This window comes from Janthinobacterium sp. FW305-128 (assembly GCF_020858135.1).
Lineage (GTDB): Bacteria > Pseudomonadota > Gammaproteobacteria > Burkholderiales > Burkholderiaceae_D > Janthinobacterium.
Map to the genome: position 1 here is coordinate 170,208 of NZ_JACYMK010000001.1, position 112,709 is coordinate 282,916.

General features: G+C 63.8%; 106 protein-coding genes and 1 tRNA gene (2 of these 107 cut by a window edge). 61 read left to right on the forward strand and 46 right to left on the reverse strand.

What is annotated here, in order from left to right:
- Positions 1–62, forward strand: the final stretch of a protein-coding gene (gene can / locus IGS60_RS00780; RefSeq protein ID WP_034788731.1) for a carbonate dehydratase. 610 nt of this gene lie to the left of the window's left edge; the window shows 62 of its 672 coding nt (coding positions 611–672); its start codon lies beyond the left edge, outside the window; the stop codon is at positions 60–62.
- 18 nt (positions 63–80) lie between these two features.
- On the opposite strand, the gene IGS60_RS00785 is transcribed toward can, so the two are convergent.
- Positions 81–566: a tetratricopeptide repeat protein gene (locus IGS60_RS00785; RefSeq protein ID WP_230501797.1), complete on the reverse strand. Its 486-nt coding sequence runs from the start codon at positions 564–566 to the stop codon at positions 81–83.
- Between the two features lie 211 nt (positions 567–777).
- Here IGS60_RS00785 and IGS60_RS00790 point away from each other — a divergent pair, with 211 nt between their 5' ends.
- From IGS60_RS00790 to IGS60_RS00805, 4 genes are all read left to right on the forward strand, one after another.
- Positions 778–1,662: a TauD/TfdA family dioxygenase gene (locus IGS60_RS00790; protein WP_230501799.1), complete on the forward strand. Its 885-nt coding sequence runs from the start codon at positions 778–780 to the stop codon at positions 1,660–1,662.
- Between the two features lie 80 nt (positions 1,663–1,742).
- On the forward strand, positions 1,743–2,708 hold the full coding sequence (locus tag IGS60_RS00795; protein ID WP_230502658.1) for an ABC transporter substrate-binding protein: 966 nt from the start codon (positions 1,743–1,745) through the stop codon (positions 2,706–2,708).
- Position 2,709: 1 nt separating this feature from the next.
- Positions 2,710–3,555, forward strand: coding sequence for an ABC transporter ATP-binding protein (locus IGS60_RS00800; RefSeq protein WP_230501801.1), 846 nt, complete (start codon positions 2,710–2,712; stop codon positions 3,553–3,555).
- On the forward strand, positions 3,552–4,424 hold the full coding sequence (locus IGS60_RS00805; RefSeq protein WP_230501803.1) for an ABC transporter permease: 873 nt from the start codon (positions 3,552–3,554) through the stop codon (positions 4,422–4,424). Before IGS60_RS00800 ends, IGS60_RS00805 begins: the two co-directional genes overlap by 4 nt.
- 14 nt (positions 4,425–4,438) lie before the next feature.
- Here IGS60_RS00805 and IGS60_RS00810 read toward each other — a convergent pair whose 3' ends face one another.
- Positions 4,439–5,326, reverse strand: a complete 888-nt coding sequence (locus IGS60_RS00810; protein WP_070311701.1) for an HTH-type transcriptional regulator ArgP — start codon at positions 5,324–5,326, stop codon at positions 4,439–4,441.
- Between the two features lie 149 nt (positions 5,327–5,475).
- Here IGS60_RS00810 and IGS60_RS00815 point away from each other — a divergent pair, with 149 nt between their 5' ends.
- Positions 5,476–7,914 carry a penicillin-binding protein 1A gene (locus IGS60_RS00815; protein WP_230501805.1) on the forward strand — a complete coding sequence of 813 codons (2,439 nt, stop codon included), beginning with the start codon at positions 5,476–5,478 and terminating at the stop codon, positions 7,912–7,914.
- A 4-nt stretch (positions 7,915–7,918) separates the two neighbouring features.
- Positions 7,919–8,542 (forward strand): trimeric intracellular cation channel family protein, encoded by a 624-nt coding sequence (locus IGS60_RS00820; protein WP_070220436.1) that lies wholly within the window; start codon positions 7,919–7,921, stop codon positions 8,540–8,542.
- A 23-nt stretch (positions 8,543–8,565) separates the two neighbouring features.
- Here IGS60_RS00820 and gabD read toward each other — a convergent pair whose 3' ends face one another.
- Complete coding sequence (gene gabD / locus IGS60_RS00825) at positions 8,566–10,020, reverse strand: NADP-dependent succinate-semialdehyde dehydrogenase (protein WP_230501807.1); 1,455 nt, start codon at positions 10,018–10,020, stop codon at positions 8,566–8,568.
- A gap of 172 nt (positions 10,021–10,192) precedes the next feature.
- Here gabD and IGS60_RS00830 point away from each other — a divergent pair, with 172 nt between their 5' ends.
- From IGS60_RS00830 to IGS60_RS00840, 3 genes are read left to right on the forward strand one after another with little or no spacing between them, the layout of a single operon-like run.
- On the forward strand, positions 10,193–12,088 hold the full coding sequence (locus tag IGS60_RS00830; RefSeq protein ID WP_230501809.1) for a beta-propeller domain-containing protein: 1,896 nt from the start codon (positions 10,193–10,195) through the stop codon (positions 12,086–12,088).
- Positions 12,089–12,137: 49 nt separating this feature from the next.
- The gene (locus IGS60_RS00835) at positions 12,138–12,704 is read left to right on the forward strand and encodes a sigma-70 family RNA polymerase sigma factor (RefSeq protein WP_230501811.1); all 567 of its coding nucleotides are present in this window, start codon (positions 12,138–12,140) and stop codon (positions 12,702–12,704) included.
- Entirely contained in the window at positions 12,701–13,513 is an 813-nt protein-coding gene (locus IGS60_RS00840) for a hypothetical protein (protein WP_230501813.1), read from the forward strand. Before IGS60_RS00835 ends, IGS60_RS00840 begins: the two co-directional genes overlap by 4 nt.
- Positions 13,514–13,517: 4 nt before the next feature.
- Here the strand turns inward: IGS60_RS00840 and IGS60_RS00845 are convergent, their stop codons facing one another.
- On the reverse strand, positions 13,518–14,663 hold the full coding sequence (locus IGS60_RS00845) for an MFS transporter (protein ID WP_070311695.1): 1,146 nt from the start codon (positions 14,661–14,663) through the stop codon (positions 13,518–13,520).
- A gap of 282 nt (positions 14,664–14,945) precedes the next feature.
- Between IGS60_RS00845 and IGS60_RS00850 the strand changes: the two genes are divergently transcribed.
- The 9 genes from IGS60_RS00850 (at position 14,946) to IGS60_RS00890 (ending at position 25,060) form a co-directional block, all read left to right on the forward strand.
- Positions 14,946–15,710, forward strand: a complete 765-nt coding sequence (locus tag IGS60_RS00850; protein ID WP_230501815.1) for a gamma-glutamyl-gamma-aminobutyrate hydrolase family protein — start codon at positions 14,946–14,948, stop codon at positions 15,708–15,710.
- Positions 15,711–15,764: 54 nt separating this feature from the next.
- Positions 15,765–17,135, forward strand: a complete 1,371-nt coding sequence (locus tag IGS60_RS00855; protein WP_035822563.1) for a glutamine synthetase family protein — start codon at positions 15,765–15,767, stop codon at positions 17,133–17,135.
- A gap of 11 nt (positions 17,136–17,146) precedes the next feature.
- On the forward strand, positions 17,147–18,607 hold the full coding sequence (locus IGS60_RS00860; RefSeq protein WP_268993855.1) for an aspartate aminotransferase family protein: 1,461 nt from the start codon (positions 17,147–17,149) through the stop codon (positions 18,605–18,607).
- Positions 18,608–18,806: 199 nt separating this feature from the next.
- On the forward strand, positions 18,807–19,955 hold the full coding sequence (locus IGS60_RS00865) for an ABC transporter ATP-binding protein (protein WP_230501817.1): 1,149 nt from the start codon (positions 18,807–18,809) through the stop codon (positions 19,953–19,955).
- A 7-nt stretch (positions 19,956–19,962) separates the two neighbouring features.
- Positions 19,963–20,892 (forward strand): ABC transporter permease subunit, encoded by a 930-nt coding sequence (locus IGS60_RS00870; RefSeq protein ID WP_230501819.1) that lies wholly within the window; start codon positions 19,963–19,965, stop codon positions 20,890–20,892.
- Complete coding sequence (locus IGS60_RS00875) at positions 20,889–21,740, forward strand: ABC transporter permease (RefSeq protein ID WP_070220415.1); 852 nt, start codon at positions 20,889–20,891, stop codon at positions 21,738–21,740. The genes IGS60_RS00870 and IGS60_RS00875 overlap by 4 nt, the downstream gene beginning before the upstream one ends.
- A 30-nt stretch (positions 21,741–21,770) precedes the next feature.
- Positions 21,771–23,258: an aldehyde dehydrogenase gene (locus IGS60_RS00880; RefSeq protein WP_230501822.1), complete on the forward strand. Its 1,488-nt coding sequence runs from the start codon at positions 21,771–21,773 to the stop codon at positions 23,256–23,258.
- 175 nt (positions 23,259–23,433) lie between these two features.
- Entirely contained in the window at positions 23,434–24,726 is a 1,293-nt protein-coding gene (locus tag IGS60_RS00885) for a type II toxin-antitoxin system HipA family toxin (protein WP_230501824.1), read from the forward strand.
- A 1-nt stretch (position 24,727) separates the two neighbouring features.
- Entirely contained in the window at positions 24,728–25,060 is a 333-nt protein-coding gene (locus tag IGS60_RS00890; RefSeq protein ID WP_034746036.1) for a helix-turn-helix transcriptional regulator, read from the forward strand.
- A gap of 6 nt (positions 25,061–25,066) precedes the next feature.
- Here the strand turns inward: IGS60_RS00890 and panB are convergent, their stop codons facing one another.
- From panB to IGS60_RS00920, 6 genes are all read right to left on the reverse strand, one after another.
- Positions 25,067–25,942 (reverse strand): 3-methyl-2-oxobutanoate hydroxymethyltransferase, encoded by an 876-nt coding sequence (gene panB, locus IGS60_RS00895; protein ID WP_230501826.1) that lies wholly within the window; start codon positions 25,940–25,942, stop codon positions 25,067–25,069.
- 108 nt (positions 25,943–26,050) lie between these two features.
- The gene (gene folK / locus IGS60_RS00900; RefSeq protein ID WP_230501828.1) at positions 26,051–26,527 is read right to left on the reverse strand and encodes a 2-amino-4-hydroxy-6-hydroxymethyldihydropteridine diphosphokinase; all 477 of its coding nucleotides are present in this window, start codon (positions 26,525–26,527) and stop codon (positions 26,051–26,053) included.
- Positions 26,527–27,906 (reverse strand): polynucleotide adenylyltransferase PcnB, encoded by a 1,380-nt coding sequence (gene pcnB, locus IGS60_RS00905; RefSeq protein ID WP_230501830.1) that lies wholly within the window; start codon positions 27,904–27,906, stop codon positions 26,527–26,529. Before pcnB ends, folK begins: the two co-directional genes overlap by 1 nt.
- Entirely contained in the window at positions 27,899–28,570 is a 672-nt protein-coding gene (locus IGS60_RS00910) for an HAD family phosphatase (protein ID WP_070220747.1), read from the reverse strand. Before IGS60_RS00910 ends, pcnB begins: the two co-directional genes overlap by 8 nt.
- Complete coding sequence (gene hda / locus IGS60_RS00915; protein ID WP_058048421.1) at positions 28,570–29,238, reverse strand: DnaA regulatory inactivator Hda; 669 nt, start codon at positions 29,236–29,238, stop codon at positions 28,570–28,572. Before hda ends, IGS60_RS00910 begins: the two co-directional genes overlap by 1 nt.
- Positions 29,239–29,446: 208 nt before the next feature.
- Positions 29,447–30,529 (reverse strand): AI-2E family transporter, encoded by a 1,083-nt coding sequence (locus IGS60_RS00920; protein WP_230501832.1) that lies wholly within the window; start codon positions 30,527–30,529, stop codon positions 29,447–29,449.
- A gap of 188 nt (positions 30,530–30,717) precedes the next feature.
- Here IGS60_RS00920 and purM point away from each other — a divergent pair, with 188 nt between their 5' ends.
- Positions 30,718–31,761: a phosphoribosylformylglycinamidine cyclo-ligase gene (purM, locus tag IGS60_RS00925; protein WP_034788683.1), complete on the forward strand. Its 1,044-nt coding sequence runs from the start codon at positions 30,718–30,720 to the stop codon at positions 31,759–31,761.
- A 65-nt stretch (positions 31,762–31,826) separates the two neighbouring features.
- On the opposite strand, the gene IGS60_RS00930 is transcribed toward purM, so the two are convergent.
- Complete coding sequence (locus IGS60_RS00930; RefSeq protein WP_230501834.1) at positions 31,827–33,158, reverse strand: MFS transporter; 1,332 nt, start codon at positions 33,156–33,158, stop codon at positions 31,827–31,829.
- A gap of 121 nt (positions 33,159–33,279) precedes the next feature.
- A complete protein-coding gene (locus IGS60_RS00935; RefSeq protein ID WP_230501836.1) occupies positions 33,280–34,896 on the reverse strand; it encodes a GMC family oxidoreductase in 1,617 nt (538 codons plus the stop codon).
- Between the two features lie 162 nt (positions 34,897–35,058).
- Here IGS60_RS00935 and IGS60_RS00940 point away from each other — a divergent pair, with 162 nt between their 5' ends.
- Positions 35,059–35,916 carry an IclR family transcriptional regulator gene (locus tag IGS60_RS00940; RefSeq protein ID WP_230501838.1) on the forward strand — a complete coding sequence of 286 codons (858 nt, stop codon included), beginning with the start codon at positions 35,059–35,061 and terminating at the stop codon, positions 35,914–35,916.
- 123 nt (positions 35,917–36,039) lie between these two features.
- Here IGS60_RS00940 and IGS60_RS00945 read toward each other — a convergent pair whose 3' ends face one another.
- The 5 genes from IGS60_RS00945 to IGS60_RS00965 all read right to left on the reverse strand — a co-directional run bounded on the left by IGS60_RS00945 (position 36,040) and on the right by IGS60_RS00965 (position 41,985).
- Positions 36,040–37,254 carry a 6-phosphofructokinase gene (locus IGS60_RS00945; RefSeq protein ID WP_230501841.1) on the reverse strand — a complete coding sequence of 405 codons (1,215 nt, stop codon included), beginning with the start codon at positions 37,252–37,254 and terminating at the stop codon, positions 36,040–36,042.
- 109 nt (positions 37,255–37,363) lie between these two features.
- The gene (locus tag IGS60_RS00950; protein ID WP_070311680.1) at positions 37,364–39,412 is read right to left on the reverse strand and encodes a sodium:solute symporter family protein; all 2,049 of its coding nucleotides are present in this window, start codon (positions 39,410–39,412) and stop codon (positions 37,364–37,366) included.
- Positions 39,409–39,723 carry a DUF4212 domain-containing protein gene (locus IGS60_RS00955; protein WP_230501844.1) on the reverse strand — a complete coding sequence of 105 codons (315 nt, stop codon included), beginning with the start codon at positions 39,721–39,723 and terminating at the stop codon, positions 39,409–39,411. Before IGS60_RS00955 ends, IGS60_RS00950 begins: the two co-directional genes overlap by 4 nt.
- Entirely contained in the window at positions 39,716–41,254 is a 1,539-nt protein-coding gene (locus IGS60_RS00960; protein ID WP_230501846.1) for a sensor histidine kinase, read from the reverse strand. Before IGS60_RS00960 ends, IGS60_RS00955 begins: the two co-directional genes overlap by 8 nt.
- On the reverse strand, positions 41,251–41,985 hold the full coding sequence (locus IGS60_RS00965) for a response regulator transcription factor (protein ID WP_070220391.1): 735 nt from the start codon (positions 41,983–41,985) through the stop codon (positions 41,251–41,253). Before IGS60_RS00965 ends, IGS60_RS00960 begins: the two co-directional genes overlap by 4 nt.
- Positions 41,986–42,239: 254 nt before the next feature.
- Here IGS60_RS00965 and recA point away from each other — a divergent pair, with 254 nt between their 5' ends.
- From recA to IGS60_RS01000, 7 genes are all read left to right on the forward strand, one after another.
- A complete protein-coding gene (gene recA, locus IGS60_RS00970; protein ID WP_070220389.1) occupies positions 42,240–43,343 on the forward strand; it encodes a recombinase RecA in 1,104 nt (367 codons plus the stop codon).
- A 227-nt stretch (positions 43,344–43,570) separates the two neighbouring features.
- Complete coding sequence (recX, locus tag IGS60_RS00975) at positions 43,571–44,026, forward strand: recombination regulator RecX (RefSeq protein WP_034788658.1); 456 nt, start codon at positions 43,571–43,573, stop codon at positions 44,024–44,026.
- Between the two features lie 155 nt (positions 44,027–44,181).
- Positions 44,182–45,720, forward strand: a complete 1,539-nt coding sequence (locus IGS60_RS00980; RefSeq protein WP_230501848.1) for a class I SAM-dependent methyltransferase — start codon at positions 44,182–44,184, stop codon at positions 45,718–45,720.
- Between the two features lie 278 nt (positions 45,721–45,998).
- A complete protein-coding gene (locus tag IGS60_RS00985) occupies positions 45,999–46,559 on the forward strand; it encodes a DUF2889 domain-containing protein (RefSeq protein ID WP_070220385.1) in 561 nt (186 codons plus the stop codon).
- 75 nt (positions 46,560–46,634) lie between these two features.
- The gene (sucC, locus tag IGS60_RS00990) at positions 46,635–47,804 is read left to right on the forward strand and encodes an ADP-forming succinate--CoA ligase subunit beta (RefSeq protein WP_070220383.1); all 1,170 of its coding nucleotides are present in this window, start codon (positions 46,635–46,637) and stop codon (positions 47,802–47,804) included.
- A gap of 13 nt (positions 47,805–47,817) precedes the next feature.
- Entirely contained in the window at positions 47,818–48,699 is an 882-nt protein-coding gene (gene sucD / locus IGS60_RS00995; RefSeq protein ID WP_034746085.1) for a succinate--CoA ligase subunit alpha, read from the forward strand.
- Positions 48,700–48,915: 216 nt separating this feature from the next.
- The gene (locus IGS60_RS01000; protein ID WP_070220381.1) at positions 48,916–49,380 is read left to right on the forward strand and encodes a prepilin-type N-terminal cleavage/methylation domain-containing protein; all 465 of its coding nucleotides are present in this window, start codon (positions 48,916–48,918) and stop codon (positions 49,378–49,380) included.
- Between the two features lie 21 nt (positions 49,381–49,401).
- On the opposite strand, the gene IGS60_RS01005 is transcribed toward IGS60_RS01000, so the two are convergent.
- Positions 49,402–50,124: a flagellar brake protein gene (locus IGS60_RS01005; RefSeq protein ID WP_070220379.1), complete on the reverse strand. Its 723-nt coding sequence runs from the start codon at positions 50,122–50,124 to the stop codon at positions 49,402–49,404.
- 163 nt (positions 50,125–50,287) lie between these two features.
- On the opposite strand from IGS60_RS01005, the gene IGS60_RS01010 reads away from it, so the two are divergent.
- Positions 50,288–50,668 carry a DUF6713 family protein gene (locus IGS60_RS01010; RefSeq protein WP_230501851.1) on the forward strand — a complete coding sequence of 127 codons (381 nt, stop codon included), beginning with the start codon at positions 50,288–50,290 and terminating at the stop codon, positions 50,666–50,668.
- Here IGS60_RS01010 and moaC read toward each other — a convergent pair whose 3' ends face one another.
- Positions 50,669–51,175 carry a cyclic pyranopterin monophosphate synthase MoaC gene (gene moaC, locus IGS60_RS01015; protein ID WP_070220374.1) on the reverse strand — a complete coding sequence of 169 codons (507 nt, stop codon included), beginning with the start codon at positions 51,173–51,175 and terminating at the stop codon, positions 50,669–50,671.
- Positions 51,176–51,345: 170 nt separating this feature from the next.
- Between moaC and IGS60_RS01020 the strand changes: the two genes are divergently transcribed.
- Positions 51,346–52,950 carry a M48 family metalloprotease gene (locus IGS60_RS01020; protein WP_230501853.1) on the forward strand — a complete coding sequence of 535 codons (1,605 nt, stop codon included), beginning with the start codon at positions 51,346–51,348 and terminating at the stop codon, positions 52,948–52,950.
- A 3-nt stretch (positions 52,951–52,953) separates the two neighbouring features.
- Here the strand turns inward: IGS60_RS01020 and IGS60_RS01025 are convergent, their stop codons facing one another.
- The 4 genes from IGS60_RS01025 to IGS60_RS01040 all read right to left on the reverse strand — a co-directional run bounded on the left by IGS60_RS01025 (position 52,954) and on the right by IGS60_RS01040 (position 55,266).
- Positions 52,954–53,544, reverse strand: coding sequence for a DUF2946 family protein (locus IGS60_RS01025; protein WP_230501855.1), 591 nt, complete (start codon positions 53,542–53,544; stop codon positions 52,954–52,956).
- Positions 53,537–54,568, reverse strand: a complete 1,032-nt coding sequence (locus tag IGS60_RS01030) for a YheT family hydrolase (protein ID WP_230501857.1) — start codon at positions 54,566–54,568, stop codon at positions 53,537–53,539. Before IGS60_RS01030 ends, IGS60_RS01025 begins: the two co-directional genes overlap by 8 nt.
- Positions 54,569–54,573: 5 nt before the next feature.
- Positions 54,574–54,999 (reverse strand): nuclear transport factor 2 family protein, encoded by a 426-nt coding sequence (locus tag IGS60_RS01035; RefSeq protein WP_070220368.1) that lies wholly within the window; start codon positions 54,997–54,999, stop codon positions 54,574–54,576.
- A gap of 72 nt (positions 55,000–55,071) precedes the next feature.
- Positions 55,072–55,266 (reverse strand): zinc-finger domain-containing protein, encoded by a 195-nt coding sequence (locus IGS60_RS01040; protein ID WP_070220739.1) that lies wholly within the window; start codon positions 55,264–55,266, stop codon positions 55,072–55,074.
- 258 nt (positions 55,267–55,524) lie between these two features.
- Between IGS60_RS01040 and IGS60_RS01045 the strand changes: the two genes are divergently transcribed.
- The 11 genes from IGS60_RS01045 to IGS60_RS01095 all read left to right on the forward strand — a co-directional run bounded on the left by IGS60_RS01045 (position 55,525) and on the right by IGS60_RS01095 (position 66,754).
- Positions 55,525–56,271 (forward strand): AzlC family ABC transporter permease, encoded by a 747-nt coding sequence (locus tag IGS60_RS01045; RefSeq protein WP_070220366.1) that lies wholly within the window; start codon positions 55,525–55,527, stop codon positions 56,269–56,271.
- Positions 56,264–56,614 carry an AzlD domain-containing protein gene (locus IGS60_RS01050; RefSeq protein WP_230501859.1) on the forward strand — a complete coding sequence of 117 codons (351 nt, stop codon included), beginning with the start codon at positions 56,264–56,266 and terminating at the stop codon, positions 56,612–56,614. Before IGS60_RS01045 ends, IGS60_RS01050 begins: the two co-directional genes overlap by 8 nt.
- Before the next feature lie 77 nt (positions 56,615–56,691).
- A complete protein-coding gene (locus tag IGS60_RS01055) occupies positions 56,692–57,903 on the forward strand; it encodes a phosphoglycerate kinase (protein WP_230501862.1) in 1,212 nt (403 codons plus the stop codon).
- A gap of 110 nt (positions 57,904–58,013) precedes the next feature.
- On the forward strand, positions 58,014–59,462 hold the full coding sequence (pyk, locus tag IGS60_RS01060) for a pyruvate kinase (protein WP_070220360.1): 1,449 nt from the start codon (positions 58,014–58,016) through the stop codon (positions 59,460–59,462).
- Between the two features lie 82 nt (positions 59,463–59,544).
- Complete coding sequence (fba, locus tag IGS60_RS01065) at positions 59,545–60,609, forward strand: class II fructose-bisphosphate aldolase (RefSeq protein WP_010401625.1); 1,065 nt, start codon at positions 59,545–59,547, stop codon at positions 60,607–60,609.
- A 106-nt stretch (positions 60,610–60,715) separates the two neighbouring features.
- Positions 60,716–61,609, forward strand: coding sequence for a phosphoribosylaminoimidazolesuccinocarboxamide synthase (locus IGS60_RS01070; protein ID WP_230501865.1), 894 nt, complete (start codon positions 60,716–60,718; stop codon positions 61,607–61,609).
- A 1-nt stretch (position 61,610) separates the two neighbouring features.
- Positions 61,611–62,108: a 5-(carboxyamino)imidazole ribonucleotide mutase gene (gene purE / locus IGS60_RS01075; RefSeq protein ID WP_070220354.1), complete on the forward strand. Its 498-nt coding sequence runs from the start codon at positions 61,611–61,613 to the stop codon at positions 62,106–62,108.
- A gap of 15 nt (positions 62,109–62,123) precedes the next feature.
- Positions 62,124–63,320, forward strand: coding sequence for a 5-(carboxyamino)imidazole ribonucleotide synthase (locus tag IGS60_RS01080; RefSeq protein WP_230501867.1), 1,197 nt, complete (start codon positions 62,124–62,126; stop codon positions 63,318–63,320).
- On the forward strand, positions 63,317–64,336 hold the full coding sequence (locus IGS60_RS01085) for an L-threonylcarbamoyladenylate synthase (protein ID WP_070220350.1): 1,020 nt from the start codon (positions 63,317–63,319) through the stop codon (positions 64,334–64,336). Before IGS60_RS01080 ends, IGS60_RS01085 begins: the two co-directional genes overlap by 4 nt.
- Before the next feature lie 241 nt (positions 64,337–64,577).
- On the forward strand, positions 64,578–65,969 hold the full coding sequence (locus IGS60_RS01090) for an SGNH/GDSL hydrolase family protein (RefSeq protein WP_070311665.1): 1,392 nt from the start codon (positions 64,578–64,580) through the stop codon (positions 65,967–65,969).
- A 98-nt stretch (positions 65,970–66,067) separates the two neighbouring features.
- Positions 66,068–66,754: an OmpW family protein gene (locus IGS60_RS01095; protein ID WP_070290920.1), complete on the forward strand. Its 687-nt coding sequence runs from the start codon at positions 66,068–66,070 to the stop codon at positions 66,752–66,754.
- Positions 66,755–66,792: 38 nt separating this feature from the next.
- Here IGS60_RS01095 and IGS60_RS01100 read toward each other — a convergent pair whose 3' ends face one another.
- Positions 66,793–67,299 (reverse strand): flavin reductase family protein, encoded by a 507-nt coding sequence (locus tag IGS60_RS01100; protein WP_070290921.1) that lies wholly within the window; start codon positions 67,297–67,299, stop codon positions 66,793–66,795.
- Between the two features lie 177 nt (positions 67,300–67,476).
- Between IGS60_RS01100 and msrA the strand changes: the two genes are divergently transcribed.
- Positions 67,477–68,010: a peptide-methionine (S)-S-oxide reductase MsrA gene (gene msrA, locus IGS60_RS01105; RefSeq protein WP_230501869.1), complete on the forward strand. Its 534-nt coding sequence runs from the start codon at positions 67,477–67,479 to the stop codon at positions 68,008–68,010.
- 22 nt (positions 68,011–68,032) lie between these two features.
- Here the strand turns inward: msrA and IGS60_RS01110 are convergent, their stop codons facing one another.
- Both IGS60_RS01110 and pdxH read right to left on the reverse strand, forming a co-directional pair.
- The gene (locus tag IGS60_RS01110) at positions 68,033–69,268 is read right to left on the reverse strand and encodes a cyclopropane-fatty-acyl-phospholipid synthase family protein (RefSeq protein ID WP_070290923.1); all 1,236 of its coding nucleotides are present in this window, start codon (positions 69,266–69,268) and stop codon (positions 68,033–68,035) included.
- 127 nt (positions 69,269–69,395) lie between these two features.
- Entirely contained in the window at positions 69,396–70,604 is a 1,209-nt protein-coding gene (gene pdxH, locus IGS60_RS01115) for a pyridoxamine 5'-phosphate oxidase (RefSeq protein ID WP_230501871.1), read from the reverse strand.
- Between the two features lie 113 nt (positions 70,605–70,717).
- Here pdxH and IGS60_RS01120 point away from each other — a divergent pair, with 113 nt between their 5' ends.
- Positions 70,718–71,575, forward strand: a complete 858-nt coding sequence (locus tag IGS60_RS01120; RefSeq protein ID WP_230501873.1) for a ThiF family adenylyltransferase — start codon at positions 70,718–70,720, stop codon at positions 71,573–71,575.
- Positions 71,576–71,599: 24 nt separating this feature from the next.
- On the opposite strand, the gene thpR is transcribed toward IGS60_RS01120, so the two are convergent.
- Complete coding sequence (thpR, locus tag IGS60_RS01125) at positions 71,600–72,118, reverse strand: RNA 2',3'-cyclic phosphodiesterase (protein WP_230501875.1); 519 nt, start codon at positions 72,116–72,118, stop codon at positions 71,600–71,602.
- A 95-nt stretch (positions 72,119–72,213) separates the two neighbouring features.
- Between thpR and IGS60_RS01130 the strand changes: the two genes are divergently transcribed.
- Both IGS60_RS01130 and cysK read left to right on the forward strand, forming a co-directional pair.
- Positions 72,214–72,678 (forward strand): FKBP-type peptidyl-prolyl cis-trans isomerase, encoded by a 465-nt coding sequence (locus tag IGS60_RS01130; protein WP_034746152.1) that lies wholly within the window; start codon positions 72,214–72,216, stop codon positions 72,676–72,678.
- 96 nt (positions 72,679–72,774) lie between these two features.
- Entirely contained in the window at positions 72,775–73,707 is a 933-nt protein-coding gene (cysK, locus tag IGS60_RS01135) for a cysteine synthase A (protein WP_070220332.1), read from the forward strand.
- Here cysK and IGS60_RS01140 read toward each other — a convergent pair.
- A complete protein-coding gene (locus tag IGS60_RS01140) occupies positions 73,668–74,960 on the reverse strand; it encodes an SGNH/GDSL hydrolase family protein (protein WP_230501877.1) in 1,293 nt (430 codons plus the stop codon). The genes cysK and IGS60_RS01140 overlap by 40 nt on opposite strands.
- Positions 74,961–75,059: 99 nt before the next feature.
- Between IGS60_RS01140 and IGS60_RS01145 the strand changes: the two genes are divergently transcribed.
- Entirely contained in the window at positions 75,060–75,965 is a 906-nt protein-coding gene (locus IGS60_RS01145) for a LysR family transcriptional regulator (protein WP_070220329.1), read from the forward strand.
- Positions 75,966–76,054: 89 nt separating this feature from the next.
- A complete protein-coding gene (locus tag IGS60_RS01150; protein WP_230501879.1) occupies positions 76,055–76,456 on the forward strand; it encodes a DUF2809 domain-containing protein in 402 nt (133 codons plus the stop codon).
- Positions 76,457–76,462: 6 nt separating this feature from the next.
- Here IGS60_RS01150 and IGS60_RS01155 read toward each other — a convergent pair whose 3' ends face one another.
- The 3 genes from IGS60_RS01155 to IGS60_RS01165 form a co-directional block, all read right to left on the reverse strand.
- Positions 76,463–79,276, reverse strand: coding sequence for a pitrilysin family protein (locus IGS60_RS01155; RefSeq protein WP_230501881.1), 2,814 nt, complete (start codon positions 79,274–79,276; stop codon positions 76,463–76,465).
- A gap of 78 nt (positions 79,277–79,354) precedes the next feature.
- Positions 79,355–79,708, reverse strand: coding sequence for a hypothetical protein (locus IGS60_RS01160; RefSeq protein WP_230501883.1), 354 nt, complete (start codon positions 79,706–79,708; stop codon positions 79,355–79,357).
- Positions 79,709–80,437, reverse strand: a complete 729-nt coding sequence (locus IGS60_RS01165; protein WP_070220320.1) for a hypothetical protein — start codon at positions 80,435–80,437, stop codon at positions 79,709–79,711.
- A gap of 213 nt (positions 80,438–80,650) precedes the next feature.
- Here IGS60_RS01165 and IGS60_RS01170 point away from each other — a divergent pair, with 213 nt between their 5' ends.
- Entirely contained in the window at positions 80,651–82,423 is a 1,773-nt protein-coding gene (locus tag IGS60_RS01170; protein ID WP_230501885.1) for a GGDEF domain-containing protein, read from the forward strand.
- On the opposite strand, the gene IGS60_RS01175 is transcribed toward IGS60_RS01170, so the two are convergent.
- Positions 82,413–82,895: a CinA family protein gene (locus IGS60_RS01175; protein WP_230501887.1), complete on the reverse strand. Its 483-nt coding sequence runs from the start codon at positions 82,893–82,895 to the stop codon at positions 82,413–82,415. The two genes, IGS60_RS01170 and IGS60_RS01175, sit on opposite strands and share 11 nt — an antisense overlap.
- Positions 82,896–83,118: 223 nt before the next feature.
- Between IGS60_RS01175 and IGS60_RS01180 the strand changes: the two genes are divergently transcribed.
- The 3 genes from IGS60_RS01180 to IGS60_RS01190 are packed head-to-tail and all read left to right on the forward strand — an operon-like array spanning position 83,119 to position 88,340.
- The gene (locus IGS60_RS01180) at positions 83,119–83,736 is read left to right on the forward strand and encodes a YfiR family protein (protein ID WP_162995783.1); all 618 of its coding nucleotides are present in this window, start codon (positions 83,119–83,121) and stop codon (positions 83,734–83,736) included.
- Complete coding sequence (locus IGS60_RS01185; protein WP_070220315.1) at positions 83,737–85,767, forward strand: ATP-binding protein; 2,031 nt, start codon at positions 83,737–83,739, stop codon at positions 85,765–85,767.
- On the forward strand, positions 85,764–88,340 hold the full coding sequence (locus IGS60_RS01190) for an EAL domain-containing protein (RefSeq protein WP_070290933.1): 2,577 nt from the start codon (positions 85,764–85,766) through the stop codon (positions 88,338–88,340). The genes IGS60_RS01185 and IGS60_RS01190 overlap by 4 nt, the downstream gene beginning before the upstream one ends.
- 1 nt (position 88,341) lies before the next feature.
- Here the strand turns inward: IGS60_RS01190 and thiL are convergent, their stop codons facing one another.
- Complete coding sequence (gene thiL, locus IGS60_RS01195; protein ID WP_230501889.1) at positions 88,342–89,322, reverse strand: thiamine-phosphate kinase; 981 nt, start codon at positions 89,320–89,322, stop codon at positions 88,342–88,344.
- Between the two features lie 89 nt (positions 89,323–89,411).
- Between thiL and IGS60_RS01200 the strand changes: the two genes are divergently transcribed.
- Positions 89,412–90,020 (forward strand): hypothetical protein, encoded by a 609-nt coding sequence (locus tag IGS60_RS01200; RefSeq protein WP_230501890.1) that lies wholly within the window; start codon positions 89,412–89,414, stop codon positions 90,018–90,020.
- Here the strand turns inward: IGS60_RS01200 and IGS60_RS01205 are convergent.
- A complete protein-coding gene (locus tag IGS60_RS01205) occupies positions 90,017–90,538 on the reverse strand; it encodes a MarR family winged helix-turn-helix transcriptional regulator (protein WP_230501892.1) in 522 nt (173 codons plus the stop codon). The two genes, IGS60_RS01200 and IGS60_RS01205, sit on opposite strands and share 4 nt — an antisense overlap.
- A 122-nt stretch (positions 90,539–90,660) precedes the next feature.
- Between IGS60_RS01205 and IGS60_RS01210 the strand changes: the two genes are divergently transcribed.
- The 4 genes from IGS60_RS01210 (at position 90,661) to IGS60_RS01225 (ending at position 95,372) form a co-directional block, all read left to right on the forward strand.
- Positions 90,661–91,848 (forward strand): MFS transporter, encoded by a 1,188-nt coding sequence (locus tag IGS60_RS01210; RefSeq protein ID WP_230501894.1) that lies wholly within the window; start codon positions 90,661–90,663, stop codon positions 91,846–91,848.
- Positions 91,849–91,915: 67 nt separating this feature from the next.
- The gene (locus IGS60_RS01215) at positions 91,916–92,509 is read left to right on the forward strand and encodes an SMI1/KNR4 family protein (protein WP_230501896.1); all 594 of its coding nucleotides are present in this window, start codon (positions 91,916–91,918) and stop codon (positions 92,507–92,509) included.
- Complete coding sequence (locus IGS60_RS01220) at positions 92,493–92,855, forward strand: hypothetical protein (RefSeq protein WP_230501899.1); 363 nt, start codon at positions 92,493–92,495, stop codon at positions 92,853–92,855. The genes IGS60_RS01215 and IGS60_RS01220 overlap by 17 nt, the downstream gene beginning before the upstream one ends.
- A gap of 198 nt (positions 92,856–93,053) precedes the next feature.
- Positions 93,054–95,372, forward strand: a complete 2,319-nt coding sequence (locus IGS60_RS01225) for an NADP-dependent malic enzyme (protein WP_070220307.1) — start codon at positions 93,054–93,056, stop codon at positions 95,370–95,372.
- A 51-nt stretch (positions 95,373–95,423) separates the two neighbouring features.
- Here IGS60_RS01225 and IGS60_RS01230 read toward each other — a convergent pair whose 3' ends face one another.
- Together IGS60_RS01230 and IGS60_RS01235 are read right to left on the reverse strand one after the other, a co-directional pair.
- Positions 95,424–96,293, reverse strand: coding sequence for a hypothetical protein (locus IGS60_RS01230; RefSeq protein ID WP_230501901.1), 870 nt, complete (start codon positions 96,291–96,293; stop codon positions 95,424–95,426).
- A gap of 69 nt (positions 96,294–96,362) precedes the next feature.
- Positions 96,363–97,199, reverse strand: coding sequence for a universal stress protein (locus IGS60_RS01235; protein WP_230501903.1), 837 nt, complete (start codon positions 97,197–97,199; stop codon positions 96,363–96,365).
- Positions 97,200–97,610: 411 nt separating this feature from the next.
- Between IGS60_RS01235 and IGS60_RS01240 the strand changes: the two genes are divergently transcribed.
- Entirely contained in the window at positions 97,611–98,426 is an 816-nt protein-coding gene (locus IGS60_RS01240) for a class I SAM-dependent methyltransferase (RefSeq protein WP_230501905.1), read from the forward strand.
- 6 nt (positions 98,427–98,432) lie between these two features.
- On the opposite strand, the gene IGS60_RS01245 is transcribed toward IGS60_RS01240, so the two are convergent.
- From IGS60_RS01245 to IGS60_RS01255, 3 genes are all read right to left on the reverse strand, one after another.
- Positions 98,433–98,933 (reverse strand): hypothetical protein, encoded by a 501-nt coding sequence (locus IGS60_RS01245; RefSeq protein WP_230501907.1) that lies wholly within the window; start codon positions 98,931–98,933, stop codon positions 98,433–98,435.
- A gap of 64 nt (positions 98,934–98,997) precedes the next feature.
- Positions 98,998–99,744, reverse strand: a complete 747-nt coding sequence (locus tag IGS60_RS01250; RefSeq protein ID WP_230501909.1) for a M56 family metallopeptidase — start codon at positions 99,742–99,744, stop codon at positions 98,998–99,000.
- A 7-nt stretch (positions 99,745–99,751) separates the two neighbouring features.
- Entirely contained in the window at positions 99,752–100,168 is a 417-nt protein-coding gene (locus IGS60_RS01255; RefSeq protein WP_070220730.1) for a GNAT family N-acetyltransferase, read from the reverse strand.
- A gap of 145 nt (positions 100,169–100,313) precedes the next feature.
- Here IGS60_RS01255 and IGS60_RS01260 point away from each other — a divergent pair, with 145 nt between their 5' ends.
- Both IGS60_RS01260 and IGS60_RS01265 read left to right on the forward strand, forming a co-directional pair.
- Positions 100,314–100,706 carry an Imm10 family immunity protein gene (locus tag IGS60_RS01260; RefSeq protein WP_070290944.1) on the forward strand — a complete coding sequence of 131 codons (393 nt, stop codon included), beginning with the start codon at positions 100,314–100,316 and terminating at the stop codon, positions 100,704–100,706.
- Positions 100,707–100,775: 69 nt separating this feature from the next.
- On the forward strand, positions 100,776–101,354 hold the full coding sequence (locus IGS60_RS01265) for an NnrU family protein (protein ID WP_230501911.1): 579 nt from the start codon (positions 100,776–100,778) through the stop codon (positions 101,352–101,354).
- A gap of 163 nt (positions 101,355–101,517) precedes the next feature.
- On the opposite strand, the gene IGS60_RS01270 is transcribed toward IGS60_RS01265, so the two are convergent.
- Positions 101,518–101,604, reverse strand: a tRNA-Leu gene (locus tag IGS60_RS01270).
- A 174-nt stretch (positions 101,605–101,778) separates the two neighbouring features.
- Here IGS60_RS01270 and IGS60_RS01275 point away from each other — a divergent pair.
- Positions 101,779–102,543, forward strand: coding sequence for an SDR family oxidoreductase (locus IGS60_RS01275; RefSeq protein WP_230501913.1), 765 nt, complete (start codon positions 101,779–101,781; stop codon positions 102,541–102,543).
- 67 nt (positions 102,544–102,610) lie between these two features.
- Here IGS60_RS01275 and IGS60_RS01280 read toward each other — a convergent pair whose 3' ends face one another.
- Together IGS60_RS01280 and IGS60_RS01285 are read right to left on the reverse strand one after the other, a co-directional pair.
- Positions 102,611–103,927 (reverse strand): hypothetical protein, encoded by a 1,317-nt coding sequence (locus IGS60_RS01280; RefSeq protein ID WP_230501915.1) that lies wholly within the window; start codon positions 103,925–103,927, stop codon positions 102,611–102,613.
- A 263-nt stretch (positions 103,928–104,190) separates the two neighbouring features.
- Positions 104,191–106,554, reverse strand: a complete 2,364-nt coding sequence (locus IGS60_RS01285) for a DNA polymerase II (RefSeq protein WP_230501917.1) — start codon at positions 106,552–106,554, stop codon at positions 104,191–104,193.
- 133 nt (positions 106,555–106,687) lie between these two features.
- On the opposite strand from IGS60_RS01285, the gene IGS60_RS01290 reads away from it, so the two are divergent.
- A complete protein-coding gene (locus IGS60_RS01290; protein WP_230501919.1) occupies positions 106,688–108,367 on the forward strand; it encodes an AMP-binding protein in 1,680 nt (559 codons plus the stop codon).
- 74 nt (positions 108,368–108,441) lie between these two features.
- Here the strand turns inward: IGS60_RS01290 and IGS60_RS01295 are convergent, their stop codons facing one another.
- From IGS60_RS01295 to rho, 4 genes are all read right to left on the reverse strand, one after another.
- Positions 108,442–109,422 carry a choice-of-anchor A family protein gene (locus IGS60_RS01295; RefSeq protein WP_070224198.1) on the reverse strand — a complete coding sequence of 327 codons (981 nt, stop codon included), beginning with the start codon at positions 109,420–109,422 and terminating at the stop codon, positions 108,442–108,444.
- 198 nt (positions 109,423–109,620) lie between these two features.
- Positions 109,621–111,345 carry a glycosyltransferase family 39 protein gene (locus IGS60_RS01300; RefSeq protein ID WP_230501921.1) on the reverse strand — a complete coding sequence of 575 codons (1,725 nt, stop codon included), beginning with the start codon at positions 111,343–111,345 and terminating at the stop codon, positions 109,621–109,623.
- 152 nt (positions 111,346–111,497) lie between these two features.
- The gene (locus IGS60_RS01305) at positions 111,498–111,767 is read right to left on the reverse strand and encodes a type B 50S ribosomal protein L31 (RefSeq protein ID WP_034746247.1); all 270 of its coding nucleotides are present in this window, start codon (positions 111,765–111,767) and stop codon (positions 111,498–111,500) included.
- Between the two features lie 306 nt (positions 111,768–112,073).
- Positions 112,074–112,709, reverse strand: partial view of a transcription termination factor Rho gene (rho, locus tag IGS60_RS01310; protein ID WP_034746249.1) — the 3' portion only. Its footprint extends 627 nt past the window's final position; 636 of the gene's 1,263 nt are visible here — the last part of the coding sequence; its start codon lies off the right edge, out of view; the stop codon is at positions 112,074–112,076.

A 112,709-nucleotide genomic window follows, 5' to 3' on the forward strand; every position in this document is an offset into this window, starting at 1 on the left:
CCGGCCACGAGCTGGCGCCGCGCATGGCGACCCGCCTGGCCCGCTACGAAGCAATCGCGTAAGCGGCGCTGGCGCCGCGTCTATGGCGCGGCGCCTTCCAGGCGGTCCAGATAATCGGCCGCCTCCCGCACGCCCTCCTGCGCCGCCTGGCGCAGCCAGGTTCTGGCCTGGGGAAGGTCCTGCGGCGTGCCCCGGCCTTCGGCCAGCGCCACGCCATAGTGATAGCGCGCCAGCCGCGCATAGGCGGCGTCATCGTTGGTATGGGCGCCGCGCCGCATCAGCGCCGTCGCCTGCGCCAGGTCCCTGGGCACGCCGATGCCCGTTTCATACAGCTGGGCCAGCCAAATCATCGAATACACATCGTTCCAGCGCCGGATGCAGTCTTCAAAGATGGCGACGGCCGCCGCATGGTCGCCCGTCTTGTCGGCCGCATAGCCGTATAAACACTTGATGCGCTTGTCGCTGTGCACATAGGCTTTGTAGCTGAGATCGCCTTCATCCTGGCTGTCCTGGGCGTGGACGGGAACAGCGAACAGAACGGCGAGCAGCAGGGCGTAGGTGCGCATGGTTTTCCTGGTCGATGGTTGAAGATTGGCAGACAAGCAAGTTGCGTGCTAGCTCCCTTTCCGGGCAAAGCCGGTGCCGCTGTGCCCTTGCGTGACAGCGCCTGTTGCAGCATGGCGCAACGCGCCGCGCATATCCATATAGTAAATGCTTCGTTTGCAGGGAACGCAGGCCGGCATACAGTGGACTTCCCCAGACTCTAGTCGAGTTCCCATGTCGGCCGTCCTGAAACCCGCGTTTTCTTCCAGCCAGTTCCGCATTGAAACGTTCGATGCGCCGCTCGGCGCGCAAGTGCTGGGGCTGGACCTGGCGCAGCCGCTGTCGCTGGGCGACTTCCAGCGCCTGCACCACGCCCACCTCGACCATCACGTGCTGGTGTTCCGCGACCAGCGCATCACGCCGCAGCAGCAAGTCGATTTCAGCCGCCGCTTCGGCCCCCTGCAAATCCACGTGCTGCGCCAGTTCCAGCTGCCCACGCAGCCGGAGGTGCTGATCATCTCGAACATCGTCGAAGATGGCCAGCCCATCGGCCTGGGTGACGCGGGCCATTTCTGGCATTCGGACCTGTCGTACAAGGAAGTGCCCAGCCTCGGCTCCATGCTGCACGCGCAAGAGTTGCCGGACGAGGGCGGCGATACCGTGTTTGCCAACATGCACCTGGCCTGGGAAAGCTTGCCGGCCGCGCTGCGCCACGCCGTGCGCGGCGCCCGTGCCGAACACAGCTACCTGAGCCAGTATGAGGAGTTGCGTCGCCGCAACCCGTGGCGCCCGGCGCTGACGCAGGCGCAGATCGATGAAGTCAAACCCGTGACCCACCCCGTCGTGCGCGTGCATCCGGAAACGGGACGCCGTGCCCTGTTCGTCAGCGAGCATTTCACCACGCGCATCGTCGGCTTGCCCGCCGATGAAAGCCGCGCCCTGCTCGACGAACTGTTCGCCCACAGCGTGCGCCCCGAGCACCTGTATGTGCACCGCTGGCAGCCGCACGACCTGGTGTTCTGGGACAACCGCTCGCTGATGCACCTGGCGACGGGCTGCCCGCCCGACCAGCGCCGCAAACTCTACCGCACCACCATCGAAGGCGATGCGCCGTACTGATTTTGACTGTTGATCTGACCCAAGGAGTGTCCATGTTGCCGATCTTGACCTCTTCCCGCCGCCTTCTCGCCGCCATCGCCATGCTGTGCATGGCCATGCCCATGGCCCGGGCCGAAGGCCAGATCCGCATCGCGGGCCAGCACGGCATCACCTTCTTGCTGCTCAATATTGCGCAGGAACAAAAACTGATCGAAAAGCATGGCAAGCAGCAGGGCGTCGACGTGAAAGTCGAGTGGATTACCCTGTCCGGCGGCCCGGCCATCAATGACGCTTTGTTGTCGGGCAATATCGATATCGCGGGTGCGGGCCTGGGGCCGCTGCTGACGATCTGGGACCGAACGAAAGGCCGGCAGAACGTGCGCGCCGTGGCTTCGCTCGGTAATTTCCCCTACTATTTGATCAGCAACAACCCGAAGGTAAAAACCCTGGCCGACTTGACGGACAAGGACCGCATCGCCTTGCCCGCCGTCTCCGTGTCCGTCCAGGCGAGGATATTGCAAATGGCCGTGGCGAAGCAGTGGGGCGACAAGGAATTTGCCCGCCTGGATAAAATCACGCAAACCCTGCCGCATCCGGATGCGGCCGCGGCCATCATCGCCGGCGGCACGGAATTGAGCGGCCATTTCGGCAATTCGCCGTTCCAGGAGCAGGAACTGGCGCAGAATCCGAACGCCCACATCATCCTGAATTCGTATGACGTGCAGGGCGGACCCAGCTCGTCGACCCTGCTGTATGCGACGGAAAAGTACCGCAAGGACAATCCGAAGACGTACCGCGCCTTCATCGCCGCCCTGGCTGAAGCGGCTCAGTACGCGAGCAGCAATCCGCAAGGCGCGGCCGACATCTATATCAAGGTCAATAAAAGCAAGGTGGACCGTAATCTGCTGCTGAAAATCTTTGCCAATCCGCAAGTGCAATTCAAGATCGCGCCGCAAAACACCTATGGCCTGGCGCAATTCCTGCACCGCGTGAGTGCCATCCGCAACCTGCCCGACAGCTGGCGCGATTACTTCTTTGACGACCCTGCCATCACGCAAGGAGGCTGAAATGAACGCGCCTGCTTTTCACCTCGTACGTCCTCCGCTTGCGCTGGAGCCCTTGCTCAGTGTCAAACATGTCAGCCTGGAATACCGCACGGAACAGCGCACCGTGCGCGCCACGCACGACGTCAGTTTCGACGTGTTCCGCGGCGACCGTTTCGTGCTGCTGGGGCCATCGGGATGCGGCAAGTCATCCTTGCTGAAAGCCGTGGCCGGCTTCATCGCGCCGCGCGCCGGCAGCATCGCCATGCAGGGCGTTCCTATCAGCAAGCCGGGGCCGGAGCGCGTCGTCGTGTTCCAGGAATTCGACCAGTTGCCGCCATGGAAGACCGTGCTGGAAAATGTCATGTTCCCCTTGCTGGCCAGCAAGCGGCTGGACAAGCAGGCGGTCCGCGAGCGTGCCCATCACTGGATCGCCAAGGTGGGCCTGGCCGGCTTTGAAGATGCTCATCCGCATACCTTGTCGGGCGGCATGAAGCAGCGGGTGGCCATCGCGCGCGCCCTGGCCATGCAGCCGGAAGTGCTGCTGATGGACGAGCCGTTTGCCGCGCTCGATGCCTTGACGCGGCGCAAGATGCAGGAAGAGCTGAGCCGCCTGTGGGAAGAGCTGCGCTTTACCCTCGTCTTCGTCACGCATTCGATCGAAGAAGCGCTGGTGGTGGGCAACCGCATCCTGCTGCTGTCGCCCCATCCGGGCCGGGTGCGCGCCGAACTCAACAGCCATCAGTTCGGCCTGCACAGCGCGGGCAGTACGGAATTCCAGGCTGCCAGCCGCCGCATCCACGGCTTGCTGTTCGATGAGGAAGTTGTTCCTGTTCCGCAAGCAGCTGGCGCGCAGCGGGAGGCCGTATGAGCGCGCTGCTGGAGCCGCCCATCCGCCAGGAATTCGTCTATGCGGCACCGCCGCCCGCCGGCCTCACCGTCGAGCGGCCGCTGTCGCGCTGGCAGCGCTGGAGCCAGCACGCGCTGTGGCGCAAGGCTTTCATTTTGCTCAGCCTGGCCCTGCTGTGGGAAGGGGCGGCGCGCTGGACGCACAACGATTTATTGTTGCCCGGTTTTATCCAGACGGCGCAGGCGTTTATCGGCGGCATCGCCAGCGGTGAATTGCTCACGCGCACGGCCGCGTCCCTCGTCGTGTTGCTGCAGGGCTATGCGGTGGGCGTGCTGGCCGCCTTCGTGCTGACCTTGCTGGCCGTGTCGAGCCGCATCGGGCGTGACGTGCTGGAAACCCTGACGGCCATGCTCAATCCCTTGCCGGCGATCGCCCTGCTGCCGCTGGCCCTGCTGTGGTTCGGCCTGGGACGCGCCAGTTTGATCTTCGTCATCGTCCATTCCGTGATGTGGCCGCTGGCCCTGAACACGTATGCGGGCTTCCAGGGCGTGCCCGAGACCCTGCGCATGGCGGGCCGCAACTACGGCTTGAACGGCTTGCGGCTGGTGCTGCACATCCTCGTGCCGGGCGCCTTGCCGTCCATCGTCTCGGGTTTGAAGATAGGCTGGGCGTTCGCCTGGCGCACCCTGATCGCGGCCGAGCTGGTATTCGGCACCACGTCGGGGCAGGGCGGCTTGGGCTGGTACATCTTCCAGAACCGCAACGAGCTGTACACGGACAAGGTGTTTGCGGGCCTGGCGGCCGTCATCGTCATCGGTTTAATCGTGGAAAACATCGGTTTTCGCACCTTGGAGCGCGTCACCTTGAAACGCTGGGGCATGCAGCGGTAGTGATCTCACCATACTTATTTCAGGATCTTGCGCGCCGCCGCGATGATGTGCCGCGACAGCTGCTCCATGCGCGGCGACTGCACCTTCCACGTGTGCCAGTACAGGGCCACGTCGGCCGGGGTCTTGGGCGTGAGCATTTCCACGAGCTCCCCATCCGTGTTCGCTTTCAACAGCAATTCCGGCACCATGCCGTAGCCGAGGCCGTAGCGGATGGCGTTGAAGTGCGAGGTGGCGCCCGGCACGTAATGGCAGGGGTAGGCGCCTTCGGGCAAGCCCAGCGCCTCTAGCAGGAACGACGACTGCAGGGTGTCCTTGCGCGTGTAGGCGACGACGGGCGCCGTGCGCGCCGCCTTGCGCGTCAGCCCGTGCGCAAACCACTGCTGGCGGAACGCTTGTGTGGCCACCAGCCAGTAGCGCATCACGCCCAGCGGTTCGGCCGTGCAGCCGCGCATGGGTTTGGCTTCCGTGCTGATGCAGCCGATGGCCATGCCCGTTTCCAGCAAGGTATACGTGTGGTCCTGGTCTTCCACGGTCAGGTCCAGCAACACGCGTTCGCGTATCAACACCTCGGACAGGGCGGGAAAGAACCAGGTGCCCATCGAATCCGCGTTCAGCGCCAGCACCAGGGTCAGCGGGGCATCCTGCTGCACCGCCAGTTCCGCCTGCAAGTCCGCTTCCAGCAGCTTGGCCCGCTTCAGATACTGCATCAGCCGCTGGCCCATGCGCGTGGCGCGCGCGGGACGGCTGCGCACGATCAGCGCATTGCCGAGCTGGCTTTCCAGCGCCCGCACCCGCTGCGAAATGGCCGGCGACGTCAGGTGCAGCCGCAGCGCCGCCTGTTCGAAACTGCCCGTTTCGACGACGGCGCGGAACGCTTCCGTGTGCTTGGGATTGAGATCCATGACCGCTGCCTTACATAAGAAAAATTTATCAATACTAAATAATACTTACTTTTCATAAGGATGGGTGTGTTGCAGTGCACAATGCCTCTTTGATGGAGTGCCGCGTACGCGTATGCAGCGCGGCCTCCTGGCAGCAAGGGAATCACCTCATGGAAGCACAAGCGCAAGATACAAAGCCCCGCAAGCCGTCATCGAAACTGGCGCGCAATCTGAAATTCGGCCTGGGATTGACCCTGGGCCTGGGCTTGTCCGCCGCGCTGGCGGGCGGCTGGTGGCTGCGCCAGGCATGGCAGGATTTGCCGGCCGTCGAGCACCTGGCCCAGTACAAGCCCGCGCTGCCGCTGCGTATTTTTTCCAGCGAAGGCGAGCTGCTGGCCGAGTACGGTGAAGAGCGCCGCGAGTTCCTGCCCCTGAAGGAGATCCCGCTGCGCATGCGCCAGGCCTTGCTGGCCATCGAGGATGCGCGCTTCTACGAGCATGGCGCCGTCGACTTTTACGGCTTGACGCGCGCGACCCTGGCCAACGTCGTCACGGGACACCATGCGCAGGGCGCCAGCACCATCACCATGCAGGTGGCGCGCGACTTTTTCCTGTCGCGCGAAAAGACCGTGCAGCGCAAGCTGACGGAGATGCTGCTCGCCTACAAGCTGGAACAGCACTACGGCAAGGACAAGCTGCTGGAACTGTACATGAACCAGATTTATCTGGGCGAGCGCTCCTACGGCTTTTCCGCCGCCTCGAACATCTATTTCGACAAGCCGCTGGCCGACGTCAGCATCGCCGAAGCGGCCATGCTGGCCGGCCTGCCGAAAGCGCCGTCGGCGTATAACCCCGTCGCCAATCCGCAGCGCGCCACCGTGCGCCAGCATTACATCCTGCAGCGCATGCGCGAACTCGGCTACATCACGCCGGCCGAATACGACGCGGCCGTGGCGGAAAAACTGGCCCTGAACAAGGACCGCAACAGCTCCGTGCACGCGGCCGCGTATGCGGTCGAGGAAGCGCGTCAGCTGATCGTGCAAAGTTATCCCGAAGGCGCCTACAGCATGGGCCTGGACGTGACCACCACCATCCGCATGGCGCCGCAGCGGGCGGCCGACAAGTCGCTGCGCGATGGGCTATTGAACGCGCAGGCGCGGCGCGGCTATCGCGGCCCGGAAGCGCGCCTGGCCGCCTCCGCAGACAGCGTGGCGCGCCAGCTGGCCGCCTACCCCGACAGCGGAGAGGTGCGCGCCGCCCTGGTGCGCAAGGTCGAGACGAGCGGCAAGCGCCAGCTGACGGCGCAGCTGCGCAATGGCGACGAGATCGTGCTGACGGCATCGGACGCGCGCCTGGGCGGCAAGCTGCCGCTCGACGGCAAGCGCGCCATCGTTGAAAACAGCGTCATCCGCGTGGTGCACGACGCGGCGAAAAAGCGCTGGCTCGTGAGCCAGCTGCCCGAGATGGAAGGCGCGCTCATTTCCGTCGAGGCGCACAGCGGCGAAATCGTCGCCATGGCGGGCGGCTTCGATTTCTACCGCAACCACTACAACCACGCCATGCAGGCCTACCGCCAGCCCGGTTCCAGCTTCAAGCCTTTCGTGTATTCGGCGGCGCTGGAAAAGGGCTATTTTCCCGGCACGGCCGTGGACGATACGCAGCGCCTGCTGCTGCCGCGGGAAACGGGTGCGCAGCCGTGGCGTCCGCGCAATTACGGCAACAACTATGAAGGCTTCATCAGCGTGCGGCGCGGTCTCGTGCGCTCGAAAAACCTCGTCGCCGTCAGTCTGATGCAGGCGGCCGGCCCCGGCTACGTGCAGCACTACGCCACGCGCTTCGGTTTCGAGGGCGCGCGCAATCCCGTCTCGCTGCCGCTGGCGCTGGGCGCGGGCGCCGTCACGCCGCTGCAGCTGGCGCAGTCGTATGCCGTGTTCGCCAACGGCGGCGTGCAGATGCCGCCAAAGCTGATCAAGGAAGTGCGCAGCCGCAGCGGCGCGGTGCTGTTTTCCGACGCGGCGCCGCGCGCCAAGGGCGAGCCGGCACCGGGCACGCAGGTGATCTCCACGCGCAATGCCTACGTCATGGACAGCATGCTGCGCGACGTCGTCAAGAGCGGCACGGGACGCGGCGCGCTGGCGCTGGGACGCGGCGACGCGGCCGGCAAGACGGGCACTTCGAACAATGCGTATGACGCCTGGTTCGCCGGCTATTCCTCGGGCCTGGTGTCCGTCGTCTGGCTAGGCTACGACCAGCCCAAGAGCCTGGGCAATGCCACGGGCGGCACGCTGGCGCTGCCCGTCTGGCGCGATTACATGCAGGTAGCCGTGCAGGGCAGGCGCGAACAGGTGCTGGCGGAACCGCCTGGCCTGGCCCTGCTCGACGGCGACTATGTGTATGCCGAATACCTGGCCGGCGACTGCCTGAAGGATAACTTCGCCTTTATCCACAGCAGCGTCGGCTGCGGCAGCGGCGCTGCCGATACGCGCATGGCGCACGGTGACGCTGGCGCCGGCGGCGCTGGCGGCTCCGGCACGGGCACGAGCGAGGCGCGCACCCTGAGCGAAGCGCGCGAACGCGAACAAATTCTCAAATCATTTTCGGAAGAGTAAGACCATGCTGCTATATACGATCTACCTGGTGGCGATTGTCGCCGAAGCGATGTCCGGCGCCATCATGGGCATGCGGCGCGGCATGGATTTGTTCGGCATCTGCATGATCGGCACCGTCACGGCGCTCGGTGGCGGCACCGTGCGCGACGTGCTGCTGGGGCACTATCCGCTGGGCTGGATCGCGCATCCCGAATACCTGTTGTTTACCATCGGCGCGGCCATTGTGACGGCCTTTGTCGCGCGCTATCTGCATCATCTGCGCGCCATCTTTTTGCTGGTCGACGGCCTGGGCCTGGTGGCGTTTTGCGTGATCGGCTGCGACATCGCCATGTCGGCCAAGATGCATCCGGCCATCGTCGTGCTGGCGGGGATGATCACGGGCGTCTTCGGCGGCTTGCTGCGCGATATCCTGTGCAACCAGATTCCCCTCGTGCTGCAGCGCGAAGTGTATGCCACCGTGGCCCTGTTTACGGGCGCCCTGTATGTCGGCCTGCTGCACTTCAAGGTCGACAGCTCCGTGGCGCAGCTGTCGTCCATCGGCGCGGGCTTTTTGTTCCGCTTCCTGGCCTTGCACTTCGAGTGGCGCCTGCCGAATTTCAACGGTGACCGGATCCGGGGATTCGAATAGCGGCGGCGCCGTCGGGCATATCGTTAAATACCGCCCATGCAGATGTATTTGATGACCAGGTAATCGTCGATCCCGTACGACGATCCCTCCCGGCCCAGGCCCGACTGCTTGACGCCGCCGAACGGCGCCACTTCCGTCGAGATCAGCCCCGTGTTCACGCCCACCATGCCGGATTCCAGGCCTTCGGCGACCTTCCAGATGCGGCCGATGTCGCGCGAATAGAAATAGGACGCCAGGCCGAATTCCGTGTTGTTGGCCAGGGCGATGACTTCCTCGTCCGTCTTGAAGCGGAACAGGGGCGCCAGTGGCCCGAACGTCTCTTCGCTGGCCACCAGCATGTCGTTCGTCACGTCGGCGATCACGGTGGGCTGGAAGAAGTTGTGGCCCAGCGTATGGCGCTTGCCGCCCAGTAGCAGGCGCCCGCCCTTGGCCAGTGCGTCGGCCACGTGCTGCTCCACTTTTTTTACGGCCTTTTCCTCGATCAGCGGACCCTGCGTGACGCCTTCGTCGGCGCCGTTACCCACCTTGAGTTTTTGCACGGCCGCCACCAGCTTTTGCGCGAAGGCCTCGTACACGCCATCTTGCACGTACAGGCGGTTGGCGCACACGCAGGTCTGGCCCGCGTTGCGGTATTTCGAGGCGATGGCGCCTTCCACTGCCGCATCCAGGTCGGCGTCGTCGAAGACGATGAACGGCGCATTGCCGCCCAGTTCCAGCGACAGCTTTTTGATCGTCGGCGCGCACTGGCGCATCAGCATGCGGCCCACTTCCGTCGATCCCGTGAAACTGAGCTTGCGCACGAGGGGATTGGACGTCATCTCATCGCCGATCTCCTGCGACGAGCCCGTGATGACATTGAACACGCCCGCAGGCACACCCGCGCGTTCGGCCAGCACGGCCAGCGCCAGCGCGGAAAACGGCGTCATGCCGGCCGGCTTGACGAGCATCGGGCAGCCGGCCGCCAGCGCCGGTCCTGCCTTGCGCGTGATCATCGCGGCGGGGAAGTTCCAGGGGGTGATGGCGGCGCACACGCCGATCGGCTCCTTCGTCACGACGATGCGCCGGTCCGGCCACGGCGACTGCAGGGTATCGCCCGCGACGCGCTTGCCTTCTTCGGCGAACCATTCGATGAAGGAGGCGGCGTATTGCACTTCGCCTTTGGCTTCGAGCAAGGGCTTGCCCTGTTCCGCCGTCATGATCAGCGCCAGGTCGTCCGCGTTTTCCAGTATCAGGTCATTCCAGCGGCGCAGCACGGCTGCGCGTTCCTTGGCCGTCTTCTTGCGCCAGGCGGGCCAGGCGGCGTTGGCCGCGCTGATGGCGTTCCTTGTCTCCTGCGTGCCCATCACGGGCACATGGCCGATCACTTCACCCGTGGCGGGATTGCGGACGTCGGCGTGCTGGCCGCCGTCGGCATCGAGCCATAGTCCGTTCAGGTAGCATTGCTGGCGTAGCAGCGCGGGATCTTTCAGTGTGAGCATGGCAGACTTTCAGCAGTGGTTGCGTGATCGTCCATGGTAGTCCTTTTTGCCGGGCGCACGATTGCGTCCCATGTGCGGCGTCTGGCCTTCAAAAATAGTTGACCATTTTTAACCCCGTTTCGCCGCGCATGCCGTTTCATGGTCATTACCCCAATCAACCGGAGCAGAAGCGATGTCCAGCGCCCACAAGATCATATTGATGCTGTCCCTGCTGCTGTCGGCAGGCAGCCATGCCGCCGGCACGGCGCCGCGCAAGACCCTGGCGCCGTTCGCCAGCGAGCAGGCCTTGAGCAGCTACCTGCAGCAACTGCAGGCGCGCCAGGCGGCCTTGCTGCGGGAGCAGCAGAAACTGCAGCGCGCCACGGCGCAGTACATGTCGGCGCCGCCCGCACCGCCGCCAGCGCCAGCGCCGATGGTGGCGAAAGCGGCGCCGGCGGCGTCGGCAGAGGCGGCCGAATCCGTCACCAATGTGCAGACGGCGGGCGTGGACGAAGGCGGCATCGTCAAGCTGCACGGCAAGCACCTTGTGATGCTCCGGCGCGGCAAGCTGTTCACCGTGCAGGTGGGCGGCAATGCCCTGCAGCCCGTGGCGGCGCTCGACGCGTTCGCGCCGGGCAGCGACCCGTCGGGCAGCTGGTATGACGAAATGCTGATCGATGGCGACACGGTCGTGGTGATCGGCTACAGCTACAGCCGTGGCGGCACGGAGATCGGCCTGTTCGACATCGGTGCGGATGGCAAGCTGGCGTATCGCGCCACGTATCATTTGCGCTCCAACGATTATTATTCGTCGCGCAATTACGCCAGCCGCCTGATCGGCAGCAAACTGGTATTCTATTCGCCCCTGTCGCTGAACCTGCGCCGGGGCGACCCGTTTGGCGGCTTTCCCGCGCTGCGCCGCTGGCGTCCCGACGCCGTACCGTCCGACTTCAAGCGCATCGCCCCGGCCACGCGCATTTACCGCACCGATGAAGAGCCCGAACCGGGCTTTGGTCTGACCCTGCATACGGTCACCGTGTGCGACCTGGCGCAGCGCGACATGCGCTGCGAAGCGACCGCCGTGATGGGGCCGCAGGGGCGCGTGTTTTATGTGTCGGGCGAATCCGTTTTCGTGTGGACGACGCGCCGGGGCAGCGATTCGGGCGTGTTCCGCATTCCCCTCGACGGCTCGGCGCCCAGCGCCCTGAAGGTGGCTGGCGCGCCCGTCGACCAGTTCTCGTTCCTCGAAAGCGGCGACGGCCACCTGAACGTCCTGCTGCGCGCCGAGGGCCAGGGCGACGCGATGTGGGATGGCACGCGGGGGCGCGGCGACATGGCCCTGCTGCGCGTGCCATTGGCGTCGTTTTCCGATGGCCGCGACAGTGCGCCGGCCGGCAGCTACCAGCCGCTGCCCGGCGGTGGCGGCTACGGCCTGCAGAACCGCTATGTGGGACCCTATCTGTTGTACGGCAATCCGGGCAATGCGGGGCGCCGCAAGGCCGACCAGGCCTGGCCACGCCAGCCCCTGTATGCACTGCGCTGGGCCGATGCGGGCAGCGTGCAAGCCTTGTCGCTGCCGCACGGCGTGGAGCGCATCGAGGCGATGGGCAATGACGCCGTGGTGATCGGCGCGCAGGGCAGGGATCTGCACTTCAGCACCATCGGCCTGGGGGCGCAGGCGGCGGTCGCCACGCGCTACATCCGCGCCGATGCGGCGCAGGGCGAGTCGCGCAGCCACGGCTTTTTCTACAAGCCGCAAGCGGCCGGCGAGGGCATGATCGGCCTGCCCATCCTGGGCGCGGACGAACGGCCTGGCCTCAACAAGTCAGCCGCCTCCGTCCTGTACCTGCGCAACAGCGGCCTGCAATTGAGTGAACTGGGCGCGCTGGCGGCGCGGCCCGGCCCGGCACCGGACGACGGCTGCCGCGCGTCGTGCGTGGACTGGTACGGCAATGCGCGTCCTTTGTTCCTGCAGGGCCGCGTCTTCGCCTTGCTCGGCTATGAACTGGTGGAAGGGGCGCTCAAGGAGGGGCAGATCCGCGAAGTGCGCCGCGTCAGCTATGCGCCCAATGCCTCCTCTTTGCGCTGAAGGCGCGGGGAAATTGTCGCCGCCGCGTAGTTCGGCTACACTGGTCCGCATGCCCGACACTTTATTGACCGCGACGGATGAAGACCTGATGCTGCGCTACAGCGCCGGCGACCTGCCGTCGTTTCGCGAGCTGTACCGGCGCCACAGCCAGGGCCTGTACCGCTTCGTGGCCTGGCGTTCGCCGCGCCGCGCGTGGGTGGACGAGATCGTGCAGGATGCGTGGGCCAGCCTGCATGCGGCGCGCGCCGGCTACCAGCCGCAGGCGGCGTTTCGCACCTATCTGTACCAGATCGCGCGCAACCGCCTGATCGACCTCCTGCGCCAGCGGGAAGGACAGGACCACTGCGACGCGGGCGAACTGGCGGACGAGGGCGCCTCGCCGCCGCAGTCGCTGGAGCAGAAACAGCAGCACGCGCGGCTGCATGCGGCCATCGCCGCGCTGCCGGCGGAACAGAAGGAAGCGCTGGTGCTGCAGCAGTTCAGCGGCATGAGCATCCTCGAGATCGCCGCGGTGACGGGGGCGGAAGCGGAAACCGTCAAGAGCCGGCTGCGCTACGCCATGCAGAAATTGCGCGCGGGCTTGGACAGCGCCGCTGGCGCGGGAGGACAGGCATGAATACGCACAATCACGACGAACCGAATGACGAGGAATTGACCGCGCTGCTGGCCAGCCTGCCGCAGCCGGCGCCTTCCAGCGCGCTCGATGCGGCCATCCTGGCCGACGCGGAAACAGCCTTGCACCAGCCGGCAGCGGCCAATGACAGCGCCGATGGCGTGCTGCACACTCTGCCGGCCAAGAAATCACCGGACTACCTGCAGCGCTGGCGCGTTCCACTGGGGCTGGCCGCTGCCGTGCTGCTGACGGTAAACCTGATCGGCGTGGACTGGTTCGGCTCGAAGCCGGCGCAGTTTCCCGTGGTCGGGGAACCGGTCACGCAGGAGGTGATGCAGGAAGCCGCACCGGCCGCTGCACCTGCGACGGAGTCCGCGCCGCCGCCGCCGCCGCCGGCACCGCGCGCCATGGCCAAGGCGGCACCGAGGCCGCCGGTGCAGGCCGAGCCGGTAGCAGCCGTGCCGTCAGCACCCCCGCTGGCGGCGACCGTACCCTTGGCGCCTCCTGCGCCGCCGCCACCACCGGCGCCTGCCGCGGCAATCGAGCAGCAAGCCGCCATGCAGGCCGAGGCCGGCCTGCAGCGTCAGGCGCCGGTGCAGCGCGCGCTGGCCATGCCCGCTCCCGTGGCGGCCCGCTCCGCGCCGCTGCCGCCGCCCGCAAAGCTCGACGCTGGCGTGTGGCTGGTGAAGATCGACGCCCTGCTCAAGGCGGGCGAGGGTGCCCTGGCGCACGAGGAGTGGACGGCGTTCCGGCAGGCGTATCCCGACTATCCGGTGGCCGAGGAGCTGCGGCAGCGGCTGGAAAAGAAATAGCGCGTTACACGATCCCTTTCCTGCGTTCCCACACGGCGCTGCCCACGAAAATGGCGGCGCACACCCACATCACGGCCGGCAGGGCGTTTACGCCGGCCGATTGCATCAGGACGCCCGTCAGCAGGGGACCGCCGCCGCTGGTGATGCCCCAGGTGGCGTTGACGATGGCGCTGGCGCTGGTCAGCGACAGCCCCGTGAAACGCTCGCCGCAGGCCACCAGCGCCAGCATGTAGATGCCGCCCGCCGCCGCGCCCAGCAACAGCAGCAAGGTCCACCACAGCCATGGCGTGCCGACGGCAAACGGCAGCAGCGGCAGCAGCAGGCAGACGGCCACGCCGCAGCCCGCGTGCACCCTGGCGCGGCCGAAACGGTCGGCCATCCAGCCCAGCGCGAATTGCAGGCCCGTATCGCCCACCAGCACCACGGTGGCCGACAGCAGGGCCAGGTCCGTGCCGATGCCGTGCTCCATCGCATACAGGGGCAGGAGACTCAATGCCAGCGTGTCGAACAGGGCGAAGAAGGCGGCACCGAGCACGATCATCGGCATGCGCGGCAGGATCAGGGTCCACTTCACGCCGTGTTCTTGCGGTTCCTTTTCCGGGCCGCTGTTCGAGATCAGCATCAGGCCCGGCACGGCCAGCAGAAACAGCAGGCCGCAGGCGGCGAAGCTCCACGCAATCTTGTCGTTGAAGAGGGCCACGAGGGCGGGGCCGATCAGCTGGAAGAAGGTAAAACTGGTGGTGTACATGGCCACTACGCGGCCGCGCGAATTGTCGGGCGCCAGGCGGTTGACCCACGCTTCGCCGATGGTAAACAGCACGCCCATGGCGCCGCCGAACAGGAAGCGCAGCACGCTCCACGCCAGCAGGTGGTCGCTGAACTGCATGGCGATCGTCGCCAGCGAGGCCACCCAGACGGCGCCCAGCATGGTGGCGCGCGCGCCGAAACGCCCCACCCAGCCCGAGACGAACGGCGAGGCGGCCAGGATGCCGAGGGCGCTGACGGCCGTGATCATGCCGATGATGTCCGTGCCCACGCCGCGCTGGTGCAGGGTCAGCGCCGTCAACGGCATGGTCGCGCCCAGGCCCAGGCCGACCACGCCGATGCTGACCACGAGGGCGAAGAAGTCGCGCCACGGCATGGTCTTCATGGCTGCCCCCGCAAGGGGGAAAAGGTGTTCGGAATGGCGGGAAAACGGTATGGATGCATGGGAAAGTAGGCAACTGTGCCTGCGGCGCTGGTGTTTGGCGCCCGACGGGCATATGATGATTTTAATAAAGGCAATATTGCAAAGCCGTAGTGTAGGCGATGTGTGCCGCCGCTGGCCACGTCCATCGGTGTGGCAGACTCTACCGGCTCTGCTGTACAGTGAAGCGAGCGGCAGCGCTGTCATGGCGCTGTCATTGGATCGTCACGCCAGCGAGGTAGCACCATGCGCCATCCCATCGTTCTCGTTCCCGCCTGCCAGCGCCAGCTGGGCAGCCACGCCTGGCACATGGCGCAGGACAAATACCTGCACGCCGTGCTGCGCGGCGCCGGCTGCATGCCGCTGCTGATGCCGGCCCTGGGCGCTGAAGCCGACCTGGAAGCGGTGCTGCGGATCGCCGACGGCGTCATGCTGACCGGTTCCGCCTCGAACGTCGATGCGCGCCTGTATGGCGAAGAGATCCTGCATCCCGACCTGCCGCAGGACCCCGCGCGCGACGCCACCACCTTGCCCCTGATCCGCGCCGCACTGACGTTGCAGTTGCCGCTGCTGGCCATCTGCCGCGGCTTCCAGGAAGTCAACGTGGCCCTGGGCGGCAGCCTGCACCAGGCCGTGCAGGCGGTGCCGGGCATGATGGATCACCGCGAGAACGTGCTCGATCCGCTGGCGCGCCAGTATGCGCCCGCGCACCGCATCAAGCTGATGCCCGACGGCGTGCTGTCACGGTTGCTGGGCGGCGAGAACGAAATGATGGTCAATTCCCTGCATGGCCAGGGCATCGCCCGGCTGGCCGATGGCTTGCTGGTGGAAGCGCTGGCCGACGATGGCCTGGTGGAAGCGTACACGGTGGCCAGCGCCGCCGGCTTTGCGCTGGCCGTGCAATGGCACCCGGAATGGCAGGTCGAGGACAATCCGCAGTCCATGCGGCTGTTCGGCGCCTTCGGCCAGGCTTGCCGCGACTACCAGGAGCAGCACAGAAAGACAGAATGACCGGCGCACCGCCCGCAGTACGCGGTGTTTGATCAAGACCAGCGAGAGGGAAACATGGCAATACGCGAAAATTTCACTTATACGGATATGGATTTGTGGCTCAATGAAAAGCGCGTCACGGAGATCGAATGCCTGGTACCCGACTTGACGGGCGTGGCGCGGGGGAAGATCCTGCCGCGCGGGAAATTCACCCAGGAACGCGGCATGCGCATTCCGGAAGCGGTACTGGGCATGACGGTGACGGGCAATTATCCGGTCGACGATGGCGGCTATGACCGCGCCATTTCCAGCACCGACCGCGACATGATTTTAAAGGCCGATCCCACCACCATCACCATGGTGCCCTGGGCTACGGACCCCACCGCGCAAGTCATCCACGACTGCTATTTTGCCGATGGCGCGCTGGTCGATTTTGCTCCCCGCTCCGTGCTGCGGCGCGTGCTGAAACTGTATGCGGACAAGGGCTGGAAACCCGTGGTGGCGCCGGAACTGGAGTTCTACCTGACGGCGAAAAACACGGACCCCGATTTGCCATTGAAACCGCCCATCGGGCGCAGCGGCCGGGCCGAGACGAGCCGCCAGGTGTACAGCATCGACGCCGTCAACGAATTCGATCCGCTGTTCGAGGATATCTACGATTACTGCGAACTGATGAACCTTGACGTCGATACGCTGATCCACGAAATCGGCGCGGGTCAGATGGAAATCAACTTCCTGCACGGCGATCCGCTGGGCCTGGCCGACAAGGTCTTCTTCTTCAAGCGCACCTTGCGCGAAGCGGCGTTAAAACACGATATGTACGCCACCTTCATGGCCAAGCCCATGGCGGGCGAGCCGGGTTCCGCCATGCACGTGCACCAGAGCGTCGTCGATGCGAAGACGGGCCTGAACATCTTCAGCAACGAGGACGGTTCGGCCGCGCCCATCTTCAAGCATTACATCGCGGGCCTGCAGCGCTACATGCCGTCGGCCATGGCCATCGTCGCGCCCTACGTGAATTCCTACCGCCGCATCGTGCGCCACACGGCCGCGCCGATCAACATCCAGTGGGGCCTGGACAACCGCACGGTGGGCTTCCGCGTGCCCGAGTCGGGCGTGCAGGACCGCCGCGTGGAAAACCGCATCATCGGCGCCGACGCGAATCCCTACCTGGCCCTGGCCGTCACGCTGGCCTGCGGCTATCTCGGCATGACGGAGCAGCTGGAAGCGACGCCGATGATGGTGGGCAGCGCCTACGACATGAAATTCGAGCTGCCGCAAGGCTTGCCCGAGGCCCTGCAGCTTCTGCGCGCGGAAGACAAGCTGCGCACGGTGCTGGGCGAGCGCTTCATCGACGTGTATGCGGCCATCAAGGACCTGGAGCACCAGGAATTCATGACCGTCATCAGTCCGTGGGAGCGCGAACACCTGTTATTACACGTTTAAAAGGAACACGCATGAGCACATCCAACAATCCGCTGGCGCCGAGCGCCGCTTTTGTATCGTCCGTGGCGCAAAAGAACGCGGCGCCGCAGGTGTACGACACGGCCGCCATCCAGAAAATGGATACGGCCCATTACCTGCATCCGTTCACCGATTTCCAGGACCTGGCAAGCAAGGGCGCCAGGGTAATGGTGCGCGGCGATGGCGTCTACCTGTGGGATAGCCAGGGCAAGAAGATCGTCGACGGCATGTCGGGCCTGTGGTGCGTCAACGTGGGCTACGGCCGCACGTCGATTTCGCAAGCCGTGTACAGGCAGATGGAGACGCTGCCCTTCTATAACAGCTTCTTTGGCACGACGAACGTGCCGGCCGCGCAACTGGCGGCCAAGCTGGCGCAGATATCGCCGCCGCAGTTCCAGCATGTGTTCTTCACCAGTTCCGGCTCGGAAGGCAACGACACGAATTTGCGCATGGTGCGCCGCTACTGGGATATCCTCGGCTACAAGGAGCGCCACACCATCATCAGCCGCCATAACGCCTATCACGGCAGCACGGTGGCGGGAGCATCGCTGGGCGGCATGGACGGCATGCATGCGCAGGGTGGCTTGCCGATACCGGGCATCGCGCATATCGGCCAGCCCAATTACCTGGAGTCGGGCCACGGCTTGTCTCCGGAAGCCTTCGGCCTGAAGGCGGCTGGCTGGCTGGAAGACAAGATCCTGGAAATCGGCGCCGACAAGGTGGCCGCCTTCATCGGCGAGCCGGTACAGGGCGCGGGCGGCGTCATCATCCCGCCATCGACCTACTGGCCCGAAGTCCAGCGCATCTGCGACAAGTACGGCATCTTGCTGATCGCCGATGAAGTCATCTGCGGCTTCGGACGACTGGGGCGCTGGTTCGGCTCCGAGCTGTTCGGCATCAAGCCCGACCTGATCACGTTTGCCAAGGGCGTCACCTCGGGCTATGTGCCCTTGGGCGGCGTGCTGGTGGGCGACAGGGTGGCCAAGGTATTGATCGAGCAGGGCGGCGAATTCACGCACGGTTTCACGTATTCGGGTCACCCCGTGGCCTGTGCGGCCGCGCTGGAAAACATCCGCATCATCGAGGAAGAGCAGCTGGTGGCGAAGGTGGCCGACGATACGGGACCGTACCTGAAGCAGTGCTTCGCCAGCCTGGGCGAGCATCCGCTGGTCGGCTATGCTGACAGCTGCGGCCTCGTCGCGGGCCTGAACCTGGTGCGCCGCAAGGGCGCCACCGTGCACGACAACGAGCTGTTCGACGAGGACCAGGGCGTGGGCATGATCTGCCGCGGCCACATGTTCGACAACGGCGTCATCATGCGCGCCGTGGGCGAGCGCATGATCGTCGCCCCGCCCCTGGTCATGACGCGCGCGCAGATCGATGAGATGGTGGCGCTGATACGGCTGTGCCTGGACAAGACGTATGCGGACGTGAAAGCGAAGGGCTGGGTTTAGCTCTGAGCTGGCTTAAATACCGGGGTCAGACCCGCCGGGTCTGACCCCAGTCTTTGCCGTTGGGTTTTCACCCAAATAAGCAGCATCTATGCATTTTTTGGACCGCAAAGGCGGCAGTTCCGCTAAACTTCCATCCTGGCCGCTCCTGTAGTGGCCAGTTTTTCATTTTGTCACCCTCTTACCCAGAAGCTACCCACACATGACGATAGCAACACCTGCCGCGTCGGCCAGCGACGCCCAAGCGCCTTTCTTGCTGATTGATCAGCTGGTCAAGGAATTCGATGGCGTGCGCGCCGTCGATGGCATTTCCGTCACGATCAACAAGGGCGAGATCTTTGCCCTGCTGGGCAGTTCAGGTTGCGGCAAGTCGACCCTGCTGCGCATGCTGGCCGGTTTCGAGACGCCGACCTCGGGGCGCATCGCCCTGGCGGGCAACAGCATCGTCGACGTGCCGCCGCACCAGCGGCCCATCAACATGATGTTCCAGTCGTACGCGCTGTTCCCCCACCTGTCCGTGTGGGACAACATCGCTTTCGGCCTGCGCCGCGACGGCTTGCCGAAAGCGGAAGTGGCGGCGCGGGTCGAACAGATGCTGGCGCTGGTGCAGCTGGGCCAATACGCGAAGCGCAAGCCGCACCAGCTGTCGGGCGGCCAGCAGCAGCGTGTGGCGCTGGCGCGCAGCCTGGCCAAGCGTCCGCAGTTGCTGCTGCTCGACGAGCCGCTGGGCGCGCTCGATAAGAAACTGCGCGAACGCACGCAGATGGAACTGGTCAACATCATCGAGCAGGTGGGCGTGACGTGCGTGATGGTCACGCACGACCAGGACGAGGCCATGAGCATGGCCACGCGCATCGCCGTCATGAGCGAAGGGCGCATCCTGCAGGTGGGCGCGCCCGGTGAAATCTACGAGACGCCGAATTGCCGTTTCGTCGCCGACTTCATCGGCAGCGTCAACCTGTTCGATGGCCGCATCTCGGAAGACGAACCTGATCACGTGGTCATCGACACGCCCGACGGCCGCCACTATGTCGCACATGGCATCACGGGCAATCTGGGCATGGATGTCTCGGTGGCCGTGCGCCCCGAAAAGATCGGCATCCAGACCGAACCGCCCGCCTTGGAAGAACGGGCTTCGCCAGCGGAACACGTCTACAACTGCGCCCAGGGCGTGATTGTCGCCATGGCGTATTTTGGCAATGAAACGAGCTACCACGTGCGCCTCGACAGCGGCACGGTGGTGAAAGTCTCGCGCACCAACGCGGCCCGCCACGACGCCGCGCGCCTCGAGCGCGAGCAGCGCGTGTGGGTGTGGTGGGACGGCGCCGACATCGTCGTGCTGACCAGCTGAGGCCACCATGACGTCCATTTTGCAATCGCTGCGCAAGCTCGTCACCCTGCGTTGGGTCACTGGGCGCAACGCCGTCATCGCCGTGCCCGCGCTGTTCCTGACGGCCGCCTTTTTGGTACCGTTCCTGATCGTGCTGCGCATCAGCCTGTCCGACATGGACACGGCGGGCAGTCCGTTCGGCGGCTTGCTGTCGTACGTTGACGGCATCGTCGTGCTGAAGGTCAAAATCGCCAACTATCTGTTCATCGCCGCCGATGAACTGTATCTGCTCACCTACCTCAGTTCCATCAAGTACGCGGCCATCACCACGGCCATTTGCCTGTTCATCGGCTACCCGTTCGCCTACTTCATGGCGCGCGCCAGGCCGGCCATCCGCCCCGTGCTGATGATGCTGGTGATGCTGCCGTTCTGGACCTCGTTCCTGCTGCGCGTGTATGCGTGGAAGGGCATCCTGGCCAATCACGGCTTGCTCAACGATCTCTTGATCGCGCTGGGCGTGGTGAGCGAACCGCTGCACATGATGAACACCTCGTTTTCGCTGGTCGTCGGCATGGTGTATGCCTATCTGCCGTTCATGATCCTGCCCCTGTACGCGAACCTGGTGAAAATGGACGTGCGTTATCTGGAAGCGGCGGCCGACCTGGGCGCCACGCCCCTGCAGGCGTTCTGGCGCATCACCGTGCCCCTGTCAAAGTCGGGCATCATCGCCGGCGCCATGCTGGTGTTCATTCCGTCCGTGGGCGAATACGTGATTCCCGAGCTGCTGGGCGGCCCGGAAACCCTGATGATCGGCCGCGTGCTGTGGGATGAGTATTTCACGAATAACGACTGGGCCATGGCTTCGTCCGTGACGGTGCTGGTGATCCTGCTGATCCTCGTGCCGATGGCCATTTTTAACAAATACAAGACCGACCAGGACGCGGAGGAGCGCACATGAACGGACGTACCTTCCTGCAGCGCTGGTTCGGGCGCGGCTGGCTCTCGCTGGGCTACCTGTTCCTCTACCTGCCCATCATCGTGCTGATCGTCTTCTCGTTCAACAGCTCGCGCCAGGACATGGTGTGGAGCGGCTTCTCGCTGCGCTGGTACAGCGAGTTGATGAGCGATGCGGAGATCATCTCGGGCTTCGGTTTATCCCTGAAGATCGCCTTCATGTCGGCCACGTCGTCCGTCATCCTCGGCACCTTTGCCGCCTTTGCCTTGAGTAGTTACCAGCGCTTCCGCGGCCGCACGGTGTTTTCCGCCATGGTCAGCGCGCCCTTGGTGATGCCGGAAGTGATCATCGGCCTGTCCCTGCTGCTGATGCTGGTGTCCATGCAAAAGGTCTTCGGTTTCCCCGAGCGGGGCGTGCTGACCATCTGGCTCGGCCACACCCTGCTGGGCATGGCGTATGCGGCCGTGGTGGTGCAATCGCGCCTGCAGGAAATGAGCAAGTCGCTGGCGGAAGCGGCCATGGACCTCGGTTGCCGCGCGCACCAGGTATTCTTCCTCGTGACCCTGCCGAACATCACGCAGGCACTGGCATCAAGCTGGCTGCTGACGTTCACCTTGTCGCTGGACGACGTGGTGCTCTCCGCTTTCCTGTCCGGCCCCGGTTCGACGACGATGCCGCTGGTGATCTTCTCGCGCGCGCGCCTGGGGCTCGACCCGCGCGTCAATGCCATCGCCGCGCTGACCATCCTCGTCGTGACGATTGCCGTGATCGTGTATGCCGTGATGCTGGCGCGCGCCGACCGCAGACGCCGCAAGCAGATGTCTGCGGCGTATTCGGCGGACCAGGAGTAAGCTGCTTGTAAACTGACACAGGAGACGACCATGACGGAAAACACCAGTTGGCATGCACGGGCCGCAGAGATCAAGATCGATGGCCGCGCTGTCATCAACGGCGAGCGCGCCTGGGCCAGGTCCGGCCAGACTTTCGACAATCTGTCGCCCATCGACGGGCGCTTGCTGGGGCAGGTGGCCCGCTGCGACGGCGCCGACGTGGAGGCGGCCGTGCAGGCCGCGCGCGCCGCCTTTGACGACCGCCGCTGGGCCGGTAAATCGCCGGCGCAGCGCAAGCGGATATTGATCAAGTTCGCCGACCTGATACAGAAATACGGTCCTGAGCTGGCCCTGCTGGAAACCCTGGACATGGGCAAACCGATCAAGTACAGCCAGAGCGTGGATGTGGGCGCCACGGCCAACTGCCTGCGCTGGTATGGCGAGGCGATCGACAAGGTCTACGATGAAATCGCCCCGACGCCCGCCAACAGCCTGGCCCTGATCACGCGCGAACCGGTGGGCGTCGTCGCCGCCATCGTGCCGTGGAATTACCCGATGATCATGGCCGCCTGGAAGATCGCGCCCGCCCTCGCGGCCGGCAACAGCGTGATATTGAAACCGTCTGAAAAATCGCCGCTGACGGCCCTGCGCCTGGCCGACATCGCGCTGGAAGCGGGCGTGCCGGCGGGCGTGTTCAACGTGCTGCCCGGCTACGGCAACGAGGCCGGCGCCGCGCTGGCGCTGCACATGGATGTCGATTGCATCGGCTTTACGGGTTCCACGCGCACGGGGAAACTGATCGTGCAGATGGCGGGCCAGTCGAATCTGAAACGGGCGTGGACGGAACTGGGCGGCAAGTCCGCCAACATCGTGTGCGCCGATTGTCCGGACCTGGACAAGGCCGTGGCGGCCGCCGTCGGCTCCATCTTCTTCAACCAGGGCGAAAGCTGCAATGCGCCTTCGCGCCTGTTCGTGGAAGAATCGATCAAGGAAGAATTCCTCGCCAAGGCGCTGGCCATGCTGCCCCGCTTCCAGCCGGGCGATCCGCTCGATGAAGCCACCGTCATGGGCGCCATCGTCGACGCCACGCAAATGCAAACAGTGATGGGCTATATCGCGTCCGGCAAGAACGAAGGCGCGCAATTGCTGGGCGGCGGCGAGGCCGTGCGCCTTGATACGGGCGGCTACTACGTGCAGCCGACCATCTTCGGCGTGGACGCCGGCATGACGATCGCGCGCGAAGAGATCTTCGGGCCCGTGTTGTCCGTGCTGGGCTTTACGGATATCGCCGAAGCCATCCAACAGGCCAACGCCACGCCCTACGGCCTGCAGGCGGCCGTGTGGACCTCGGACATCAGCAAGGCCATCCACACGTCGCGCGCCCTGCGCGCGGGCACCGTGCACGTCAACCAGTACGACGGCGACGACATCACCGTGCCGTTCGGCGGCTACAAGCAGTCGGGCAACGGGCGCGACAAGTCGCTCCATGCGCTGGACAAGTACACGGAGCTGAAGACGACGTGGATACAGGTGGGATAGTTTCTATAAGGGTACTTAAAAGGGCTAATTAAGAGTGTTTTCGGCTTAAAATAGTCCTTTTAGGTACTATTAAATTTTTCATGGCGCTGCACTTGCTAAAATTTGGATCGTATAAGTGCTAATTTAAGGATAAACTGAACACAATTAGCTACTATAAGATCCAATTGGAGCGGCCATGCAATGCCATTTTCAAATTTTTCATGATGATGCGTGGCACGATTGCGCATCGCTGACTTTGCTTGAGCCTGCAGGCGGCAATCCACGTACCGCTGCCCTGTTCGAGTATGACCTCGATTATGCCTTCTTCAAGCTTGAGAGTGGGCCTGTCTCGCTGCGTTTTCCCGTCACGGCAGAGATGCAGAAGCTGGCGCAATGGCCAGCCTTTATCTTTGACCTGATTCCCCAGGGAAGCGGACGGACATATCTGCTTGGGCAGCTGCAACTGGCCGATGGTCCGGCTGCCGATTTTCCGCTGATGTGCGCCGGCGCGTTCAATCCCGTCGGGCGCGTGCGCATCGCCGAGGCCGTGCAGTACTACGCACAACATATGCATCGCCATGACCAGGGCAAGCCGCTGAGCGGCTTTTCACTGGACGAGATCATAGGTCGCGGCGATGCCTTCAATGAGCGCATGCTGATGCATGGCATGCTGGCCGCCGGCAGTCTGGGGGTGCAAGGAGCTGCGCCGAAATATCTGCTGACCACTGACCATGCCGGTCTCTGGCATGCCGATGGCGCCTTGGCGGACCAGGACGCGGCTGCCCATTTCATCGTCAAGCGTCCGCGCGGAAAGACCGCCAGCGACGCCAAGGTATTGCGGAATGAGGCCGCATACATGACTGTGGCGCGCGCGGTGGGCTTGCGCACCGAAGGCCAGTTGCGCTACCAGGACGATACCTTGTTCATTCCCCGCTTTGACCGCCGCATCCTCGATGGAAAAGTGCTGCGACTGCATCAGGAAAGCGCCGCTTCGCTGGCAGGTATCGTCGGCTTTGAAGCCACGCCCAGCCAGTTCGACCTATTGCAGGCGCTGCGCGCCGTCGTCAGCGACAAGACTGCGGAAACCATCGAATTTCTCAAACGCGATATCTTGAACCTGGCCATGCGCAATACCGATAATCACGCACGCAATACGGCGGTGCAGCAAATTGGTGCCGAGGTGCGCCTCACGCCGCTGTTCGATTTTGCACCGATGTACCTGGACCCGGATGGCATACCACGCGCGGCCCGCTGGTATCACCCGGATACCAAAAACGAGCTGCATGACTGGACGACGATACTGGCTACGATCGGCATGCCGGACGTGGAGCGCCAGCAGATCCGCCTCGCGCTATACGGATTTTCCCGGCACCTGGTTGCGCTGGAACAGCATATGCAGGAGGCTGGCGTGGATGATGACATCATTGCTTTCCTCCGGCCACATATCGCCGGGCAGATCGAACAGCTCAAGGCATTGGGAGAGCACTGACATGGCGCGTACAAAGAAGACCGTTGACAAGGAAGAGTTGCGGCAGCGCAGGGCAGTGCTTTACGAAGCCATTGAAGCAGGAGCCGTCACGCTACAGCATGCCGTCAAGGAAATGCGCGCCATCTCGCGCATGACGCAGGCAGAGTTTGCGACGCATCGGGGCGTGAGCACGAAGGTTATCAAGGAGATCGAGAGCGGCAAGGGCAACCCGACCATCCAGACGCTGAACCGTATCGGGCAATTCTTTGGCCTGGAGGTGGCCTTTGTACGGACAGAAACGCTACGCGAAAAAAAAATCGCCCCGGCGAGTACCGGGGCGATATCGCCTCAATAGACTAGATCAGAAGCAGTGTTCCAGCGCCGGGAAGCTGCCATCCTTGACGGCTTTGACGTAGCCGGTGACGGCGTCGTCGATGCTGGCCGCGCCTTCCATGAAGTTGCGCACGAAGCGCGCCTTGCGGCCTGGGAAGACACCCAGCATGTCGTGCATGACGAGGACCTGGCCCGAGCAGTCGGGGCCGGCGCCGATGCCGATCGTGGGAATCGTCAGCATGTCGGTCACTTCCTTGCCCAGCTGCGACGGCATGGCTTCCATCAGCACGATGGCGGCGCCCGCGTTTTGCAGCACCAGCGCATCGTTTTTCAGCTCGGCGGCGCTTTCCGTGCTCTTGCCCTGCACCTTATAGCCGCCCAGCTGGTGCACGAATTGCGGCGTCAGGCCGATGTGGGCGCAGATGGGGATGCCGCGCTCGGTGAGGAAACGGACGGTCTCGGCCAGCCAGGCACCGCCTTCGATCTTGATCATGTGCGCGCCCGCCTGCATCAGGATGACGGCGTTGGCGTAAGCCGTTTCAGGCGTGCCGTACGCGCCGAACGGCAGGTCGGACAGGATCATGGCCGACTTGCTGCCGCGCGCCACGGACGCCGTGTGGTAGGCCAGTTCGGCCACGGTGACGGGCAGGGTGGAGTTCAGGCCGTTGCAGACCATGCCGAGCGAATCGCCGATCAGCAGGATCTCCACGCCGCAGCGGTCCATCAGCGACGCGAAGCTGGCGTCATAGCAGGTCAGCATGGTGATCTTTTCGCCGGCGGCGCGCAGCGTGGCCAGGGTGTGGATGGTCACGGCCTTGTTGGCGACAGGCTTGGATGGCGCCGGCGCCGGTGTGGCGGCCTTGTCTTTTGCGGCCAGATCTGTTCCTTGCAAATAAGCGGACATAGGTATTCTCTAGAGTGAATGGGGGGTGATGCTATTGCGACGCCGCTAGTGTAGTACTTTATATGGCGGCGTGCAGGGGTGGCATTGTAGAGCAATGCCGCATGGCGCTCAGAGCTGGATGATGGCCTGGTCGGCCACGCCCGCCAGGTAGCCTTGCGCTGGCCCGAGTCCGGGCACGACGATGGCCGGCGCCAGGGCCAGCAGCGGCACCAGCACGAAGGCGCGCTCGGTGAGGCGCGGATGGGGTACCGTCAGGGTGGCGCTGGCGATCTGTGCATCGCCGTACAGCAGCAAGTCCAGGTCCAGGGTGCGCGGGGCATTGCGGTAGGGCCGTTCGCGCCCGTGCGCCGCCTCGATGGCGTGCAGGGCCAGCAGCAGTTCCTCCGCCGGCAGGGTGGTCTCGATGCGCGCCACGGCGTTGATGTAGTCGTCGCCGCTGGAATCGATGGGTGCCGTGCGGTAGCTGGCCGAGGCGTCCAGCAAGCTGGCGCCGGGCAGGCGCGCCAGGCGCGCGATCGCCTCCTGCACATTCGCGCGCGCGTCGCCCAGGTTCGCGCCGATGCCGATGTAAGCGATTACTGACATTATTCGCCGCTGCTGCTGCCGGTGGTGGTGCTTCCTCCGCCTGTGCCCGTCTTGCTGCGCGTGCTGCGGCGCGGCGGGCGCTTCTTCTTGACGGCGCCCGGCGCGGCATTCGCGCTGACGAGCAGCGCTTCGCGCGTTTCCTCGTCGCCTTCATAAAAGGCCGTCCACCATTCGCCGATGTCCGCGTCGATCTCGCCCGAGGCGCAGCGCAGCAGCAGGAAGTCGTAGCCGGCGCGGAAGCGCAGGTGCTCGAGCAGTTTGTACGGCGCCTTGCCGACCCGGCGCTCGAAGCGGGGCTGCATCGACCAGATGTCGCGCATGTCGGAACCGATCTTGCGCTGCAAGGCCAGTTTTTCCGTCTGCGAATCGAGCACGTCGTCGGCCGCCAGGTGCAGCGCGGGGATGGTCGACTCGCCGGCGGCGCGGTAGGCCGTCCATTTTTCCAGCACCTGGTGCCACAGCAGCGAGGCAAACAAAAAGCCCGGCGAGACGGTCTTGCCGGCGGCGATGCGCTGGTCCGTGGCGTCCAGCGCCAGGGTGACGAATTTCGCGCCCAGCGGCTGTTCCAGCACCACGTCGAGCAGCGGCAGCAGGCCGTGATGCAAGCCTTCCTTGCGCAGCTGCTGCAGGCAGGCCAGCGCGTGGCCGCTCATCAGAAGTTTGAGCATTTCGTCAAATACGCGCGGCGCCGGCACGTTGTTGATCAGCGGTGCCATGACGGGAATCGGCGCGGCCGTGTGCGGCTCGATGGTGAATTTCAGCTTGGCGGCGAAGCGCACCACGCGCAGCATGCGCACGGGGTCTTCGCGATAGCGCTCTTCCGGCTTGCCGATCATGCGCAAGGTCTTGGCGCGGATGTCTTCCACGCCGCCGTGGTAATCGAGCACTTCCTGCGTGGCCGGGTTGTAGTACATGGCGTTGATGGTGAAGTCGCGGCGCAGCGCGTCTTCGTGCTGCAAACCGAAGGTGTTGTCGCGCAGGACGCGGCCATGTTCATCCTTGGGCGCGGAATCGGCGCCGGCGCCGCGGAAAGTCGTCACTTCCAGCAAATCCTGGCCGAACATCACGTGCACGATCTGGAAGCGCTTGCCGATGATGAAGGCGCGGCGGAACAAGCGCTTGACCTGTTCCGGCGTGGCGTTGGTGGCGATGTCGAAGTCTTTGGGTTTGACGCCCAGCAGCAGGTCGCGCACGGCGCCGCCGACGACAAAGGCCTCGAAGCCTGCTTCCTGCAGGCTGCTGGTGACGCGGATGGCATTCGACGATACCAGTTTCGGGTCGATTCCGTGTTGCGCAGGACCGAGCACGATGGGTGCCGTGGTGTCGCGCGCTGCCTCTTTTTTAACGCCGAGGATCTTGCGGATGAATTTTTTAATCATTGAATAAGTGGAGTGATGGCCAGCCGTGGAGGGATGCGTGTGCGCTCAAAGCGGTGTTGGGATTGGTCGCGACCGGGTGGGTCACGACCGACAGCAAGGGAATATCGTTGTGCGAATCGCTGTAAAAATAGCTGCGCTCGAACTGCCCCAGTTCCTTGCCCATCTTTTCCAGCCAGGCGTGGGTGTGGGTCAGCTTGCCCGCGCCCAGGGTCGGCGTGCCCAGCAGCTTGCCCGTGACATTGCCTGCGTCGTCATATTCGGGCATGGCAGCCAGCAGATGCTCGACGCCCAGTGCATCGGCGATGGGTTTGGTGATGAAATGGTTGGTGGCCGTGACGATGGCCAGCAAATCGCCCGCGTCCTGGTGCTGTTTCAGCAGGGCAACGACTTCCGGGCGGATGGCCGGCAAGACCACTTCGGCCATGAATTGGCGGTGCAGCGCTTCGAGGCGTTCGCGCGGGAATTGCGCCAGGGTGCCGAGCGAGAATTCCAGGTATTCCACCGGATCGAGCGTGCCGGCCTGGTATTGCGCGAAAAATTCGTCGTTGCGGCGGGTGAATTCGGCGGCGTCCACGGCACCGATGCGTACCAGGAATTCGCCCCACTCGTGATCCGAGTCGATGGGCAGCAGGGTGTGGTCGAGGTCAAACAGGGCCAGATTCATCATTCTTTCGCTTCCGCCTGCAGCAACTCGCGCAACAATGGCAAGGTGATCGGGCGTTGGGTTTCCAGGGAGTAGAGGTCGAGAGAGTCCAGCATCGTCGACAGCGAACGCATGTCGCGCCGGAAATGGGACAGCAGATAGGGTAACACGCCGGGCGACAAGGTCAAGCCGCGGGTGGTGGCCGCCTGGGTCAGGGCGGCGATTTTTTCATCGTCCGTCAAGCCGTGGATCTGGTAGATCAGGCCCCAGCCCATGCGCGTGCGCAAGTCTTCGCGCACGGGCAGCACGGCCGGCGGCACGGCGCCGCTGCACACCATGAAGGCCTTGTTGGCGCGGATTTCATTGAACAGGGCAAAGGCGTCGATCTGCGCCAGCGGCGACAGCTTTTCGCAGTCGTCGAGCAGGTACAGGTCCACGTCGGGCGAATACACGAATTCGGACTCGATCGAGAATGGCGAAATGTAGCGCGCGCGCTCGGTGCTGGCCAGTGCCTTGAGCAGGTGGCTCTTGCCGGCGGCCAGTTCGCCCCACAGGTAGGCAAAATGTTCGCGTGACGTGCGCGCGGCGAACTGGCGCATCAGCTGCGCCACTTCGGCATTCTGTCCCACCTCGAAGGTATCGAGGCTGTGCGCCTGGTCTGTGCCTAAATCGAGCACCAGTTGTTTCATGGCGTACGCCTTGTCCTGTTTTTCATTACTGCTTGTGCGTCGTCGTCGCTGTTGTTAGTTTAACATTTTTGTGTCGGGTGCCTGACAGAAGCGTAGCGAGCGGCAGCGATTTGTGGCCGAGAAGCGCAACCGTACTTGAGTACGGTGAGCATCGCCGGCCGCAAAGTGCGACGCGCAGTCGCTTATGTCGCTTATGTCAGTCACCTTGTCACGCATTATAGAAGGTGCTGGACAGGTAGTGGCGTCTTAGATGCTTAAAAGCGACCATCAGGACGGCAGAAGCGGGTAAAGCGAGCAAAACGCCGACGAAACCGAACAATTGTCCGAAAGCCAATAAGGCGAAGATCACGGCCAGCGGGTTCAGGCCGATGCGCTCGCCCACCAGGCGCGGCGTGAGGAAAAAGCCCTCGATGACCTGGCCGCAGCCATAGATGACGGCCACGGCGATGACGCCGCTCCAGTCGGCAAACTGCAGCAGGGCGGCGATCAGCGCCAGCATCAGGCCCAGGCCGAAGCCCAGGTAGGGGATGAACACCAGCAAGCCCGTGATGATGCCCACAGGCAATGCGACTTCAAAACCGGCGATGGCCAGCGCCACCGAGTAATACGTGGCCAGCACCAGCATGACGAGCAACTGGCCGCGCAGGTATTGCGCCAGCAGGGTGTCGACTTCCTGCGCCATGCCCACCGTGCGGCCGACCCAGCGGCGCGGCACGGCGCCGGCGATGCGCGCCAGCATCGGATGCCAGTCCAGCAACAGATAGAACAGCACCACGGGAATGAGCACGACGGTGGCCAGCCAGCCCAGCACGGCCGTGCCGCCGATGCGGGCCGAGGCCAGCACGGTGCTCCAGATTTCATCGCCGCTGGTGGCCATCTGCTGGCTCAGCATGCGTTTGATGCCCGTACCGTCCAGGCGCACGCGGATGCCCAGGTCGCGCAGTTTCGGCGCCAGGAACTCGTTCGCCTTGCTCAGGAATTGCGGAATTTGCGCCTGCAGCAAGGGGATTTCCTTTTGCAATACGGGCACGACGATCAGTACGAGCGCCGTGATGGCGAGGAAAAACAACACTACGACGACCAGCACGGCCAGCGGACGGGGCAAGTAAAAGCGCCGGTAATGCAGGCGCTGCAAGCGGTCCACGCCGGGATTGAGCACGTAGGCGAGGATGGCGGCGGCCAGGAAGGGCGTCAGGATGGGGCCCAGGCTGACGAGCAGCAGCAAGAATGCCAGCCAGACCGCGATCCAAAATGCTGTTTGCTTCTGTTCGGCGGTGATGGCGAATGGCATGGAGTTTGTGCTGTTGCGTTAAAAAAAGGCAGTTAATTACGAAATGGCGGGGCAGTTTGATAAAATAGCGTCTTGATCGACCGAATTCACCCGCTGGCGCCCTGCCGCACGATGTTGAAAAACATGCTTGCGCGCGCGTGCCGGCGGGTATCCGCCTTCTATTTTACCGCCTCCGCTGCCACCACACCATGAACCAGACTTCAAATGTTTCCCTTTCCTACCGTGACGCTGGCGTCGATATCGACGCAGGCGACGCTTTAGTCGAAGCAATCAAGCCGTTTGCCAAGCGCACCCTGCGCGAAGGCGTGATGGGCGGCCTGGGCGGTTTTGGCGCCATGTTTGAAATCAGCAAGAAGTACAAGGAACCGGTGCTGGTCTCGGGCACCGACGGCGTGGGCACGAAATTGCGCCTGGCGTTCGAACTGAACCGCCACGACACGGTCGGCATCGACCTCGTCGCCATGAGCGTCAACGACATCCTCGTGCAAGGCGCCGAACCGCTGTTCTTCCTCGATTATTTTGCTTGCGGCAAGCTGGACGTGGCCATCGCCACCGACGTCATCAAGGGCATCGCCCAGGGTTGCGAACAAGCGGGTTGCGCGCTGATCGGCGGCGAAACGGCGGAAATGCCGAGCATGTACCCGGCCGGCGAATACGACCTGGCAGGTTTTGCCGTCGGCGCCGTGGAAAAATCGAAAATCATCGACGGCACCAAGATCGCCCCGGGCGACGTGGTGCTGGGCCTGGCCTCGTCGGGCGTGCACTCGAACGGTTACTCGCTGGTGCGCAAGATCATCGAAGTGGCGAAGCCGGACCTGGAAGGCGACTTCCACGGCCGTAAACTCGCCGACGTGCTGATGCAGCCGACGCGCATCTACGTCAAGCCGTTGCTGGCGCTGATGGACGCTATGGAAGTGAAGGGCATGGTGCACATCACCGGCGGCGGCCTGGTGGAAAACATCCCGCGCGTGCTGCAGCCTGGCCTGGTGGCCGAACTGGACTCGAAGGCATGGACCATGCCGCCGCTGTTCACGTGGCTGCAACAGCACGGCGGCGTGGCTGACGCCGAGATGCACCGCGTCTTCAACTGCGGCATCGGCATGACCGTCATCGTTTCGCAGGAAAACGCGGACGCCGCCATCGCGCAATTGCAAGCGGCCGGCGAAACCGTCTCGCGCATCGGCACCATCCGCGCCCGCGTGGGCGACGAGCACCAGACGATCGTGATCTAAGTTTCAGCACGCATGGAAAAGGCAGGCGCTCGCAAGAGGCCTGCCTTTTTTTACGCCGCGATAGCTTACCTTGCGTGCACCGGCTTCATGCGCCCGTCGGGCTGCGAGCCGCCCCTGCCGATCATGGCCACGCTGACGGCCGAGACGAGGGAGGCGAACAGGATGTAGCCGACGATGTGCCACGGCTCGCCGTTGCCCGTCTTGAGCAGGTAGGTGGCGATGATGGGCGTCAGGCCGCTGGCGAAGATGCCGGAGAACTGGTACACGAAGGAGATGCCCGTGTAGCGCACCTTGGCGTCGAACAGGTCGCAGAACAAGGCCGCTTCCGGGCCGTACACGGCCGAATACAGCACGCCCAGCGGGATGATCACGGAACACCACAGCAGCAGCGGATTGCCGGCGTGGTGCAGCATGATCCAGAAGGCGGGAATGGCCGACACGCCCGTGATCAAGGAGCCCCAGAAGAACACCTTGCTGCGGCCGATGCGGTCCGACAGGCGGCCGAAGAAGGGGATGCAAAAGCACATCACGACGGCCGACGCCATCACGCCCATCAGCGCTTCCGTGCGGGCGATCTTGATGGTGTTGGTCAGATAGGTGATGGAAAACACGCCGAAGATATTGAAGAACACGCCGTCGATATAGCGCGCGCCCATGCCTTTTAATACATTGCCCGGATAGCGCTTCAGCAGGTCGAAAAATGGAATCTGCGTCTCCGCGTTCTTTTCCTTGACGGCCTGGAACTCGGGCGTTTCCATCACGTTCAGGCGTATCCACATGCCGATGAAGACGAGGGCGGCCGACAGGATGAAGGCCACGCGCCAGCCCCAGGACAGGAATTGCGCGTCGGTCAGGCTGTAGGACAGGATCGCCACCACGCCCGACGCGAGGCACAGGCCGATCGCCAGGCCGATCTGCGGCAGGCTGGCGTAGAAGCCGCGCTCTTTTGGGGGCGCATATTCATACGCCATCAGTACGGCGCCGCCCCATTCGCCACCGAGGCCGATTCCTTGCAGCACGCGCAGGAACAGCAGCAGGCCCGGCGCCCAGTAGCCGATGTGGTCGTAGGTCGGCAGCACGCCGATCAGGAAAGTGGAGATGCCCATGATCATCAGGGTCATGACCAGCATGTTCTTGCGGCCGATCTTGTCGCCGAAGTGGCCGAAGATCACGCCGCCGATGGGACGCGACAGAAAGCCCACGGCGAAGGTGCCGTAGGCCAGCATGGTCGAGACGAGCGGATCGCCGCCCGGGAAATACAGTTTGCTGAATACGATGCCGGCCACGACGCCGTATAAAAAGAAGTCGTACCACTCGATGGTGGCGCCGATCACGCTGGCCATCACGACTTTCCGCAGCTCTTTGGCCTTTTTGGGATTGTTCGGATTGTTATCCATAATATCTAGTCTCCAATCGATATCGATTATGTGTTTGATGCCTGGCTTGTCGCCGGGTCATTGGAGGCGGGGCCGCCTGCCCGCCGCTGACATCCTCCTTGCCGGGAATGGAATGGGTGGGTCAGGCCGCCTGCGGCAGCCGCACGGCGTCCGCCAGGATCATGTCGGCCGCTTTTTCGGCGATCATGATGGTGGGCGCGTTCGTATTGCCCGAGACGATTTCCGGCATGATCGACGCGTCGACCACGCGCAGGTTCTGCATGCCGTGCACGCGCAGGCGCTCGTCGACGACGGCCATGTCGTCGTGGCCCATCTTGCAGGTGCCGCTCGGATGGTAGATCGACTGGCTGAAACGCCGTGCCGCGTCCAGCAGCTGCGCATCCGTCTCGAACTGCGGGCCGGGCACGAACTCTGAAATGATGTGCGGCGCCAGCGACGGCGCGGAGGCGATTTTTCGGGCCACGCGCAGGGCGGCAATCGCCGTTTGCTGGTCGCGCGGGTCGGACAGGTAATTGGGATAAATGCCAGGGTAGGCGAGGGGATCGGCGGACTTGATCGACACGTGGCCGCGGCTGTGCGGGCGCAGCTGGCACACGGACGACGTAAACGCGGAAAACGGATGGGCGCCTTCGCCCGGCTTGTCGGCGCTTAGCGGCTGCATGTGGAACTGGATGTCGGGCCGTTCCACCTCGGGCGAGGAGCGGGTAAACACCGTCACCTGGCTGGCCGCCAGGGTGAGAGGGCCGGAGCGGGAAAACACATATTGCATGCCCACCCACAGCTTGCCCCACAGGCTGTTGACTTCATCGTTCAGGGTTTTCAGCCGCGTCTTGAAGACGAGGCGGATTTGCAGATGGTCTTGCAGGTTCTGTCCCACGCCGGGCAAGTCGTGCACGAGCGGCACGCCCACTTGCTCGAGCAGCGCGCGCGGCCCGACGCCCGAGCATTGCAGGATTTGCGGCGAGCCGATGGCGCCCGCGCATAAAATCACTTCGCCGCTGGCGCGCGCCTGGCGCAGCTGGCCATCCTGCCAGAACTCGATGCCGACGGCGCGCTTGCCCTCGAACAGCACGCGCGTGATTTGCGCGCGCACTTCCACGCGCAGATTGGCGCGCTTGCGGGCGGGCCGCAAAAAGGCTTTGGCTGTGCTCCAGCGCAAGCCCTTGCTGGCCGTCTGCTGGAAGTAGCCGACGCCTTCCTGCGTGGCGCCGTTGTAGTCGGCATTGAAGGGGATGCCGCTTTCCGTGGCGCCGGCGATGAAGTGCTCGGCGATGGGGCGGCGCAGCCGCAGGTCCGACACCTTTAACGGGCCGCCCACGCCGTGGTAGTCGCTGGCGCCGCGTTCCTGGTCTTCCGATTTTTTAAAGTAGGGCAGCACCTCGGCATAGCTCCAGCCTGCGTTGCCCAGTTCGGCCCAGCGGTCGTAGTCCTCTTTCTGTCCGCGCACGTACAGCAAGCCGTTGAGCGAGCTGGAGCCGCCCAGGACCTTGCCGCGCGGCCATTGCAACTGGCGCCCGGCGATGCCGGCGTCCGCTTCCGTGCGGTAGCACCAGTCCAGCTTCGGGTCGTGCATGGTCTTGAAATAGCCGACCGGCACGTGTATCCAAGGATTGTTGTCCTTGCCGCCCGCTTCCAGCAGCAATACCCGGTGGTTGCTGTCGTGCGACAGGCGGTTGGCCAGCACGCAGCCGGCGGAACCGGCGCCGACGACGATGTAATCGTAGTGTGTTTGCAACATGGTGCTTGTCTCCTGCGTTGCGGTATCAGCTTGCCTCGGCGGGCGTTTTTTGCGATACACTGGTCTTTATTGATTATTTTGGAACGTCTGGTTCCATTTATAAAAGACGTGCAGCACCGGGACAAGCGGAAACCGCCGCATACGCGAGAGGTGAAACAGAACATGCATGATGCGTTTCAAAAACGGCAGGCCGAGGCCGAAGAAGACAGCCCGGCGGGTGGAGCGGTTGGGGCCGGCGCGGCGGCCAGCCATGGCGACGAGGCGCGCGGCTTGCGCGTGCTGCGCCTGATCGAGCACCTGGCCAGCGCCAGCCAGCCCCTGACCTTGTCGCAGCTGGCGGCGCGCATGCAGGTGCCGAAAGCCAGCATGATGCGTCTGCTCGATACCCTGGAACAGCATGGTTATGTGCTGCGCACGCCCGTGGGGCGCGGCTATGTACCGGGTGCCGCATCGACCAACCTGGCGCTGGCGACCTTGCGCAACAATGCCCTGATCCGCGTGAGCCGCAGCATCCTGGGCAGCCTGGTGGCGGCCACGGGCGAGACGTGCAATCTGGCCATTCCCGAGGGCAATGCCGTCGTCTACGTGGACCGCGTGGAAACGCAGGAACCTCTGCGCCTGCACCTGGTGCTGGGCACGCGCGCGCCCATGCATTGCACGGCCAGCGGCAAGCTGTTCTTGGCGCACATGAGTTTGCTGGAGCGGCGCGCATTGCTGGCCATGCTGACCCTGGAGGCGCGCACGCCGAAAAGCATCGCCGATCCCGTGCTGCTCGAGCGCGAGATCGTGCGCATCGCGCGGCTGGGCATCGGCATCGACGACGAGGAATTCGTGCACGGCATGGTGGCCGTGGCCGTGCCCATCTGCGCGGCCGACGGGCGCATCGTGGCGGCCGTCGCCTGCCACGCGCCCGTGGCGCGAAAGTCCGTGGAGCAGCTGATGCAGCACGTGCCAGAGCTCAAGGAAGCGGCCGTCAAGCTGCGACCGCTGCTGCTGGCAGAAACGGTTCACAACACCTAACAAAACCGTAGCGAGCGGATGTGAGTCGTGATCGAGACGCGCAGCTGTGCTGGGCACGGGGCGGCCGAGGCAGTGAGCATCGCAGGCCGCGACGCGCGACGCGCAGTAGGTTTGGTCAGGTGTTTAAGGTTTCAGGACCTTCGCCACCTTGGCCGCCCGCAGGCGGAACGCATCGGGCATGCCGGAGCCCAGCAGCGGACGCAGATACAGGCGGAAGGCATCGGTCACGTCCGTGCCGCTGGCGCTGATGAACTCGTCTTCCATGGTCCGTGTCTTGCCCGCCACGTCGGTCAGCGGCAGCAGTTCGTAGTCGACGGAATAAAAGCCCGTGCGCTTGATGGCAACAGAGCCGTCGCGGTCGCCCCACATGGCGAACTGCACGGCCTTTTCTCCCACTTCGCGGGCTTCGCGCTGGTCGACGTCGGAAACGCAGCCGATGAAGGAGCGCTGCAGATAGCCGAAGGTATCGCCGCGCACGCGCTTGATGCCGAGCTTGGCCTTGATTTCGTCGCACAGCAGGTCGGCCAGCGCGCCCGTGCCGGACAATTGCACGTTGCCATGCGCATCGCGCTCCACTTCCTTGGCGAGCAGGCTGGCGATCGGCTCGCCCGATGCATCGTGGATGCCTTCCGACACGGCGATCACGCAACGGCCATACTTTTCATAGGTGGCCTTCACGTCGGCAAGGAAATTTTCCAGCACGAAGACGCGCTCGGGCAGATAGATCAGGTGCGGGCCATCGTCGGGGAACTTCTTGCCCAGCGCCGAGGCGGCCGTCAGAAAGCCCGCATGGCGGCCCATCACCACGCCCACATAGACGCCGGGCAAGGCCGCGTTGTCGAGGTTGGCGCCGGCGAACGCTTGCGCGACGAAGCGCGCGGCCGAGGGAAAGCCGGGCGTGTGGTCGCTGCCCACCAGGTCGTTGTCGATGGTTTTCGGGATGTGGATGCAGCGCAGCGGATAGCCGGCCTTGTGCGCTTCCTCGCTGACGATGCGCACCGTGTCGGACGAGTCGTTGCCGCCGATGTAAAAGAAGTGCTCGATTTCGTGCGCGCGCAGCACTTCGAAGATTTGCTGGCAGTAGGCAATATCGGGCTTGTCGCGCGTGGAACCGAGCGCCGAGGACGGCGTGGCCGCCACCAGTTCCAGGTTGTGGCTGGTTTCCTGCGTCAGGTCGACAAACTCTTCATTGATGATGCCGCGCACGCCATGCAGCGCGCCATACACGCGCGTGACGTGCTGAAAACGCCGCGATTCGAGCACCACGCCCACCAGCGACTGGTTGATGACGGCGGTGGGGCCGCCTCCCTGGGCAACAAGAATTTTTCCAGACGGCATGGGATCTCCTCGTAAGTAAAGCGGCCCTCCAGCCTACTCCTTTTTTAGCGGGACGCTGTCTTTTCCCTATGCCCCAAGGGGAATTGATCTGGCGGGCCGGCCTGCCTATTCATTCCGGCGCCCGGATATGCTCGACCAACCCCCTGCTGCGCCGTCCCGGCGCCGGCGTCAGCCAGCTGACGAGGATGGCGGCGGCCAGGCCGGCCGGCACGCCGAAGATGCCGGCGGAAATAGGAGCGATATGAAACCATTGACCGCTGGCATTGCCGCCCAGCATGGTGCTCGTATGCAGCATGTAGTACAGGCAGACGCCAAAGCCCGTCAGCATGCCGGCCAGCGCGCCCTGGTAATTGGCGCGTTGCCAGAAGACACCGAGCACCAGCGGCGGGAACAGGGTCGAGGCGGCCAGGGAGAAGGCCACGCCCACCAGCGACAAAATGTCGGCCGGCTTTTGCGAGGCCGCATAGGCGGCGATGAAGGCCACGGCCAGCAGCAGCAATTTGGAAATCGTCACGCGCTTTTGCGTCGAGGCGCTGGGATCGACCACCTTGTAATAGACGTCGTGCGACAGGGCGTTCGAGATGGCCAGCAGCAAGCCATCGGCCGTCGACAGGGCGGCGGCCAGGCCGCCGGCCGCCACCAGGCCGGAAATCACGTAGGGCAGGCCGGCGATCTCGGGCGTGGCCAGCACCAGCACGTCGGCGTCGATGGAAATTTCCGCCAGTTGCACGATGCCGTCACGGTTGACGTCGACGATGCTGATCAGGGGACTGAGCTTGTCCACGTTGGCCCAGTACGACACCCAGGTGGGCAGGTTCGCGTATTGCGTGCCGACCAGGGCCGAGTAAATATCGTACTTGACCAGCACGGCCAGCGCGGGAATCGTGAGATAGATCAACAGGATGAAAAACAGGGTCCAGAACACGGACACGCGCGTTTCGTGCACGGACGGCGTGGTGTACGATCGCATGAGGATGTGGGGCAGGGCGGCCGTGCCCAGCATCATGCAAAACACGAGGGCCAGGAAATTGTTGCGCTTGATATCGGATTGCTCGCGGTCGGCGGCGGGAAACGGTTGCGCGTGCGGAATGATCGGCTCGGCGCGTTTCTGGTTTTGCGCCTGCATGGCCTGCCACAGCACGCGTGCCTCGTCGGGGCTTTTGGGATAGGCGATCAGGTAGCGCTCCGCGTTGCGGATGTCGAACAGCGAGGTATTGCGCTGGCGCAAACTGTCGAGCTGGCGCTGGGCCGCCAGGCGGCCTTGCTCCCAGGAGCCGGGCAAGCCGTCGATGCGCGCCTGGTAGCTTTGCGCGCGCTGGCGGAAGATGGCGCGCACTTCGTTTTCTTTCGGGTCCGTTTCCAGCACGTGTTCGCGCGCGCTCAGTTGCGGCAGCACCTTGCCATAGGCGATCTGCGGCACGGGATTGTCCGCATGCTTGACCGACAGCCACATGGCGGGAATCAGAAAGGCGACGAGGATGATGATGTACTGCGCCACCTGCGTCCAAGTGATGGCGCGCATGCCGCCCAGAAAGGAGCAGACGAGGATGCTGGCCAGCCCCAGGAAGATGCCGACGGAAAAATCCACGCCCGTGAAGCGCGAGGCGATCAGGCCGACGGCGTAGATCTGCGCCACGACATAGGTAAACGACACGATGATGGTGGCGGCCACGGCCACCACGCGCACGCTGGCGCCCCGTTTGTCGGTGCCGCTGCCGTAGCGGGCGGCGAGGAAATCGGGAATCGTGTATTGGCTGAACTTGCGCAGGTAGGGCGCGATCAATAGCGCCACCAGGCAATAGCCGCCCGTCCAGCCCATGATGAAGGCCAGGCCGTCGAAGCCGTTCAGGTACAGGCCGCCCGCCAGGCTGATGAAGCTGGCGGCCGAAATCCAGTCGGCGGCCGTGGCCATGCCGTTGAACATGGCCGGCACCCGGCGCCCCGCCACATAGTATTCGGTGACGTTCGAGGTGCGGCTGATGACGCCGATGGTGGCGTACAGCGTGATGGTGACGAGCATGAACAGGTAGCCGATCCACGCGCGCGGCATGCCTTCCTGTTCCAGTACCGACAGGGCCAGCAGGAAGGCGGCGAAACCGGCGGTAAACAGCAGGTAGTAGCGGCACAGGCGCGCAAAGAAGCTGCGCTGGCCGCTCATGCTTGCTCCTCGGCATGGAATTCCCGGTCCAGGCGCCGCATGCGCCAGGCATACAAGGCGATGATGGCCAGGTAGACGAGCGAGGCGCCCTGGGCCGCCATGTAGAAGGGCAGGGGCCAGCCGAACAGGTTCAGGTGCAATAGCTCGCGCGCATAGAACACGGTCAGGAAGCCCGTCAGCAGCCAGACCAGCAGCAGGATGGCCGTCAGCCGCCGCGTCTTGCGCCAGTGGGCGTCGCGGCGCGCCTGCAGCTCGGGGCTGGGTGCGCGCGCGGGCGGCAGCGGCGCCGCGGGAAGGCTGGGCTTATCCATACGTGATGTCATCCTCTTCTGGCGCTTCCGGCAACAGCAGGGCGATGCTCAGGCGCAGCAGGGTGCCTGGCAGCTTCGGCGAAGTGGCGCGCGGATTGTTAAAAATATCGACTTCGGCGCCATGCTGCTGCGCAATCTCGCGCACGATGGCCAGGCCCAGGCCGCTACCGTCGACATTGCTGCCAAGAATGCGGTAAAAGCGCTCGAACACGTGGGCCCGCTCTGCCGGCGCAATGCCGGGCCCCGTATCTTCCACTTCCAGGATGGCCAGTTCCAGGGTGCTGCGCACGCGCACCGTGACGCTGCCGCCAGCTGGCGTGTAGCGCAGGGCATTGTCGATCAGATTGCTCAGCAGCTCGCGCAGCATCATGGCATTGCCGGAAATCATGATTGAATACGCGGGCTGTTCGAAGCCCAGGTCGATATGCTGGGCAAACGAGGCTTGCACCCAGTCCTGCACCACGCCGCGCGCCAGTTCGCTCAGTTCGATCGGCTCGAATGCCGTGCCCGCCTGCGGCTGGTTTTCCGCGCGTGCCAGGGCCAGCAGCTGGTTGACCAGGCGCGTGGCCGCTTCCGAGCTTTTCGCCAGCTGCAGCAGCGAGCGGTGAATCTCGTCGTGGTCGGTCTGGCGCAGGGCCAGCTCCGATTGCATGCGCATGCCGGCCAGCGGCGTCTTCATCTGGTGCGCCGCATCGGCGATGAAGCGTTTCTGCATGTCGATCGACAGCGACAGGCGCGCCAGCATCTCGTTGAGCGAACCAACCAGCGGCGTGATTTCCTCGGGCACCTGGCCCGATTCGATGGGAGATAAATCGTCGGGCGGCCGGGCGCGTATGCGTTCCTGCAATTGCGCCAGCGGCGACAGCCCGCGCGCCAGGGCGAACCAGACCAGGGCCAGGATCACGGGCAGGATGATGAACTGCGGCAAAATCACGCCCTTGATGATTTCATTGGCCAGCTGGGCGCGCTTTTCCAGCGTCTCGGCCACTTGCACCAGCGCGCGGTGCGGTTCATCGTCGTTGCCGGCGGGAATATCGAGATAGCTGAACGCCACGCGCACGGGCGTGCCGTGGATGGTGTCGTTGCGAAACAGCACCATGCCGCTGCGGTATTTGTCGGGGTCCTGCGGCGGCGGCAAGTCGCGGTCGCCGTCGAGGTATTCGCCGCGCGGACCCACCACCAGGTAATACAGGGTGTCGACGTCGTCGCCGCGCAGGAAGTCGCGGCCCTTGTTCTTGCTGTTCTTGTCCGGCACGCGGCGCAGCAGCGCGCCGTCGGCCTGCTTGACCTGTTGCGTCAGCACGGTGACGCTGTCTTCCAGCGCATGGTCGAAGGGCTGATTGGCGATGCCCTTGGCCACCAGATAGGTGATGGCGATGCTCATCGGCCACAGCAGCAGCAGGGGCGCCAGCATCCAGTCGAGGATTTCGCCGAACAGCGAATGCTCGATGGTGTCATCCTGCTCCGTCGTGGGCGGCTCGAACCAGTCGTCGTCGCCCGGCTCGTCCGCTGGCGCCTCGCGTGCCTTCACTTGCTGGCGGACCCGCTGGCCGGGGCTGCCGACTCGCCCGCTTCGGCGTTCAGGCGCGCCGCTTCCGAGTATTTTTCCAGGCAATAGCCGAGGCCGCGCACGGTGGCGATGCGCACGCCGCCCACCTCGATCTTCTTGCGCAGGCGGTGCACATACACTTCGATGGCGTTGTTCGACACTTCCTCGCCCCATTCGCACAGGTGGTCGACCAGCTGCTCTTTCGAGACGAGGCGGCCGGTGCGGCCCAGCAGGATTTCCAGCAAGCCCAGTTCGCGCGCGGACAGGTCGAGCATCTGGTCGTTGATGTAGGCGCTGCGCCCCACCTGGTCGTAGCTGAGGGGACCATGCTTGATGATGGTGGCGCCGCCGCCGGCGCCGCGGCGCGTCAGGGCGCGCACTCTTGCCTCCAGTTCCGACAGGGCGAACGGCTTGGCCATATAATCATCGGCACCGAGGTCGAGGCCATTCACGCGTTGTTCGATGGAATCGGCGGCCGTCAGGATCAGCACGGGCAGCAGCGAGGCGCGCGCGCGCAGGCGGCGCAGCACTTCCAGGCCGGACATCTTCGGCAGGCCCAGGTCGAGTATCAGCAAGTCGAATTCCTGGGTGGACAGGGCCGTATCGGCTTCCTGCCCATTTTTGACGCAGTCGATGGCATAGCCCGACTGGCGCAGCGAACGGGTCAGGCCATCGGCCAGGACGCTGTCATCTTCGGCAAGTAAAATACGCATGGTGAGACTTCCTCGGCTTGCGGCATAGAAGCTTGTATTGTGTTTCATTTCCCGCAAGGTGGCGAGTTTTTGTGAAAAACCAGGCTTGTATTGATCTGTTTCAAAACAAATCCACGTTCCGCTTGCATTGATCACTGTTTTTTTATACAGTACTGTCTGTGTAAAGAATTTAACCCACTGGCGCTATCGCAGGCTGCACGGTTCACGTAGATGCGTCACGTGAATCCGCAACTGTAGAACGGCTGAAAGAACATATGGACGATAAAAAAGCTGTAGTACCCGCATCGGAAAAAGCCAAGGCGCTCGCCGCCGCACTGGCGCAGATCGAGAAGCAGTTTGGCAAAGGTTCGGTCATGCGCATGGATGCCAGCGCACCGATCGAAGAAGTGCAAGTCGTGTCGACCGGTTCGCTCGGCCTCGATATCGCGCTGGGCGTGGGCGGCTTGCCGCGCGGCCGCGTGGTGGAAATCTACGGTCCGGAATCGTCGGGTAAAACCACGCTGACCCTGCAAACCATCGCCGAAATGCAAAAACTGGGCGGCACTTGCGCCTTTATCGATGCCGAGCACGCGCTCGACGTCGGTTACGCGCAAAAGCTGGGCGTGAACCTGCATGAATTGCTGATCTCGCAACCGGACACGGGCGAGCAGGCACTGGAAATCTGCGACGCCCTCGTGCGTTCGGGCAGCGTCGACCTCGTCGTCATCGACTCCGTGGCCGCACTGACGCCACGCGCCGAGATCGAAGGCGACATGGGCGATTCCCTGCCAGGTTTGCAGGCGCGCCTGATGTCGCAAGCGCTGCGCAAGCTGACCGGTTCCATCAACCGCACGAATACCCTGGTCATCTTCATCAACCAGATCCGCATGAAGATCGGCGTGATGTTCGGTAGCCCGGAAACGACCACGGGCGGCAATGCGCTGAAATTCTACGCCTCCGTGCGCCTGGACATCCGCCGCACCGGCTCGATCAAGTCCGGCGATGAAGTGATCGGCAACGAAACCAAGGTCAAGGTCGTCAAGAACAAGATCGCGCCGCCGTTCAAGGAAGCGCACTTCGACATCTTGTACGGCGCCGGCACCTCGCGCGAAGGCGAAATCCTGGACCTGGGCTCGGATGCCAAGATCGTGGAAAAATCCGGTTCGTGGTACAGCTACAACGGCGAACGCATCGGCCAGGGCAAGGACAACGCCCGTGCCTTCCTGCAAGAGCGTCCGGCGCTGGCCCGCGAAATCGAAAACAAGGTCCGCGCTTCGCTGGGCGTGCGCGAACTGCCGCCGCTGGCCGCTGAAAAGCCGGAAAAAGCGGATAAGGCCGCCGACAAGGCTGCCAAGGCTGCGGAAACCAAGGCAGAGTAGGTCGGATTAGCGCGGCAAAGCCGCGCGTAATCCGACAGCACCACAGACATCAACAATGTTGTCGGATCAGACGTCAACAATGTTGTCGGATTACGGCCCAAGGGGCCTAATCCGACCTACGCATGGCTTGCTGCAAGGTGTGACCATGATCGCCGTCCCGCGCTGTTGCGCCGGGCGGCGATTGTGTTTGGGTGATGTGATTGTGGAATGAAAGACAAGGTGGGTGTATGGCCGCAGTACAACTAAGCCTGAAGGGCAGGGCGCTACGCTTTCTGTCGATGCGTGAACACAGCCGCATGGAATTGCGGCGCAAGCTGCAGCGCCATGCGCAGGAAGGCGACGACGTGGAAGCCTTGCTCGACAGCCTGGAACAAGCCAACTGGCTGTCGCAGGAGCGCTTTTCCGAGTCGCTGATCCACCGTCGTTCGGCCCGTTTCGGCAACAGCCGCATCATGGCGGAGCTGCAAAGCCATGGCATCGGGGGAGAAGCGTTGCAGGAACTCAAGGCGGGCCTGGCCGAAGGGGAAGTGGCGCGCGCCTGCGAGGTGTGGCGCCGCAAGTTTGGTCAGGTGGCGCAGGATGCCGAGCAGCGCAACAAGCAGATGCGTTTTTTGATGCAGCGCGGTTTTTCGCAGCGCGCCGTGCAGGTGGCCTTGAAGGGGTTGGATCCCGACGAGGAATAGCTCATCCAGGGCTGCCCGGCCGCCACGCCGTGCCGCCAAGAACTGCGCTTTCAAACATCGTCTGATTCCAGTATGGTCACGCTGCGCGATCGGGTATGCTGGCGCTCGAACGCTGTGCGATGCGCGCAGCACCACTGATCGTGACAGGATGCAAGATGAGCAACTGGAATGCCGGCTATGTGGCCGAAATCGCCTATACCTATGGCTATTACGAAGAATTGAATCCTCTGCGCCTGCGCCTGCCCTTGCTGGCCGCCGGCCTGGCCTTGCCTGCCAGCGGCACGGCTTGCGAGCTGGGCTTTGGCCAGGGCGTCAGCGCCAACATCCATGCGGCGGCGTCCGCCACGCGCTGGCACGGCAATGATTTCAATCCGTCCCAGGCCGCCTTTGCGCAGGAGCTGGCCAACGCGGCCGACGCTGGCGCGCAGTTCACGGATGAATCGTTCGCGCAGTTTTGTTGCCGCGACGACTTGCCCGATTTTGACTTTATCTGCCTGCATGGGATCTGGAGCTGGGTTTCGGCGGAAAATCGCGCGCTCATCGTCGACTTCCTGCGGCGCAAGCTGAAAGTTGGCGGTGTCGTCTTCATCAGCTACAACACGCAGCCAGGCTGGGCCGCAATGATGCCGATGCGCGACTTGCTGGCCGAACATAGCCGCGTCATGAGCGCCCCGGGCCAGGGCGTGCTGGCCAGAGTCGCTGGCGCCATCGATTTCGTCGACAGGATGATCGCCACGCAACCGCGCTACCTGGACGCCAACCCGCAACTGGCGGACCGCTTCGAAAAACTCAAGGCGATGGATGGACATTATCTTGCCCATGAGTATTTCAATGCCGATTGGCAGCCTATGGCCTTTTCCAGCGTCGCGGCCATGCTGGGCGAGGCCAAGCTCGAGTTCGCCGCGTCCGCCAACTATACCGCTCTGGTCGACATGCTGAACCTGACGGCTGAGCACCAGCAGTTCCTGGCCGAGATACCCGATCCTATTTTTCGCGAGACGACGCGCTCCTTCCTCGTCAACGAGCAATTCCGCAGGGATTACTGGGTCAAGGGCGCACGCAGGCTGACGCCGTTCGCCCAGGCCAGTGCCTTGCGGGCCGTGCGCGTGATGCTGGCCGTGCCCCGCGACGAAGTGGTGTTGAGCGTGCACGGCGTGCTGGGCGACGCCGATATGGACGAGCGCGTCTATGCGCCCGTGCTGGACGCCATGGCTGACCATCGCGTGTACACGATAGGCGAACTGGAGCAGCAACTGGCTGGCAGCGAAGCCAGTCTGGCCGCCTTGCTGCAGATTATGCTGGTACTGGCCAGCAAGGGCAGCGTGGCTGCCGTCCAGGACGAGGCCGGCATCGCCGCGGCGCGGCCGCAGACGGCACGCCTGAATGCACACTTGCTGGAGCAGGCGCTGGCAAGAAGCGATTTGCACATCCTCGCCAGCCCCCTGACGGGCGGCGGTGTGGTTGTATCGCATTTACAACAGCTCTTCCTGTGGGCGAAACTGCAAGGTTGTCCAACGCCGCAAGACTGGGTGCGCACGACGTGGCCCGTGCTGCTGCGCCTGAAGCAGCTGATGACGAAGGATGGGCAGCCCTTGTTGACGGAAGAGGAAAACCTGGCCGAATTGTTGGCGCAGGCACAGCATTTTTCCGCGCGCATCTTGCCTGTTTTACGCGCACTGGGTGTGACTGACTGAGGTACGGTGCCGGCCAGCCTGCCGGTGCCGGCAAGCCTGCTGCCAAGTTATTTGAATTGCGAATGATCGTCATTGATTTTGCGATTTCCGTTAATGATTTGCGGCGGGCGGCACAAGCAATAAAAAATTATGTTGCGGCGCAACTAGCGCCCTGTGTGCTACACTTTTAGGGTTTTTGCGGCGCCGCAGGTGCGGTTGCTGTTCGTAGAAGCTGCGAACAGAGTGCTTTAGGCACATGGCTGCTTACTAATTATGGCCGCGCAAGCGGCATCGGTCTTATGCCCCTGTCAACTCCCGTATCCCGGCGCGCCCTACGGCACTCCCGCGTTATCGACGTCCAAGCGTATATGCGCGACGACGGCCTGTGGGATATTGACGCCCATATCACCGATATCAAAAGCTATGACGCGACCCTGGCCTCCGGCCCCCGTCCCGCCGGCGCCCCTCTGCATGACCTCCATTTACGCATTACCGTCGATCGCGCACTGACCATTGTCGAGGCCGAAGCTGCCTCCGATGCCGTGCCCTATCCCGGTTTTTGCGATACCATCGGCCCCGCTTACAGGGCGCTGATCGGATTGAATTTATTGAAGAATTTCCGCCGCGACTTGAAACAGCGCCTGGCGGGAATCGCCGGCTGTACCCATTTGACCGAACTGGCGCAAGTCTTGCCGACTGCGACGGTTCAGGCATTTGCCGGCGATGTCTGGTCGACCCGTGACGGTGCGAATGCTGACTTATCGCATGAAAAGCCGTTTCAACTCGACAAATGCCACGCCCTGCGCACCGATGGCGGGGCGGTTGCACAGTATTACCCGCGCTGGGTAGCCAAAGCGTGACCCCGGCGCTGTATTTCCTGTTTTTTTGCACCACTAACCGTATTTTTACACATCAGTATCAGAAGGGAAGCCAGCATGAAAATCCATGAGTATCAAGCCAAAGAAATCCTCCGGCAGCACGGAGTGACGGTACCACGCGGTATTCCGTGCATGTCCGTCGAAGAAGCCGTCAAGGCTGCGGAAACCCTGGGCGGCCCGGTATGGGTTGTCAAGGCGCAGATCCACGCAGGTGGCCGCGGCAAGGGCGGCGGCGTGAAAGTGGCAAAATCGATGGAACAGGTCAAGGAATACGCTGACCAGATCATGGGCATGCAGCTGATCACGCACCAGACCAGCGCCGAAGGCCAGAAAGTCAACCGCCTGCTGGTGGAAGAGGGCGCCGACATCAAGCAAGAACTGTACGTTTCGCTGGTCACCGACCGCGTTACCCAGAAAATCGTCCTGATGGCATCGTCCGAAGGCGGCATGGACATCGAAGAAGTGGCCGAGAGCCACCCTGAGAAGATCCACCACGTCACCATCGATCCGGGCGTTGGCCTGACCGATGCCCAGGCAGACGACATCGCCGCCAAAATCGGCGTGCCTGCCGGTTCCATCGCCGACGCGCGCGCCAACCTGCAAGGCCTGTACAAAGCCTACTGGGAAACCGACTGCTCGCTGGCCGAAATCAACCCGCTGATCGTCACCGGCAGCGGCAAGGTCATCGCCCTGGACGCCAAGTTCAACTTTGACCCGAACGCCCTGTTCCGTCATCCGGAAATCGTCGCCCTGCGCGACCTGGACGAAGAAGATCCAGCGGAAATCGAAGCGTCGAAATTCGACCTGGCTTACATTTCGCTCGACGGCAACATCGGTTGCCTGGTGAACGGCGCCGGCCTGGCCATGGCCACCATGGACACGATTAAACTGTTCGGCGGCGAGCCAGCCAACTTCCTGGACGTCGGCGGCGGCGCCACGGCAGAAAAAGTGACCGAAGCGTTCAAGATCATGCTGAAAAACCCAGGCCTGAAAGCCATCCTGGTGAACATTTTCGGCGGCATCATGCGTTGCGACGTGATCGCTGAAGGCGTCATCGCCGCAGTGAAAGCCGTTTCGCTGAACGTACCGCTGGTCGTGCGCATGAAGGGCACCAACGAAGACCTGGGCAAAAAGATGCTGGCCGATTCCGGTCTGCCTATCATCGCAGCCGACACCATGGAAGATGCAGCCAAGAGCGTCGTTGCCGCTGCTGCCGGTCAAGCTTAATTAAGGAATCAACATGTCCATTCTGATCAATAAAGATACCAAAGTCGTTACCCAAGGGATCACCGGCAAGACCGGCCAGTTCCACACCCGCGGATGCCGCGACTACGCGAACGGCAAAGCTGCCTTCGTGGCAGGCGTGAACCCGAAGAAAGCCGGCGAAGATTTCGAAGGCATTCCTATTTTCGCTAACGTTACCGAAGCGAAAAAAGAAACCGGCGCCAACGTTTCCGTGATCTACGTGCCGCCAGCAGGCGCGGCAGCGGCGATCTGGGAAGCTGTCGAAGCTGAAATGGATCTGGCCATTTGCATCACCGAAGGCATTCCTGTCCGCGACATGATGGCCCTGAAAGACCGCATGGCTAAAGCCAACAGCAAAACCTTGCTGCTGGGCCCTAACTGCCCAGGCCTGATCACGCCAGACGAAATCAAGATCGGCATCATGCCAGGTCACATCCACAAGAAGGGCCGTATCGGCGTCGTTTCCCGTTCGGGCACCCTGACCTATGAAGCAGTGGGTCAGCTGACCGCACTGGGCCTGGGCCAATCGTCGGCAGTCGGCATCGGCGGCGACCCGATCAACGGTCTGAAGCACATCGACATCATGAAGATGTTCAATGATGATCCAGATACCGACGCGGTCATCATGATCGGCGAAATCGGCGGTCCGGACGAAGCCAACGCGGCTTATTGGATCAAAGACAACATGAAAAAACCGGTCGTCGGCTTCATCGCTGGCGTAACGGCTCCTCCAGGCAAGCGCATGGGCCACGCCGGCGCGCTGATCTCGGGCGGTGCCGATACGGCGCAAGCCAAGCTGGAAATCATGGAAGCTTGCGGCATCACCGTGACCAAAAACCCGTCGGAAATGGCGCGTCTGCTGAAAGCCATGCTGTAATTTCAGCCTGATTCATGCAGTATAAAAAAAGGAGCTTCGGCTCCTTTTTTTTTGTCCGCAAGACAGGCCGATTCCCGCCCTGGGGCGACGGCGCTGGTCCGAATCCGCCCAAATGCGTCGCTTTTCTTTCCATGCCTGCCAACGCCGCCCCGGGGCGCCGCTGGCACGGCGCTTGCACCATGCACGGCGTGACCAACTGCACTCCGGGAGGATGCGATGCGCGCGCAAAGCGGATTTACCCTGATAGAACTGATGATCGTGGTGGCCATCGCCAGCATCCTGGCGGCCGTGGCCATTCCCCAGTACGGCGACTATACGATGCGGGCCAAGGTCAGCAACGTGCTGGCCGCTGCTGCGCCCCTGAAGACGGCCGTGGCCCTGTGCGTGCAGGAAAATGGCGGCGAGGCGGCCGCCTGCAGTACCCCCACCGAAGCCGTGCCCAGCGCCATCCCCGTGTTCAGCCCGACGCGCGAAGTGGCCGGCGCCAAGGTCGACAAGGGCAATATCGAGCTGACCCTGGCGGGCGACCTGGGCAGTGGCTTGGGCGGTCAGAAGGTGAACATGGAGTTGCAACTCGGCACCAGCAGCCTGAGCTGGTTTAACAGCACCACCGTGACGAATGCGGCAGCCAAGGAAGCGATTACCCGCACGAATATTCCCAAGGTGGTGGCGACGCAGTAAGCGGCACCTGCCGCGCCCGTGTCAGACGATTTTTTGCCGGTCCGCGATCAGCGCTTCATAGGTGAGGTTTTGCAGCAGGGTGTAGTGGGTCGGTTCCAGGTCGATGAATTGCACGCCATACGTATAGATTTCGGCCACTCCGGCGGCGTGGCCATTGGACGGCTTGCCCACGCTGACGTTCTGGATGCGGGCGCGCGTGTTGACGCGCATCTGATGCTTGTTCGGCTGCACCAGCAGGGTAAAGCTCAGTGCGACGCCTTCTTCATCGGGCGTGAGCATGCTGGGTGCCTCGATCAGCGCGCCCGAGACGCTGAGGTTGACGATGAACACGGGCACGGCCGCCACGTCGCGGTAGCTCAGCTGCGCGGGAATCTCCACCTTGACGCGCATGGCCGTGCGCAGGCTGGTGCCCTGGATGGCGTCGGGAAAGCTCAGGTGCACATAGTTGAGCGGACGGCCGAAGAGGCGCAGCACGCTGCACGCAAACGAACAGACGGTGATGCCGGAAAACACGCGGATGGTCAGCTTGTCGCCTTCGTTGAGCACGATGGAGGCGCCGTTTTCCATGGGAATCTTGACGATCAGGTACTCGTCTTTCACATAGCCGATCACGGTCGAGAAATGCTGGATCGGTTTGATGGTGCGGTGCGTGATGAACTGGATGCGTCCCCCCACCTGCAGATTCATGGCCTCGAATTCGAAGTCCTGGAGCTTGCTTTCCGCGGCGGGCGTGTTGCTTGTCATGCGATGCTCATCTGGATATGGTCGACTCGCAGTATGCATGATTTCTTGATGAAAAAGCATTCCTATCAATGAAATTCACTTTCGCATCGAAAAATATCATGGGCATGTGCCGGTGCGCGGTGCAGGCTTTACAATTGCGTCAATATTGACGAATGTAAATCTTATGCCACGCAGCTACTTCTGGACCATGTTGTTCCTGATCCTGCATCAAATCGACGCTGCCTACTGGAAAGAGTGGGAGATGTTTCACGTGCCGGGCGGCGTGCAGGGTTTTCTCGTGTTTAACCTGGCGGCGATTGCCGTGGTGCTGGCCGGTTACCGGCACGTGCTGCTGGCCACCCCGCGAGCGCCCCTGTATGCTTGTGTCTGCGCCGCGCTGGGTGTGGGGACATGCCTGATCCATGCCGGCTTTGCGCTGGCAGGACTGGAACAATTCCACTTGCCCCTGTCCATGGCCATCATCGCGTTGTGCCTGGGCTGCGCCGTCTGGCTGCTGTGCGACTTGCGCCGCATCCGGGGCCGGCTGGCGCGCCAGGCGGCATAGTTACACTTCCGCGTGCCAATCGCCCGACTTGCCGCCATGCTTCTCCAGCACGCGCACATTCGTCATGACCATGCCCCGGTCGACGGCCTTGCACATGTCGTAGATTGTCAGCAAGCCGATCTGCACGGACGTGAGCGCTTCCATTTCCACGCCCGTCTTGCCCGTGGTGTCGACCTGGGCGCGGCAATGCACGCTGTTGGCCGCTTCATCCACGTCGAAATCGACGGTGACGCGCGTGAGGGCCAGCGGATGGCACAGGGGAATCAGGTCGCTGGTGCGCTTGGCGCCCATGATGGCGGCGATGCGGGCAATGCCCAGCACGTCGCCTTTCTTGGCGTTGCCGGAAATGATCAAGGCCAGGGTGGCCGGCTGCATGCGGATGGTGCCGGCGGCCACGGCGCTGCGGCGCGTGTCCTCCTTGCTGCCCACGTCGACCATATGGGCTTGGCCCGTGGCGTCGAAATGGGTCAGTTCCCCGGCGGGGGCTTGCTTGTCTGCTGTTGTCATGGCGTCAAAATAGGTGAGGAACGGGGGCGCGGCAGGCCGAATCACGGCCCCATGCCACTGGCATGGCGCGTGGGAATGGGCGCCGCTAACAAGGTATGATAGCACCCGTGAATTCAAAAACTCCCCTTCCGATCGTACTTGAAAACGCCGCTGCGGCATGGCTGCGCCGCTTGCGGCGCGCATCCGTGCTGGCTGCATTGTCGCTGGCGGCGCCCTGTGCGCTGGCGCAAACCTATACGTCCGCGCCAGCGGCGCCGGCTGCCGGCGCGGCGGCCAAGCCGGGAAGCGGCTGGACGCCCCTGGCCGTGCCGCCGGCGCCGAATCTGCCGAACTTGGGCGATACCTCGCGCGAAGACCTGTCGCCGGCGATGGAGCGCAAGATCGGCGAGGAAATCATGCGCGGCATCCGCGGCGACCGCGACTATCTCGATGACGCGCCCTTGCTCGAATACCTGAATACCTTCGGCAACGCCCTCGTGGCGGCGCGCCCCAGCGTGCGCGGCGAAACGAATTACGACTATTTCTTCTTTGCCGTGCGCGATCCCCAATTGAACGCGTTTGCCTTGCCGGGCGGTTTCATCGGCGTGCACTCGGCCCTGGTGCTGGCGGCGCAAACGGAGGCGGAACTGGCATCCGTGCTGTCGCACGAGATCGGCCACGTGGCGCAGCGCCATATCGCGCGCATGCTGGGCCAGCAGCGTCAGGATGCCCTGATGCCGCTGGCCGCCATGCTGCTGGCGGCGCTCGCGTCGCGCGCGGGCGGCGACGTGGCCATGGGCGTGTTTGCCGCCGGCCAGGGCCTGGCCATCCAGCGCCAGCTCAATTTCGGCCGCGACGCCGAACGCGAGGCGGACCGCATCGGTTTCCAGATCATGGGCGAGGCCGGTTTCGATACCACCGGCATGGTGGCTTTCTTCGGCCGCATGCAGGCGGCCAGCCGTTCGTACAGCGACCTGATGCCCGCCTATCTGCAGACCCACCCGCTGACGACGGAACGCATCGCCGACATCCAGGCGCGCATCCGCGAGCAGCCCTACAAACAGCGTGCGGACAGCCTGAGTTTCCACCTGGCCCGCGCGCGCGCCCGCGTGCTGCAGGATGAAAGCGTGCAAGGCTTGCTGAACGCCAAGGCCGTCTTCAAGACGCAGCTGGAACAGCAAAGCCGCTTCCAGGTTACGGCCGCCCATTACGGCTTGTCCTTTGTCGCCGTCAAGCAGGGCAAGCCGGCGGAGGCGCAAAAGGAACTCGATGCGGCCAATGCCGCCCTGCACCAGCCGGCCGGGCCGAATGTGCTGACGTCGGGCGGCACGCAGGGCCCCAATTCGCTGCTGGCGGCGATGGGGCTGGAAGTGCTGTTGATGCCGGCGCAAAAGAAGGAAGTGGCGCAACAGGCTTTGAAGGCGGCCGATGCGGCGCGCCAGCAGTTTCCCCTCTCGCGCGGCATTGCCCACCAATATGCGGAAGCGCTGATGGCTGCCGGCAAGCTGGAGCAAGCCACCTTGTACCTGCGTGAGCAGGTGCAGCTCTACAAGGAAGAGCCGGAACTGTACGATTTACTGGCGAAAGCCTATGCGGATCAGGGCAAGATGACCTTGCAGCATATGGCGCTGGCCGAATCCTACGTGCTGCAGGGCGCCACCATGGCCGCGCTGGACCAGCTGACGATCGCCCGCAAATCGACGGACGCGACCTTTTATGACCAGGCCGTGATCGATGCGCGCGAGCGCGAATTGCAGGAAAAGCGCCGCGAGCAGATCAAGGACCAGAAGGGATAAGCCTTATTCGGCTTGCGGCATCGGCTGGAAGTCGAAGGTTTGCGGCACGGCGTCGTAGCGCAGCGGCTGCACGGCGATCTCCTTGCCGTTATGCAATAGGGTCAGCTTGCCCCGGCGCTCTTCCAGCCACGCCAGCAAAGCCTCGTCGCTGGCCACCTGACCATCGACGTGCAGGGCGTCCAGCACTTGCGCCATGTCGCGGTCATCGACCTGCGCCACGACCTCGCCCTGGCGCAAGATCAAGACGCCGTTGTCGCACCAATACACCTGCTCGATCTGTTCCAGCGGCGCGCCCGTCTGCAAGACAAAACCGTGCCGCGGGTCGCCGCGGGCGATGTAGGGTGTCGCTTCCAGATTTACATACACGCGCTGCGGGCCGTTCTGGAAGAACCAGCAGCCGCGTTCGTCATGGCCGTAATTGCGGTTGATAAATCCCAGTAGGGCTTCGTGGGCGATCTTGTCGCCAGGCAGTTGTCGCTGTTGCGCATGCTGGTCGCGCATGCGCCAGTGGCCGCGCGCGTCCAGGCCCAGCCAGCCGTAGCAGTGCGGTACGTTCGGCCATTTGACCAGGGCCTGTTTGACGAGTTCATCCATGTGTAGCGTTTTCCGTGTGCGTTTGCGAACTGCCAGCGTGACAGGTTTGCGGGGCCGGCGGCGCCATGTTGCCGCCCTCAAAAAAATGGATCAGGCGCTGTGGCAGCCAGCGTGTGCTGCCCGGCAACTTGCCTGCCGCAAAGCCGACGTGGCCGCCGTGGCGCGGATACTCGAGCGTGACCGTCGGCGCGGCGCTGCGCGGCAGGAAGCGCCCGGGCAGGAAGGGGTCGTTTTGCGCGTTCAGCACCAGGGTCGGCACGGTGATGTCCTGCAAGACGTGCTTGGCGCTGGCGCGGTGCCAGTAATCGTCGGCGTCGCGGTAGCCGTGCAGGGGCGCCGTGACGACATTGTCGAAGGCGTGCAAGTCGCGCGCGGCCAGCATGGCGTCGCGCGCGAACAGGCCGGGAAACTGTTCCAGCTTGGCCAGGCATTTCGGTTTGAGCGTGTTCAGGAACATGCGCGTGTAGAGCCGGTTCGCGCCCGAAGACAAGGCCTTGCCCCCTTGCGCCAGGTCCAGCGGGGCCGACACGGCCGCCGCCGCATCGATGAAATCGGCCTGGTGCTGCGACTGGCCCAGCCAGCACAGCAGGGCGTTGCCGCCCAGCGAGACGCCGGCCGCATAAAATTTCCCCGTGGCGCGCGGGCGCAGGCGCCGCACGATCCAGTCCACTTCCTGCGCATCGCCCGAATGGTAAAAGCGGGGCGCCAGGTTCGCTTCGCCCGAGCAGCCGCGAAAATGCGGCACGGCGCCCGACCAGCCGCGCGCGGCCACCTCGGCCATCAGGGCGCGCGCGTAATGGCTGTTCGACGAGCCTTCCAGGCCGTGGAACAGCAGCACGAAAGGCTGGCCCGGCTGGCCGTCGACCAGGTCGACGTCGACGAAGTCGCCATCGGGCGCTTGCCAGCGTTCGCGGCGGAAGGCCACTGCCGGCTTGGCGAGGCACACGGCAGGATAAATCGTCTGCGCGTGGCCGCCTGGCAGCCACAGCGGGGCGGTGTAGGGGGCGTTGTCAATAAGCGGCAAGGACATCAGTGCAGGATCTGCGTTCCCGTGGCGTCGGCCGGCGCGCCGCCCGGGGCGATGGACGCGTGGTGCAGCACGATGCGCCAGCCGCGCGGCGTTTTCACATACACATTCGTGGCCAGCAGATGCGCCGGTGCGCCGTCTTCATTGGTGACGCCTTCGATGACCGTGTGCACCGAACTCATCAGATTGTGCGTTTCATGCAGCTGCGCGGGCACGATGTGCAGGCCGCCGCCGGCCAGGATGGTTTCCCACGAGGCGCGGATGGCGGCATGGCCGATCAGGCGCGCGCCGCCCGGGTGGATGCAGACGATTTCTTCATCGTCGGCCCATAGCGCCATCAGCGCTTCGAGGTCGGCGCGGTGCAAGGCATCGTAGAACGCCGCTTCGACTTCCGCGGCGCTGCCATTGAGTTCTTTCAGACGTTTCATGACGACTCCGGGCTGAACGGTATAACTTGATGCACATAAAAACGGCGCGCTGGGGGCGCGCCGCTGGGCAGTTTAATGATGGCCGGCGCTGGCGCCTTCCTTCAGGGTGTAGGCCGTGCCGCAGTACGGGCACTTGGCGATACCGTCTTTGTTGAATTCCAGAAACACGCGCGGATGCGATGACCACAGCGGCATGGCCGGGTTAGGGCAGTGGGCTGGCAAGTCTTTACCGTCGAGTTCGACCGCTGGCTGGGTGGTTTTTGTCATCTTGTCATGCTCCGTGAGGCTGTATGGATGGAAGTCGGCTGCTGCCAAAACCACGATTTTAACGGATTCAGGCAGACAGCAAAAATCATGGCTAAAATGGCGGCTTGATCATCTTCGGCTGCGGCGCGGGTTTTCGCGGAAATATGGCAGCTGCAGCACCACACTGACTGGATTTGCCTTGCCGGTATCACCGTTGCCGCCCTTGTCATCTTGCACCATTGTTGTGCAGTTACCACACTCAGCCTGCCGGGGGCTCGCATGAACACCCGCGTGAACGCCGTCCCGGCCAGCAGCGACGATGCCTTGCTGAAGGATGCCTGGCGCGCCGGCCTGAACCTGGGCGCGCCCACCTTGCTGGGCATCGCCGCCTGGGGCATGGTGGTGGGCGTGGCCATGGTGAAAAGCGGCTTGACCGTGGCGCAGGCGGGGGCCATGACCCTGTTTGTCTTTGCCGGCTCGGCCCAGCTTGCATCCTTGCCCCTGCTGGCCGCGCAGGCGCCCGTATGGGTGATCTTCGCCACGGCCCTCGTCGTCAATTTGCGCTTTGTGATCTTTTCCGTGCTGCTGGCCCCGCATTTCGCCCATCTGCCGTGGCGCCAGCGCTTTGCGCTCGGCTATGTGGCCGGCGACATCACCGTGGGTCTGTTCCTGCAGCGCTATCCGCACGAAACGCCGGACCCGGCCAAGCTGCCTTTCCTGAAAGGCTTGATCTACCCCAACTGGCTGGCCTGGCAAATCGGTTCCTTCATCGGCATCGTGCTGGGCGCCGTCGTGCCGGCCGAATGGGGGCTGGGTTTTGCGGGCACGCTGGCGATCCTGTGCGTGACGGTGCCGCTGATTCTGAGCCGCGCCGCCCTGTGCGGCGTGCTGGTGGCGGGCACGGTGGCCGTGCTGGCGTTCAGCCTGCCGTATAAGCTGGGCTTGCTGGTGGCCGTCGTGGTGGGCATGGTCAGCGCCATGGCCGTGGAAGAATTGACAGAAAAATGGACAAAACGCCATGTTTGACGGCATCGCCTTGGGCAGAGCGGACGTGTGGATCGCCATCGCCGTGCTGGTGGTGGCGACTGCCGCCACGCGCAGCACCTTCTGGCTGATCGGCCACCACATCACCATTCCGCGCCGCGTGGGCGAGATGCTGCGCTATGCGCCGGCCTGCGCGCTGGCGGCCATCATCGCGCCCGACATGCTGATGGAAGGGCAGCAAATCCACTTGGAGTTATCGAATTTGAAACTCTTGTCGGGTATTGCCGCCACGCTCTTTTTTGTGATCCGCCGCAATATGCTGCAAACCATCGTGTTTGGCATGCTGGTTTTCACGGGCTTGCGACTGTTGCACGTTTTTCAGTAAAGCAGGACAAATCGGCGATTTGGTCTGGTCATTGCGGTAAAATAGCGCACTTCCTTCCACTCGTCATCTGGATCGCCATGTCAGCTGTTCTCAACTTCATCCGTCTGCAAGATTTGATCGCCCAAAATGCACTGCAAGGCAAGCGCGTATTCATCCGCGCCGACCTGAACGTTCCGCAAGATGACAGTGGCAAGATCACCGAAGATACGCGCATCCGCGCTTCGGTGCCGGCCATCCGTGCCGCCCTCGACGCTGGCGCCGCCGTCATGGTGACGTCGCACCTGGGCCGTCCGACGGAAGGCGAGTTCAAGCCGGCCGACAGCCTGGCGCCCGTGGCGGCCCGCTTGTCCGAGCTGCTGGGCCAGGAAGTTGCACTGAAACAAAATTGGATCGACGGCGCCGGCCTGGAAAACCTGGCTGCCGGCCAGGTCGTCCTGTTGGAAAACGTGCGCGTTAACAAGGGCGAAAAGAAAAACAGCGATGAGCTGGCGCAAAAAATGGCGAAATTGTGCGATATCTACGTCAATGACGCGTTCGGCACGGCCCACCGCGCCGAGGCGTCCACGCACGGCATCGCCAAGTTCGCGCCCGTCGCCTGCGCCGGCCCGCTGCTGGCCGCCGAACTCGATGCGCTGGACAAAGCGCTGCACGCGCCAGCCCGCCCGCTGCTGGCCATCGTTGCCGGTTCGAAAGTATCGAGCAAGCTGACCATTCTGAAAGCCCTGTCCGACAAGGTCGATAACCTGATCGTCGGCGGCGGCATCGCCAATACCTTCATGAAAGCCGTTGGCTTGAACGTCGGCAAGTCGCTGGTGGAAGCGGAACTCGTCGACGAAGCGAAAGCCATCATCGACATCATGGCCAAACGGGGCGCGCAAGTGCCGATTCCCATCGACGTCGTGTGCGCCAAGGAGTTTTCGCCGACAGCCGCCGCCACCGTCAAGGACGTGGCCGACGTGGCGGATGACGACATGATCCTCGATATCGGCCCGAAAACGGCCGCCCTGCTGGCGCAGCAGATCGCCGCCGCCGGCACCATCGTGTGGAACGGCCCCGTGGGTGTGTTCGAATTCGACCAGTTCGGCAACGGCACCAAGACCCTGGCCCTGGCGATTGCCGAGTCGAAAGCATTTTCGATCGCCGGCGGTGGCGACACTCTGGCGGCGATTGCCAAATACGATATTACGGATAAAATCAGCTATATCTCGACGGGCGGCGGCGCTTTCCTGGAGTTCCTGGAAGGCAAGACTTTGCCCGCCGTAGAGATCCTGATGCAACGCGCAGGCTGATCCAGCCTGACTGTCGTGCCACCAAGCGCAGCCTGACCGCTGCGCTTTTACCTTGCCGGCGGCTGTCTCAAACCGGCCTTGCTCACCTTCGCTCGCGCACAAGGATTCCTATGCCACGTGGTACAAAAATCGTAGCAACAATCGGCCCCGCCTCCACCGACTTCGATATCCTGGTCAAAATGATACGTGCGGGCGTCGACGTGGTGCGCTTGAATTTTTCCCACGGCAAGGCGCAGGACCATATCGACCGCGCCGCGCTGGTGCGCCTGGCGGCGGCCGAGTGTGGCCGCGAAGTGGCCATCATGGCCGATATGCAAGGGCCGAAGATTCGCGTCGGCAAGTTTGAAAACACGCGCATTCAGCTCGAAGCGGGCGAGCGCTTCATCCTCGACGCCAAGTGGGGAGAAAACGGCGAGCTGGGCAACCAGGAACGGGTCGGCCTCGACTACAAGGCCTTGCCGCGCGACCTGCACAAGGGCGACGTGCTGCTGCTGAATGACGGCCTCATCGTGCTGATCGTCGAGCGCATCCACGGCAGCGAAATCCACACCACCGTCAAGATCGGCGGTGAGCTGTCGAACAACAAGGGCATCAACCGCCAGGGCGGCGGCCTGTCCGCGCCGGCCCTGACGGCCAAGGATATGGAAGATATCAAGACGGCCATGAGTTTCCAGGCCGACTATCTGGCCATTTCCTTCCCGAAATGCGCGACCGACATGGAAATGGCACGCCAGCTGGCCAATATCGCCGGCGAACCGTACCACCACAAGCCGATGATGATCGCAAAGATCGAGCGGGCGGAAGCCATTCCCGCGCTGCAGGAAATTCTCGACGCTTCCGACGGCATCATGGTGGCGCGCGGCGACCTGGCCGTCGAGGTGGGCAATGCGGCCGTGCCGGCCTTGCAGAAGCGCATGATCAAGATGGCGCGCGCGTCGAATAAGCTTGCCATTACGGCCACGCAGATGATGGAATCGATGATCGTCAACGCCGTGCCGACCCGCGCCGAAGTGTCCGACGTGGCCAATGCCGTGTTGGACGGCACGGATGCCGTCATGACGTCGGCCGAGACGGCCTCGGGCAAGTACCCGATCGAGACGGTGGAAATGATGGCCGCCATCTGCGTCGAAGCGGAACAGTCCGAATACAACAAGCTCGATGCCGACTTCCTCAACGTCACGTTTACCCGCATCGACCAGTCGATCGCCTACGGCGCGCTGTTTACGGCCCATCACCTGCGCGTGAAAGCCATCGTGGCGCTGACGGAATCGGGTTCCACCGCCTTGTGGATGAGCCGCCACAGTATCGATACGCCGATCTATGCGCTCACGCCGAGCGTCACGACTTTGCGCAAAGCCGCGCTGTACCGCAATGTTCGGGCGTATCATCTGATGCAGAACGCTCCCAGCGCGCAAGTGCTGAAGCAGGCGGAAGAGCTGCTGGTGGCGCAGGGCATCGTCAAAAAGGGCGACATGATCGTCGTTACCTGGGGCGAGCCGATGGGCCAGGTGGGCGGTACGAATGCATTAAAGATTGTGACAGTCGGCGAATTTGAATAAGGCCCAAGAATTCAGGCGCCGGCGCGGTTATTGACCACCGCGAAGCGCCGCAACGGTTTCTATTGTTATCTGGAGTATTACCATGTCTCTCGTATCCATGCGTCAACTGCTGGACCATGCCGCCGAAAACGGCTATGGCATTCCTGCTTTCAACGTCAACAACCTGGAACAAGTGCAAGCCATCATGGCTGCCGCCGATGCGCTCAACAGCCCGGTGATCATGCAGGCGTCCGCTGGCGCGCGCAAGTACGCCGGTGAAGCGTTCCTGCGCCACCTGATCGACGCCGCCGTCGAAGCGTACCCGCACATCCCCGTCGTCATGCACCAGGATCACGGCCAGTCGCCGGCCGTCTGCATGGCCGCCATCCGCTCGGGTTTTACTTCCGTGATGATGGACGGTTCGCTGGAAGCGGACGGCAAGTCGGTCGCGTCGTACGAATACAACGTGGAAGTGTCGCGTGAAGTGGTGAAATTCTCGCACGCCATCGGCGTGACGGTGGAAGCGGAACTGGGCGTGCTCGGTTCGCTGGAAACCATGAAAGGCGACAAGGAAGACGGCCACGGCGCCGACGGCACCATGACGCGCGAGCAACTGCTGACGGATGTGGCGCAAGCGGCCGACTTCGTGCAGCGCACCCAGTGCGACGCCCTGGCGATCGCCATCGGCACCTCGCACGGCGCCTACAAATTCACGCGCAAGCCGACGGGCGACATCCTGGCCATCGACCGCATCAAGGAAATCCACGCGCGCATCCCGAACACCCACCTGGTGATGCACGGTTCCTCGTCGGTGCCGCAGGAATTGCTGGCCATCATCCGCGAATTTGGCGGCGACATGAAGGAAACCTACGGCGTGCCAGTCGAAGAAATCCAGGAAGGCATCCGTCACGGCGTGCGCAAGATCAACATCGACACCGATATCCGCCTGGCGATGACGGCCGCGATCCGCAAGTACCTGTTCGAGAACCCGTCGAAATTCGACCCGCGCGACTTCCTGAAGCCAGCCCGTACCGCCGCCGAGCAAATCGTGCGCGCGCGCATGCAGGCTTTCGGCTGCGAAGGCCAGGCGTCGAAAATCAAGGTCATCACGATGGAAAAAATGGCCGAGCGCTACAAGGCCGGCGAGCTGTCGCAAATTGTGAAGTAAAATTCTGTCTGGAACGGGCCGGAAGCAATGCTCCGTGCCCGATTTTCTCGACCGGCGGGCGCCTTCCCTGCCTGCCGGTTTCGTTTCATCCAACTATTCCCCCGCTATGAACAGCCTCTATCAGACTTCCATCCATTCCCTGCCATTGCTGGGCCACGGCAAGGTCCGCGACAATTACGCCGTTGGCGACGACAAGATTCTGATCGTCACCACGGACCGCCTGTCGGCCTTCGATGTCGTCATGAATGAGCCTATCCCCGGCAAGGGCAAGGTCCTCAACCAGATGAGCGATTTCTGGTTCGAGAAACTGGGCCATATCGTGCCGAACCACCTGACCGGCGTGGCGCCGGAGTCCGTGGTGGCGCCCGAGGAAGTGGAGCAAGTCAAGGGCCGCGCCGTCGTGGCCAAGCGCTTGAAGCCCATCATGGTCGAGGCAGTCGTGCGCGGCTACATCATCGGTTCGGGCTGGAAAGATTACCAGGACACGGGCAGCATCTGCGGCATCAAGCTGCCAGCCGGCCTGCAACAGGCGGAAAAGCTGCCGGAACCGATCTTCACCCCGGCGGCCAAGGCCGAGCTGGGCGAGCATGATGAAAACATCAGCTTTGCGGAAATGAAAGAGCGCATCGGCGCGGAACTGGCCGCCAAGATGCGCGACGTCGCCATCGCCCTGTACAAGACGGCCGCCGAATATGCTGCCACGCGCGGCATCATCATCGCCGACACCAAGTTTGAATTCGGCCTGGACGACAACGGCGTCATGCATCTGATGGATGAAGTGCTGACGGCCGACTCCTCGCGCTTCTGGCCAGCGGACTCGTATCAGCCTGGCATTTCGCCGCCGTCGTTCGACAAGCAATTCGTGCGTGACTACCTGGAAACACTGACCTGGGGCAAGACCGCACCGGCGCCGGCGCTGCCGGCCGACGTCATCGAAAAAACCCAGGCCAAGTACTTTGAAGCCATCGAACGCCTGACGGGCGAGAAGCTGAAGGCCTGAGATGAGCGAGCAGAATAAGCCGCTGGTCGGCGTCATCATGGGTTCGTCTTCGGACTGGGACGTGATGCAGAACGCGGTCGCCATCCTGAAACAGTTTGGCGTGCCGTACGAAGCGCAAGTCATTTCCGCGCACCGCATGCCCGATGAGATGTATGCGTATGCGAAAAGCGCACGCGCGCGCGGCTTGCGCGCCATTATCGCCGGCGCCGGCGGTGCGGCCCACCTGCCTGGCATGGTGGCCGCGATGACCATCGTGCCCGTGCTGGGCGTGCCCGTGCCGTCGAAGTATTTGCGCGGCGAAGATTCCATGCTGTCGATCCTGCAAATGCCCAAGGGCGTGCCGGTGGCCACCTTCGCCATCGGCGAAGCGGGCGCGGCGAATGCGGCGCTGACGGCCGTGGCGATGCTTGCCGCCAACGACGACGCCCTGGCCGAGCAGCTGGAAGCCTTCCGTGCCACGCAAACGGCCGCCGCCAAGGCCATGGTCTTGCCTGAATAATGTGCTTGAAAAATAATGAATAGTAAATCGACTTCCCCATTGCTGCCCGCGGCCAACCCACCGGCATGGCTGGGCGTGATGGGCGGCGGCCAGCTCGGCCGCATGTTTGCCCAGGCCGCCCAGAGCATGGGCTACCAAGTGGCCGTGCTGGAACCATCGGACGCCTGCCCTGCGGGGCAGGTGGCGCAGCGCCTGGTCAATGCCGGCTACAGCGATGCGGCCGGACTCGACGCCCTGGCCGCGCAGTGTCTGGCCGTCACCACGGAATTCGAGAACGTGCCGGCCGACAGCCTGTCGCGCCTGGCCGAACGCGTGTTTGTGGCGCCCAACGCCCACGGCGTGTCGGTGGCGCAAGATCGCATCGCGGAAAAGCGTTTCTTTGTCGCCTGCGCCCCGAAATCGGGCGTGCTGCCGGCGCCGCATACGGTGATCGCCACGCAGCTTGACATCGACGGCATCGCCGACGACTTGCTGCCAGGCATTTTGAAAACCGTGCGTATGGGCTATGACGGCAAGGGCCAGTTCCGCGTGCGCACGCGCGACGAGGTGCGCGCCGCGTTTGCGGAAATGGGCGAGGTAACTTGCCTGTTGGAAAAGATGCTGCCGCTGGCGTATGAAGTGTCCGTGCTGACGGCGCGCGGCGTGGACGGCGCATCGGTCGTGTATCCGATCGCCGAAAACGTGCACCGCGACGGCGTGCTGTTTACTACCACGGTGCCGGGCCCGAACGTGTCGGACGAGAGCGCCGCCATGGCGCAGCGGGCGGCGCAGGCCATGGTTGCCGAACTCGGCTATGTCGGCGTGCTGTGCATCGAGTTTTTCGTGCTCACCGACGGCAGCCTGGTGGTCAACGAAATGGCGCCGCGCCCGCATAACAGCGGCCACTACACGATGGATGCCTGCGTCACCAGCCAGTTCGCGCAGCAGGTGCGGGCCATGGCGCGCCTGCCGCTGGGCGAGGTGCGCCAGCATTCGCCGGCCGTGATGCTCAACCTCCTCGGCGACGCCTGGTTTGCCGACGACAGCGATGTCGCCAGCGAACCGGCGTGGGACCAGGTGCTGGCGCTGCCGGGCGCGTGTTTGCACCTGTACGGCAAGGACGATCCTCGCCGTGGCCGCAAGATGGGTCACCTGACCTTCATCGCCGCTACCTTGCAAGAGGCGCAGCAGCGCCTGCGCGATGCTTGCCTGATCCTGGGAATCGCGCCGTGAGCGTGCCCGCACACGACCTGGCGGCGGCGGCCGCCGTGCTGGAAGCGGGCGGCCTCGTCGCGTTCCCGACGGAAACCGTGTACGGCCTCGGCGCCGATGCGGAAAACCCGGCCGCCGTGGCGCGCATCTATGAAGCCAAGGGCCGTCCCTCGGACCACCCCGTGATCGTGCACGTGGCGCCGGGCGCCGACCTGGCGCACTGGTCCGATGATATTCCGGTCGAGGCGGAACAGCTGGTGGCGGCCTTCTGGCCCGGTCCGCTGACCCTGATCGTCAAGCGCGCCGCGCATATCCCCGATGCCGTTTCCGGCGGCCAGGATACGGTGGGCTTGCGCTGCCCCTCGCATCCGGTGGCTATCGAACTGCTACGCACTTTCAAGGGCGGCAACGGCGGCCTGGCGGCGCCGTCGGCAAACAAGTTCGGCAACGTCAGCCCCACCACGGCGCAGCACGTGCGCGATGAATTCGCGGCGGAGCTCGACAGCGGCTTGCTGGGCCTGGTGCTCGACGGCGGGCAGAGCGACGTGGGCATCGAGTCGACCATCGTCGACCTGTCGCGCCTGGCCACGCACGGTCCCGTGCTGTTGCGTCCCGGCCATATCAGCAGCGAGCAGATCGCCGCCGTCATTGGCCGCGCACCGGCCGTGGCCGACGCGGCCGCACCGCGTGCCTCGGGCACCCTGGAATCGCACTATGCGCCACACACGCCTGTTGCGATGCAGCACAGCGACGACGTGCGCGCCACCTTGAACCGCCTGCTCAATGACGGGCGCCGCGTGGCGCTGATCCACTACTCGGATCTGCCGCCGGCCAGCGCCAGCGTGCGCCTGGCCGCCAGCCCGGAAAACTACGCACATGCGCTGTATGCCTCGCTGCGCACGATGGACCAGGTCGGCGCCGAGCTGATCCTCGTCGAAGCGCCACCGACGGGCCCCGCGTGGCTCGGCGTCAACGACCGTTTGCGGCGTGCCGCATTCGGCTCAAGTGGTATCTTGCAGCAATTCCTGTCCGTCTGAAAAAAGCCCCGCAAGGGGCTTTTTCTTGATGCAGCGCAATAGCAATGCTTGCCACGAAACATAGTAAATCCTCCATAATTCAGCAGATCGCCCGGCCATCACAGGGCGCAGGCGGTGTTGTTATTTCGTTGATTTTTAAAGCATATTTTCTATACAAGCCTCTGGAACGATGGCATATTAGTTGGGTAACGAATAGCACGCCCGTTCGTTTAGAAACCATAAAAAAGACCGAGGAGACAAAATGCATCAAACAAAATTTGCGCTGGCCGTGCTGGCTGCGGCTGTCCTTGCAGGTTGCGGCGGCGCCAGTGGCGGTGATCAAACCTTGAAAGTCAAGTACACGGCGCAGGTGTCGTTCGGCGACAGCCTGTCCGATGTCGGTTCGTATGCCGTGGGCACAGTGCTGGCGAAAGGTGGCGGCAAGTTCACCATCAATGGCGACAATACCAAGATCAATCCTGAACTGACAGGCAAGAACTGGACCGAGCACCTGGCCGCGCAATTCGGCCTGGCCGCCCCATGCGCCGCCGAGACTGGCCTGGAAGGCAATGCGGCAAAAGGCTTGTCCGTGCCACGCGTCAAGCATCCGGGCTGCTACGGCTACGCCATGGGCGGTTCGCGCGTGACCAACCCCGTCGGTCCGAACAACAAGTTGACGGGCAGCGAGCTCGGTGCCCTGACCGTGCCCGTGGTGACGCAGATCGCGAACCACCTGGCTGCTTCCGGGGGCAAGTTCAGCGGCACAGAAGCCGTCTTCGTGATGGCGGGCGGCAATGACGTGCTGTTCCAGCTCGGCGCATTGCAGGCCGGTGCGACGGCGGCCGGCAAGACGGCGGGCGCCGATGCGGGCGCCAAGGCTTTTGCCACCAATTTAACCATGGCCCTGGCCGCCGGCGCGCCCAATCCCGCCACGGCGGCCGCCTCCATCGGCGCCGCCATCCAGACGGCCAGCGCGGCGCCTGGCGCCACCTCGGCGACCATCGTCGGTGCCGCGGTGCAAGCGGCCGTGATTGCCGGCAATACGGCGGTAGGCGCGCTGGAAGTGTATGGTCCGCTGGTCACCAAGGCGCAAGCCGATGCGACGGTCACCGGCAATGCTGCCGGCGCCAAGGCCGGCGCCGATTATGCGGCGGCCCAGGGGCCGTTGCTGATTGCCGCCATGAAACAAGCGGGTACTGAACTGGTGGCGCTGGTCAAGGATCAGATCATCGCCAAGGGCGCCAACTATGTCATCGTCAACAACTTGCCGGACGTGGCCGGTACGCCATCGGGCTTGAGCAAGGATGCCAATACCAAGACGCTCATCAATGCCATGGTCAGCGCCTTCAATGGCGAACTGAGCGGTGGCCTGAGCGGCAATGCGAAAGTCTTGCTGGTCGACGTGTTTGCCGTCAGCCATGACCAGGGCGTCAACCCTGGCCCGTATGGCTTGACCAATGTCAGCGAGACGGCGTGCGACCTGAGCGCACCTGGCAATATCCTGGGCAGCTCGCTGGTGTGCAATGGATCGAACCTGAAAGCGGGCGACGTCAGCCACTACGCGTATGCCGACGATGTGCACCCTACGCCGTTCAACAACCTGTTGCTGGCCCGTTATGTGGCCAAGGACATGGTCGTGCGGGGCTGGCTGTAAGGAATCGCCGCGCCAGCCGCGTCCGGGGGACGGGGCTGGCGCCGGCAGCGACAAGACTGGATAGCCCGGCTATCCGCACATAATGATCAGGAGACAAGATGAAAAATCGTTTGAATACCGCTGTACGCGTGCTGGCCGCCGCCGCCGCGATGGCCATGGCGACGGGCGCTTCGGCGCAAAGCGCAGGCACCTGGATGGCCAAGGTCGGCCTCAACAAAATCACGCCCCACGTCGATAGTGGCGACATTTCCGCGCCGGCACTGCCGGGCACGAAGGCCGACGTCAAGGCGGATACCAAGCCCATCCTGACCTTTGCCTACATGATCACGGACAATATTTCCGCTGAAATGATCCTGGGCGTGCCGTACAAGCATGACCTGATGGGCGATGGTGCCATCAAGGGCACGGGCAAGCTGGGGACGGCGGAAGCCTTGCCGCCGACGGCCTTCATCCAGTACCGTTTCTTCCAGCCCAATGCGATGATCCGTCCTTACGTGGGCGCGGGCTTGACGTATGCATATTTCCAGAAGGAAAAAGGCTCGGGCCAGATGACGGCCTTGCTGGATCCGGGTGGAGCGCCCGTCACTTACCGCATGGATAACAAACTGGCAGGCAGCCTGGTGGTCGGCAGCACCCTGTCCTTCAACGAGCGCTGGTTTGCCGACGTGGCCGTGGTCAAGACCTTCCTGAAGACCAAGGCGAAATTCTCGACGGGGCAGACGCAGGATATCAAGCTCGATCCGCTCGCCGTGAGTGTCAGCATCGGGTATAAATTTACCCTGTAAAACAAAAAATCCGCCTCGGCGGATTTTTTTTGTCCCGCTCAGGCTGGCGGTGTATTGAACTTACCATTGTGGAAGATCAAGGGCGGCTGCGCGGCAAACGCGCATTGTTCTACTTCGCCCACGAAAATGACGTGGTCGCCTTCTGGATAGCGGCTGCGGTTGTGGCATTCGAACCAGGCCGACGCGCCTTTCAGGATGGGCTGGCCCGTGCGCGACAGTTCGTATTCGACGTCGTCGAAGGGATTCGGCGTGCGCCGTGCAAAGCGCTGCGCCAGTTCCGCCTGCTCGGCGCCCAGCACATTGATGACGTAATGCGAGTTGCCGCTGAAAATCGGCATGCTGTTCGCCACCGTGCCCAGACTCCACAGCACCAGGGGCGGCGACAGCGAGACGGAATTGAAGGAACTGGCCGTCAGACCGCGGAAACTGCCGTCGGCAAGGCGCGTCGTGATGACCGTCACGCCGGTGGCAAACTGTGACAATGCCTGCCGAAAATGTGCCGTATCGAATTCTTGCGCTGGCGCGCGGGGAGAGCGTGTGTTCATGGGTGACCTGTCTATTTGCTGACATTATGCCAAAAATCGGCCACGCCAGCGCAATCGTGGCCGGCATGCCCCTTATGTGCGGTGCACCACGCGCCGTTTCAAGCGGCACTGCAGGCCATGGCGCTTTGCGTTACAGTAATGAAATGATACGTCGCACAGGCGTTGCGGGAGGACATCATGAACCAACAGACGGAAGTGGCGGTATTCGGCGGTGGCTGTTTCTGGTGCCTCGCTGCCGTGTATGGGGAAGTGCGCGGCGTGACGCACGTCGAGTCCGGCTACACGGGCGGCACGGTGCCCAACCCCGGATATGAACAGGTGTGCACGGGCGAGACGGGCCACGCGGAAGTGGTACGGCTGGAATTCGATCCCGCCGTCATCCCTTACCACGACTTGCTGGAAATCTTTTTTACCTTGCACGATCCTACCACCCTGAACCGGCAGGGCAATGATGTCGGCACGCAATTTCGCTCCGTTATCCATTATCAGTCGGCGGAGCAGGAAAGCGTGGCGCGCAAGGTGCTGGCCGAGATGGCCGGCGTGTGGGATGCACCGATCGTCACGCAGCTGGCGCCGGCATCGGTCTTTTATCCGGCCGAGGATTACCACCAGAATTATGTTGAGCAGCATCCCTTGCAGGGCTATTGCGCCCTCGTTGTCGTGCCCAAGGTGGAAAAATTCCGCGCCATGTACGCCGAGCGCCTGAAGTAAGCGCCCCGCGTGGGCATCAGGATCAGGTCGCCAGCAGGGGCGCCGGCCTGGCGTCCTGCGCATACATGTAGTTGCGCGACCAGGGCAGGGTGGAGGAGCGCCGGCCCGCCTTCACGCAGACGATCTGGTACAGGCTGATCAAATCTTGCTCAAAGGCATAGGCGCAGCCGGCCAGGTAGACGTGCCAGATGCGGAAGCGCCGCTCGCCCGCCAACGGACGGATCTGCTCGGCATGGGCTTCGAAATTTTCCGTCCACAGGGCGCAGGTGCGCGCATAGTGGCGCCGCAGGTTTTCCACGTCCAGCACTTCCAGCCCCCCTTGCTGCATGGTTTTCAGGACATTGCCGATATGGGCCAGTTCGCCGTGCGGAAACACATATTTTTCGATGAATTCGCCGCCGCCATACGGCGTTTCGCCATTCTCCGGGTCGGTCGAGGTGATGCCGTGGTTCATCGCCATGCCGTCCGGCGCCAGCAGCTTGTTGATGATGGAAAAATAATCGGGCAAATGTTTCAATCCCACGTGCTCGAACATGCCCACGCTGGTGATGCGGTCGAACTGGCCCGTGACGTCGCGGTAGTCTTGCAGGCGGATGTCGATCAGGTGGGCCAGGCCGGCCGCCGCCACGCGCTCGCGCGCCAGCGCGTACTGGTTTTCCGACAGGGTCACGCCCACGCAGCGGGCGCCATATTGTTGGGCGGCACGCATGACGAGCGCGCCCCAGCCGCAGCCGATGTCGAGCAGGGTCTGGCCCGGTTGCAGTTGGATTTTCTTCAGGATATGGTCGATCTTCTTGACTTGCGCCTGCGCCAGCGTTTCATCGCCGTGTTCGAAATAGGCGCAGGAATACACGAGGGCGGGGTCGAGGAATTGCTCGTAGAAGGCATTCGACACGTCGTAGTGGTAGCGGATGGCTTCGGCATCCTTGCTCTTGTCGTGCGTAAAGCTGCGCACGATGCGGGCCAGCTTGCCTTCCGGTTTCAAGGTGTTGCGGGCCAGGGCATTACAGATGGCAATCATGTCCTGGGCCGTGCCCTTGACTTCGATATTGCCTTCCACATAGGCCGAACCCAGGTTGGCCAGCGAGGGGTTCAGCAGATAGCGGGCCGAGGCGACGGTCGGCAGGCGGATGGTGACTGTGGGCGTTTCGCTGGACAGGTCGACATGCTGGCCATTCCACAATTCTATGCGCAGCGGCAAGGCAGTCTTGCTGCGGATACCGGCAATCCAGGACTTGAGTTGGTTTTGTACAAACAAAATAGCCTCCAATGAAGCGGCCGCTGTTGCGGCCGCAAATTGAGAAACAATGTCATTTAGTAACTTCTACCCTCATAGCCTACACCGATATTGACCAGCTTGCTTTGCGCCGCCTTGACTGTCCTGCTTATGGTTGCAAGCGTTGCATGCTCCATTGCCCGTCAGCACCGCGTGTAAACACGATGCGGTCGTGGAAGCGCGAACGGCGCCCCTGCCAGAATTCGATGCGTTCCGGCTGCAAACGGTAGCCGCCCCAGTGGGCCGGGCGCGGCGGTGGCGCGTCGCCGACGGCGGCCACCACGGCCTCGTAATTGCTTTCCAGTGCGGCACGGTCGGCGATAGGGGCGCTTTGCTGCGAGGCAATCGCCGACAAGCGGCTTTGCACGGGGCGCACATTGAAATACTCGTCGCTCTCGGCGGCCGTGGTTTTCACCACCGTGCCCTCGATGCGCACTTGCCGCTCCAGCTCGCCCCAGAAGAACAGCAGGGCGGCGTGCGGGTTGTGTTCGAGCTGCTGGCCCTTGTCGCTCTGGTAATTCGTGTACCAGGTAAAGCCGCGCTCGTCGAACTGCTTGATCAGCACGATGCGCGAGCTGGGCTTGCCGTCGGCACTGACGGTGGACAAGCTCATGGCGTTCGGCTCCAGCACCTGGGCTTTGACGGCCTCGGCAAACCATTTCTGGAACTGGGCGATGGGATCGGCCAGCACATCCGTCTCGCTCAGGCTCGATTGCACGTAATCGGTGCGCATGGCCGCCAGCACGGCGGCCGCGTCCGGCTGGGCTGCCGTTGCGGGCGCCTCGGGAGCGATGCCGCGGCGGCGCTGCATGGCTGTGCCCAGCTGCTCCATCTGTTGCGCACTGAACAGGCGTTTGGCCATCGGTGCCAGCTGGCCCTCTTCCTTGCTCATGTGGGCCTGATAGGCGGCCACATAGTCGCGCACGCCATGGGCGGACAGTTGCACGCCCGTGCCGGCCGCGATGGCGTCCAGTTCCGGGCGCAGGGTCAGCCAGGCCTGGTCCATGCGCTGATGGTCGGCCAGGATTTCCGGCACCAGGGTCACCAGCAGGGCCGCATCGTCGCCCGTGGCCGTGGTCTGCAGCATGGGCATCAGGTCTTGCTCTTCATCGTCATGGTGCAGATGGGCGGCCTTATTGAAATATTGCAACACCGCCTTGGCCGCCTGCTGCGCGTCCGCCGTGTTGCCATGCTGCACCAGGTGGGCCAGCAGGTTTTGCAGGGTCGTCAGTTGCTTGCGGATCTTGTCGTGGCAATGCTTGAGCACGGCGATGGGCTGGTCAAAGCCGGGAACGGAGTCGAACAGGGGAGCGGTCATGGCGAGTTCTCGTGGTGAACGGTGTGGGGGCGCGGCGACAAACGGAGCTTGTCGCTGTGTCAATTCGGCTATTTTAGAATATCCGCCAGCGCAGTGTCCGTTAAAATGGCGCCATGCATACCTCCACCAATGAACTAATTTCCATGGACTTGACCGAGATCGATTTTGAACGGCGTTTCGGCGGCATAGCCCGCCTGTACGGCGCCCCCGCTTTGGCGCGTTTTCGCGCGGCCCACGTGTGTGTGATCGGCGTGGGCGGCGTCGGTTCCTGGATCGTCGAAGCGCTGGCGCGCAGCGCCGTCGGCCGCCTGACCCTGATCGACCTCGACAATGTTGCCGAATCGAACATCAACCGCCAGATCCAGGCCATGAGCGACACCATCGGCAAGGCCAAGATCACGGCCCTGGCCGAACGCATCGAACTGATCAACCCCTTGTGCCAGGTCACGCAGATCGAGGATTTCATCACCCCCGATAACCTGGAGCAGTTGCTGGGCGGGCGCGATTTCGACTATCTGGTCGACGCCATCGACAATGCCAAGGCCAAGGCAGCCGTGATCGCGTATTGCCGCGCGCGCAACATTCCCATGCTGACCATCGGCAGCGCGGGCGGGCAGACGGACCCGACACTGATCGCCGTGCGCGATTTGTCGAAGACGGAGCAGGAACCGCTGCTCAAGAGAGTACGCAAACTGTTGCGCACCGAATATGGTTTCCCTCGTGGCGTGAAAAACAAATTCAATGTCGATGCCGTGTTTTCCATGGAGCCGTTGAGCACGCCCGAGAGCGCGGAAGCGTGCGCCATCGATGGCAGCGCGCCTGCCGGCGTCACGGGCCTGAACTGTGCCGGCTTCGGTTCCAGCGTGGTGGTGACGGCCAGCTTCGGCATGGTGGCGGCCGCCCATGCGCTGAAAAGCTTGCGCCAGGACAAACTGGCCGCCGAGCCAGTGGCGGTGCCGGACGCCGCCTAAGCCACACCGCTTAAGCCACGCCGCTTAAACCAGTTTGCGGCTGGCCACGATGCGGTAGTCGCCGCTGCTTTTCAGCGATTCCACCAGCACCAGTTCATCCGCCTGCCAGGCGATGGGCGCAAAGTCCTGGCTAGCCGGCGGCGGCGCCTGGCGCGCCAGGGTCACGTGCGGCGTAAAGCGGTCGTGCTCGAAGCGGGGCGCCAGCCCCTGTTGCGCCAGCGCGCGCATGCAGGCCGCGCGCAAGTCCAGCAGGGCCGGCGAGGGCTGCGCCAGGGCGGCCCAGGCCAGCGCCAGCTGCGTGAAGTGGCTGGCGTGGTCGAACAGCAAGGGCATGGGACGCGCCGGCAATTGTGCCAGGATAGCCAGCAGGGCCGGCAGGTCGCTGGCGGGGTGCTGGCCCAGGAAGGCCAGGGTCAGGTGCAACTTGTCCGCGCGCACGGGTTTGCCTTGCAGGCGCGCCTGCCAGGCGGCCAGCGCCGCGCGCGTGGCCGCGTCGGGCCACAGTGCGTAAAACAGGCGGGGGCAATGGGTATCGGGCGACAAGTTTTTCCTATCGTTGCGGCGGTTTGCTATGATTGGTGTTCCCTGCCCACTCGCATTGGCAGGGATCTCACCGAAACTCACTGAAAGAATACATCATGACGCGTAGCTCCGTTTTGTTTGCCCTGATCTGCTCCGTCGCCGCGTCGCTGGCGCAGGCACAGGCGCCAGCGCCTGTTCCCGCCTCCGCCGTCTCGCTGAGCCCTGGCCCTGTCGCCGATAAATTGATTCTGATCGACAACAAGGTCGGCACGGGCAAGGAAGCGTCCGTCGGCAGCAACGTCACCGTGCATTACACGGGCTGGCTGTACCGTCCCCTGGCGAAAGATTCGCGCGGCAAGAAGTTCGACAGCTCCGTGGGCCGTGGCCCGTTCGACTTCCCGCTGGGCAAGGGCATGGTCATCAAGGGCTGGGACCAGGGCGTGGCTGGCATGAAAGTGGGCGGCAAGCGCACCCTGATCATTCCAGGCGAACTGGCTTACGGTCCGCGCGGCGCCGGCAATGGCGACATTCCGCCGAACTCGGCACTGATCTTCGACGTGGAATTGCTGGACGTGAAGTAATTGTTCAGTTTGGCGGCGGCGCATGCTCGCGCCGCCGCCATCGGCGTGCTGAAACGCGGTAGACTGGGATTTCTTGAAATAGCGGAGATTCCTTCCATGAACATCGCCAACGACGTCACCGAACTGATCGGCAACACCCCCCTGGTGCGCATCAACCGCATCGCCGCCGGCAGTGTGGCCACCATCCTCGCCAAACTCGAATTCTACAATCCCGCGCACAGCGTCAAGGACCGCATCGGCCTGTCCATGATCGTCGCGGCGGAAGCCGCAGGCAAGATCCATCCCGATACCGTCATCGTCGAGCCCACCAGCGGCAACACGGGCATTGCGCTGGCCATGGTCTGCGCCGCGCGCGGCTACCGCTGTACCCTCGTCATGCCCGACACCATGAGCCGTGAACGGCGCATCCTGCTGCGCGCCTACGGCGCCGAGCTGGTCCTGACGCCGGGCAGCGAAGGCATGCTGGGCGCCATCCGTAAGGCCGAGGAAATGGTGGCGGCCGACCCGCGCTATCTGATGTTGCAGCAATTTAATAATCCCGCCAACCCCGCCATCCACCGCGCCACGACGGCCGAGGAAATCTGGCGCGACACGGATGGGCAAGTGGACATCGTCGTCGCCGGCGTGGGCACGGGCGGCACGATTACCGGCATCGGCGAAGTGCTGAAGGAACGCAAGCCCGGCCTGCAAATGATTGCCGTGGAACCGGAAGCGTCGCCGATGCTGTCGAAGGGTACCAAGGGACCGCACCCGATCCAGGGCATCGGCGCCGGTTTCGTGCCGCAGATACTCAACACGGCCATCTACGACGAAATCATCTGCGTGAAGAACGACGACGCCTTCGCCACGGCGCGCCTGGCCGCCAGCGATGAAGGCTTGCTGGTCGGCATTTCGTCGGGCGCCGCCCTGTGGGCCGCCCTGCAAGTGGCGCGCCGCCCGGAAAACGCGGGCAAGACCATCGTCACCATCATCCCGTCGTTCGGCGAACGCTACCTGAGCACGGCCTTGTACGCGGGCCTGGGCGACTGACCGTTCAACAGCAGGGGCAGGGCTATGCCTTCCGCCAGCGCCCGGTTGCCCGCGTCGCCCGGGTGCAGATGGTCGCCCGAGTCGTAGGCGGGCAGCAGGCGCAGCGGATGGGCCGGGTCGCGCGCCCAGGCGTCGAAGTCGAGAACGGCGTCAAACAAGCCGCTGGCGCGTATCCACGCATTGACTTGCTGGCGCAGCGCATCTTTTTCCTTTTGATAATAGTCGCTCAAGGGCGTGCCGGGCAGGGCGCCTGCGAACGGCGTCACAGTGGCGCCGATGACGCGCACGCCGCGGCTGCGCGCTTGGGCCACCAGCTGCGCGTAGCCGCTGCTTAATTCTTCCAGTGTCGGTCTTTGTGCCCGAGGCGCGAACGCCGTGCCGGGCCAGCTGATGTCATTGATCCCCAACAAGACGACCACCGTGCGCACGCCGGGCTGCGCCAGCACGTCGCGCTCGAAGCGGGCCAGGGCGTTCTCACCCATGCCGTCGGACAACAGCCGTCCACCGGAAATGCCCGCATTGATCACGGCCACGCCGTGCGGCGCCAGGCGTTCGGCCAGGAAATCGGGCCAGCGCGCATCGATCCCCAGGCTGGCGCTGGCGCCATCGGTGATCGAGTCGCCGAGGATGGCCACCGCTTGCGCCCCTGGCGCCGCCTCCACCTCGATGGCACTCAGTAAAAGGCGCGCCGTGGTGGTCTGCACGCCGGGCGCGTCATCGATGCGGAGGGAGCGCGTCTGGTCCTGCGGCGCGATCCACGCCGTCTCGCGGCCATCCCAGTGAAACGTGGCAGTCGCGCTGGGCTGCGGCAGGTGGACGCTCACCGTCAGGCGCGCCAGGTCCGGCACGGACAGGTTGATGGGGTCGCTGACGAGCGGCGCGCCCGGTGCCATGGTGGCCGCCGGCTGGCCGGAAAACGTCAGCGTGCGCAGGCTGCCCGCTGCGATGGCCGAACCGGAAGCGGCCAGGGCCACGGTGGCCGCGCCGATGCGCAGCGGCACCTTGCCGTAGGCATTCGACAGCACGATGCGCACGCGCGGGCCGCCCACGCTGAGGCGCGCCACCTGGCGCACGGTCTGTTCGTGCAGCACGGCGGGCACGTTGGCGGGAAGCACAAAGTAGCTGCCCCACACAGCTTGCGGACTGGCCGTCCAGCTGGCCAGCCAGCTGGTATCGGCGTTGGCGGCCTGGACAGATACTGTGCTCAGGGCCAGGCTCAGCAGGGCGGCGGGGAGGAGGGAATATCGTTGCATGGCGGCTCGCTTTATCAAGTGGAATGTGCGCATGATGAAAGCAAAGCCATTTATGTACTAGACTATCCCATCGAAGAACATTTATGAGTTGAATTCACAATGGCCAGACTGGAAGTGAACCGTTCCGGCGAACTGGAAGTGTTTGTGCGCGTGGTCGAGCTGGGCGGCTTTTCCGCCGCCGCGCGCGCCTGCGGCATGACGCCGTCGGCCGTCAGCAAGCTCGTGTCTCGGCTGGAAGAGCGCCTGGGCGCGCGCCTGCTGAACCGCTCCACGCGCCAGCTGCAGCTGACGGCCGAAGGCTGCGGCCTGTATGAACGGGGGATGCAGGTGCTGGCGGCGCTGGACGAGGCGGAGCGCTGCGCGGGCGTGCAGGATGTGCCGCGCGGCAAGATCAGGGTGAATGCGAACGTGCCGTTCGGCCAGCATTTTTTGCTGCCGCTGGCGCCGCTGTTTCTCGAGCGCTATCCCGAGGTGACGCTCGACATCGTGCTCACCGATGAAGTCGTCGATATCCTCGAACAACGCACGGACGTGGCCGTGCGGGCCGGTCCCCTGAAAAGTTCCAATTTGCTGGCGCGCAAGCTGGGCCAGACGCGCATGGCGATCGTGGCGGCACCAAGCTACCTGGCGCGGCGCGGCACGCCGCAGGCAGCGGCCGAGCTGGCGTCGCACAATTTGCTCGACGCCAATTACGCGCGCGCCCGCTCGGGCTGGCCGCTGCGCCTGCCCGAGGGCGACATCGTCGTGCCCGTCGTTGGCAATGCGCAGGCCAGCGATGGCGAAGCCTTGCGGCAACTGGCGCTGGCGGGACTGGGACTGGCGCGCCTGGCGGCGTTCCAGGTGCGCGCCGATATCGCGGCGGGCCGATTGCAGGCCGTGCTGGAAGCGTTCAACCCCGGCGACAGCGAAGACGTGCATGCCGTCTTCGTGGGGCAGGGCGGGCACGTGCCGCTGCGCGTGCGCGTTTTTCTCGACTTTCTGGCGCAGCATGTCGACCTGGCTTGATGCGATAGGCTGCAGGCGGACACGGCCGCGCAGTACAATATCGGACGGGCCGCAATGGTTCGGCCCGTATTGTGCCTTTGAATGGAAATATGTTCCTGGTAAAACCTGAACGCCGCCGCCTGCTGCAGGTGGGCGCAACCGTGGCTGTCATCGCGCTGGGCCTGGCCTCGCGCGCCTATCCCCAATTCCTCCCCGCCGCGCTCGGCAAGTATCCGGGCGACGCCCTGTGGGCCATGATGATCGTCTTTGCGCTGGGTATCTTCGCCACGCGCATGCGCACGTGGCAGCTGGCGCTGACTGCGCTGCTGATCTGCTTTGCCGTGGAATTCGGCCAGCTGGTCCAGACGCCCTGGCTCGTGGCGCTGCGCGCGCATCCGCTGGGGCATCTGGTGCTCGGTTCCACCTTCGGCTGGGGCGATTTGATCGCCTACACGGCGGGCGTGGCGATCGCGGCGCTGGTGGATAAAGCGGCGCTGTTCAAGCGCCGCTAGTCCCGGTTACTTGACGTTCCCTTCCGCATCGCGCAGTTCCACGGGCGCCAGTTTCAGCTTGCTCAACTGCGGCGCGATCTTCGCCTGGTCGCCCACGCCGATGACGATCAGCTTTTCCGGCTGCAGGTATTTTTTCGCCACCTGCTGCACCTGCTTGTCCGTCACACCCGCAAAGCGCTGCGGCAAGGTCGCGTAATAGTCGAGGCCCAGGCCGTAGACATACGTGTTGGCCATGCTGCTGCTGATGCTGGCATTCGTCTCGAACTGGCCCGGCAGCGACAGCACCTGCGAATTGCGCGCATTCGACAATTCCTTGGCCGTCAAGGGTTTGGCGATTATGGCGCGGATTTCCTTGAAGGTTTCCGACACGGCCGCGCCCGTCACGTCCGTGCGCACGCCGGCCGCGATCGAGAACGGTCCCGGCTGGCTGCGGTACTGGAATTGCGAGCGCACGCCATAGGTGTAGCCCTTCTCTTCGCGCAGGTTATTGCTTAGCCGACTCGTAAACAAGCCGCCCAGCGCCGCGTTCATCACTTGCAGCGGCGCATAGTCGGGTGTCGCGCGGGCCACGGCGATGGTCGACAGGCGCACGGCCGTCTGCGGCGCGCCCGGCTTGTCGACGAGGATCAGCCTGGCTTTCGTCGTGGCCGGCGCCGCCGTCACGGACGGCGCCACCGTACCCGCCTTCCAGCTGCCGAACTTGGCTTCGGCCAGCGCCTTCAATTGCGCCGCATCGATGTCGCCCGAGACGATCAGCGCCGCATTGTTGGGCACGTAATGCTGCTGCCAGAACGCCTGCAGGTCGGCGCGGCTGGTGGCTTTCAGGGCCGCTTCCGTGCCCAGCTGGATGGTGCCGTACGGATGTTGCGGGCCGTACAGGGCCGCCGCTTCCACGCGCGCCGCCACGGCCGCCGCGTTTTCGCGCTGCTGCGCCAGTTCGCCGATGCGGCTGGCGCGCTGGCGCTCCACTTCGTCTTGCGGGAATTGCGGGTGCTGCACCACGTCGGCCAGCACGTCGAGCGCTTGCGGGAAGGTGGTTTTCAGCGACGTCAGCTGGGCGAACGAGGCGTCCGCGCCGGAGCCCGTGCCCAGGAAAGCGCCGAGTTGCGCCACGTCATCGGCGATCTGCGGCGCGCTGCGCGTACTGGTCCCTTCCTGCAGCAATTGCGCCGTAAAGCCCGACAAGCCCGGCTGCGCCAGCGGATTGGCGCCCGAACCGCTCTTGATGACCAGCTGGCTGGACACGAGCGGCACGGCCGGGTTGTAGTTGTGGATCACGGTCAAGCCATTGCTCAGGGTGAAGGAGGTCGCTTGCGGCAGCACGATCTTCGGCGCGGGACCGGCCTTCGGCACCGCGTTGCGCCATGGCTCGTCCGCATTGATGGCCGTGCCTGGCGCCGGCTTGACCTTGCCCGGCGCCGGCGTCGCCACTTCCGGACCCAGGTCCGGCTTGCCCGGTACGCCATAGACGACCACGCGCGCCTGGTTTTTCAGGTAGGTGTCGACGGCGCGCTGCACGCCGGCCGCCGTCACCTGGCGGTAGCGCTCGATATCCTTGCCCAGGTAGCCGGGGTCGCCCAGGTACTGGTTGTACTGGTTCATCATGTTGGCATTGCCGCCCACTTTTTCCACCTGGCTCAGCATGGCTGTTTCAATGCTGTTGCGGGCCCGCTCGATTTCCTTCTCGCTGGGCCCCTGGGCGCGCAATTGCTCCAGCTCCGCCTGCATGGCTTGCTCGATTTCCTCGGGCTGGTGGCCGGGGCGCGCCGTCACGTCGAGGGTAAATACGGAGGTGAGGGCGTTCGAGCTCTGGTTGGCGCCCACGTCCTGCGCGATCTGCTTGTCGTACACGAGCGATTTATATAAACGGCTGGACTTGCCGCCGGCCAGTATCTGCGCGGCCATCGACAGTTCCGCATCGTCCTTGGCATAGGCGGACGGCGTCAGCCAGGCCATGAAGACGCGCGGCAGCTCGACCCGGTCCTGCACCACGATGCGGCGCTCCTGCGTGATGGGCGGCGTCACGACGTCGGGCTTGGCCACGGCGGGGCCGCTCTTGAAGCTGCCGAAGTATTTGTTGACCAGTTCCTTGGTCCTGGCCTTGTCGATGTCGCCCGCGATCACCAGGCTGGCATTGTTGGGACCATAGTATTTGGTGAAGAATTCCTTGATGTCGGCCAGTTTCGCGTTCTGGATGTCCGCGTGCGAACCGATGACGCTGGCGTAATACGGGTGGCTCTTCGGGAACAGCTGGTGGTACAGCGCTTCCTGCACGATGCCGTAGGGCGCGTTTTCCACGCTCTGGCGGCGCTCGTTGCGCACCACGTCCTGCTGGTTCGTCAACGCCGTCTGGTCGAGCACGTCGAGCAGATAGCCCATGCGGTCGGAATGGGCCCACAGGGCCAGTTCCAGCTGGTTCGACGGCACCGTGTCGAAATAATTGGTGCGGTCAAAATCCGTGCTGCCGTTCGAATCGGTGGCGCCCGCGCCTTCGAGCAGCTGGTCGGCCATGCCGCGCGGCACGTGTTTGGTGGCGGCGAACATCATGTGTTCGAACAGATGCGCAAAGCCCGTCAGGCCCGGCGCTTCATTCGCCGGTCCCACGTGGTACCAGATGTTGACGGCCGTGACGGGCAATTTATGGTCTTCCACGAGGATCACGTCGAGGCCGTTCGGCAAGGTGTATTTTTCGTAGGCGACATTGGGCACGGCCGTGGCTGGCGTCGCGGCAGCGGCGCCGGCGGCGTGGGCGAGCGTGAGCGGGGCGCCGTACAGCGACAGCATCAGGGCGGGAATGGCCAGCAATTTGATCGGTTTCATGCATGCTTCCAGGCTAGGGTGGGGAAGACGCTGCGGCCCGCTCGTGGCTGGCCCAGCGCGATGGTGCTACGGTCGGTGCTACGGTTGATACAGCAGGGCCGCGCCGCCCAGCACCAGCAGCGCGCAGGCGAGCGAGACGATGGCCGCCGCGCCCAGCAAACGCCATTCGCGCGGCGTAAAAAGGGGGGCGGGCCCGGGCGCTTGCGGCACGGGCTGCGGCATGGCTGCGGCCGGTTCTGGCGGCAAGCCGCCCGCCGCGCGCGCCTGCGCGGCCAGCGCCTGCGTGGCGGCGTCCAGCAGGGCCAGCTGGCGCTCGACGGTGTCCGCCAGCACCGCTTCGTTCAGCGCCACCAGGGCGAATATCGGGTCGTCGACGTCGACCTTGATGCCCGTCTTGTCGAACACGTGGCTGCGCAGTGTGTGCCGGTCCATCTACCACTGCACCTTGTCGAGCTGTTCGAAGATGTCGCGGTAGACGACCTTGATGCGCTGCTTTTCCATGATGTTGAACTTGTCGTTCTGCAGCACTTCCTGCATCGTCAGGCGCGCCGTGTTCATTTTCTTGACGTCGGCGCCGAAGGTGTCGGGGTTGCGCTGGCTCAAGGTGATGCTGCCTTTCACGCGCGCGCGGTTGTCGGCATACGATTGCGATTCGACGAATTGCTTGCCGGACGCCGATTGCAGCAGGCCGAAGTGTTCGTTTTGCCACAGCACCAGCGGCACCTTCGTCGCTTGGGCCGTCGCGACAAATCCCGTGGCCGTGTCGTGCAGGGTGTCGCCGCCGCCGACGATGGTGTGGATGTACACCTTGCGGCCGGATTCTTCCAGCAGCGAAAAACAGTCGTTTTCCAGCAGGTAGCCCATCAGCGGCGAAAACGTGTTCGCGCCATTGTCGATCACGCAGTTGCCGTCCGTGTCGAGGATATCGATCATCAGCGCGTCGAAGCGTTTCGGATCAATGTTGCGCGCATCCGTCATCACGGGCACATGCTTGACGTTCATCGCCTTGTAGCGCGAGAACGTGGCGTTTTCCTGATCGGTGTCGTAGCAGCGCAGCGGCGTGTCGTCCTTGCCGCCTATCCACTGGGCCAGCAGGGTCGAGACGAGGGTCTTGCCGATGCCGCCCTTGCCCTGCAGGATGAAATGTACCGTGTTTTGCATTGCGACTACTCCAAGTTGTTGCGTCAGTGACAATCAAAGATCCGTGACAGCGGCGCTGGCGTCCGGCCAGGCCACGACTGGCATTTTTACCACAATCCTTTGCAAAGATGCCATGCGCGTACGCGAATCTGGTTATGATGTTAATCAGGATACCATTGATACAAAGCAAGTTTTGTGTGAAAAATGCACCCCCAGAGTGTGAACGAGGACGCAGTGCCGATCTCCAGTCTCGATAAAGCCGACATTGACCGTCTGAATCAGCAAGCCCTGTCCTGTCTGATCGGCAACCGCCGCCAGGCACGCCGGCTGGCGCAGATGGCGCTGGCGGCGGCGCAACGGCAACAGTATGCGCGCGGCGGCGCATATGCGGAACTCAATCATTGCTGGCTGTCCTATTATGCGGGCGAAACGGAGCCGTCGTGCGAGCGCCTGCGCGACTATTTCAAGCAGACCTGCGACCTGGAAGGCGGCATGGAAGTGGCCGCCCTGCAGGGCGCGTACGCGAGCCGGCGCGGCGACTTTGCCGATGCCGAGCAGCACTTCCTGCAGGCGCGCAGCCAGGCCGCGCAGATCCCCGACTCGCTGCACAAGTTCATGCTGTACGCGCGTCTGGGTGTCGATGCCCTGAACCGTGGCGATACGCAGGACGGCCCGCGTAATTTCCTGCTGGCGCTCGACATTGCCGAGCGTTTCGGCAGTCCCGCGCACCGGGTCAACAGCCTGTCGAACCTGGCGTCGTCGCAGCATGACCTGGGCAACGATGAAGACGCCATCCCCCTGCTGGTCGAGGCGCTCGACATCATCGGCACGCAAAAGCTCAAATACCAGCAAACCATCGTTTCGGCCAACCTGGCCATGTGTTTATTAGCCACCGGCAAGCCGGCCGAGGCGCTGGCGCTGGTCGAGCCGTTTTACGAGTGGCCGGAAGAAGACCTGGCCGTGCGCGCCTTCCTGTTCTGCATCGCCGCCCATGCCGCCATCCTGCTGCGCCAGCCCGAGAAGGCCTTGCAATTGCTGCTGCGGGCCGAAGACTATGCGCGCCGGGGCCAGGACCTGGAGGAGCAGATGCATGCATGGCTGGTGCGCGGCAAGCTGGACCTGCACGCGGGCCAGACGGCGCAGGCGCTGGCGTCCCTGACGCAGGCGCACAGCCTGCTGAGCTGGACGCGCAATCCGTTTCACCAGCAACAGATCCTGCGCGGCCTGGCCGACATCAATTCCCAGCTGGGCGAATGGCAAACCGCGTACGGTTTCCTGCAGCAATACCAGGCCGCGTACGAGGCCAGCAGCAAGTCGGCGCGCGCCTCGCGCAGCCTGATGCGCAACCTGGAAAAGGAAATGCACAGCCTGAAGGCCGAGCGCGACAAGGCGCTGGAGCTGCAGGCGGCGCGCGAATCGGAAAACGTCAAGCTCGAGCACCTGAACCGCGAACTGGCGCACCAGATCCTGCACGTCAATTCCCTGCAGGACAGCCTGAAGGAGCAGGCCATGCGCGACCACCTGACGGGCTTGTACAACCGCCGCCATTTCGAAACCTGCCTCAATGCCATCTTGCACGAGGCCGACGCGGATGCGCCCGTGGCCATCGCCATCATCGACCTGGATTTCTTCAAGCGCGTCAACGACACCTACGGGCATAATTTTGGCGACGAAGTGCTGATCCAGTTCGCGCGCCTGGTGGAAGGCCAGCTGCGCGGCAGCGACATGGTGTGCCGCTATGGCGGCGAGGAATTCTGCCTGCTGTTGCGCGAAGCCGACAGCCTCATCGCCGCGCACAAGATCGATGATATCGCCGCGCGCTACCGCCAGCTGCTGATCCAGCAGGCGCCGCACAGCTTGACTGGCTGCACCTTTTCAGCCGGCATTGCCGAATATCCGCGCCACGGCGCCGGCCGCCATGAATTGCTGATGCGCGCCGACAGCGCCCTGTACGCGGCCAAGCAGGCGGGCCGCGACCGCGCCTGCATCGCCGGCGCTACTGAATAAAACGCAGCAGTTCCCGCAAGGCGTGCGCCACCGCCTGCTCGCGCACGGCTTGCCGGTCGCCCGCGAACACCAGCCGCTGCGTCTGCACGCGCCCGTCCATGGCCCAGCCGAAGCAGACGGTGCCGACGGGCTTGCCCGGCACGCCGCCTGTGGGGCCGGCGATGCCCGTGGTCGAGACGGCCACCTGGGCTTCGCTGTGGGCCAGGGTGCCTTGCGCCATGGCGGCCGCCACTTCCTCGCTGACGGCGCCGTGTGCGGCGATCAGTTCGGCGGGCACGCCCAGCATGCTGGTCTTGGCCCCGTTGGAATAGGTGACGAAGCCCCGTTCGAACCAGGCGCTCGAGCCCGAGATGTCGGTGACGGCCTGCGCCACGCCGCCGCCCGTGCATGATTCGGCCGTGGCCAGCAGCAGGCCTTTCGCCTGCAAGGCCAGGCCGACGGCGGTGGAGAGGGGGACGAGTTCCTTGCTCATGGATGGCTCCTGTGTGCGGTGAAAATGGTGGCAAGACTGTAGCATGGCCGACGGTAAAAGAAACTTTCCCCGGTCACAGCGAAAATGCGTACACTCTTTTATACATTTGCTACCACTTCGGGCCGGCAGGCGCTCTGTCGCTGCGCCACCCTGGTGCGCATCGCTCGAACAGGCAGGCGGCATGGTGCCGCGCCTTCATATGCATTATCTTTACTCGGTTGTCATGGCAATTCTGAACTGGACCTGGTGGCGTCATCCTGGCCCCCTGCGCCGCCCTGTGCGCGGCGCTGCTCGCCGCTCCCTGCGCTGGGGCTGGCTAATGCTGCTCCTGGGCGTGCTGTGCGCCGATGCGCGGGCGCAGGTGCCGGGGGAGCTGGAACGCCAGGTGAAGGCCGGATATCTGTACAAGTTTGCCGGCTATGTCGAGTGGCCCGACGGCAGCTTTGCCCGGCCCGACTCCCCGCTGGTGATCGGCGTGGCGGGCGCCGATGCGCTGGCCGAGCAGCTCGAACAGAGCGTGGCCGGGCACAGCGTCAACGGCCGCGCCGTGCAGGTGAAAAAAGTGCGCCGCGGCGACGCGCTGGCCGGACTGCACGTGCTGTACCTGGGCGCGCTGGATAAAATGGCGCTGCAGGAAATGCTGGCCGCCAGCCGTGGCCTGGCGTTGCTGACGGTGTCCGATTCGGATGAGGTCTACGCGATGGGCAGCATGATCAATTTTGTGATGGCCGAAGACAAGGTGCGCTTCGACGTGGCGCTGAAACCCGTGGCGCAGGCGCATATCCGCATCAGCGCGCGCATGCTGCTGGCCGCCTACCGCGTGCAGACGGGAGGCGCCTAGATGATACGACTGCGTTCCATCCGCCACAAGCTGATGTCGGTGGTCTTGCTGACCACCCTGGTGGCGCTCGTCATTTCGCTGGGCACCATCGTCGCCTACGACTTGCGCGCCTACCACCGCAATCTGGTGGCCGACATCAGTACCCAGGCCGAACTGCTCGGGCACATGAGTTCGGCCGCGCTGGCCTTCGACGACGAGCGCCTGGCGCTGGAAAACCTCAATCTGATGCGCATCCGCCCGCGCGTGACGGCCGGCGCCCTGTACAAGGCCGACGGCAGCCTGTTTGCCAGCTACCGCGCGAATGAACGCTTGGGCGAGCTGCCGGCGAAGGCGGGCAAGGAAGGCGTCAGCATCGCGGGCAAATCCGTCGAATTGTTCAAGCCCATCGTCGACAATGGCGAGCTGCTGGGCACCGTGTATCTGCGCGCCGATTACGAGCTGGCAGGCCGCACGGCCGATTACCTGGCCATCGCGCTGGGCGTGACGGTGCTGGCGCTGCTGGTGGCCTTGCTGCTGCTGCGCCGCCTCGATTTCGTCATCACGCAGCCCATCCTCGACATCGCCGACGTGGCGCGCGAAGTGATCGAGACGGGCGACTACTCGCGCCGCGCGCGCAAGCTCAGCGTCGACGAGGTGGCGCAGCTGGTCGATTCCTTCAACAAGATGCTGGCCGAGATCGAGCTGCGCACGCAGGCGCTGGAGCGCTCGAACGGCGAGCTGGCGCGCGAGGGCGAGCAGCGCACCCAGGCGCAGCAGGAAGTCATGCGCCTGAACCAGGAGCTGGAAGTACGCGTGCACGAGCGCACGATGCAGCTGGAAATGACGAATGGCGAACTGGCCATGGCGATGGAAGAGGCGCGCAGCGCCAACTATGCCAAGTCGGCGTTTTTGTCGTCGATGAGCCATGAATTGCGCACGCCGCTCAACGCCATCCTGGGCTTCGCGCAAATCCTCAGTTCCGACCGCCTGCCGTCGACCCTGGAGCAAAAGAAGGAGTTCGCCGGGCATATCCTGAAATCGGGGCGCCACCTGCTGACCTTGATCAATGAAATCCTCGACCTGGCGAAGGTGGAATCGGGCACCGTCAGCCTGTCGCTCGAACCGGTGGGCCTGGACGCCATCTTGCAGGAGTGCCGCGACATGATCGCGCCGCTGGCCAGCCAGCGCGGCATCGGCATGACCTTTCCCGACGCTTGCCCCCTGAACGTGCTGGCCGACCGCACGCGCCTCAAGCAGATTCTGTTGAACCTGCTGTCGAATGCGCTCAAGTACAACCGCGAGCAGGGACAGGTGGCCATCGATTGCGCGCCGCAGGCGGACGGACGGGTGCGCATCAGCGTGCGCGACACGGGCGTGGGCCTGGACGGCGAACAGGTGGCGCTGCTGTTCCAGCCCTTCAACCGGCTGGGGCAGGAGGGCGGCACGGAAGAAGGCAGCGGCATCGGCCTGGTGGTCACCAAGCGCCTGGTGGAGCTGATGGATGGCAGCATCGGCGTGAGCAGCGCGCCCGGCGAGGGCAGCACCTTCTGGATCGAGCTGCGCGTGGTCGACGCCTTGCCCGCACCCGACCTGCTGGCCTTGCCGCGGCCCGACCTAGCCGGGGCGCTGCTCGATCACAGCGCCCCCGTGACCTTGCTGTACGTGGAAGACAATCCCGCCAACCTGACCCTGGTCGAGGAAATCGTCCGCTACTGCCCGCAATTGCAGCTGCTGACGGCCACGGATGGCCGCCTGGGCGTGGAAATGGCGCGCACGCACCTGCCGCAGCTGATCCTGATGGACATCAATCTGCCGCACGTGAACGGCACGGAAGCGCTGAAGCTGCTGCGCGCCGATCCCCGCACGGCGCACATTCCCGTCATCGCCCTGACGGCCAACGCCATGCCGGGCGACGTCGAGCGCAGCATGGCGCTGGGCTTTTACCGCTACCTGACCAAGCCGATCAACCTCGATGAATTTACCGAGGCGATCAACAGCACCCTGGCCTATGTGGCGCAGCAGCGCCGGCAGAAGGGAACAGGCGCGCCATGATCAGCCAGGCCGATATCTATGCGGCGAAAATTCTCATCGTCGACGACCAGGACGTCAATTTGCGCCTGCTCGAGCATTTGCTGCAAAGCGGCGGCTACACGGCCATCAGCAGCACCCTCGACGCGCGCGCCGTGGCCGGCCTGCACCAGCGGCACCAGTTCGACCTGATCATCCTCGACCTGGTGATGCCCGGCATGAGCGGCTATGAGGTGATGGATGCCTTGCGTCCGCTGGAGCGGGAAGGCTATCTGCCCGTGCTGGTGATCGCCGCCGACCCGGACGCCAAACTGGCGGCGCTGGAAGCGGGCGCGCGCGACTTCATCAGCAAGCCCTTCGACGCGCTCGAAGTGCTCACGCGCATCCGCAACATGCTTGAAGTGCGGCTGCTGCACCGCGCCGCGCGCCACTACAACACCTTGCTCGAACGCACGGTGAGCCAGCGCACGGCCGAACTGCAGCGCTTTCGCGGCGCCATGGACGCCACCACGGACGCCATCTTCCTCGTCGACGTGCTGGGCATGACCCTGGTCGACGTCAACGACGGCGCGTGCCGCCTGCTCGGCTATGCGCGCGCCGAACTGCTGGCGCTGGCGCCCGGCAGCCTGCTGCCGTCGCCGCCGGCCCCGCCGCTGGCCGCGCTGCCGGGCGGCCCGGCCCACCTGGCCACGGAAGTGACGGAATGCGAACTGGTGCGGCGCGACCTGAGCCTGATACCCGTGGAGCTGGGCTGGCACTGGTATGCGCAGGCGCCCGTGATGGGCGGGCAGGCTGCGGGCGGCCTGCTGCTGATCGCCGTGGCGCGCGACATCAGCGAGCGGCGCCAGGCGCAGGAGCGCCTGAAGCACCTGGCCCATTACGATGGCTTGACGGGCCTGCCGAACCGCAGCCTGTTCTACCAGACCCTGGCCCAGGCCGTCGAACTGGCGCAGGAAAAAAGCTGGCGCATCGTGGTGCTGTTCATCGCGCTGGACCGTTTTAAAAGCATCAACGACACCCTGGGCGCGGCGCTGGGCGACGAACTGCTGCGCCAGTTCAGCAACCGCCTGGTCGAATGCGTGCGCCTGCGCGACACGGTGGGGCGCCTGGGCAACGACGAATTCGCGCTGATACTGACCATGAGCCGCAACCAGCAGGAAGCCGTGGCCGTGGCCAACCAGGTGCGCGAAGCCCTGCGCGCGCCGTTCGACTTGCGCGGCCACGCGGCCACCCTGACGGCCAGCATCGGCATCGCCATGTATCCGGACGACGCCACCGACCCGGAAACGCTGATCAAGTACGCGAATACGGCCATGGGCGGCGCCAAGCAGGCGGGCCGCGACGGCTACCGCTTTTTCACGGCCGGCATGAACGTGCAGGTGCTGGCGCGCCTGGACCTGGAACTGGCGCTGCGCCATGCGCTCGAACACGAGCAATTCATCCTGTATTACCAGCCGAAGGTGGATTTGCGCACGGGCCGCATCAGCGGCGTGGAAGCGCTGCTGCGCTGGCGCCGCCCCGGCTACGGCCTGGTGGCGCCGGCCGAATTCGTGCCCGTGCTGGAAGACACGGGCCTGATCGTGCGCGTGGGCGCCTGGGTGATCCAGGCCGCCTGCCGCCAGATCGCCGAGTGGCGCGACAGCGAAGTGGGCCCCGTGCACGTGGCCGTGAACGTGTCGAGCCGCCAGTTTGCCGAAGGCGACCTGGAAGGCGAAGTGACGCGCGCGCTGACGCGGCACAACGTGGCGCCCGAGCTGCTGGAATTGGAACTGACGGAAACGGCGCTGATGTCGAACGCCGAGCGCACCATCGTCGTGCTGGGCAAGCTGAAAAAAATCGGCGTGAAGGTGGCCATCGACGATTTCGGCACCGGTTACTCGAGCCTCGCGTATCTGCAGCGCTTCCCCATCGACAAGCTGAAAATCGACATCGCCTTCGTGCGCAACATCACCAGCAACCCGAACGACGCGGCCATCGCGCTGGCCATCGTCAGCATGGCGCACAGCCTGAAACTGAGCGTGGTGGCCGAGGGCGTGGAATCGCGCCCGCAGCTCGAATACCTGCGGCGCAACCGCTGCGACGAAATCCAGGGCTTTTATTTCAGCCGCGCCCTGCCGGCGCTGGAACTGGGGCAGATGATCGCCGCGGGCGCCGGCCTGCCGCCCGGCCACGACCCGGCCGCCCAGCCGGCGCAAACCCTGCTCATCGTCGACGACGACGTCAACGTGCTGTCGTCGCTGCACCGCCTGTTCCGTCCCGAAGGCTACCAGATCCTCACGGCCAGCACGCCGGCCGAAGGGTTTGAAATGCTGGCCCTGCACCGGGTGCACGTCATCGTCTGCGACCAGCGCATGCCGAGCATGAGCGGCACGGAATTCCTCAGCAAAGTAAAAGAGCTGTACCCGGAAACCATCCGCATCATCCTGTCCGGCTACACGGGCCTGGAAGCGGTGCTCGACTCGATCAACCGGGGCGCCATCTACCGTTTTTATACGAAGCCGTGGGACGACACCCAGCTGCGCGACAATATCCGCCTGGCTTTCCAGCACTACTGGATGGTGAACCAGCCGGGGCTGGCGCGCGTGGCGGTACGCTAGCTCAGTCGCTGAAGTGGTCGAACGAGCTCAGTTGTAAATCCAGCGGCTGTCCGGCCGCATCCACCAGCCGCAAGCCTGTATGCGTCTCGATGCGGCCCACGCGCGTGGCGGGCGTGCCGCAGCTGATCGCCAGTGCGGCGATGGCGTCGCGCGACGATGCGGGCGCCGTGAAGCACAGTTCATAGTCGTCGCCGCCGGCGGCCGTGTAGCGGCGGCGCAGGCCTGTTTCCTGCCGCGCCAGCACGGGGCCGGCCGGCAGGGCGTCGACGTCGAGCGTGGCGCCCACCCGCGACGCTTTCAAGATGTGACCGAGGTCGCCGACCAGACCGTCCGAAATGTCGATGGCGGCATGCGCGAGGCCCGCTTCGGCCAGCGCGCAACCGAGCGCCACGCGCGGCGTCGGTGTGTGCATGCGCGCGCCTGCAGTGGCCAGGTCGGCTGGCGACAATTCCTGCTCCATGCGGTAGCCGGCCAGCGCCAGGCGCGCGTCGCCCAGGGTGCCGCTGACCCAGATGTCGTCGCCCGCCACGGCCGCGCTGCGGCGCAGGGCCTGGCCCGGCGCCAGTTCGCCAAACACGGTGATGCAGATATTTAAGGAGCCCTTGGTGGTGTCGCCGCCGATGAGTTCGCAATCAAACGCGTCGGCCAGCGCGAATAGGCCGTCGGCAAAGCCGGCCAGCCAGGCGCGTTCCGCTTGCGGCAGGGCCAGGGCCAACGTGAATGCCACGGGACGCGCGCCCATGGCGGCCAGGTCGGACAGATTCACGGCCAGGCTTTTGTGGCCGAGCATGCGGGCGTCGGCGCCGGCAAAGAAGTGCCGGTCCTCGACCAGCATGTCCGACGAGATGGCGATCTGCTTGCCGGCCGCTGGCGTCATCAGCGCGCAATCGTCGCCGATGCCCAGGGTGGCGCGGCCGGGGCGCTGGCGCACGAAATAGTGTTTGATCAGGTCGAATTCGGAAAGCGCGTCGTGTGGGGCCATGGCGTGGTCTGTTCGTTGAATGATGGTGTGGCCCGGCTATTATAGGCTGGCCTACAATACAGGCCTTTGTCACTGCCGAGCAACTTGCCATGCCCCTTTCCGATATTCACGACTTACTGCAATCCTGGCTCGACCACGGCTGGTTGCGCGACCCGCAAGCCGTCGGCCTGGCTACCTTTGAGGCGCAGGAGCTGGCGGCGCGCGGCTTCGACGGCATCAGCGACGGTGGTCAGCTGTGCCTGTACGAGGATGAGCGCCTGTTCCGCAGGGGCAAGCGGCCCGTGCAGGCGTCGTTCAAGGCGTATCTGCAGCGCGGCCAGCTGGGCGCGAATGGCCTGGACCTCGGTTACCAGGTGCACCTGGCCGGCTTCCTGCGCGCGGCGCGGCAGCCCTTGCCCGCGTTTCGCGTGCTGCTGGAACAGGGCGGCCGCAGCGGCGCCCTGCTGTTCGACAGCGGCCTGGTGCTGCAGTTTGCCGCCAATTTGCGCGGCAAGCCCCGCCATTACTATCTGACCCTGGTCGAGGGGCACGTGGCCGACGCCGAGCTTCCAGACTGCGACAGCGATATCGACTTGCGCGCGGCCAGCGTGGGCCATGTCCAGGCCCTGTACGACAGCCGCGATCCTGCCGACCTGCAGCGCCTGGCCCGGCGCGGCAATGCAGCGCTGCGCGAGCTGGCGCAGCTGCTCGCTGCTTAGCCCTTCTTCGCCTGTGCCATGCCTTGCAGCAGCTTGGCCAGCAACTGGTCGAGCTGGCGCTGCTCGTCCGCGCTCAAGGCCGACAGCATGGCGCGCTCGTTCTCCACGTGCAGCAGCACCAGCTTTTCAATCAATTCCAATCCCCTTTGTGTCAGGGCCACCAGCACGCCGCGCCGGTCCGTCGGGTGCTTCTGGCGTTCGATCAGGCCGGCCGCTTCCAGCCGGTCGATGCGGTTGGTCATGCCGCCCGAGGACAGCATGGCCGCCTCGTACAGGGCCGTCGGCGTCAGGCTGTAGGGTGCGCCCGAGCGGCGCAATGTCGCCAGCACGTCGAATTCGCCCGGCTGCAAACCGTGTTCGGCGAACAGGGGATTGAGCCAGTCGCGCGCCATCAGCTGCGCCACCGTGCCCAGCTGTCCCACCAGCTGCATGGCGCGCGTATCCATCTGCGGCAGCTCGCGCTGCCATTGTGCGGCGGCAAATTGCGCGCGCGTGTGTTCTTGCGGGGTATCCGTCATGGCGTAGGCATTTATCTCGGCATCAAGATAGATTTCTATCTTTATGTTAAGATACTTTTCATCAAGTGATTATGTCACGCATTAAACCATGTGCCTCCCTGCGAGGCAAGGACTACTCTGCCATGCCTGTTGAACGCCCCGTATCTTCCCCGCTACCCTCGTCCGCGCTGCTGGTGGCCGCCATCATCCTGCTGGGCCTGAATTTGCGCCCCATCCTGGCCGCCATCGGCCCCTTGCTCGACAGCATCCAGGCCAGCACGGGCCTCAGCAATGCCGACGCGGGCTTGCTGACCACCGTGCCCGTGTTCGCCATGGGCGTGTGCGCGCTGGCGGGCGCCCAGCTGCAGCGCCGCTTGGGCGTGGCGCGCGGCATTTCGCTGGGCATCGCCATCATCGCTGCCGCCTGCGCCTTGCGCTGGCCCTTGCATGGCAGCGGCGGCCTGATCGCCACGGCGGCCCTGGGCGGCCTGGGCATCGCGCTGGTACAAGCCTTGTTGCCGGCCTTCATCAAGCGCCATTTCCCCGAGCGGGCGGGCCAGTTGATGGGTTTTTATACGACGGGCATCATGGGCGGCGCGGCCATCGCGGCCGCCTCCGCCTCACCGCTGGCGCAAAGCTGGGGCTGGCAAGCGCTGCTGGCCCTGTGGGCGCTGCCCGCCGTGGCCGCCGCGCTGCTGTGGCGCCGCGCCGCCGCCTCGCGCGTGGAGGTGACCGGTGGCGCGGGCGCCAGCCTGCCCGTGGGCAGCCGCCGCGCCTGGCTGCTGATGGTGTTCTTTGGCATCGGCACGGGGGCGTACACGCTGGTGCTGGCCTGGCTGCCGCCGTTTTATACGGAACTGGGCTGGAGCGCGGCCGACAGCGGCTTGCTGCTCGGTGGCCTGACCCTGGTGGAAGTGCTGGCGGGACTGGTGATTTCCAGCATCATCCACCGCTTCCCCGACCGCCGCATCCTGTTATTGTCGGTCTTGCTGGCCGTGCTGGCCGGCCTGGCTTGCCTGATCGTGGCGCCCGCGCAGCTGGCCATTCCCGCCGTGATCCTGCTCGGCTGCGGCATCGGCTCCTTGTTTCCCCTGTCGCTGATCGTCAGCATGGACCACGTGCGTGACCCGGCCGGCGCCGGCGCGTTGCTGGGCTTCGTCCAGGGCGGCGGCTACATCATCGCCAGCAGCATGCCGTTTATCGCCGGCCTGATCCGCCAGCATTCGTCCAGCCTGGCCCAGGCGTGGATGGTGATGGCCGGCGGCGTGGTGCTGTTGCTGCTGATCGCCGTGCGCTTCGCGCCGGGGGCGCGGCTGGCCGGTGCGCGCTAGCGTGCGCCGGACGCGTATCCTGAACTGCTATATTGCGCCGACCCGTCAATTCAGGAGCCCGCCACGCATGGATATCGTCGACCACTATTTAACCGGCTTGCGCCAGGCCATGCCGCCGGAACCGCTGGCGGAGCTGGCGCTGGCCAGCGGCGCCAGCGCGGCGCAACTGGCCAGCTTGCGCCAGGCCTATCCGCTGTGCCCGGACAGCCTGCTGCGCCTACTGGGCCAGTACAACGGCACCTATTACCAGGAGTATCCCGGCGGCATGGTGCTGGTGTACATGCTGGGCTCGGACGTGTTCGAGTATCCGTATTACCTGAGTTCCGTCGAACAGATCCTGGAAGACCGGCAAGCGAACCAGCGCAGCATCGCCGATATCTACGGCCATTACCTGGAAGACGACCCCGGCATCGTCGACACCCGCATCGACGCGGGCATCCAACAGGGCCAGCGCCTGTGTTTTTCGCATTGCATGAACAATGGCGGCTCCTCGCGTCTGTATGTCGATTTCACGCCCGCGGCGTCGGGCAAGGTGGGGCAGGTCGTGCGCTTCCTGCACGATCCTGATAGCTACCTGGTCATCGCCGACAGCTTCGACGCGTATCTGCAGATGCTGATCGATGACGGCTACGGCTTCCTGATCGATGACAATTTCGAATAACCGGGCCACGCCGCCGTCCCTGCTGCCTGCCAACCGCCGCATCGTGCTGTCCGGCGAGGATGCGCTGCGCATCCTGCGCGAGATCGAATTTTTGTTGATATCGCTCCATAACATCGGCCGCCATTATTATCCCGACGGCGACGATGACGGCGCCGATGCCCTGCGCCGCGCCCGGTATTGCGCGGAGACGACGCGCTTCATCGACGAGGAGCAAGCGACGACGCGCCTGGCCCTGATGCGGCGCATCCTGTCCGCCCCATTTGACACCAGCCTGGGTGACGACGACATGGACGATCTCGAGCGCGCCGTCGCCGCGCTGCCGCTGTGGCGTGCTCCCGGTGACTGATCATAAAAACTAATTGAAATCTAAAATTTGATAGTTTTTCCTGTTCAGGACGTTTGTGCCGCCGGACGGCCTTACAATGCTAGGTTATGCGTTTTCGTGATATCAGACTGTGGCTAGCGGAAAATACCTAGCTAATTGAAAGAATCGGTCTGATAAAATCCGGAACACCCGATCGACCAAACAGGAAGGCAGCACAGCATGGATTCGTCATCTGATAAAAAAGAAGAATTGCGTCAACAATTGCGCTTGGCCGCACTCGAGTATCACGAGTGCCCGCGCCCCGGCAAAATCAGCGTGACGCCGACCAAACAACTGACCAACCAGCGCGACCTGGCACTGGCCTACTCGCCAGGCGTGGCGGCACCGTGCGAAGAAATCGTCATCGATCCGGCGAATGCCTATAAATACACGGCGCGCGGCAACCTGGTGGCCGTCATCACCAACGGCACGGCCGTGCTGGGACTGGGCAATATCGGCCCGCTGGCCGCCAAGCCGGTGATGGAAGGCAAGGGCGTGCTGTTCAAGAAATTCGCCGGCATCGACGTCTTCGACATCGAAATCAACGAATCGGATCCCGATAAACTGGTCGACATCATCGCGTCGCTGGAACCGACCTTCGGCGGCGTGAACCTGGAAGACATCAAGGCGCCCGAGTGCTTCTACATCGAGCGCCAGCTGCGCGACCGCATGAAGATTCCCGTCTTCCATGATGACCAGCACGGCACCGCCATCATCGTCGGCGCGGCCATCCTGAACGGCCTGAAAGCCGTCGGCAAGAAGATCGAGGACTGCAAGCTGGTGGTCTCGGGCGCGGGCGCCGCGGCGCTGGCCTGCCTGGACCTGATCGTCGACCTGGGCTTCCCGTTGAAAAACATCTACGTCACCGATCTGGCCGGCGTCGTCTACAAGGGCCGCGCGGAACTGATGGATCCGGACAAGGAACGCTTCGCGCAAGACACGCCGCTGCGCACCCTGGGCGAAGTCATCCCGGACGCCGACATCTTCCTCGGCGTTTCCGCCGCCGGCGTGCTGAAACAGGACATGGTGCGCAAGATGGCGCCGAACCCGCTGATCCTTGCGCTGGCCAACCCGAATCCGGAAATCCTGCCGGAAGAAGTCAAGGCCGTGCGCAGCGACGCCATCATCGCCACGGGCCGTTCGGACTATCCGAACCAGGTCAACAACGTGCTGTGCTTCCCCTACATCTTCCGCGGCGCCCTCGATTGCGGCGCCACCACCATCACGCGCGAGATGGAAATCGCCGTCGTGCACGCGATCGCCGACCTGGCGCACGCCGAGCAGTCGGACATCGTCGCCACCACCTACGGCATCAGCAACCTGTCGTTCGGCCCTGAATACCTGATCCCGATGCCCTTCGATCCGCGTTTGCTGATCAAGATCGCGCCGGCCGTGGCCAAGGCGGCCGAGGATTCCGGCGTCGCCACGCGTCCGATCAAGGACTTGCAGGCGTACGCGGACAGCCTGCAGCAATTCGTCTACCGCAGCGGCACCTTCATGAAGCCGCTGTTCCTGATGGCCAAATCCACGCCGGCCGAACTCAAGCGCATCGTCTACGCCGAAGGCGAAGAAGAGCGCGTGCTGCGCGCCGTGCAAGTGGTGGTCGATGAAAAACTGGCGCGTCCCATCCTGGTGGGCCGTCCGCCCGTGCTCGAAGCGCGCATCCAGAAGTTCGGCCTGCGTCTCAAGCAAGGCGTCGATTTCGACGTCATCAACCCGGACTTCGACGAGCGCTATCGCGATTACTGGAACACGTACTACGCCATGACCAGCCGCAAGGGCGTTACCGAGGAATACGCGAAGCTGGAAATGCGCCGCCGCCACACCCTGATCGGCTCGATGATGATCCACAAGGGCGATGCCGACGGCATGATCTGCGGCACCTTCGGCACCACCCAGCTGCACCTGAAATACATCGACCAGGTGCTGGGCAAGCGCGCCGGCAGCAATGTGTATGCGGCCATGAACGTCTTGATCATGCCGGAGCGCCAGCTGGTGATGGTCGACACGCACGTCAATGAAAACCCGGACGCCGAGCAGCTGGCCGAGATCACCATCATGGCCGCCGAAGAGATGACCCGTTTCGGCCTGTCGCCGCGCGCGGCCCTGCTGTCGCACTCGAACTTCGGTTCCAGCGACAGCGCCTCGGCGCAAAAGATGCGCGCCGCGCTGGCCATCGTCAAGGAACGTGCGCCGGACCTGGAAATCGACGGCGAAATGCACGGCGATACGGCCCTCGACAGCAAGCTGCGTCAAAAGATCATGCCGAATTCGGCACTGAAGAACGACGCCAACCTGCTCGTCATGCCGAACATCGAATCGGCCAACATCGCCTACAACCTGGTGAAGACGGCGGCCGGCAACGGCATCGCCGTGGGTCCGATCCTGCTCGGCTGCGCCAAGCCCGTGCACATTCTGACGCCATCGGCCACCGTGCGCCGCATCGTCAACATGACGGCCTTGTGCGTGGTCGACGCAGTGGCCCAGCGTAAGGTCTAAGCGTTAGCTGCACATGAAAAGCCGCCCCATCCGCAAGGAGGGGCGGCTTTTTTACGTCGGTGGGACGGGCAGGGCCGTGGCGGCCGGCTGGCGGCGCAGGTAATAGTGGCGGTACAGCATGATCTCGCCCCATACCAGCAGCAGCGCGACCAGCGCGAACAGGCCCAGCGTGATCTTGAGCGAATTGAAATACGCGCCGGCCTGGCGCTTGATGGCGTCGACGAAAATCATCGGCACTGACTTGTCGAGTTTGCTGAAGTCGGCCTGGCGCGCCACGTCGGTGGTCAGGCGCACGGCCAGGTCGGTGCCCAGCGCGGCCAGCTCGCCCGTCGCCTGGCCACGGAAGTTGGCGCCCTTGAGCGCTTCGCCGAGCAGGCCGACCCTGGCGATCAGCTGTTCCTGCAGCACTTGCGTCAGCAGCACGCTGCCGCGGCGCAGGATGAATTCATTGATCCAGTGCGCCTTGCTGCGTTCCCAGTAGCTGCTGGACGTGGGCTGGTAATACATGCCTTGCACGAAGGGTTCGAGCAGGCTGCGCACGCTGATGGGCTGGCCCGGGGCGATCAGCTTGACCTGCTGCTCCAGGTAGACGCGCAGCGCCGGCATCTGCGCTTCGACCACCGGCTGCAGGTCGCGCTCGAGGGCCTGGTTGACCATGCGGTGTGCGCTGTGCACGGCGCCAAACCCGCCGCCGAGGAGCGGCAGCGCGAGCAGGATCAACACATAGCTGAGCTTGGCGGCCACATGCCAGGCGCGCGGACGGCGCACGAGCAGGCATTTTCTGGCCAGCTGGTAGCAGATGCCGAGCGCCAGCACAAAGCCGAGCATGCCATACAGCAGCATCGATGGCAGGGCGGTCCACAGCAGTTCACTGCCGAACGGCGCCAGGCTGCTGCCCCAATTGATCATTTGTTGCTTCATCTACATTGCCTTGATATGGAAAATCAGGCAAGTATAGCCATTGTGCAACAGAACGTGGCGCGCGGGATCTCAGTGCGCCATCAGCACGGGCAAGGTCATCTGGCGCAGCACCGTTTCCGTCACGCCGCCCAGCAGGATTTCGCGGAAGCGGGCGTGGCCGTAGCCGCCCATGACCAGCAGGTCCGCATGCACTTCGGCCGTCATGGCCAGCAGCGCCGCGCCGACGTCGCCCGTCGTGACGGCGGGGCGCACCTCGACGGGCACGCCATGGCGGCTCAGGTAGGCGGCGATGTCGGCGCCCGGATGGCGGGCCGGCTGTGCGTGGCCGGCCGGCGGGTGCAGCAAGGCGAGCACCACCAGGCGCGCCGCGCGCAGCAGGGGCAGGGCGTGGCCGACGGCGCGCGTCGCTTCCATGCTGCCATCCCAGGCCACCACCACGGTGTTGTCCACTTGCGCGAATTGACCGCTGCGCGGCACGATCAGCACGGGACGGGCCGCGTTCAGCATGACGTAGGGCACCAGGTCGCTCATGGCGCCGGGCAGCGCTTCGCTGGCGTCGTGCTGGCTGAGCACCGTCAAGTCGCTGTAGCGGGCGCTGACGGCCAGGCCGCCATCCTCGTCGTCTTCGATCAGGCGCCGCTCGAGCGAAACGGCGCCCGCCTGGCGCGCCAGCGTTTCAAACTGGTCCAGCGCCTGCTCCGCCTGCCCGTGCAGGGCGGTAATTTGCGCCGCCACGGCGCCGCCGCGCATGCCGCGGTTGTTTTCCAGGGTAAAGCGCGATACGCCCGTCATGGCGGCGCCGATCAGGTGCGCCTGGTGCGTGTGCGCCAGCCGCGCCGCGATGGCGATGCGCTGCGGCGCATGGCGCGACAGGTCGGCGTGGACGAGGATGGATTTGTAGGCCATGGTGTCATTCGCTAGTCAGGGTGGCAACAAGGCTAGAACGGCAACACGGGCAAGTCCAGCATTGCCGTGCCGGCGGGCGGTTTTCTTATGCGGGGCTTGACGTGGGTCAAAAAAATATGGGCGATGGCCATCTGCAAGTCCATCGGCAGGAAATTGCGAGGTGTTTGATGTGCATCAAAATGCCTGGCGTCCTGCCGGCGATAATGGCATTGAACTCCTTGTCCTTCCAGTGGTCTGCATCGGCGCCGGCGCCATCTGTCCGGCACTTCCTTGTGTGACGCAACAACGCTGGCCGTGGCGGGAGTTCACTTCTCGGGCTTCCAGGCCTTCTCGTATTCTTTTCGGCCAGCACGCGCAGTGTGGCGCCTTGCCTGGAGTCATGCTACATTCGCGTCCTGTTTTTCTGAAAGGATGACGATGCCTTTAGGTAATAACGGTAACAACTTCTTGCGGCACAATCAACAAGCCTGGGATGCCCAGGCTGCACGGAACAGCCCGTGGTCGCAACCCGTCGACAGCGCCACCATCGCCGCGGCCCGTGCCGGGCAGTGGCAAATCCATCTGACGCCCGGTCCCTTGCCGGCCGGCTGGCTGGGCGAGGTGCGCGGCAAGCGCATCCTGTGCCTGGCCGGTGCCGGCGGGCAGCAGGCGCCCGTGCTGGCTGCCGCCGGCGCGCACGTCACCGTCTTCGATCTGTCTGAACAGCAACTGGCGCAAGACCGCATGGTGGCCGAACGCGACGGCTTGCAACTGGCCACCGTCCAGGGCGACATGCGCGACCTGGCCTGCTTTGCCGACGCCAGCTTCGATGTCATCATCCACCCCGTGTCGAACCAGTACGTGCCCGATATCGCCCCCGTGTGGCGCGAGTGCGCGCGCGTGCTGGCCGATGGCGGCGTGCTGCTGAGCAGTTTCTTCAACCCGGCCGTGTTCATCGGTGACCGCGATCCGCAATGGGCACAGCAGGGCTTGATACGGCCCCGTTTCGTGCTGCCGTATTCGGATGTGGAGGATATGGATGCCGATGCGCTGGCGGCGCGCATGGAAAAGGGCGAGGCGCTGGTCTTCGGCCACAGCCTGGACAGCCAGATCGGCGGCCAGCTGGCGGCGGGCTTCGTGCTGGCCGGTTACCACGAGGAAATGCATCCCCACCCGCGCTTTGAAATTGAAAAATTCCTGCCCAGCTTTATTGCCACGCGGGCCGTCAGGCTGGCGCGCGCGGTATAGCGATCATTAGTTGTACGGCTGCAAGTCCAGCCAGACGGCGTACGACAGGCGCTTGCCGTTCCACAGGCCGCCGCCGCGGATGACGGCGTCGCACGAGGTCAGCTGGCCCACCAGATCCATGCGGCCCAGGTTGCGGCGCAGGCGCAGGGCGTCGTTGTGCGACAGGTAGCCCACCAGCAGGCCGTCGATGAAGACGGCGATGGCCTTGTCCTGGAACGGATTGGCATCGTCGCAGACGAGCAGGGCCAGGCATTTTTCTTCCGCGTTGCCGGGGCCGTGTGCGCCGGCCAGCCTGGCGATGGCGGGTTGGTACATCGCTTCGTTTTCCACTTCCGACGCAAAGCGCCCCTCGTCGCTCCAGTGGTGCGCCGGTGCGCCCGCAGGGATCGCCGGCACGTACTGGCGCACGGACACGAGTGGCTTGTGCAGCGGTTTGACGGGCGTGCGGCCGCTGAAGACGTAGTATAGCAGGGCGATGACGATCGCGATGGCAAGCAGGTAAAGCATGGTATCTCTCTGATTTCTAAGGGGGAAGCCGGGATCGCGGGCATGCCGCGCGGCGTTGCCGCTACTATAGCAAGTTCGCCGCCCGGTCCCGGGTAAATCTGGCCATCAGATGACGCCGCCGGCGCAGCGCCAGCGGATCGTTCAGCACGATGGGCGAGGCGCCCGTCAAGCCCGAATAATACTGGCCGTGCCGGCGCAGGACGAAGGCATAGTCGTGCAGCGCGTGGCCGCGTGCCAGCATGCGCACATCGCAATCGACCTCGATGGCAAAGCGCAGCCGGTGCAGCTGCCACCACAGGGGCACATTCCACGGCATGATCACGATCAAGCCGTAGGCCAGGGCCAGCAACTGCGGATCGCGCGCGGCCAGCCGGCATTGTGCATGCGCCAGCAGCAGCGCTTGTTGTTGGGGGGGAATCAGTTGCAGCCAGACGGGCATCACGATGCGCGGCCGCAGCAGTCCCGCCACGCAGGGGCCGATGCCGCCGCTCAAGTGCACTGGCGTGCCCAGCAGCGATGTGTTCTGCCAGCGGCGCTGGTGCGACAGCAGCCAGATGCTGCGCAGCGCCAGCAGCAAGAGCATGCCGCTCGATAAGACAAACCAGCCCAGTTTCAGCTGCGCCTGCTCCGACGGCATGGCCGCCAGCACGCCGGGCAGCCACGCCAGGGGCAAGATGACGGACGCGGCGATGGCCGCCAGCCACAGCCAGCGTGTCGTGCGCCCGCGCCGTTGCCGCGCGCGCTCGGCGCGCCAGGCGGCACCGCTCAAGAGCAGCGCCAGCGCCATGCAGCACAGCAGCCAGACCGGCATCGGGCGCCTAGCGCTTCAGCGCCATGCCGACGGAGGCGGGCGCCGTATGCTTGAAACCGAACTGCGCATACAGGTCTTGCGCCTGGCCATCGGCGATCAGGCTGACGTACGCGCTTTCCGGCACGTCGCTGTCGATGAACTGGCGGATTTCGCGCATGATCAGCTTGCCCAAGCCCTTGCCCTGGTGGGCCGGCAGCACGGCGATATCGACGACCTGGTAAAAACAGCCGCCATCGCCGATGACCCTGCCCATGCCGACGACCTCGTCGCCATGCAGCACTTGCACGGCAAACAGGGAATTCGGCAAGCCCTTGGCCGCCGCCTCCGCGGTTTTCGCGCTCAGCCCGGCGGCGACGCGTAGCTGCTGATAGGTGGCGATGGAGGGAATGGCCAGGCGGGTGGTATAAGGTGATGCGGCGGTCAAGACGGTCTCCTGTGAATTGGTTGGAGCGGCAATTATAGGCGGCCATGCGTTTCTGGGGCGGCACGCTTTATTCGCCGCGCCCTATGTCGTGCGCGGCGCTTTTGCGCTATGGTGGCGTCATTCATTTATTTGTTGAAAGCATGCCATGTCCGCAGGATTTACCGCCACCGAGTTGTCCGTCATCCATGAAGACGACGCCCTGATCACCACCCTGGCCGCGCCAGCGGGCAAAGGCGAGCCCGTCTACCTGATGCTGCAGCGCGCCGATGAATACGACGAGCAGGACGTTGCTACGGGCATGGACGAACCGTATATTGAATATGGCGGCCAGGAATTTGCGTGGTATGGCCACATGCACGCCGTGATCCTGCATCCGAACCGCCTGTCCGTGCAGATGGATGCCGAGGCCGCCATGCAGATGGATGACGACGGCCAGATCGACGTGCGTTTCAACTTGACGCCCGAGCGCTACGCCCAGCTGCAGCAGGCGCTGCGCACCACGTTCGAGGGCTGCGATTACTATCGCGAAGAACGTTGATCTGCGCGGACGGCGCCGGCCATGGCGTCGCGTATGCTCGATAGCGGGCATTGACTGGGGGAGAAGACGATGACGGTGCTGATACTCGGTTTGCTGCTGTTCCTGGGCTTGCACTCGGTACGCATCGTCGCCGACGGCTGGCGCAGCGCCCAGCTGGCGCGCCTCGGCGAAAAGCGCTGGAAGGGGCTGTACTCGCTCGTGGCGTTTGCCGGCCTGGGCCTGATCATCTGGGGTTACGCCCTGGCGCGCCAGCAGCCGCAGGTGCTGTGGACGCCGCCCATGGGCTTGCGCCACGCCAGCGGCCTGCTGATGCTGTTCTCGCTGATTTTGCTGGCGGCGGCCAATGTGCCGCGCAACCGCATCAAGACCCTGGTGCACCACCCCATGCTGCTCGGCACGCAACTCTGGGCCGTCGCGCATCTGCTGGCCAACGGCAACGTGGCCGACGTGCTGCTGTTCGGCGGCTTCCTCGTCTGGTCGTCGGTGGATCTGGTTTCCGCCGTGCAGCGCGACCGCGCGGCCGGCGTGGCATACCAGGGCGGCACCGTCCAAGGCACCCTGATCGCCATAGCCGCGGGCTGTGCACTGTGGCTGCTGCTGGCGTTCTGGCTGCACGGCGTGCTGTTTGGCGTGCGGCCGTTTGGATAAGGGGATCGAGCAAGCGAGGGAGATCGGCTTGCGTGTGCCGTGGCCTGCGACGAGCTGAACGACAAACCGGGCGCGGCCAAGACGTTTACATAAAAACAAACATAAAAAAACCCGCAGCATCTGGCGATGGGCGGGTTTGATCAGGTACAACTAAGGTGTTCTGTGGTGCCGGGAGCCGGAATCGAACCGGCACGCTGTTTCCAGCGCGGGATTTTGAGTCCCGTGCGTCTACCTATTCCGCCATCCCGGCAACGCGAGACGCATTATCACTGATTTGTCACAATCTGGCAAGTTTTATGCTTGGCGTGCGTTTTGCCCAAGCCTGCAGAATCTGTGACGATGCCGATTCCAGCGCAAGAAGCGGAGTGCCGCGCCGGGCTTGCCGGCCTATCTTTTCCCTTTTAACCACATGAGGGGGAAGCAAATGTTACAACTGGAAAATAAGGTCGCCATCATCACGGGCGCCAGCTCGGGCATTGGCCATGCGGCGGCGCGGCTGTTTGCCCGCCATGGCGCGCGGCTGGTGCTGGTGGCGCGGCGGCGGAAGGAACTCGATGCGCTGGTGGCGCAGCTGGCGGACGGCGGCGCGCAAGCCGTGGCCTGTGCCGGCGATGTGGCCGACGCGGCATGCGCGCAAGCGGCCGTGGCGCTGGCGCTGCAACGCTTTGGCGGCCTCGATATCGCCTTCAATAATGCGGGCACCCTGGGACCCATGGGACCCACGCAGGAAGTTGCCCTGGAAGACTGGCGGGCGGCGGTCGACACCAATCTCACCAGCGCCTTCCTGGCGGCCAAATATCAGCTGCCCGCCATGGCGGCGCGCGGCGGCGGCTCGCTGATTTTTACCTCGACCTTTGTCGGTCATACGCTGGGCATGTCCGGCATGGCCGCGTATGCGGCCAGCAAGGCGGGCGTGATCGGTTTGACCAAGGCCCTGGCGGCCGAGTATGGCACGGCGGGTATCCGCGTGAATGCCCTGCTGCCGGGCGGCACCGATACGCCGATGGGGCGCGCAGTGGCGAATACACCCGAAGCGCTGGCCTTCGTGGCGGGCTTGCATGCGTTAAAACGTCTGGCTACGCCGGACGAGATCGCCCGCTCGGCGCTGTACCTGGCGTCCGATGCCTCGAGCTTCACCACCGGCACGGCGCTGCTGGCCGATGGCGGCGTGTCCATCGTGCGCGCATAAAGCACGCGCAGAAACGCCGACGGCCCGGGGATGAGCCGGGCCGTCGGTTGTGTGCGCTACATCAAGCTCAGTTGTGAACCGAGTTCAGCTGACGCGCGATGATGTCGTGGTTGAGCCAGATGACGGGCGCTGGCGGCTCCGACATGGTGTGGAACATCAGCGGGCCCGTGCCTTCCAGCACCAGCGAGCTCAGGTGATCGGTGATCAGTTCCTTGCGGTCCTTGTGCAGCTTGGTGATGTCGTCCGAGGTGCCGATCATGACGTCGGCCAGCTCTGGCGTGTTGTCCATCGGCCAGGCGGCGAAGTTGCGGAACTGCACGCTGGTGGCGTCGCCGTTGTAGGCGGCGATACGGTCGAGCAAGTCTTGCAGCGACACGCCGTCTTCCAGCAAGCCCTGGCAGATTTTCCATTGCTCTTCGGCCCAGGCTGCGCCGCCTTCTTTTTTCAGCGCGTCGAGCAGGGGGAACAGCGACAGTTCCACGCCGACGAAAATGTCGGAGGAATTCGTGCGGATTTCCGGGCAATTGAAGACGGTCGCCTTGATGCCTTTTTCCCACGCGGCCTTGGCCACGTTTTCCAGGCGCATCTTGGCCAGGCCTTGCGTGTAGTTGCTGTAGGTTTGCCACTGGTATTTGCCGTCGATCAAGATCTCGGTGCCGTGGTAGCCGTAGGCGCTGTAGCGCACCTGGCCGCCCGTTTGCTCGATGCGGGCGCGGATGGCGGCGCTGCCGTCGATCAGGTGCTGCAGGGTGTTGGCCGTGACTTCGTCGAAGTTCATCAGGATCAATTTACCCAGGTCGCTGTCGAGCAGGGTGCGCGAAGACATGAAGCGCTCGCCGCGGCCTTTGTAGATGCGGTTGGCGATCGCCAGGAAGACCTTGACCTTTGGAATGCCGCCGGCCATGGTGTGGGCGAAATACACATTGCTGCCGTCAGGAATCAGGCTATCCAGCTCGGCCATGGCTTTGGCCACGGACGCGCTGAAGCGGGCGATGCCGGCTTCGCGGCAGCGTTCGATCTGCGCCCAGTCCAGCTTGTCTTCTTGCCAGCTTTTCAGGGTCATGTCGGCCAGCAGGGCCGTCGGCGTCGGTTCGCCGGCGGGCGCGTCGAGGTCGAAACCGGCCATCAGCGGCACATTGATGATGCGGCCGCCCAGGTTGGCTTCGGCTTCGGCCAGCTCTTCCGCGTTCAGCGGGCGCAGCGCCATGTTTTCATCGCGGCGGCCGACCGTCATGCCGACGATATTCATGCCCGCCTTGCGCGCTTCGTCCAGCAAGCCATTCACATAGCCGCGGCCGAACAGCTCGCCGAACAGCACAAAGGTGTCGCCCTTGCGGAAGATATTTTTTTGCGGGATGTCTCTCAGGGACGTGATCTCGGTCATGGTGTCAATTCATTCAAAAATTAGCAGGGCAGATGGCTGTTGCTGCTGCCCGCTGGTTCAACATAGTGTGAAATTATGCGCCATTTCAGCGGGGAAAATCTTCTTGCGAATGATTCTCGTCTGGAATGACATCTTCTTCTTCATGCAGCTCTTATTCTTTCGCCAAGGCGTATTTTACGCTGCCCCGGCGCACAGCGCCCGCGGACTGGCCCGGCAGGCGCCGATATTACCTCAGCTTGGCCGTGCAGGTCAGTAAAATTGATCTAAAACAAATCCTGTTGTCCCGAGACCAGGCGCGAAAAATCGTCGCCCAGGAAGGGCAAGATGGCGTCCGCCACCGGCTGCAGCTGGCGCGTCAGGTAATGCTGGTAGTCGATGGGCGAGCGCTGCGTTTCCAGCGGTTCCGGCCCAGCCACCGTGATGACATAGCTGATCCAGCCGCCGTTCTGGTATTGCAATGGCCGTCCCTGCGCCAGGTTGTAGGCGTCGGCCATGCGCGCCGCGCGCACGTGGGGCGGCACGTTGCGCTGGTAATCGTCGAGCGGGCGGCGCAAGCGCTTGCGGTAGACCAATAAGGCGTCGAACTCGCCGCGCACCGTGCGCGCCACGTAGTCGCGCACATAGTCCTGGTAGGCGGCGCGCTGGAAGATGCGCAGGTACAAGGCTTGCTGGAATTGCTGCGCCAGCGGCGTCCAGTCACTGCGCACCGTTTCCAGGCCCTTGTAGACCATCTGTTCGCTGCCGTCGGGCTTGCCCACGAGGCCCGCGTAGCGTTTCTTGCTGCCTTCTTCCGAGCCGCGGATGGTGGGCATCAGGAAGCGCCGGTAATGCGTCTCGAATTCCAGTTCCAGCGCATTTTCGAGGCCGAATTCCTCGCGCAGGTGCCGCTCCCACCAGGCGTTCACGTGCGCCACCAGGGCGCGGCCGATCTTGCCCGCCTCTTCATCCGTATGCGCTGTTTTGAGCCACACAAACGTGGAATCCGTGTCGCCATAGATCACCTGATAACCTTGCTCGGTGATCAGCTCGCGCGTGCGGTGCATGATCTCGTGGCCGCGCAGGGTGATCGACGAGGCCAGGCGCGGATCGAAAAAGCGGCAGCCGCTCGAGCCCAGCACGCCGTAAAACGCGTTCATGATGATCTTTAACGCTTGCGACAGCGGCGCGTTGCGCTCGCGCTTGGCCGCCTCGCGCCCTTGCCACACCTGTTTCACGATGGCAGGCAGGCAATGTTTTACGCGTGAAAACTGCGCACCCCGGTAGCCGGGCACGGTATCGGCCTCATCGCCGCTGGTGCCCACCACCAGGCCCACGGGGTCGATCAGGAAAGTGCGGATGATGGACGGGTACAGGCTTTTATAGTCGAGCACCAGCACGGAATCGTACAGGCCCGACTGGGAATCCATGACGAAGCCGCCGGGGCTGTTTTCGCCCGAGATATCGCCCAGGTTGGGCGCCACGTAACCCTGCCGGTGCATCAGCGGCAAATACAAATGTTCGAAAGCGGCCACGGAGCCGCCGCTGCGGTCGGCCGCCAGGCCCGTCACGCTGGCCCGTTCCAGCAGGAAGGTCAGCAACTCGGTCTTGGCGAAGATGCGCGTGACCAGCTCGCAATCCTTGAGGTTATAACGGGCCAGCGCGGGCTTGTCTTCGCGGAAACGCCGGTCGATCTCGGCCATGCGCTGATAGGGATTGTCGATGGACTTGCCTTCACCCAGCAAGCTCTGCGCCACGTTTTCCAGGCTGAACGAGGAAAAATTCCACGTCGCCGAGCGCAGGGCTTCGATGCCGTCGATGATCAGGCGTCCCGCAGCGGCGGCAAAGTAATGCTCTTGCTTGCCGCCATGCTCGCGCCATTCCATCACGGCGCCGCCGCGCCCCAGTTTCAACGGTACCTGGTAGCGCTCAGCGTGTTCGCGCAGCACGCGCAAGTCGAACTGCACCAGGTTCCAGCCGATGATGGCGTCCGGATCGTGCCGCTCCATCCACGTGTTCAGGCGCTCGAGGATCTGTGCGCGGCTGTCGCAGTATTCGAGGTCGAAGTCGAGTAGCTCATCGCCGCCGTTTTGCGGCCCCAGCATGTAGACCTGGCGCTGGCCGCAGCCTTCCAGGGCCAGCGAATACAGTTCGCCATGGGCCGTCGTCTCGATGTCGAGCGAGGCCAGTTTCAAGCTTGGCCGGTAGCCGGGCGCCGGTTTCAGCTGCACGTCCTGCCCTGTTTCCGCGCTGAACGTTACCGGCGCCGTAATGAAACGCTCCATCAGGTAGCGCTCGGGCGGGCGGATGTCCGCTTCGTACACGTCAATGCCGTGCGCGCGCAGCTGCTTTTCCAGCTTCAGCAAATGCCGGTATTGCTTGCAGTACAGGCCCAGCACGGGACGGTGGTGAAAATCGCACAGCGAAAGGGGACGCAGTTCGGCATGGCGCTCGCCGCGCAGCAGCTGTTGCGCTTGCTCCTGCTGCTCCATGGGGATAAAGGCGACGGCCGTCTGCACGGGCAGGCGCACGTGGCGGGGTCCGGCGTCCGTTGCCAGCCAGAAATCGACCTCCGTGCCGGCGGGCGTGTCGCGCCAGTGGCGGGTCAGAATGAAGCCCTGTTCGGGCGTGTGCTGGGTGTTGCCTGTCATGGTGCCGTGAGTGTCTGGTGTGCTGGCCTGCACATTACAGCAAGCCGGTGCAGGGCGGGGGCGCTTGCGGCTATAATTTTCTGCATCGAAGACGATAACAAGAGCGCGTCGCGCCACCCACCCCGGAGACAGCATGCAAGCAATGAGTTATGTACACGGCGCCCACGAGACGCCGTTGATCGGCGAAACGATAGGCGCCTACCTGGACGGCATCGCCGAGCGCTACGGCCAGCACGATGCCCTGATCGTGGCGCACCAGAACGTGCGCTGGACGTATCTGGAATTCCAGCAGCGCGTGCACAAGCTGGCTGCCGGCCTGTTGAAACTGGGCTTGCAGCCGGGCGACCGGGTCGGCATCTGGTCGCAGAATTGCGCCGAATGGGTGCTGACGCAGTTTGCCACGGCGAAAGCTGGCTTGATCATGGTCAACATCAACCCCGCCTACCGCCGCTCTGAACTCGAATACGTGCTCGACAAGGTGCAATGCAGCGCGCTGATCCTGTCGCCCAGCTTCAAGTCCAGCGATTATCTGGCCATCGTGCAGGACGTGGTGCCGGAAATCGCCCGTTCGCGCGCCGGCGCCCTGCAGTCGCCGCGCCTGCCGCAATTGCGCCACGTCATTCGCCTGGGCGTGGCCGCCACGCCGGGCATGCACAACTTCGACGCGGTGATGGACGGCATCACGGACGCCGACCTGGCGCAGCTGGCCGAAGTGAGCGCGACCTTGCAGTTTGACGACGCCGTCAACATTCAGTTCACGTCCGGCACCACGGGCGCGCCGAAGGGCGCCACCCTGACGCACCACAATATCCTGAACAACGGTTTCTTCATCGGCGAAGCCATGCGCCTGACGCAGCAGGACCGCTTGTGCATTCCCGTGCCCCTGTACCACTGCTTCGGCATGGTGCTGGGCAACCTGGCCTGCGTCACGCATGGCGCGGCCATGGTGTTTCCCGGTGAAGGCTTCGACCCGAAAGCCGTGCTGGAAACGGTGCAGGCCGAGCGCTGCACGGGACTGCACGGCGTGCCGACCATGTTCATCGCCATCCTCGATCATCCTGATTTCAAACAATACGACCTGTCGAATTTGCGCACCGGCATCATGGCCGGTTCGCCTTGTCCGATGGAAGTCATGACGCGTGTTATCGAATTGATGCACATGGCGGAAATCACGATTGCGTATGGCATGACGGAAACGTCACCCGTCAGCTTCCAGACGTCGATCGAAGACCCGCGCGAGATGCGCGTCTCGTCCATCGGCAGGGTCCACCCGCACCTGGAAGTGAAAATCATCGATGCGGAAGGCCGCATCGTGCCGCGCGGCGAAAAGGGCGAATTGCTCACGCGCGGCTATTCCGTGATGCAGGGCTACTGGGGCGACCCGGAAAAAACAGCGGAGGCCATCGACGCGGCGCGCTGGATGCACACGGGCGACCTGGCCGTCATCGACGACTACGGCTTTTGCAGCATCGTTGGCCGCTCGAAGGACATGGTGATACGCGGCGGCGAAAACATCTACCCGCGCGAAGTCGAGGAATTCCTGTACCGCCACCCGAGCGTGCTCGACGTGCAATGCGTGGGCGTGCCGGACGCCAAGTATGGTGAAGAACTGTGCGCTTGCATCATCCTGCGCCCGGGCACGCAGGCCACCAGCGAGGATATCCGCGCCTTTTGCGACGGGCAGATCGCCTATTACAAGATTCCCCGCTATGTGCGCTTCGTCGAGGAATTCCCCATGACGGTGACGGGCAAGATCCAGAAATATGTATTGCGCAAGCAGGTGGCGACGGATCTGGGGCTGAGCGCGGAATAAGTTTTTCGCCCGCCCATAAAAAAACACCGGGATGCTCGCGCGGCCCGGTGTTTTTTTTTGATGCGGCGTAAAGCTCAGGCCATCGCGGCTTGCGGTGCGCGCGCTGGCGTGCGGCGGCGCATGAAGGCCAGCAAGCCCAGGCCGGCCAGCAGCATGGCGTAGGTGCCTGGCTCAGGTACGGCCGACACGTTGACCGTGTTGAAGCCGGAACCGTTCATCGCGACGTGGCCACGATTGATCGAGCTGACCGAATTGGCGATCAGGGTGCCGTTCATGTCGCCCGAACCGGAGAACGCGCTGTGCGGCGCCAGGATGCTGCCGTTGATGCCGACGTTCTGCAGGTTGGTGGTGGTGGCGTTGGCGAAGTTGAACAGCGTGCGGTTGGCGAAACTGGCGAAATTGTCGAAGCCGCCGCTCATGGTGATGTCGGTGGCCGTGCCGTTGATGATGATGCTGGCCGTACTTTTCAGCGAGGACAGGTCCAGCGTCAGGTTATGCAGGTTCGACGCATCGATGTTGAAAATATTCACGTCGGCGTTGACATTGCCGACCAGGGTCATGTTGCCGTACTGCGAGATCACGGTGCCGTTCGATTGCAGCTTGGCCACGTCGCCCGACAGGGTCGTCAGTTGCTGCTTGGCGCCCGCGAAGTCCAGGGTGGAGGCATTGCCTTTGCTGATGTTATCTTTTGGAAACCACTGTGGCGCCGTCAGGGTGGCGTTGGGGTTGCTGACGCCGTACACGGCCGAACCGCTGAGCGTGCCCCAGCCCGTGTTCAGGTTGCCGCCAGCAACGACCGAATTGACGGCGCTGCCTGGCTTTTTATTCGTGCCGACATTGTAGTTGTCCAGGTAGATATTGCCGCCAGCGGCAATGCTGCCGCCGACGCTGGTAAAACCGCTGGCGCCGCTGCTGCCGATGTTGCCAAAGATAAAGGCCGAGTAGCCATTGGCGACGCCGAGGTCGACCACGGTGGCTTGGGCCGAAGCGCTGAAGGCGAAGGCGAACAGGGCGGCGCTGATGAGCGGCAAGGTACGGGTAGCAAATAATTTCATGGACAATCTCATAGTCAATTAGGGGACGATTCGGGCGGGAAAGCAACACACCGCCATCGCGCAGCCGGCTATTATAATATAAAAAACAATGTTAGTTCAATTTAGGTAATTAACTATATTTTAAGGCAACACTTTTCCTAGGGTCAGCAATTGTCTTGCGGACATAAAAAAACCGGGGCTGGCCCGGTTTTTTGCTGTTTATCTGACGCGCTGGTACAGGCGGAAGCGTTCCACGTCATCCGTGGGGCGGCGTCCTTCCCACAGCTTGATCCAATCCGCACCGTGGTGTTCCGGCAGCTTTTCCTTGTTATCCGGAACTTTAATGCTGTCTTGCAACAAGAACACGTCGCAATGCTGTTGGCCCACATTGGCAAACGGCAGGTGGCCGTAGTAGGCGAACGAGGCGCGCTGGGCGGCGCCGACATTGCTGTTGATGCAAGTAGTGCCCGGCGGCAGGTGGACGGAAATCTGGTGCGCGACGCTGGCGTAGCTCTTGCTGTAGTTCAGCGGCGGCAGGAACAGGGTCATGATCAGCACCCAGATCAGGATCAGGCCGCCGGACGACAGCACCACGGCGCGCCACAGCACGGCTGGCTGGCGCGAGATGCGCCAGTGCACCAGCGCCACCCAGCCCGCGCTGGCGCAGGCGGCGACGAAGAAGGCCAGCAAGTCCAGTTCGGGCTTGAAACCTGGCATGAGTTTCAGGGCGTTATGCGACAGTTTTGGAGGCCAGCCCGTCAGGATGGCGAACCAGAACAGCCACAGCGCGAGGGCGCAGATGGTCAGCACCATCACGGAGAACCAGTCGATGGCGTTGATGGCGCCCCGTTTCATGGTCAGCAAGCCGAACGCGGCCATCACGGCCAGCGGCGGCAGCAGCGGCAGCAGCTGGCTCGGGTCGGGATCGGGATGGCACAGGCCCAGGATGGCCAGCATGGCGACAAAGGTCAGCGGCACGACGATGTGCAGCACGTGGTGCTGGCGGCGCCAGGCATACACGGCCCAGGCGGCGAACGGCCAGGCGGGCCAGAAGAACCAGATGCCGACACGCCAGAAGTATTGCAGGCTCTTCAGGCTGGGGGCGCTGAACTGGCGGCAATTCCATTCCATCCACGCTTGCAGCGGCGAATGGCCGTATGGCTGCAGCAGTTCGCCCGGCAGCAGCCAGGCCAGGGTCAGCGCGATGCCGATCAGGATGGCCAGCGCCAGGTGGCGCACGCTGCGCAGCAGCGGCAGGCGCAGGAAGACGGTGCACAGCAGCAAGGCGATGCTCAGCGCCGCCGGCGTGATCCAGCCGCGCGCGAGGGTCAGGCCGCCCAGCGCCAGGCCCAGCAGGGCCGCATTGCGCACGGACGGGCCTTCCACGTAGCGCACGGCGCGGTACAGCAAATAGGCCATCAGGGACACGTACAGCGCTTCGGCCGTGATGTCGTGGCTGTGCTGCAAGAGGCCCAGGCAGCCCAGGTAGATGAGCACGGCGGCATCGGCCAGGGTGCGGCCGAAGTCGTCCGGCTCGGGCTGGCCGCCGAAAGCCAGGCGCAGCGGCTGGGCGTCGTTGCGCCGGCCCAGGTTGAAGGCGGTGTACCAGACGGACAGGGTGCTGACGACGAAGATGCCGATGGTCGACATGCGCGCGCCAAAGACGTCGCCGTCGATCCAGCCGAACAGCTTGATGAAGATGGCGCCCAGCCAGAAGGCCAGCGGGCCTTCATCGAGCAGCGACAGGCCGGCGATGTTGGGCCACAGCCAGTCGTTCAGGCCGCCATGCGCCATGGTCCACATGATGCCGAAACTGGCGGCATCATCGTTCTTCCACGGTTCGCGGCCGATCAGGCCAGGCAGGATGTACAGCAGGCCGAGCGCAAACAAGGCCCATCGTGGCAGCGCGAGTGTGGCAGCGGCGGGAAGGCGGACTGGCTTCATCGATAATCGGTATCAGAATAGTGGCAAGACGCGACGAATGGCGTCGGGTATGCGCGAGTATAAAGTAAAGCGGCCAAAGACAAAAAAGGCAGCCGTGGCTGCCTTTTCTCTGGCAGCCGGAGCTGCCCTGTTTTGCCGCAAAGCGGCAAAAATCAGCCTGCTGCGACTGCGGTTTTCGAACCAACCGAACCGAACTTCTGACGGAACTTCTCGACGCGACCGGCGGTATCGACGATTTTGTGCTTGCCCGTGAAGAATGGGTGCGATTCAGCCGAAACCTCGATCTTCACCAGTGGGTATTCTTTACCGTCGTGGGTGATTTTTTCGCGGGTTTGGATGGTCGAGCGGGTAACGAATTTGAAATCGCACGACAGATCGTGGAAAACAACTTCGCGGTATTCTGGATGGGTATCGACTTTCATGGTCTTCTCTCTAGTTTGGTAGCCAAACAGCACTTCGTCGGTCGTCCTGCTTCTTGACCCGATTGCCGATCACTTGCCAGGTTTAAAATAATGCAACCGTCGATTATATAGCGCTTTCGGGGCGCAGGCAATAAAAAAGCCGCTCAATGAGCGGCTTTGCATGATCGCGTGTGCTTACGCCGGGCGCAACGTAGGTCGGATTAGCGCGCTAGCGCGTAATCCGACAACACCACCGTCTTCGCCAACAATGTTGTCGGATTACAGCCCTGCGGGCCTAATCCGACCTACGATACACGGCAGGGGAATTTAGCCGCCCCGGCGCATCATGTCGAAGAATTCGGCGTTGTTTTTGGTCGCCTTCATCTTGTCGAGAATGAACTCCATCGCCTCGATCTCGTCCATCGAGTACAGCAACTTGCGCAGGATCCAGATTTTTTGCAGCTCGTTCGGCTTGATCAGCAGTTCTTCGCGGCGGGTACCCGATTTGTTCAGGTTGATTGCCGGGTAGACGCGTTTTTCGGCCAAACGGCGTTCCAGATGCACTTCCATGTTGCCGGTACCCTTGAATTCCTCAAAGATCACGTCATCCATGCGCGAACCCGTTTCGATCAGCGCCGTGGCGATGATGGTCAGCGAGCCGCCTTCTTCGATATTGCGCGCGGCGCCGAAGAAGCGTTTTGGACGTTGCAGCGCGTTCGCGTCGACACCGCCGGTCAGGACCTTGCCCGAGGCAGGGATGACGGTGTTGTAGGCACGCGCCAGACGGGTGATCGAGTCGAGCAGGATGACCACGTCTTTTTTCATTTCGACCAGGCGCTTGGCTTTTTCCAGCACCATCTCGGCCACTTGCACGTGGCGCGTGGCCGGCTCGTCGAAGGTCGAGGCGACGACTTCGCCGCGTACCGAGCGTTGCATTTCGGTCACTTCTTCCGGACGTTCGTC

Coding starts and splice junctions, on each gene's coding strand:
- hda (WP_058048421.1), bottom strand. CDS start 29,238: ATGAAACAACTGGTGCTCGATTTAGGCACAGACCAGGCGCACAGCCTC.
- IGS60_RS00955 (WP_230501844.1), bottom strand. CDS start 39,723: ATGGATAAGCCCAGCCTTCCCGCGGCGCCGCTGCCGCCCGCGCGCGCA.
- IGS60_RS00795 (WP_230502658.1), top strand. CDS start 1,743: ATGCTGTGCATGGCCATGCCCATGGCCCGGGCCGAAGGCCAGATCCGC.
- IGS60_RS00835 (WP_230501811.1), top strand. CDS start 12,138: ATGCCCGACACTTTATTGACCGCGACGGATGAAGACCTGATGCTGCGC.
- IGS60_RS01000 (WP_070220381.1), top strand. CDS start 48,916: ATGCGCGCGCAAAGCGGATTTACCCTGATAGAACTGATGATCGTGGTG.
- IGS60_RS00840 (WP_230501813.1), top strand. CDS start 12,701: ATGAATACGCACAATCACGACGAACCGAATGACGAGGAATTGACCGCG.
- IGS60_RS01070 (WP_230501865.1), top strand. CDS start 60,716: ATGAACAGCCTCTATCAGACTTCCATCCATTCCCTGCCATTGCTGGGC.
- IGS60_RS01055 (WP_230501862.1), top strand. CDS start 56,692: ATGTCAGCTGTTCTCAACTTCATCCGTCTGCAAGATTTGATCGCCCAA.
- IGS60_RS01245 (WP_230501907.1), bottom strand. CDS start 98,933: ATGCTTTACCTGCTTGCCATCGCGATCGTCATCGCCCTGCTATACTAC.
- IGS60_RS00985 (WP_070220385.1), top strand. CDS start 45,999: ATGCCCCTGTCAACTCCCGTATCCCGGCGCGCCCTACGGCACTCCCGC.
- IGS60_RS01145 (WP_070220329.1), top strand. CDS start 75,060: ATGGCCAGACTGGAAGTGAACCGTTCCGGCGAACTGGAAGTGTTTGTG.
- IGS60_RS01260 (WP_070290944.1), top strand. CDS start 100,314: ATGTCCGCAGGATTTACCGCCACCGAGTTGTCCGTCATCCATGAAGAC.
- IGS60_RS01295 (WP_070224198.1), bottom strand. CDS start 109,422: ATGAAATTATTTGCTACCCGTACCTTGCCGCTCATCAGCGCCGCCCTG.
- IGS60_RS01280 (WP_230501915.1), bottom strand. CDS start 103,927: ATGACCGAGATCACGTCCCTGAGAGACATCCCGCAAAAAAATATCTTC.
- IGS60_RS01185 (WP_070220315.1), top strand. CDS start 83,737: ATGATACGACTGCGTTCCATCCGCCACAAGCTGATGTCGGTGGTCTTG.
- IGS60_RS01130 (WP_034746152.1), top strand. CDS start 72,214: ATGACGCGTAGCTCCGTTTTGTTTGCCCTGATCTGCTCCGTCGCCGCG.
- IGS60_RS00950 (WP_070311680.1), bottom strand. CDS start 39,412: ATGAGCGGCCAGCGCAGCTTCTTTGCGCGCCTGTGCCGCTACTACCTG.
- IGS60_RS00890 (WP_034746036.1), top strand. CDS start 24,728: ATGGCGCGTACAAAGAAGACCGTTGACAAGGAAGAGTTGCGGCAGCGC.
- moaC (WP_070220374.1), bottom strand. CDS start 51,175: ATGACAACAGCAGACAAGCAAGCCCCCGCCGGGGAACTGACCCATTTC.
- IGS60_RS00885 (WP_230501824.1), top strand. CDS start 23,434: ATGCAATGCCATTTTCAAATTTTTCATGATGATGCGTGGCACGATTGC.
- purM (WP_034788683.1), top strand. CDS start 30,718: ATGAACCAGACTTCAAATGTTTCCCTTTCCTACCGTGACGCTGGCGTC.
- IGS60_RS00855 (WP_035822563.1), top strand. CDS start 15,765: ATGGCAATACGCGAAAATTTCACTTATACGGATATGGATTTGTGGCTC.
- IGS60_RS01160 (WP_230501883.1), bottom strand. CDS start 79,708: ATGGACCGGCACACACTGCGCAGCCACGTGTTCGACAAGACGGGCATC.
- folK (WP_230501828.1), bottom strand. CDS start 26,527: ATGTCAGTAATCGCTTACATCGGCATCGGCGCGAACCTGGGCGACGCG.
- IGS60_RS01210 (WP_230501894.1), top strand. CDS start 90,661: ATGCCTGTTGAACGCCCCGTATCTTCCCCGCTACCCTCGTCCGCGCTG.
- IGS60_RS01305 (WP_034746247.1), bottom strand. CDS start 111,767: ATGAAAGTCGATACCCATCCAGAATACCGCGAAGTTGTTTTCCACGAT.
- IGS60_RS00880 (WP_230501822.1), top strand. CDS start 21,771: ATGACGGAAAACACCAGTTGGCATGCACGGGCCGCAGAGATCAAGATC.
- IGS60_RS00845 (WP_070311695.1), bottom strand. CDS start 14,663: ATGAAGACCATGCCGTGGCGCGACTTCTTCGCCCTCGTGGTCAGCATC.
- thiL (WP_230501889.1), bottom strand. CDS start 89,322: ATGGCCCCACACGACGCGCTTTCCGAATTCGACCTGATCAAACACTAT.
- IGS60_RS01090 (WP_070311665.1), top strand. CDS start 64,578: ATGCATCAAACAAAATTTGCGCTGGCCGTGCTGGCTGCGGCTGTCCTT.
- IGS60_RS00785 (WP_230501797.1), bottom strand. CDS start 566: ATGCGCACCTACGCCCTGCTGCTCGCCGTTCTGTTCGCTGTTCCCGTC.
- IGS60_RS00870 (WP_230501819.1), top strand. CDS start 19,963: ATGACGTCCATTTTGCAATCGCTGCGCAAGCTCGTCACCCTGCGTTGG.
- IGS60_RS01095 (WP_070290920.1), top strand. CDS start 66,068: ATGAAAAATCGTTTGAATACCGCTGTACGCGTGCTGGCCGCCGCCGCC.
- IGS60_RS00830 (WP_230501809.1), top strand. CDS start 10,193: ATGTCCAGCGCCCACAAGATCATATTGATGCTGTCCCTGCTGCTGTCG.
- IGS60_RS01045 (WP_070220366.1), top strand. CDS start 55,525: ATGAACACCCGCGTGAACGCCGTCCCGGCCAGCAGCGACGATGCCTTG.
- panB (WP_230501826.1), bottom strand. CDS start 25,942: ATGTCCGCTTATTTGCAAGGAACAGATCTGGCCGCAAAAGACAAGGCC.
- IGS60_RS01290 (WP_230501919.1), top strand. CDS start 106,688: ATGCAAGCAATGAGTTATGTACACGGCGCCCACGAGACGCCGTTGATC.
- IGS60_RS00865 (WP_230501817.1), top strand. CDS start 18,807: ATGACGATAGCAACACCTGCCGCGTCGGCCAGCGACGCCCAAGCGCCT.
- IGS60_RS01215 (WP_230501896.1), top strand. CDS start 91,916: ATGGATATCGTCGACCACTATTTAACCGGCTTGCGCCAGGCCATGCCG.
- IGS60_RS01100 (WP_070290921.1), bottom strand. CDS start 67,299: ATGAACACACGCTCTCCCCGCGCGCCAGCGCAAGAATTCGATACGGCA.
- IGS60_RS00965 (WP_070220391.1), bottom strand. CDS start 41,985: ATGCGTATTTTACTTGCCGAAGATGACAGCGTCCTGGCCGATGGCCTG.
- IGS60_RS00945 (WP_230501841.1), bottom strand. CDS start 37,254: ATGCCGTCTGGAAAAATTCTTGTTGCCCAGGGAGGCGGCCCCACCGCC.
- IGS60_RS01050 (WP_230501859.1), top strand. CDS start 56,264: ATGTTTGACGGCATCGCCTTGGGCAGAGCGGACGTGTGGATCGCCATC.
- IGS60_RS01080 (WP_230501867.1), top strand. CDS start 62,124: ATGAATAGTAAATCGACTTCCCCATTGCTGCCCGCGGCCAACCCACCG.
- pcnB (WP_230501830.1), bottom strand. CDS start 27,906: ATGATTAAAAAATTCATCCGCAAGATCCTCGGCGTTAAAAAAGAGGCA.
- recX (WP_034788658.1), top strand. CDS start 43,571: ATGGCCGCAGTACAACTAAGCCTGAAGGGCAGGGCGCTACGCTTTCTG.
- IGS60_RS00935 (WP_230501836.1), bottom strand. CDS start 34,896: ATGTTGCAAACACACTACGATTACATCGTCGTCGGCGCCGGTTCCGCC.
- msrA (WP_230501869.1), top strand. CDS start 67,477: ATGAACCAACAGACGGAAGTGGCGGTATTCGGCGGTGGCTGTTTCTGG.
- IGS60_RS01240 (WP_230501905.1), top strand. CDS start 97,611: ATGACGATGCCTTTAGGTAATAACGGTAACAACTTCTTGCGGCACAAT.
- IGS60_RS00820 (WP_070220436.1), top strand. CDS start 7,919: ATGCTGCTATATACGATCTACCTGGTGGCGATTGTCGCCGAAGCGATG.
- IGS60_RS01200 (WP_230501890.1), top strand. CDS start 89,412: ATGCCCCTTTCCGATATTCACGACTTACTGCAATCCTGGCTCGACCAC.
- IGS60_RS00910 (WP_070220747.1), bottom strand. CDS start 28,570: ATGAATCTGGCCCTGTTTGACCTCGACCACACCCTGCTGCCCATCGAC.
- IGS60_RS01225 (WP_070220307.1), top strand. CDS start 93,054: ATGGATTCGTCATCTGATAAAAAAGAAGAATTGCGTCAACAATTGCGC.
- IGS60_RS00940 (WP_230501838.1), top strand. CDS start 35,059: ATGCATGATGCGTTTCAAAAACGGCAGGCCGAGGCCGAAGAAGACAGC.
- IGS60_RS00850 (WP_230501815.1), top strand. CDS start 14,946: ATGCGCCATCCCATCGTTCTCGTTCCCGCCTGCCAGCGCCAGCTGGGC.
- sucD (WP_034746085.1), top strand. CDS start 47,818: ATGTCCATTCTGATCAATAAAGATACCAAAGTCGTTACCCAAGGGATC.
- IGS60_RS01250 (WP_230501909.1), bottom strand. CDS start 99,744: ATGCCGGTCTGGCTGCTGTGCTGCATGGCGCTGGCGCTGCTCTTGAGC.
- IGS60_RS00920 (WP_230501832.1), bottom strand. CDS start 30,529: ATGCCATTCGCCATCACCGCCGAACAGAAGCAAACAGCATTTTGGATC.
- IGS60_RS01150 (WP_230501879.1), top strand. CDS start 76,055: ATGTTCCTGGTAAAACCTGAACGCCGCCGCCTGCTGCAGGTGGGCGCA.
- IGS60_RS01205 (WP_230501892.1), bottom strand. CDS start 90,538: ATGACGGATACCCCGCAAGAACACACGCGCGCGCAATTTGCCGCCGCA.
- IGS60_RS00980 (WP_230501848.1), top strand. CDS start 44,182: ATGAGCAACTGGAATGCCGGCTATGTGGCCGAAATCGCCTATACCTAT.
- IGS60_RS00930 (WP_230501834.1), bottom strand. CDS start 33,158: ATGGATAACAATCCGAACAATCCCAAAAAGGCCAAAGAGCTGCGGAAA.
- IGS60_RS01285 (WP_230501917.1), bottom strand. CDS start 106,554: ATGACAGGCAACACCCAGCACACGCCCGAACAGGGCTTCATTCTGACC.
- IGS60_RS00805 (WP_230501803.1), top strand. CDS start 3,552: ATGAGCGCGCTGCTGGAGCCGCCCATCCGCCAGGAATTCGTCTATGCG.
- pyk (WP_070220360.1), top strand. CDS start 58,014: ATGCCACGTGGTACAAAAATCGTAGCAACAATCGGCCCCGCCTCCACC.
- IGS60_RS01190 (WP_070290933.1), top strand. CDS start 85,764: ATGATCAGCCAGGCCGATATCTATGCGGCGAAAATTCTCATCGTCGAC.
- recA (WP_070220389.1), top strand. CDS start 42,240: ATGGACGATAAAAAAGCTGTAGTACCCGCATCGGAAAAAGCCAAGGCG.
- purE (WP_070220354.1), top strand. CDS start 61,611: ATGAGCGAGCAGAATAAGCCGCTGGTCGGCGTCATCATGGGTTCGTCT.
- IGS60_RS01230 (WP_230501901.1), bottom strand. CDS start 96,293: ATGAAGCAACAAATGATCAATTGGGGCAGCAGCCTGGCGCCGTTCGGC.
- pdxH (WP_230501871.1), bottom strand. CDS start 70,604: ATGACCGCTCCCCTGTTCGACTCCGTTCCCGGCTTTGACCAGCCCATC.
- gabD (WP_230501807.1), bottom strand. CDS start 10,020: ATGCTCACACTGAAAGATCCCGCGCTGCTACGCCAGCAATGCTACCTG.
- IGS60_RS01275 (WP_230501913.1), top strand. CDS start 101,779: ATGTTACAACTGGAAAATAAGGTCGCCATCATCACGGGCGCCAGCTCG.
- cysK (WP_070220332.1), top strand. CDS start 72,775: ATGAACATCGCCAACGACGTCACCGAACTGATCGGCAACACCCCCCTG.
- IGS60_RS01140 (WP_230501877.1), bottom strand. CDS start 74,960: ATGCAACGATATTCCCTCCTCCCCGCCGCCCTGCTGAGCCTGGCCCTG.
- IGS60_RS01265 (WP_230501911.1), top strand. CDS start 100,776: ATGACGGTGCTGATACTCGGTTTGCTGCTGTTCCTGGGCTTGCACTCG.
- IGS60_RS00815 (WP_230501805.1), top strand. CDS start 5,476: ATGGAAGCACAAGCGCAAGATACAAAGCCCCGCAAGCCGTCATCGAAA.
- IGS60_RS01040 (WP_070220739.1), bottom strand. CDS start 55,266: ATGACAAAAACCACCCAGCCAGCGGTCGAACTCGACGGTAAAGACTTG.
- IGS60_RS01180 (WP_162995783.1), top strand. CDS start 83,119: ATGGCAATTCTGAACTGGACCTGGTGGCGTCATCCTGGCCCCCTGCGC.
- IGS60_RS01025 (WP_230501855.1), bottom strand. CDS start 53,544: ATGGATGAACTCGTCAAACAGGCCCTGGTCAAATGGCCGAACGTACCG.
- IGS60_RS01235 (WP_230501903.1), bottom strand. CDS start 97,199: ATGGCCTACAAATCCATCCTCGTCCACGCCGACCTGTCGCGCCATGCG.
- sucC (WP_070220383.1), top strand. CDS start 46,635: ATGAAAATCCATGAGTATCAAGCCAAAGAAATCCTCCGGCAGCACGGA.
- IGS60_RS01175 (WP_230501887.1), bottom strand. CDS start 82,895: ATGAGCAAGGAACTCGTCCCCCTCTCCACCGCCGTCGGCCTGGCCTTG.
- IGS60_RS01155 (WP_230501881.1), bottom strand. CDS start 79,276: ATGAAACCGATCAAATTGCTGGCCATTCCCGCCCTGATGCTGTCGCTG.
- IGS60_RS01005 (WP_070220379.1), bottom strand. CDS start 50,124: ATGACAAGCAACACGCCCGCCGCGGAAAGCAAGCTCCAGGACTTCGAA.
- IGS60_RS00810 (WP_070311701.1), bottom strand. CDS start 5,326: ATGGATCTCAATCCCAAGCACACGGAAGCGTTCCGCGCCGTCGTCGAA.
- IGS60_RS01165 (WP_070220320.1), bottom strand. CDS start 80,437: ATGCAAAACACGGTACATTTCATCCTGCAGGGCAAGGGCGGCATCGGC.
- IGS60_RS01010 (WP_230501851.1), top strand. CDS start 50,288: ATGCCACGCAGCTACTTCTGGACCATGTTGTTCCTGATCCTGCATCAA.
- IGS60_RS01035 (WP_070220368.1), bottom strand. CDS start 54,999: ATGAAACGTCTGAAAGAACTCAATGGCAGCGCCGCGGAAGTCGAAGCG.
- IGS60_RS01120 (WP_230501873.1), top strand. CDS start 70,718: ATGCATACCTCCACCAATGAACTAATTTCCATGGACTTGACCGAGATC.
- IGS60_RS00875 (WP_070220415.1), top strand. CDS start 20,889: ATGAACGGACGTACCTTCCTGCAGCGCTGGTTCGGGCGCGGCTGGCTC.
- IGS60_RS00860 (WP_268993855.1), top strand. CDS start 17,147: ATGAGCACATCCAACAATCCGCTGGCGCCGAGCGCCGCTTTTGTATCG.
- IGS60_RS00800 (WP_230501801.1), top strand. CDS start 2,710: ATGAACGCGCCTGCTTTTCACCTCGTACGTCCTCCGCTTGCGCTGGAG.
- fba (WP_010401625.1), top strand. CDS start 59,545: ATGTCTCTCGTATCCATGCGTCAACTGCTGGACCATGCCGCCGAAAAC.
- IGS60_RS00790 (WP_230501799.1), top strand. CDS start 778: ATGTCGGCCGTCCTGAAACCCGCGTTTTCTTCCAGCCAGTTCCGCATT.
- IGS60_RS01300 (WP_230501921.1), bottom strand. CDS start 111,345: ATGAAGCCAGTCCGCCTTCCCGCCGCTGCCACACTCGCGCTGCCACGA.
- IGS60_RS01220 (WP_230501899.1), top strand. CDS start 92,493: ATGACAATTTCGAATAACCGGGCCACGCCGCCGTCCCTGCTGCCTGCC.